At 63.2% G+C, this 112,369-nt stretch carries 109 protein-coding genes and 1 pseudogene (2 of these 110 running past the window's edge); 50 read left to right on the top strand and 60 right to left on the bottom strand.

The annotated features are described in order from the left end of the window. The 3 genes from ehuB to ehuR all read right to left on the bottom strand — a co-directional run. Positions 1-245, bottom strand: partial view of an ectoine/hydroxyectoine ABC transporter substrate-binding protein EhuB gene (ehuB, locus tag AC3EMP_RS11995; protein WP_023686968.1) — the 5' portion only. 607 nt of this gene lie to the left of the window's left edge; only the first 245 of its 852 coding nucleotides appear in the window; the start codon lies at positions 243-245; its stop codon lies off the left edge, out of view. Between the two features lie 63 nt (positions 246-308). Further along, on the bottom strand, positions 309-1,094 hold the full coding sequence (ehuA, locus tag AC3EMP_RS11990; RefSeq protein ID WP_023667873.1) for an ectoine/hydroxyectoine ABC transporter ATP-binding protein EhuA: 786 nt from the start codon (positions 1,092-1,094) through the stop codon (positions 309-311). Between the two features lie 124 nt (positions 1,095-1,218). After that, a complete protein-coding gene (gene ehuR, locus AC3EMP_RS11985; protein ID WP_023667872.1) occupies positions 1,219-2,604 on the bottom strand; it encodes a MocR-like ectoine utilization transcription factor EhuR in 1,386 nt (461 codons plus the stop codon). Positions 2,605-2,687: 83 nt separating this feature from the next. Between ehuR and AC3EMP_RS11980 the strand changes: the two genes are divergently transcribed. From AC3EMP_RS11980 to AC3EMP_RS11965, 4 genes are all read left to right on the top strand, one after another. Beyond that, positions 2,688-3,179: an Lrp/AsnC family transcriptional regulator gene (locus AC3EMP_RS11980; protein ID WP_031214542.1), complete on the top strand. Its 492-nt coding sequence runs from the start codon at positions 2,688-2,690 to the stop codon at positions 3,177-3,179. Between the two features lie 129 nt (positions 3,180-3,308). Further along, positions 3,309-4,802, top strand: coding sequence for an NAD-dependent succinate-semialdehyde dehydrogenase (locus tag AC3EMP_RS11975; protein WP_352514638.1), 1,494 nt, complete (start codon positions 3,309-3,311; stop codon positions 4,800-4,802). A 30-nt stretch (positions 4,803-4,832) separates the two neighbouring features. Beyond that, positions 4,833-6,212: an aspartate aminotransferase family protein gene (locus AC3EMP_RS11970; protein WP_352514637.1), complete on the top strand. Its 1,380-nt coding sequence runs from the start codon at positions 4,833-4,835 to the stop codon at positions 6,210-6,212. Positions 6,213-6,229: 17 nt separating this feature from the next. Beyond that, a complete protein-coding gene (locus tag AC3EMP_RS11965; protein WP_352596912.1) occupies positions 6,230-7,330 on the top strand; it encodes an alcohol dehydrogenase family protein in 1,101 nt (366 codons plus the stop codon). Between the two features lie 10 nt (positions 7,331-7,340). Here the strand turns inward: AC3EMP_RS11965 and AC3EMP_RS11960 are convergent, their stop codons facing one another. Continuing rightward, positions 7,341-7,499 carry a hypothetical protein gene (locus tag AC3EMP_RS11960; protein WP_196814892.1) on the bottom strand — a complete coding sequence of 53 codons (159 nt, stop codon included), beginning with the start codon at positions 7,497-7,499 and terminating at the stop codon, positions 7,341-7,343. A 178-nt stretch (positions 7,500-7,677) separates the two neighbouring features. Here AC3EMP_RS11960 and AC3EMP_RS11955 point away from each other — a divergent pair, with 178 nt between their 5' ends. Genes AC3EMP_RS11955 through AC3EMP_RS11930 form a run of 6 tightly spaced genes read left to right on the top strand, consistent with a single transcriptional unit; the run spans position 7,678 to position 12,504 of the window. Continuing rightward, a complete protein-coding gene (locus tag AC3EMP_RS11955) occupies positions 7,678-8,349 on the top strand; it encodes an amino acid ABC transporter permease (protein WP_352596914.1) in 672 nt (223 codons plus the stop codon). Then, the gene (locus AC3EMP_RS11950) at positions 8,349-9,020 is read left to right on the top strand and encodes an amino acid ABC transporter permease (protein WP_023667866.1); all 672 of its coding nucleotides are present in this window, start codon (positions 8,349-8,351) and stop codon (positions 9,018-9,020) included. The genes AC3EMP_RS11955 and AC3EMP_RS11950 overlap by 1 nt, the downstream gene beginning before the upstream one ends. A 1-nt stretch (position 9,021) precedes the next feature. Further along, a complete protein-coding gene (locus AC3EMP_RS11945; RefSeq protein ID WP_352543962.1) occupies positions 9,022-9,756 on the top strand; it encodes an amino acid ABC transporter ATP-binding protein in 735 nt (244 codons plus the stop codon). A gap of 2 nt (positions 9,757-9,758) precedes the next feature. Continuing rightward, positions 9,759-10,685 carry an isoaspartyl peptidase/L-asparaginase gene (locus AC3EMP_RS11940; RefSeq protein WP_023667864.1) on the top strand — a complete coding sequence of 309 codons (927 nt, stop codon included), beginning with the start codon at positions 9,759-9,761 and terminating at the stop codon, positions 10,683-10,685. A gap of 11 nt (positions 10,686-10,696) precedes the next feature. After that, positions 10,697-11,488, top strand: a complete 792-nt coding sequence (locus AC3EMP_RS11935) for a transporter substrate-binding domain-containing protein (RefSeq protein WP_023738369.1) — start codon at positions 10,697-10,699, stop codon at positions 11,486-11,488. Beyond that, on the top strand, positions 11,482-12,504 hold the full coding sequence (locus AC3EMP_RS11930) for a LacI family DNA-binding transcriptional regulator (RefSeq protein ID WP_023732245.1): 1,023 nt from the start codon (positions 11,482-11,484) through the stop codon (positions 12,502-12,504). Before AC3EMP_RS11935 ends, AC3EMP_RS11930 begins: the two co-directional genes overlap by 7 nt. A gap of 81 nt (positions 12,505-12,585) precedes the next feature. On the opposite strand, the gene AC3EMP_RS11925 is transcribed toward AC3EMP_RS11930, so the two are convergent. From AC3EMP_RS11925 to AC3EMP_RS11900, 6 genes are read right to left on the bottom strand one after another with little or no spacing between them, the layout of a single operon-like run. Next, on the bottom strand, positions 12,586-13,845 hold the full coding sequence (locus tag AC3EMP_RS11925) for an ABC transporter substrate-binding protein (RefSeq protein ID WP_352596918.1): 1,260 nt from the start codon (positions 13,843-13,845) through the stop codon (positions 12,586-12,588). Positions 13,846-13,881: 36 nt separating this feature from the next. Further along, positions 13,882-14,310 carry a hypothetical protein gene (locus AC3EMP_RS11920; protein ID WP_023751815.1) on the bottom strand — a complete coding sequence of 143 codons (429 nt, stop codon included), beginning with the start codon at positions 14,308-14,310 and terminating at the stop codon, positions 13,882-13,884. After that, a complete protein-coding gene (locus AC3EMP_RS11915) occupies positions 14,307-15,362 on the bottom strand; it encodes an aldo/keto reductase (RefSeq protein WP_352710979.1) in 1,056 nt (351 codons plus the stop codon). Before AC3EMP_RS11915 ends, AC3EMP_RS11920 begins: the two co-directional genes overlap by 4 nt. Further along, positions 15,359-15,712: a TIGR04076 family protein gene (locus AC3EMP_RS11910; protein ID WP_023682686.1), complete on the bottom strand. Its 354-nt coding sequence runs from the start codon at positions 15,710-15,712 to the stop codon at positions 15,359-15,361. Before AC3EMP_RS11910 ends, AC3EMP_RS11915 begins: the two co-directional genes overlap by 4 nt. After that, positions 15,713-16,201: a DUF3830 family protein gene (locus AC3EMP_RS11905; RefSeq protein ID WP_023714896.1), complete on the bottom strand. Its 489-nt coding sequence runs from the start codon at positions 16,199-16,201 to the stop codon at positions 15,713-15,715. A gap of 1 nt (position 16,202) precedes the next feature. Further along, complete coding sequence (locus AC3EMP_RS11900) at positions 16,203-16,925, bottom strand: GntR family transcriptional regulator (protein WP_023714897.1); 723 nt, start codon at positions 16,923-16,925, stop codon at positions 16,203-16,205. A 124-nt stretch (positions 16,926-17,049) separates the two neighbouring features. Between AC3EMP_RS11900 and AC3EMP_RS11895 the strand changes: the two genes are divergently transcribed. From AC3EMP_RS11895 to AC3EMP_RS11875, 5 genes are read left to right on the top strand one after another with little or no spacing between them, the layout of a single operon-like run. Continuing rightward, complete coding sequence (locus AC3EMP_RS11895; RefSeq protein WP_023714898.1) at positions 17,050-17,850, top strand: ABC transporter ATP-binding protein; 801 nt, start codon at positions 17,050-17,052, stop codon at positions 17,848-17,850. Then, the gene (locus AC3EMP_RS11890; RefSeq protein WP_352710976.1) at positions 17,847-18,596 is read left to right on the top strand and encodes a branched-chain amino acid ABC transporter ATP-binding protein; all 750 of its coding nucleotides are present in this window, start codon (positions 17,847-17,849) and stop codon (positions 18,594-18,596) included. Before AC3EMP_RS11895 ends, AC3EMP_RS11890 begins: the two co-directional genes overlap by 4 nt. Beyond that, positions 18,593-19,501 carry a branched-chain amino acid ABC transporter permease gene (locus AC3EMP_RS11885; RefSeq protein ID WP_023710022.1) on the top strand — a complete coding sequence of 303 codons (909 nt, stop codon included), beginning with the start codon at positions 18,593-18,595 and terminating at the stop codon, positions 19,499-19,501. The genes AC3EMP_RS11890 and AC3EMP_RS11885 overlap by 4 nt, the downstream gene beginning before the upstream one ends. Then, complete coding sequence (locus AC3EMP_RS11880) at positions 19,498-20,481, top strand: branched-chain amino acid ABC transporter permease (protein ID WP_023682691.1); 984 nt, start codon at positions 19,498-19,500, stop codon at positions 20,479-20,481. Before AC3EMP_RS11885 ends, AC3EMP_RS11880 begins: the two co-directional genes overlap by 4 nt. Beyond that, a complete protein-coding gene (locus AC3EMP_RS11875) occupies positions 20,478-21,773 on the top strand; it encodes an NAD(P)/FAD-dependent oxidoreductase (RefSeq protein WP_023682692.1) in 1,296 nt (431 codons plus the stop codon). The genes AC3EMP_RS11880 and AC3EMP_RS11875 overlap by 4 nt, the downstream gene beginning before the upstream one ends. 131 nt (positions 21,774-21,904) lie before the next feature. Here AC3EMP_RS11875 and AC3EMP_RS11870 read toward each other — a convergent pair whose 3' ends face one another. The 8 genes from AC3EMP_RS11870 to AC3EMP_RS11835 all read right to left on the bottom strand — a co-directional run bounded on the left by AC3EMP_RS11870 (position 21,905) and on the right by AC3EMP_RS11835 (position 32,837). Then, a complete protein-coding gene (locus AC3EMP_RS11870; RefSeq protein WP_488494618.1) occupies positions 21,905-24,742 on the bottom strand; it encodes a molybdopterin-dependent oxidoreductase in 2,838 nt (945 codons plus the stop codon). 3 nt (positions 24,743-24,745) lie between these two features. Continuing rightward, complete coding sequence (gene nirD, locus AC3EMP_RS11865) at positions 24,746-25,075, bottom strand: nitrite reductase small subunit NirD (RefSeq protein ID WP_023682694.1); 330 nt, start codon at positions 25,073-25,075, stop codon at positions 24,746-24,748. Positions 25,076-25,080: 5 nt separating this feature from the next. Further along, a complete protein-coding gene (gene nirB, locus AC3EMP_RS11860; RefSeq protein WP_023682695.1) occupies positions 25,081-27,531 on the bottom strand; it encodes a nitrite reductase large subunit NirB in 2,451 nt (816 codons plus the stop codon). A 4-nt stretch (positions 27,532-27,535) separates the two neighbouring features. Then, positions 27,536-28,333, bottom strand: coding sequence for an ABC transporter ATP-binding protein (locus AC3EMP_RS11855; protein WP_352712803.1), 798 nt, complete (start codon positions 28,331-28,333; stop codon positions 27,536-27,538). A 10-nt stretch (positions 28,334-28,343) separates the two neighbouring features. Further along, positions 28,344-29,234, bottom strand: coding sequence for a nitrate ABC transporter permease (gene ntrB / locus AC3EMP_RS11850; protein ID WP_023682697.1), 891 nt, complete (start codon positions 29,232-29,234; stop codon positions 28,344-28,346). Between the two features lie 92 nt (positions 29,235-29,326). Next, positions 29,327-30,655: a CmpA/NrtA family ABC transporter substrate-binding protein gene (locus AC3EMP_RS11845; protein ID WP_023667844.1), complete on the bottom strand. Its 1,329-nt coding sequence runs from the start codon at positions 30,653-30,655 to the stop codon at positions 29,327-29,329. Positions 30,656-30,993: 338 nt separating this feature from the next. Continuing rightward, positions 30,994-32,232: a CmpA/NrtA family ABC transporter substrate-binding protein gene (locus tag AC3EMP_RS11840; RefSeq protein WP_027050164.1), complete on the bottom strand. Its 1,239-nt coding sequence runs from the start codon at positions 32,230-32,232 to the stop codon at positions 30,994-30,996. A gap of 2 nt (positions 32,233-32,234) precedes the next feature. Further along, positions 32,235-32,837 (bottom strand): ANTAR domain-containing response regulator, encoded by a 603-nt coding sequence (locus AC3EMP_RS11835; RefSeq protein WP_023667842.1) that lies wholly within the window; start codon positions 32,835-32,837, stop codon positions 32,235-32,237. A gap of 282 nt (positions 32,838-33,119) precedes the next feature. Here AC3EMP_RS11835 and AC3EMP_RS11830 point away from each other — a divergent pair, with 282 nt between their 5' ends. After that, positions 33,120-35,408, top strand: a complete 2,289-nt coding sequence (locus AC3EMP_RS11830; RefSeq protein ID WP_352712804.1) for a mechanosensitive ion channel family protein — start codon at positions 33,120-33,122, stop codon at positions 35,406-35,408. Positions 35,409-35,583: 175 nt separating this feature from the next. Here the strand turns inward: AC3EMP_RS11830 and AC3EMP_RS11825 are convergent, their stop codons facing one another. From AC3EMP_RS11825 to AC3EMP_RS11815, 3 genes are all read right to left on the bottom strand, one after another. Next, on the bottom strand, positions 35,584-37,071 hold the full coding sequence (locus AC3EMP_RS11825) for an aldehyde dehydrogenase (RefSeq protein ID WP_023695216.1): 1,488 nt from the start codon (positions 37,069-37,071) through the stop codon (positions 35,584-35,586). Continuing rightward, the gene (locus AC3EMP_RS11820) at positions 37,068-38,261 is read right to left on the bottom strand and encodes a cytochrome P450 (RefSeq protein WP_023753971.1); all 1,194 of its coding nucleotides are present in this window, start codon (positions 38,259-38,261) and stop codon (positions 37,068-37,070) included. The genes AC3EMP_RS11825 and AC3EMP_RS11820 overlap by 4 nt, the downstream gene beginning before the upstream one ends. Positions 38,262-38,324: 63 nt before the next feature. Beyond that, on the bottom strand, positions 38,325-39,773 hold the full coding sequence (locus AC3EMP_RS11815; RefSeq protein ID WP_023726270.1) for an APC family permease: 1,449 nt from the start codon (positions 39,771-39,773) through the stop codon (positions 38,325-38,327). Between the two features lie 166 nt (positions 39,774-39,939). Between AC3EMP_RS11815 and AC3EMP_RS11810 the strand changes: the two genes are divergently transcribed. Genes AC3EMP_RS11810 through AC3EMP_RS11785 form a run of 6 tightly spaced genes read left to right on the top strand, consistent with a single transcriptional unit; the run spans position 39,940 to position 46,391 of the window. Next, on the top strand, positions 39,940-40,710 hold the full coding sequence (locus AC3EMP_RS11810) for an IclR family transcriptional regulator (protein ID WP_286441247.1): 771 nt from the start codon (positions 39,940-39,942) through the stop codon (positions 40,708-40,710). Further along, positions 40,710-41,993, top strand: a complete 1,284-nt coding sequence (locus AC3EMP_RS11805; RefSeq protein WP_023740567.1) for a Tm-1-like ATP-binding domain-containing protein — start codon at positions 40,710-40,712, stop codon at positions 41,991-41,993. The genes AC3EMP_RS11810 and AC3EMP_RS11805 overlap by 1 nt, the downstream gene beginning before the upstream one ends. Then, a complete protein-coding gene (locus tag AC3EMP_RS11800) occupies positions 41,990-42,652 on the top strand; it encodes an HAD family hydrolase (protein WP_023726267.1) in 663 nt (220 codons plus the stop codon). Before AC3EMP_RS11805 ends, AC3EMP_RS11800 begins: the two co-directional genes overlap by 4 nt. 20 nt (positions 42,653-42,672) lie before the next feature. Next, positions 42,673-44,025 (top strand): aminotransferase class III-fold pyridoxal phosphate-dependent enzyme, encoded by a 1,353-nt coding sequence (locus AC3EMP_RS11795; RefSeq protein ID WP_352712807.1) that lies wholly within the window; start codon positions 42,673-42,675, stop codon positions 44,023-44,025. Positions 44,026-44,055: 30 nt separating this feature from the next. After that, positions 44,056-45,363, top strand: a complete 1,308-nt coding sequence (locus tag AC3EMP_RS11790) for an aminotransferase class III-fold pyridoxal phosphate-dependent enzyme (RefSeq protein WP_023704728.1) — start codon at positions 44,056-44,058, stop codon at positions 45,361-45,363. Further along, positions 45,360-46,391: a phosphotransferase enzyme family protein gene (locus AC3EMP_RS11785; RefSeq protein WP_352712808.1), complete on the top strand. Its 1,032-nt coding sequence runs from the start codon at positions 45,360-45,362 to the stop codon at positions 46,389-46,391. The genes AC3EMP_RS11790 and AC3EMP_RS11785 overlap by 4 nt, the downstream gene beginning before the upstream one ends. Before the next feature lie 17 nt (positions 46,392-46,408). On the opposite strand, the gene hpaH is transcribed toward AC3EMP_RS11785, so the two are convergent. From hpaH to AC3EMP_RS11760, 5 genes are read right to left on the bottom strand one after another with little or no spacing between them, the layout of a single operon-like run. Next, entirely contained in the window at positions 46,409-47,218 is an 810-nt protein-coding gene (gene hpaH / locus AC3EMP_RS11780; protein WP_023710038.1) for a 2-oxo-hept-4-ene-1,7-dioate hydratase, read from the bottom strand. Then, positions 47,212-48,087, bottom strand: a complete 876-nt coding sequence (locus tag AC3EMP_RS11775; protein ID WP_027050173.1) for a fumarylacetoacetate hydrolase family protein — start codon at positions 48,085-48,087, stop codon at positions 47,212-47,214. Before AC3EMP_RS11775 ends, hpaH begins: the two co-directional genes overlap by 7 nt. A gap of 29 nt (positions 48,088-48,116) precedes the next feature. After that, on the bottom strand, positions 48,117-49,097 hold the full coding sequence (gene hpaD, locus AC3EMP_RS11770; protein ID WP_027050174.1) for a 3,4-dihydroxyphenylacetate 2,3-dioxygenase: 981 nt from the start codon (positions 49,095-49,097) through the stop codon (positions 48,117-48,119). Between the two features lie 14 nt (positions 49,098-49,111). Further along, positions 49,112-50,629, bottom strand: coding sequence for a 5-carboxymethyl-2-hydroxymuconate semialdehyde dehydrogenase (hpaE, locus tag AC3EMP_RS11765; protein ID WP_023704724.1), 1,518 nt, complete (start codon positions 50,627-50,629; stop codon positions 49,112-49,114). 11 nt (positions 50,630-50,640) lie between these two features. Beyond that, on the bottom strand, positions 50,641-51,027 hold the full coding sequence (locus AC3EMP_RS11760; protein ID WP_023686935.1) for a 5-carboxymethyl-2-hydroxymuconate Delta-isomerase: 387 nt from the start codon (positions 51,025-51,027) through the stop codon (positions 50,641-50,643). Between the two features lie 200 nt (positions 51,028-51,227). Between AC3EMP_RS11760 and hpaR the strand changes: the two genes are divergently transcribed. Further along, positions 51,228-51,623 carry a homoprotocatechuate degradation operon regulator HpaR gene (hpaR, locus tag AC3EMP_RS11755; protein ID WP_023667826.1) on the top strand — a complete coding sequence of 132 codons (396 nt, stop codon included), beginning with the start codon at positions 51,228-51,230 and terminating at the stop codon, positions 51,621-51,623. Between the two features lie 10 nt (positions 51,624-51,633). On the opposite strand, the gene AC3EMP_RS11750 is transcribed toward hpaR, so the two are convergent. Next, a complete protein-coding gene (locus tag AC3EMP_RS11750) occupies positions 51,634-52,143 on the bottom strand; it encodes a flavin reductase (protein WP_023667825.1) in 510 nt (169 codons plus the stop codon). A 6-nt stretch (positions 52,144-52,149) separates the two neighbouring features. Then, positions 52,150-53,694, bottom strand: a complete 1,545-nt coding sequence (locus tag AC3EMP_RS11745; protein WP_352712809.1) for a 4-hydroxyphenylacetate 3-hydroxylase N-terminal domain-containing protein — start codon at positions 53,692-53,694, stop codon at positions 52,150-52,152. Between the two features lie 92 nt (positions 53,695-53,786). Here AC3EMP_RS11745 and AC3EMP_RS11740 point away from each other — a divergent pair, with 92 nt between their 5' ends. The 3 genes from AC3EMP_RS11740 to AC3EMP_RS11730 all read left to right on the top strand — a co-directional run bounded on the left by AC3EMP_RS11740 (position 53,787) and on the right by AC3EMP_RS11730 (position 55,841). Beyond that, positions 53,787-54,656, top strand: a complete 870-nt coding sequence (locus AC3EMP_RS11740) for a helix-turn-helix domain-containing protein (protein WP_023667823.1) — start codon at positions 53,787-53,789, stop codon at positions 54,654-54,656. A 266-nt stretch (positions 54,657-54,922) separates the two neighbouring features. Further along, positions 54,923-55,669, top strand: coding sequence for an IclR family transcriptional regulator (locus AC3EMP_RS11735; RefSeq protein WP_023667822.1), 747 nt, complete (start codon positions 54,923-54,925; stop codon positions 55,667-55,669). A gap of 22 nt (positions 55,670-55,691) precedes the next feature. Next, positions 55,692-55,841 carry a hypothetical protein gene (locus tag AC3EMP_RS11730; RefSeq protein ID WP_352712810.1) on the top strand — a complete coding sequence of 50 codons (150 nt, stop codon included), beginning with the start codon at positions 55,692-55,694 and terminating at the stop codon, positions 55,839-55,841. Positions 55,842-56,008: 167 nt separating this feature from the next. Here AC3EMP_RS11730 and AC3EMP_RS11725 read toward each other — a convergent pair whose 3' ends face one another. Continuing rightward, complete coding sequence (locus AC3EMP_RS11725; protein WP_023682721.1) at positions 56,009-56,734, bottom strand: SDR family oxidoreductase; 726 nt, start codon at positions 56,732-56,734, stop codon at positions 56,009-56,011. Between the two features lie 147 nt (positions 56,735-56,881). Here AC3EMP_RS11725 and AC3EMP_RS11720 point away from each other — a divergent pair, with 147 nt between their 5' ends. Continuing rightward, entirely contained in the window at positions 56,882-57,778 is an 897-nt protein-coding gene (locus tag AC3EMP_RS11720) for an AraC family transcriptional regulator (protein WP_023667819.1), read from the top strand. A gap of 70 nt (positions 57,779-57,848) precedes the next feature. Here the strand turns inward: AC3EMP_RS11720 and AC3EMP_RS11715 are convergent, their stop codons facing one another. Together AC3EMP_RS11715 and AC3EMP_RS11710 are read right to left on the bottom strand one after the other, a co-directional pair. Beyond that, positions 57,849-58,868: an NAD-dependent epimerase gene (locus tag AC3EMP_RS11715; RefSeq protein ID WP_023667818.1), complete on the bottom strand. Its 1,020-nt coding sequence runs from the start codon at positions 58,866-58,868 to the stop codon at positions 57,849-57,851. A gap of 31 nt (positions 58,869-58,899) precedes the next feature. Then, positions 58,900-60,180: a nucleotide sugar dehydrogenase gene (locus tag AC3EMP_RS11710; RefSeq protein ID WP_023686926.1), complete on the bottom strand. Its 1,281-nt coding sequence runs from the start codon at positions 60,178-60,180 to the stop codon at positions 58,900-58,902. A gap of 102 nt (positions 60,181-60,282) precedes the next feature. Between AC3EMP_RS11710 and AC3EMP_RS11705 the strand changes: the two genes are divergently transcribed. The 3 genes from AC3EMP_RS11705 (at position 60,283) to AC3EMP_RS11695 (ending at position 63,807) form a co-directional block, all read left to right on the top strand. Continuing rightward, positions 60,283-60,465 carry a hypothetical protein gene (locus AC3EMP_RS11705; RefSeq protein ID WP_023667816.1) on the top strand — a complete coding sequence of 61 codons (183 nt, stop codon included), beginning with the start codon at positions 60,283-60,285 and terminating at the stop codon, positions 60,463-60,465. A 179-nt stretch (positions 60,466-60,644) separates the two neighbouring features. Further along, positions 60,645-61,622: a UDP-glucuronic acid decarboxylase family protein gene (locus tag AC3EMP_RS11700; protein WP_023667815.1), complete on the top strand. Its 978-nt coding sequence runs from the start codon at positions 60,645-60,647 to the stop codon at positions 61,620-61,622. Between the two features lie 223 nt (positions 61,623-61,845). Then, on the top strand, positions 61,846-63,807 hold the full coding sequence (locus AC3EMP_RS11695; protein ID WP_023667814.1) for a 3-hydroxyacyl-CoA dehydrogenase NAD-binding domain-containing protein: 1,962 nt from the start codon (positions 61,846-61,848) through the stop codon (positions 63,805-63,807). A 7-nt stretch (positions 63,808-63,814) separates the two neighbouring features. On the opposite strand, the gene AC3EMP_RS11690 is transcribed toward AC3EMP_RS11695, so the two are convergent. From AC3EMP_RS11690 to AC3EMP_RS11670, 5 genes are all read right to left on the bottom strand, one after another. Continuing rightward, complete coding sequence (locus AC3EMP_RS11690) at positions 63,815-65,086, bottom strand: cysteine desulfurase-like protein (RefSeq protein WP_023729165.1); 1,272 nt, start codon at positions 65,084-65,086, stop codon at positions 63,815-63,817. A gap of 45 nt (positions 65,087-65,131) precedes the next feature. Continuing rightward, positions 65,132-65,806: an amino acid ABC transporter permease gene (locus tag AC3EMP_RS11685; RefSeq protein WP_023667812.1), complete on the bottom strand. Its 675-nt coding sequence runs from the start codon at positions 65,804-65,806 to the stop codon at positions 65,132-65,134. A 149-nt stretch (positions 65,807-65,955) separates the two neighbouring features. Beyond that, positions 65,956-66,753: an ABC transporter substrate-binding protein gene (locus tag AC3EMP_RS11680; RefSeq protein WP_023682726.1), complete on the bottom strand. Its 798-nt coding sequence runs from the start codon at positions 66,751-66,753 to the stop codon at positions 65,956-65,958. A 76-nt stretch (positions 66,754-66,829) separates the two neighbouring features. Then, entirely contained in the window at positions 66,830-68,029 is a 1,200-nt protein-coding gene (locus AC3EMP_RS11675; RefSeq protein ID WP_023729164.1) for a pyridoxal phosphate-dependent aminotransferase, read from the bottom strand. 155 nt (positions 68,030-68,184) lie between these two features. After that, complete coding sequence (locus AC3EMP_RS11670; protein ID WP_352596935.1) at positions 68,185-68,946, bottom strand: HpcH/HpaI aldolase family protein; 762 nt, start codon at positions 68,944-68,946, stop codon at positions 68,185-68,187. A gap of 120 nt (positions 68,947-69,066) precedes the next feature. On the opposite strand from AC3EMP_RS11670, the gene AC3EMP_RS11665 reads away from it, so the two are divergent. Beyond that, the gene (locus tag AC3EMP_RS11665; RefSeq protein ID WP_352596977.1) at positions 69,067-70,158 is read left to right on the top strand and encodes an LLM class flavin-dependent oxidoreductase; all 1,092 of its coding nucleotides are present in this window, start codon (positions 69,067-69,069) and stop codon (positions 70,156-70,158) included. On the opposite strand, the gene AC3EMP_RS11660 is transcribed toward AC3EMP_RS11665, so the two are convergent. The 14 genes and pseudogenes from AC3EMP_RS11660 to AC3EMP_RS11595 all read right to left on the bottom strand — a co-directional run bounded on the left by AC3EMP_RS11660 (position 70,159) and on the right by AC3EMP_RS11595 (position 83,864). After that, positions 70,159-70,554: a RidA family protein gene (locus AC3EMP_RS11660; protein ID WP_352596937.1), complete on the bottom strand. Its 396-nt coding sequence runs from the start codon at positions 70,552-70,554 to the stop codon at positions 70,159-70,161. It abuts the gene before it with no gap. A gap of 54 nt (positions 70,555-70,608) precedes the next feature. Then, positions 70,609-71,757 (bottom strand): acyl-CoA dehydrogenase family protein, encoded by a 1,149-nt coding sequence (locus tag AC3EMP_RS11655; protein ID WP_023682730.1) that lies wholly within the window; start codon positions 71,755-71,757, stop codon positions 70,609-70,611. Beyond that, on the bottom strand, positions 71,757-72,569 hold the full coding sequence (locus tag AC3EMP_RS11650) for an enoyl-CoA hydratase family protein (protein ID WP_023682731.1): 813 nt from the start codon (positions 72,567-72,569) through the stop codon (positions 71,757-71,759). Before AC3EMP_RS11650 ends, AC3EMP_RS11655 begins: the two co-directional genes overlap by 1 nt. Continuing rightward, positions 72,566-73,036 carry a MarR family winged helix-turn-helix transcriptional regulator gene (locus tag AC3EMP_RS11645; protein ID WP_023682732.1) on the bottom strand — a complete coding sequence of 157 codons (471 nt, stop codon included), beginning with the start codon at positions 73,034-73,036 and terminating at the stop codon, positions 72,566-72,568. The genes AC3EMP_RS11650 and AC3EMP_RS11645 overlap by 4 nt, the downstream gene beginning before the upstream one ends. Beyond that, on the bottom strand, positions 73,030-73,803 hold the full coding sequence (locus AC3EMP_RS11640) for an SDR family NAD(P)-dependent oxidoreductase (protein WP_023682733.1): 774 nt from the start codon (positions 73,801-73,803) through the stop codon (positions 73,030-73,032). Before AC3EMP_RS11640 ends, AC3EMP_RS11645 begins: the two co-directional genes overlap by 7 nt. Further along, the gene (locus AC3EMP_RS11635; protein WP_352596940.1) at positions 73,800-76,094 is read right to left on the bottom strand and encodes a bifunctional salicylyl-CoA 5-hydroxylase/oxidoreductase; all 2,295 of its coding nucleotides are present in this window, start codon (positions 76,092-76,094) and stop codon (positions 73,800-73,802) included. Before AC3EMP_RS11635 ends, AC3EMP_RS11640 begins: the two co-directional genes overlap by 4 nt. A 141-nt stretch (positions 76,095-76,235) precedes the next feature. Next, entirely contained in the window at positions 76,236-76,835 is a 600-nt protein-coding gene (locus tag AC3EMP_RS11630; RefSeq protein ID WP_023682735.1) for a VOC family protein, read from the bottom strand. Positions 76,836-76,912: 77 nt separating this feature from the next. Continuing rightward, positions 76,913-77,743 carry an ATP-binding cassette domain-containing protein gene (locus AC3EMP_RS11625; RefSeq protein ID WP_352712811.1) on the bottom strand — a complete coding sequence of 277 codons (831 nt, stop codon included), beginning with the start codon at positions 77,741-77,743 and terminating at the stop codon, positions 76,913-76,915. Beyond that, positions 77,736-78,614, bottom strand: coding sequence for an ABC transporter ATP-binding protein (locus AC3EMP_RS11620; RefSeq protein WP_352596944.1), 879 nt, complete (start codon positions 78,612-78,614; stop codon positions 77,736-77,738). Before AC3EMP_RS11620 ends, AC3EMP_RS11625 begins: the two co-directional genes overlap by 8 nt. Beyond that, a complete protein-coding gene (locus tag AC3EMP_RS11615; protein ID WP_352596946.1) occupies positions 78,611-79,459 on the bottom strand; it encodes an ABC transporter permease in 849 nt (282 codons plus the stop codon). Before AC3EMP_RS11615 ends, AC3EMP_RS11620 begins: the two co-directional genes overlap by 4 nt. After that, positions 79,452-80,459, bottom strand: a complete 1,008-nt coding sequence (locus AC3EMP_RS11610; protein ID WP_023710063.1) for an ABC transporter permease — start codon at positions 80,457-80,459, stop codon at positions 79,452-79,454. Before AC3EMP_RS11610 ends, AC3EMP_RS11615 begins: the two co-directional genes overlap by 8 nt. A 42-nt stretch (positions 80,460-80,501) precedes the next feature. Continuing rightward, a pseudogene (locus AC3EMP_RS11605) lies at positions 80,502-80,614 on the bottom strand (endonuclease domain-containing protein); the annotation flags it as partial. A gap of 33 nt (positions 80,615-80,647) precedes the next feature. Continuing rightward, a complete protein-coding gene (locus tag AC3EMP_RS11600) occupies positions 80,648-82,177 on the bottom strand; it encodes an ABC transporter substrate-binding protein (RefSeq protein WP_023686913.1) in 1,530 nt (509 codons plus the stop codon). A gap of 112 nt (positions 82,178-82,289) precedes the next feature. Next, complete coding sequence (locus tag AC3EMP_RS11595) at positions 82,290-83,864, bottom strand: phytoene desaturase family protein (RefSeq protein WP_352712812.1); 1,575 nt, start codon at positions 83,862-83,864, stop codon at positions 82,290-82,292. Positions 83,865-83,983: 119 nt separating this feature from the next. Between AC3EMP_RS11595 and AC3EMP_RS11590 the strand changes: the two genes are divergently transcribed. From AC3EMP_RS11590 to AC3EMP_RS11570, 5 genes are read left to right on the top strand one after another with little or no spacing between them, the layout of a single operon-like run. Continuing rightward, entirely contained in the window at positions 83,984-84,775 is a 792-nt protein-coding gene (locus tag AC3EMP_RS11590; protein WP_023695181.1) for a cyclase family protein, read from the top strand. Between the two features lie 16 nt (positions 84,776-84,791). Further along, on the top strand, positions 84,792-86,363 hold the full coding sequence (locus tag AC3EMP_RS11585) for a phytoene desaturase family protein (protein WP_023710065.1): 1,572 nt from the start codon (positions 84,792-84,794) through the stop codon (positions 86,361-86,363). Then, on the top strand, positions 86,363-86,845 hold the full coding sequence (locus AC3EMP_RS11580) for a MarR family winged helix-turn-helix transcriptional regulator (RefSeq protein ID WP_023710066.1): 483 nt from the start codon (positions 86,363-86,365) through the stop codon (positions 86,843-86,845). The genes AC3EMP_RS11585 and AC3EMP_RS11580 overlap by 1 nt, the downstream gene beginning before the upstream one ends. A gap of 44 nt (positions 86,846-86,889) precedes the next feature. Further along, positions 86,890-89,043, top strand: coding sequence for a thiamine pyrophosphate-dependent enzyme (locus tag AC3EMP_RS11575; protein WP_023710067.1), 2,154 nt, complete (start codon positions 86,890-86,892; stop codon positions 89,041-89,043). Then, positions 89,036-90,628 (top strand): indolepyruvate oxidoreductase subunit beta family protein, encoded by a 1,593-nt coding sequence (locus tag AC3EMP_RS11570; RefSeq protein WP_023710068.1) that lies wholly within the window; start codon positions 89,036-89,038, stop codon positions 90,626-90,628. The genes AC3EMP_RS11575 and AC3EMP_RS11570 overlap by 8 nt, the downstream gene beginning before the upstream one ends. A 132-nt stretch (positions 90,629-90,760) precedes the next feature. Here AC3EMP_RS11570 and AC3EMP_RS11565 read toward each other — a convergent pair whose 3' ends face one another. Continuing rightward, complete coding sequence (locus AC3EMP_RS11565; protein ID WP_023710069.1) at positions 90,761-91,657, bottom strand: LysR family transcriptional regulator; 897 nt, start codon at positions 91,655-91,657, stop codon at positions 90,761-90,763. Between the two features lie 230 nt (positions 91,658-91,887). On the opposite strand from AC3EMP_RS11565, the gene AC3EMP_RS11560 reads away from it, so the two are divergent. The 4 genes from AC3EMP_RS11560 to AC3EMP_RS11545 all read left to right on the top strand — a co-directional run bounded on the left by AC3EMP_RS11560 (position 91,888) and on the right by AC3EMP_RS11545 (position 94,823). Then, entirely contained in the window at positions 91,888-92,622 is a 735-nt protein-coding gene (locus tag AC3EMP_RS11560; protein WP_023710070.1) for an SDR family NAD(P)-dependent oxidoreductase, read from the top strand. Positions 92,623-92,672: 50 nt separating this feature from the next. Continuing rightward, positions 92,673-93,425, top strand: a complete 753-nt coding sequence (locus AC3EMP_RS11555; RefSeq protein WP_023710071.1) for an SDR family NAD(P)-dependent oxidoreductase — start codon at positions 92,673-92,675, stop codon at positions 93,423-93,425. Between the two features lie 32 nt (positions 93,426-93,457). After that, the gene (locus AC3EMP_RS11550) at positions 93,458-94,057 is read left to right on the top strand and encodes an NADPH-dependent F420 reductase (protein ID WP_023667785.1); all 600 of its coding nucleotides are present in this window, start codon (positions 93,458-93,460) and stop codon (positions 94,055-94,057) included. Positions 94,058-94,190: 133 nt separating this feature from the next. After that, positions 94,191-94,823 carry a class I SAM-dependent methyltransferase gene (locus AC3EMP_RS11545; protein ID WP_023710072.1) on the top strand — a complete coding sequence of 211 codons (633 nt, stop codon included), beginning with the start codon at positions 94,191-94,193 and terminating at the stop codon, positions 94,821-94,823. Between the two features lie 269 nt (positions 94,824-95,092). Here AC3EMP_RS11545 and AC3EMP_RS11540 read toward each other — a convergent pair whose 3' ends face one another. Further along, complete coding sequence (locus tag AC3EMP_RS11540) at positions 95,093-95,686, bottom strand: DJ-1/PfpI family protein (protein WP_023732292.1); 594 nt, start codon at positions 95,684-95,686, stop codon at positions 95,093-95,095. Between the two features lie 161 nt (positions 95,687-95,847). Continuing rightward, on the bottom strand, positions 95,848-96,546 hold the full coding sequence (locus tag AC3EMP_RS11535; protein WP_023710074.1) for a GntR family transcriptional regulator: 699 nt from the start codon (positions 96,544-96,546) through the stop codon (positions 95,848-95,850). Between the two features lie 172 nt (positions 96,547-96,718). Here AC3EMP_RS11535 and AC3EMP_RS11530 point away from each other — a divergent pair, with 172 nt between their 5' ends. From AC3EMP_RS11530 to AC3EMP_RS11520, 3 genes are all read left to right on the top strand, one after another. Then, on the top strand, positions 96,719-97,945 hold the full coding sequence (locus tag AC3EMP_RS11530) for an iron-containing alcohol dehydrogenase (protein WP_023710075.1): 1,227 nt from the start codon (positions 96,719-96,721) through the stop codon (positions 97,943-97,945). A 58-nt stretch (positions 97,946-98,003) separates the two neighbouring features. Then, complete coding sequence (locus tag AC3EMP_RS11525) at positions 98,004-99,452, top strand: NAD-dependent succinate-semialdehyde dehydrogenase (RefSeq protein WP_245263947.1); 1,449 nt, start codon at positions 98,004-98,006, stop codon at positions 99,450-99,452. A 110-nt stretch (positions 99,453-99,562) separates the two neighbouring features. After that, on the top strand, positions 99,563-100,276 hold the full coding sequence (locus tag AC3EMP_RS11520; protein ID WP_352712817.1) for an alpha/beta hydrolase: 714 nt from the start codon (positions 99,563-99,565) through the stop codon (positions 100,274-100,276). A 325-nt stretch (positions 100,277-100,601) separates the two neighbouring features. Here the strand turns inward: AC3EMP_RS11520 and AC3EMP_RS11515 are convergent, their stop codons facing one another. Further along, positions 100,602-101,498 carry an NAD(P)/FAD-dependent oxidoreductase gene (locus AC3EMP_RS11515; protein ID WP_023667777.1) on the bottom strand — a complete coding sequence of 299 codons (897 nt, stop codon included), beginning with the start codon at positions 101,496-101,498 and terminating at the stop codon, positions 100,602-100,604. 129 nt (positions 101,499-101,627) lie between these two features. Between AC3EMP_RS11515 and AC3EMP_RS11510 the strand changes: the two genes are divergently transcribed. From AC3EMP_RS11510 to AC3EMP_RS11500, 3 genes are all read left to right on the top strand, one after another. Next, positions 101,628-102,257 carry a TetR/AcrR family transcriptional regulator gene (locus AC3EMP_RS11510; RefSeq protein ID WP_023667776.1) on the top strand — a complete coding sequence of 210 codons (630 nt, stop codon included), beginning with the start codon at positions 101,628-101,630 and terminating at the stop codon, positions 102,255-102,257. 527 nt (positions 102,258-102,784) lie between these two features. Next, on the top strand, positions 102,785-103,960 hold the full coding sequence (locus AC3EMP_RS11505; protein ID WP_023667775.1) for a zinc-dependent alcohol dehydrogenase: 1,176 nt from the start codon (positions 102,785-102,787) through the stop codon (positions 103,958-103,960). Positions 103,961-103,970: 10 nt separating this feature from the next. Further along, entirely contained in the window at positions 103,971-104,519 is a 549-nt protein-coding gene (locus tag AC3EMP_RS11500) for a hypothetical protein (RefSeq protein ID WP_023667774.1), read from the top strand. Positions 104,520-104,775: 256 nt separating this feature from the next. Here AC3EMP_RS11500 and AC3EMP_RS11495 read toward each other — a convergent pair whose 3' ends face one another. Continuing rightward, positions 104,776-105,000 (bottom strand): hypothetical protein, encoded by a 225-nt coding sequence (locus AC3EMP_RS11495; RefSeq protein WP_155922421.1) that lies wholly within the window; start codon positions 104,998-105,000, stop codon positions 104,776-104,778. Between the two features lie 1,124 nt (positions 105,001-106,124). On the opposite strand from AC3EMP_RS11495, the gene AC3EMP_RS11490 reads away from it, so the two are divergent. Then, the gene (locus AC3EMP_RS11490) at positions 106,125-106,382 is read left to right on the top strand and encodes a hypothetical protein (protein WP_245260390.1); all 258 of its coding nucleotides are present in this window, start codon (positions 106,125-106,127) and stop codon (positions 106,380-106,382) included. Positions 106,383-106,664: 282 nt separating this feature from the next. Here the strand turns inward: AC3EMP_RS11490 and AC3EMP_RS11485 are convergent, their stop codons facing one another. After that, a complete protein-coding gene (locus AC3EMP_RS11485; protein WP_023667769.1) occupies positions 106,665-107,132 on the bottom strand; it encodes a hypothetical protein in 468 nt (155 codons plus the stop codon). 400 nt (positions 107,133-107,532) lie between these two features. On the opposite strand from AC3EMP_RS11485, the gene AC3EMP_RS11480 reads away from it, so the two are divergent. After that, complete coding sequence (locus AC3EMP_RS11480) at positions 107,533-108,144, top strand: EF-hand domain-containing protein (RefSeq protein ID WP_245263685.1); 612 nt, start codon at positions 107,533-107,535, stop codon at positions 108,142-108,144. A 199-nt stretch (positions 108,145-108,343) separates the two neighbouring features. Here the strand turns inward: AC3EMP_RS11480 and AC3EMP_RS11475 are convergent, their stop codons facing one another. Further along, positions 108,344-108,508 (bottom strand): hypothetical protein, encoded by a 165-nt coding sequence (locus AC3EMP_RS11475; protein WP_023667766.1) that lies wholly within the window; start codon positions 108,506-108,508, stop codon positions 108,344-108,346. A 1,010-nt stretch (positions 108,509-109,518) separates the two neighbouring features. Between AC3EMP_RS11475 and AC3EMP_RS11470 the strand changes: the two genes are divergently transcribed. Both AC3EMP_RS11470 and AC3EMP_RS11465 read left to right on the top strand, forming a co-directional pair. Further along, the gene (locus tag AC3EMP_RS11470; protein ID WP_023682764.1) at positions 109,519-110,178 is read left to right on the top strand and encodes a L,D-transpeptidase; all 660 of its coding nucleotides are present in this window, start codon (positions 109,519-109,521) and stop codon (positions 110,176-110,178) included. Positions 110,179-110,188: 10 nt separating this feature from the next. Then, positions 110,189-110,701: an OmpA family protein gene (locus AC3EMP_RS11465; protein WP_023667764.1), complete on the top strand. Its 513-nt coding sequence runs from the start codon at positions 110,189-110,191 to the stop codon at positions 110,699-110,701. Positions 110,702-111,007: 306 nt separating this feature from the next. On the opposite strand, the gene AC3EMP_RS11460 is transcribed toward AC3EMP_RS11465, so the two are convergent. The 3 genes in view from AC3EMP_RS11460 to AC3EMP_RS11450 are tightly spaced (at most 58 nt apart) and all read right to left on the bottom strand, a layout consistent with a single transcriptional unit that may run on beyond the window. Next, on the bottom strand, positions 111,008-111,820 hold the full coding sequence (locus AC3EMP_RS11460; protein ID WP_280790897.1) for an SDR family oxidoreductase: 813 nt from the start codon (positions 111,818-111,820) through the stop codon (positions 111,008-111,010). 58 nt (positions 111,821-111,878) lie between these two features. Further along, positions 111,879-112,043, bottom strand: a complete 165-nt coding sequence (locus AC3EMP_RS11455; protein WP_023695159.1) for a hypothetical protein — start codon at positions 112,041-112,043, stop codon at positions 111,879-111,881. Positions 112,044-112,066: 23 nt separating this feature from the next. Next, on the bottom strand, positions 112,067-112,369 hold the end of the coding sequence (locus tag AC3EMP_RS11450; RefSeq protein ID WP_023695158.1) for a thiamine pyrophosphate-dependent enzyme. Its footprint extends 1,464 nt past the window's final position; 303 of the gene's 1,767 nt are visible here — the last part of the coding sequence; the start codon falls outside the window, past its right edge — the gene reads right to left on this strand; the stop codon is at positions 112,067-112,069.

Below are 112,369 nucleotides of genomic sequence, written 5' to 3'. Positions count from 1 at the left end.
GCGACGATGTCGGCAACACCGAGGCGCTTGAAGACCTCGCGCGCCACGTCGGGCGCCGCACCCGAAACCTTGCCGTCGGCAGCGACCGCAGTATAGGGCGGCTCGTTGGCGATGGCGACGCGGGCAAAGCCCTGTGCCTTCAATTGCTCGAGCTTGCCGTCATCGGCCGAACCGGTGCTCGACGCGGCGAGCACCGCCGTCAGTGCGAGACCGGCGACGCCGGCCAGAATGCCAAGTTTCTTCATTGTTCCCAACTCCTTGTTGTCTTCTTGGTTTTGTCTGGGGCGGTCTTCCGCCCCGCAAAGCGGTCAGACACGATGTCCGGCCGCGATGATCTTCTTCAGGAAGCCTTGCGTGCGCTCCTGCTTTGGATGGCGGAAAATCTCGTCTGGTTTGCCCTCTTCGACGATCTTGCCGCGGTCGAAGAACAGCACGCGGTCGGCGAAGTCGTGGGCAAAGCCCATCTCGTGGGTGACCAGCAGCATGGTCATGTCGGTCTCTGCGGCGAGCTTGCGCATGACATTCATCACCTCCTCGACCAGCTCCGGATCGAGGGCCGACGTCACCTCGTCGAACAGCATGATCTTCGGCGACAATGCCAGCGCACGGGCAATCGCCACGCGCTGCTTCTGGCCGCCGGACAGCTGCGCCGGCATCGACTTCGCCTTGTCGGCCATGCCGACCATGTCGAGCAGTTCCATGGCCCGCTTTTCAGCGGCGGCGCGAGGCGTGCCCTTGGTCAGCATCGGCGCCAGCGTGACGTTATCCATGACACATTTGTGCGGAAACAGATTGAACAGCTGGAAGACCATGCCGATCTTCTGCCGCATCTTGGTCAGGTGCCGCTCGTCGGCGGGCAGCAGCTGGCCGTTGCGCTCCATGTGGTAGAGCTGCTCGCCATCGATCTGGATATGGCCGCCGTCGATCTTCTCCAGCGTCATCAGGATGCGCAGGATCGTCGTCTTGCCCGAGCCGGACGGGCCGATCAGCGCCAGCTTCTCGCCGGGCATGACCTGCATCGACAGGCCGTCCAGCACCTTGAACGAGCCGAAGCTCTTCGAAATGGCGTCGACCTTGATGATGGGTGTGGACAAATGAATTTCCCCTGCTGGAGAAGCCTGTGCCCTTAACGATGGGGAACGCGCCAAATCATGTCAATTGGGAAAATAAAATCATGACAATATTTCCGGCGCTGCATGATTTCAGGGCAATTTCCGCTCAGATAGCGAGCAGCAGATGCTCCGGATCGCCAAGCAGCAGCTTGGTGACAACGCCTAAGCCGGCGCGCAGTTCCCCCTCGGTGGTCGAGCCTAGCGAGATGCGCACCGCCGGGTGCCAAGGCGTATCCGAAATGCGAAAAGAGGTGCCGGGCGCTATTGCCACGCCTTGCAAACGGGCTTGGGCGACAAAACTCTCCTCGGCGCGGTCGGGTGGCAGCTGCAGCCAGACATGCAGCCCGTCGCGCCTGGCGCGGTAGTCGACCCCGGCCAGCACCTCGGCGGCGATATCCTGGCGGCGGCGTAAGGCCGTGCGCTGCCAGCGGACGAGTTCCATCGCGGTGCCGTCGGTCACCCATTTGGTGGCGATCTCGGCCACCAGCGGCGTCGCCATCCAGTTCGACACTAGATGCCGGTTGGCCACCGCCGCGACGTAGCGATCCGGCGCTGCGAGATAGCCGATGCGCAGGCCAGGTACGGTGATCTTGGTGAAGGACGTGACGTAGAGCGTGCGCTCCGGTGCAAAGGCCGCGACAGGCGGCGGCCGGTCCTCCACCAAGGGACCCAGCACATCGTTCTCGATGATGGCGATGTCGTGCTTGCGCGCGACCGCGGCGATCTCTTCGCGCCGTCTGGCGTCCATCAGCGTCGCCGTCGGGTTGATCACCGAGGGCTGCACGAATACCGCGCGAATGTCGGTGAGCCGGCAGGCCTCGTCCAGCGCCTCGGGGATCAAGCCATTGCCGTCGATCGGCAGCCCTTCGAGGTTGAAGCCGAGATAGCGCGCCAGCGGCACCAGCGTGTGGTGGCCGATAGCCTCGGTGGCGACAGTCGATCCCGGCGGCGCAACGCTCATCAGCGCCACGGTCATCCCGGCGGTCGCGCCATTGGTCAGGCTGATATTCTGTGCGGAGGTGTCGAGCCCACACAGTTTCAGCCATTCGACAGCCACCGCGCGGTGACGCGGGAACACCATGTTGGGCCGGAACGACAACGCAGAACTGGATGGCAGGTTTTCGGCCAGCCAGCCCAGCGCCTGCTTCAGTCGCTCCAAATGCATCGGCTCGCAGACCGGCTTCAGGATTGACAGATCGATGACCTCGCCGAGGCGCTCCGGCAGATAGGGCGGCTCCGGGTCGCGGCGCTGCGTCTGGACAAAGCTGCCACGGCCGATCTCGCCCGAAATCAGGCCGCGCCGGATCAGTTCTTCGTAGGCGCGGCTGACCGTCTGCACCGACAGTTTCAGATCGTCTGCCAGCCTTCGATGCGTTGGAAGCCGCGCGCCGTTGGCCAGCCGCCCGTCATGAATGGCGCGCGCGAACTGGTCGGCCAGCGATTGATAGGCTGGCCGGCGGAGGAGCGTGGGGTCGGGTTGCCATAATGTCATGACTTATTAGAGATCGAAATCAGTGCAATTGACAATCGAAATAATGCGCCGTCATGGTGATGCCGACAAAAAAGCGGACGCCGATGACATCAGCGAAACTCGACGCGATCGACCTCAGGATACTCGACGTCATCCAGCGCGAAGGGCGCATCACCAAGCTGGCGCTGGCCGAACAGGTCGGGCTGTCGCCGACGCCGTGCTGGATGCGGTTGCGCAAGCTGGAGAAGGCCGGCATCGTCTCGGGCTATCACGCAAGGATCGCCATGCGCGTCGTGGCGCCGGTCGCCACCGTGCTTATCGAGGTGACGCTGGCCAGCCATCGCCAGGCCGATTTCGACCGCTTCGAACGCGTCATCCGCGACATCCCCGAAATCGTCGCCTGCTGGTCGGTCGGTGGCGGCGTCGACTATGTCTTGAAGGTGATGGCGCGCGACATCGACGCCTATCAGCGGCTGGTCGACGGCTTGCTTGAGCGCGAGATCGGCATCGACCGCTACTTCACCTACATCGTCACCAAGACGGTGAAGGACGAAATCGTGCTACCGATAGCCGACCTGTTGCCGGCGTCGGCATAAGCCCGGAGAGAATGTCTGTCGGGACGGCACAATAGAGAGACTCTCTCTCCTTCAGGGCGTCGAAACAGTTTCTCTGTCTGCATGTGACCGATAGTCTTCCTGCATCGTCCGAACCGGGAGGCCTCGACCATGTCCGCGCATTTTGCCCGCTCGCATCGCCATGAGGCGCTCGACCGCCTCTCCGACCGCCGGCTGCTGCGCGAGCTCGCCTATGTCGACGGTCACTGGACCGCGAGCGAAGCGGCCGAAAGCTTTGAAGTCACCGATCCGGCCACAGGCGCGACGGTCGCGTTTGTCGCCGCGCTCGATGCGCAGCAAACGACAAGGGCAATCGGTGCCGCCGCGCGTGCCTTCCCGGCTTGGCGGTCACTGCTGCCGCAGGAGCGGTCGAGAATTCTGCGAAAATGGTTCGAGCTGATCATCGCGGCGAAAGACGACCTTGCCCTGCTGATGACTTTGGAACAGGGCAAGCCGCTGCAGGAATCGCTCGGCGAAATCGACTATGCCGCCTCTTTCGTCGAATGGTATGCCGAAGAGGCAAAGCGCCTCAACGCCGAGAGCGTCACCAGCCATCTGCCGAATGCCGAGATGATGGTGCGGCGCGAGCCGCTCGGCGTTGTCGGCGTCGTCACGCCCTGGAATTTTCCGGCGGCGATGCTGACCCGCAAGGCGGCCGCCGCACTCGCCGCCGGCTGCACCATCGTCGCACACCCATCCTCGGAGACGCCGCTGTCGGCGCTGGCGCTGGCTGAACTCGGCGAGCGCGCCGGCCTGCCCGCCGGCGTCTTCAATGTCATCACCGGCAAGGCTGCTACCATTGTCGGTCGCATGTGCGAGGACCCGCGCGTTCGCGCCATAAGCTTCACCGGCTCGACCGAGATCGGCCGGCTGATCGCGGCGCAAAGCGCGCCGACGATGAAGCGGCTGGTGATGGAGCTTGGGGGCCACGCGCCGCTGATCGTCTTTGCCGATACCGATCTGGACAAGGCGGTGAGCATCGCCATCGATGCCAAATTCGCCACCTCCGGCCAGGACTGCCTCGCCGCCAACCGCATCTACGTCCAGCGCCCGATCTACGATCGCTTCTGCGCCGCTTTTGCCAGGCGTATCGAGGCGCTGCGCACCGGCAACGGCCTTACCGACAAGATCGACATCGGGCCGCTGATGCATGAGCGTGCCGTCGCAAAGGTCGAAGAGCAGGTCGCCGATGCCATCGCTCGTGGCGCGCGCTGTCTCACCGGCGGCAAGCGGCATCAGGCCGGGCCGCTGTTCTACCAGCCGACGCTGCTGGCCGATGTCAGCGACGAAGCGCTGATCATGCGCGAGGAGACCTTTGGGCCGGTCGCCGCCGTCACGCCGTTCGACAGTGAGGACGAAGTGATCGCCCGTGCCAACGCCACAGAATACGGCCTGGTTGCCTATGTCGTTGCCGAGAACGGCGCCCGCCAGCAGCGCCTGGGCCGCGCGCTCGACTACGGCATGGTCGCCATCAACCGCGTCAAGATCACCGGCGCGCCGATCCCATTCGGCGGCGTCAAGCAATCCGGCATCGGCCGCGAAGGCTCGCGCCATGGGCTCGAAGCTTTCACAGATCTCAAATATCTCTGTTTAGATGTGGCTTAGGCCTCACCCGGATTTCTCAAGGAGTCAAAAATGCTCGACCAATCCAACGAACTCAACGCCTGGGATCGCGACCATTTCTTCCATCCTTCGACCCATATGGGCACGCATGCGCGGGGCGAGAGCCCGACCCGCATCATGGCCGGCGGTGAAGGCGTCACCGTCTGGGACAACAATGGCAAGAAGAGCATCGATGCCTTTGCCGGTCTCTATTGCGTCAATGTCGGCTATGGCCGCCAAAAGATCGCGGATGCCATCGCCACCCAGGCGAAGAACCTCGCCTACTATCACGCCTATGTCGGCCACGGCACCGAGGCGTCGATCACGCTGGCCAAGATGATCATCGACCGCGCGCCGAAGGGCATGTCGAGGGTCTATTTCGGCCTCTCCGGTTCCGACGCTAACGAAACCAACATCAAGCTGATCTGGTACTACAACAATGTGCTGGGCCGGCCGGAGAAGAAGAAGATCATCTCGCGCTGGCGCGGCTATCACGGCTCGGGCGTGATGACGGGATCACTGACCGGGCTCGACCTGTTCCACAATGCCTTCGACCTGCCGCGCGCACCGGTCCTGCACACCGAGGCGCCCTATTATTTCCGCCGCGCCGACCGCTCGATGAGCGAGGAGCAGTTCTCGCAGCATTGCGCCGACAAGCTTGAGGAGATGATCCTGGCAGAAGGTCCCGAAACCGTCGCCGCTTTCATCGGCGAGCCGATTCTCGGCACTGGCGGCATCGTGCCGCCGCCGGCCGGCTACTGGGAGAAGATCCAGGCGGTGCTGAAGAAGTATGACGTGCTGCTGGTCGCCGACGAGGTGGTGACGGGCTTCGGCCGTCTGGGCACCATGTTCGGCTCCGACCATTACGGCATCAAGCCAGACCTCATCACCATCGCCAAGGGGCTGACCTCGGCCTATGCGCCGCTGTCGGGCGTCATCGTCGCCGACAAGATGTGGCAGGTGCTGGTGCAGGGCTCCGACAAGCTCGGTTCGCTCGGCCATGGCTGGACTTATGCGGCGCATCCGATCTGCGTCGCCGCAGGTGTCGCCAATCTCGAACTGATCGACGAGATGGACCTGGTGACAAACGCCGATGAGAGGGGCGCCTATTTCCGCGCCGAACTGGCCAAGGCCGTCGGCGGTCACAGACATGTCGGCGACGTGCGCGGCGATGGCATGCTGGCGGCAGTCGAATTTGTCGCCGACAAGGACGACCGGGTGTTCTTCGACGCCTCGCTCAAGATCGGGCCCCAAGTGGCGACAGCACTTGCCGCCAGCGGCGTCATCGGCCGCGCCATGCCGCAGGGCGACATACTAGGCTTCGCGCCGCCGCTCTGCCTGACGCGTGAGGAAGCCGACATCGTCGTTTCGAAAACCGCCGATGCCGTCAACAGCGTGTTTTCCAATCTCTGAGATCGACCGTGAATGCCATGACCAAGACCCTCCCCGCCACCATGGCCGCCGTGCTGCTCACCGGGCATGGCGGACCGGAAAAGCTCGTCTATCGCAGCGATGTGAAAGTGCCTGTGCCTGCCGCCGGCGAGGTGCTGGTTAAGGTCAGCGCTTGCGGTATGAACAACACCGATGTCTGGGTACGCCAGGGCGCCTATGGCACGGAGGAGGACGCTGCCGCCGTGTCGACGTGGCGGCGGCAAGGCAACACGCTTACCTTCCCGCGCATCCAGGGCACCGACACGGTCGGCACCATCGCTGCCGTCGGCGAAGGCGTTTCCCCGGGCCGTATCGGCGAACGGGTAATGGTCGATTTTTCGATCTACAACCGCGACGACGATTCCCTCGCCGACATTGACTATATGGGCCACGGTCGCGACGGCGGGTACGCCGAGTACCAGACGGTGCCGCGCGAGAATGCGCATTTCGTCGATACTGACATGAGCGACGTCGAACTCGCCACCTTCTGCTGCGCCTACCTCACCGGCGAACAGATGCTGGAGCGCGCCGGGCTGAAAGCCGGCGAGCGCGTGCTGGTCACCGGCGCCTCGGGCGGCGTCGGTTCCGGCATCGTGCAGCTGGCGCGGGCGCGCGGCGCCATTCCCTATGCGGTCGTCGGCAAGGGCAAGGAGCAGGCGGTGCGCGACATCGGCGCCGAAGCGGTCATTACCCGTGGGGTTGCCGATCTTCCCGCCGCCGTGAATGAAGCCACTGGCGACCAGCCGATCGATGTGGTCGCCGATCTCGTCGGCGGCGCGATCTTCAACGACCTGCTGCGCATCCTGCGACCTGAAGGCCGCTACACCACCGCCGGCGCCATCGCCGGCCCGGTCGTGCAGCTCGATCTCAGGACCATGTATCTCAAGCAGCTGCAACTGCACGGATCGAGCCAGGGCACGCGCGCCGACTTCCGCCGCATCATTGGATACATCGAAGCGAAGGAAATCCGGCCGCTGGTCGGCGGCGTCTACAGGCTCTCGGATTTTCACAAGGCGCAGGCAGACTTTATTGCCAAGGACTTCGTCGGCAAGCTGGTGATCGTGCCGGACGCCATGTGGAACCCGAATATCCGCACATAACGCCCCTACGTCAGAGCTCGTCGTAAACGGCATCATCAACACCTTGCGGCGTGGAGTCGTCGAAACCCAGCATGCGGTTGGTGACGTAGCCGAATCCGACACCGGCGCCGGGATCGGCAAAACCGAGGGCGCCGCCCCAGCCGCCATCGCAGCGACGCGCGGCTGGCATAGGCGGCGTCGTCGAGTTGAAAGCCGGCGGCGAATTGTCGGCGCTTGAGACATAGCGCGCATGAGGCGAACCGGAATCATCGCAACGAATGCAATCCACAGGCCGGCAACCAGACCCTGCATCTTGACAGACGAGGCGAAAGCCAAAAGAGTGAAACCGGTTTCACTGGGGACCGCCGGTGCATTTCGATCTGTCCACTCTGCTCCCGCATCTGGGTTTTCTGGCGCGCGGCGCCGAACTCACGGCCGCGGCTTGCGCGCTGTCGCTGATAGGAAGCGTCTTCATGGGCGCGTTGGTGGCGATCGCACGCACCTCCGCCTCGGCACTGCTTCGACGGATCGCCTTCGTCTATGTCGATCTCTTCCGCAATGTGCCGTTCATCGTCCAGCTGTTCTTCTTCTATTACGGCCTGCCCGAGCTCGGCATTTACATCGATGCCTTCACCACCGGCGTCGTGGCGCTTTCGATTGCCGGCGGCGCCTATGCCTCCGACATCATTCGCGCCGGCATCCTCGCCATCGACCAGGGCATCATCGACGCCGCTGAAGTGAGCGGCCTGTCCAGGCGCAAGATCTTCACCCGCATCGTGCTGCCGATTGCGCTGCGCACCTCCGTGCGACCGCTCGGATCCGTGCTCATCAACATGATCCTTACGTCCTCGATCCTCTCGACAATCACGCTCAACGAGCTCACCGGCTCAGCCCAGATCGTGGTCTCGCAGACCTATCGGCCCTTCGAGGTCTATATGGTGCTGCTCTGTGCCTATGCGGCCCTGACCTATCTGGTCTCGCTGGGCGTCACCCTGCTCCACCGCCATCTCAATCGGGACATGATGGAGGCGGTCGACTGATGCGGTTCAGCGACTTCACCTCCTACGACCTGATCCTGCTGGCGCAAGGTCTCGGCACCAACATCGCGCTGTTTCTCGTCACCTCTCTGATCGGACTGCTGATTGGCCTGAGCTGGGCGTTGGTGCGGTTCTACCGTGTGCCGGTTCTGGCCCAGGTCGTCACCTTCCTGTCGGAGCTGTTGAAGAACTCGCCGGTGTTGGTGCAGCTGTTCCTGGTGTTCTTCGGCCTGCCGGCGCTGTTGCATATAAGGGTGACGCCGGTCACCGCAGCGACCATCACTCTGTCGGCGAACACCGCGGCATTCGTCTATGTCATCGCGGTCTCGGCGATCGAGTCGATCGAACGCGAGCAGGTCGAGGCCGCGCGTGTCTTCGGCCTGACCCGGTGGCAGGTCCTGCGCCATATCGTTTCGCCCCAGGCTGCCGCCTTCGCGGTCGGCCCGCTCGTCGCGCTGCTGGTCAACCAGCTTCAGGTGACGTCGCTGATTTCTGTCATCGGCGTCGTCGACCTGACCAAGATTGGCCACATCCTCAACATGCGAACCTTGAAGCCGTTCGTGGTCTGGACCGTCGTCGGGCTGCTCTACTATGGCGCGGCAAAGCTGGTCGCCCTGCTTGGCGAGCGTCTTGAAAACCGCCTGCGGGCGCACAGCGCCTGGCGGGGGCTTTAACATGCTCAAGATCGAAAACGTGCACAAAGCGTTCGGCGAGGTCACTGTGCTGGACGGCGTCGACCTGACGATCGCGCCCGGCGAAGTGGTCTCGATCCTCGGGTCGTCGGGGTCCGGCAAGTCGACACTGATCCGTTGCATCAACGGCCTCGAAAAGCTGAAGTCGGGCCGCATCACGGTCGACGATTTCGATGTCAGCAAGCCGAAGGAGCTGGCCGAGGCGCGCAAGCGCTCAGGCACCGTCTTCCAGCTGTTCAACCTCTATCCGCATATGAGCGCGCTTCAGAACATTACGCTCGCCCCGATCGAGGTGCTGAAGATGCCGCGCCCTGAGGCCGAGGCGCTGGCGCGCCAGCTGCTCGAGTCCGTCGGCCTCGCCGATCGGGCCAACGCCTACCCGGCGCAGTTGTCGGGCGGGCAGCGCCAGCGTGTCGGCATCTGCCGGGCGCTCGCCATGCAGCCGCGCTATCTGCTGCTCGATGAAGTGACCAGCGCGCTCGACCCGGAAATGACTTCCGAGGTGCTGGCCATCCTGGCAAAGCTCGCCGCGCAAGGCACGACGATGCTGTTCGTCACCCACGAGATCGAATTCGCGCGCGAGATTTCCAACCGCATCGTCTTCCTCGACAAGGGCAGGCTGGTGGTCGATCTGCCAACGGATCGTTTCTTCGCCGCGGACGGCGGCCGGGCGCAGCCGCGGGTTGCGCAGTTTCTCTCCAAGATGCGCAAGGACTAGGAATGCTGCTGTTAGCCAACAACGAAGCATGGCCGGGATTCGAAACCTCGGTGCAAATGCTGCGCGATGGCGCCGTCAGCCTGGACGCGATGGTTGCCGGCATCGGCATGGTGGAGAAGGAGGTCAAGGTTCGCAGCGTCGGTTATGGCGGCTGGCCGAACATGCTGGGCGAGATGGAGTTCGACGCCGGCGTCATGGACGGCAATACAAGAGAGGTCGGTTCAGTCGGCGCCGTGCCAAGGACCTTGGCGGTCGCTGCCCTGGCGCAGCAGGTAATGAAGCGCCTGCCGCATGTGATGCTGACCGGCGAAGGGGCGCGGCGCTTTGCCAGCGAAATCGGTTTTGCCGAAGACGAAGTCTTGTTCGAGGACAGCAAGCGCGTCTGGTGGGAGCGGCTGCAACAGGAACTCACACCGCAACAGCTGGCGAAATTCCCCGATATCGATCTGGCGCCGCTCAGCCGTACTATCACCGATCCCGAGCGGGTCCGCGACACCACCGTCTTCCTGTCGGCGGATGCGCGGCGCGGCGTCCATGCCGCGAGTTCGACCTCGGGCTGGGCGTGGAAATATCCGGGCCGGCTCGGCGATTCTCCCATTCCCGGCGCAGGCTTTTACGCCGACAGCCGCTATGGCGCGGCGGCGTGCACCCATACCGGCGAGATGACGATGCGCTGCGCCACCGCACGGACCGTCGTGCTGGCCATGAAGCTTGGCCGATCCCTGTCGGATGCGGTCGCGCTGGCGGTCGAGGAACTGGCTGAACTCGACACCGGCTTCCTGGCCGGAGTGGTCATCCACGCCGTCGACGCCGAGCAGAACCACGAGGTGGTGAATTTCAGATGCGAGGGCGAGGTCCGCTACTGGCTCTGGAAGGATTCCATGCCCGCACCCGAATTGCGGGCAGCAAAACGTGTCACTAGAAAATAAGGAGAGGAACCATGAAAACCGTACTGCGTGCCTTCGCCGCGCTGGCCATCGTGGCCGGTTCGGCTTTTCCGGCCCTTGCCGGCATGATTGACGACATCCGCTCACGCGGCACCATTCGCATCGGCGTATCGCTCGGCGGCGAGCCGATCGGCTTTCGCGATGCACAAAACAACCCTGTCGGCTACGATGTCGATGTCGCGACGCTGCTGGCGCAAAAGCTCGGGGTGCAGGTCGAGTTCGTCGACGTCTCGGGCGATGCCCGTATTTCCATGCTGGTGTCGGGACAGATCGATGTCGCGGTCGCAAACACCTCGGCAACGCTCGAGCGGGCCAAGACCGTCAACTTCACCATCCCCTACAACCGGGCCGGGCTGCGCGTCATCGTCCAGAAGGATGCCGGGATAACCGACCTCAAGGGGCTCGCCGGCAAGAAGGTTGTCGTCGGCCGCGGCACCACGGGCGAAACCTTCCTCAAGGCGGCCGTGCCGGAAGCAGAGCTCGTCTATGTCGACCAGTTCGCGCCCGACGGGGTTCTGCAGCTGCAACAGAAGCGCGTCGATGCGGCGATCGAGGATTCCTCGCTGCTCGATTACCTCGCGACCAAGACACCGAGCCTGGTGACGCTGCCTGGCCTCTATTCCAACGATCCGATCGGCATCGCGGTCGCCAAGGGCGATCCCGAATTCGTCCGCTGGCTCGACATGTTCGTGTCCGACTTCATCCAGTCGGGCACCTATGAGACGACCTACAAGAAGTGGTGGGGGCCGGACTCCAACCCGCCGGCGCTCAACCCGCTGTGGTGACACCCACTACCGGTAACCGATCGGCGCACACTCGAGGCGCCGTCGCAACGATCGCCGATGTCGCGCGGCTGGCAGGCGTGTCGCGTGCCGCGGCCAGCCGTGCGCTGTCGAGCGGACCGCGACCGGTCTCGGCGGACAAACGCGAACGTGTCGTGCAGGCCGCCGCGCAGCTCGGCTACAAACCCAATCTCCTGGCGCAAAGCCTGACCACCAAGACCGTCAATCTGGTTGCCGTCGTGGTCAACCACATTCACGATCTTTCAGATCTCGACCTGTTCGACCGGCTGCTCGACGCAATCCAGTCGATCGGCAAGCAGGTCATCCTCATCCGCATCGGCTCGGCGGAAGGGGTCGAGGATTTTCTGCGCAACGGCGTTGCCTATCATGTCGATGCCGCCGTGGTGTTCTCCGACTTTGCCGATGCAGCGACGGTGCGGCGCATGTTTCGCTCGGACCTGGTCATCATGCTGAACGGACTGCATGACGATCTGTCACCCACCGTCATTCCCGATGAAGGCGTCGGCATCGCCGAGGCCGTGGCGGATGCGGCGGCCAAGCGCGCGCGCACGGCCAGCCTGCTGACCGGCCGTTCGTCCTCGCGGGTCGAACAGCTGCGCATCGGCCACTACCTCGAAGCGTTCCGGCATCATGGAATTGAACTGCTGCAGACGGTCCAGGGAGACTATTCCTACGAGTCGGGCTATGCGGCAGCCGCCGGCCTGACGGGACGCGGCTGTCCCGATGCGGTCTTTTGTACGTCCGACGCGATGGCCATGGGTGTTCTGGATGTCTGCCGGGCGGATTTCCCCGACAACCGGCCCAGCCGCTTCCGCCTCTATGGCTTCGACAATGTGTCCCTGACCAATTTCGACGCCTACCCGATATCGTCAATCGGCTACGACAAATCAGACTATGTGGGTCATATCGTCGGCGCCCTCTCCAATCCGCAGGTCTTCATGCCCGGCCAGCCGCCTGTCGTTATATTGACCCGGCTGATTTCGCGCTTGACCGCGTAACTAGCGCCGATGTTGGACTGCTTGTCCGGCGTCGATCTCCCAGAGATCGAACGGAGATCGCGCCGGACAATGTACCGGCGCCTACTGCAATTTCGCCTGTAGCACGTTGACGTCGTCGGTTGTCATTTCACCGTCGGTCGTCACCTTGCCGTCGACGATCTTCCACAGCCGGAACGGACCGGTGATGTCGCCATATTTGTCGAAGCTGACCGGACCGATGACGCCTTCATAGCGGATCGGCTTGCCGTCCTTGATCAGGCCGAGCGCCTTGGCGAACTCGTCCTTGCCGGCATAGATCGGTGTGCCGGCAGGATCGACCGCCTTGTACATGGCATCCTTGATCTTGGCTGGATCCTCGGAGCCGGCAATGGCAATGGCGAGGCCGACAATGGCGCCGGCATCATAGGAACGGTCGGCCGCCGGGTTCGACGGCTCGATACCCGAAAACTCCTTGTAGTTTTTCAGGAAGTAGTCGGTGGAGGTCGTCGGGCTGGTGCCGGAAGAGGTGCCATAGGCATCCTTCAGATAATCGGCGCCGACGGATTCGATGAAGTCCGGGCTGTTCATGCCGTCATTGAGCAGGAATTTCTGCACGCCGCCCTGCGATATCCAGGTGCGGGCGACCGTTGCGCCGTCGACCGGCGTGCTGACGAGGTAGAGTCCGTCCGGCTCGCCTCCCATCGCCGCCGTCACTTCCGAAGCATAGCTCGACTGCTTTTCATTATAGGGCGTGTCGGAGACGATGGTGCCGCCGAGCGCTTTGTAGGCACGCGAGAATTCGGCCACCATGTTGACGCCGAAGTCGTTGTTGACATGGATGATCGACAGTTTCTTGAAGCCCTTGTCGATGGCGTATTTGGCGGCGGCCACGCCTTGCAGCGCATCCGACGTGATGGTGCGGAAGAAGATGCCGTTGGTCCTGCCGTCGCGGCCAAGGGCGGTCAGCGTCGGCGAGGACGAAGCCGGCGACACCTGCACGATCTTGGCCGGCCCGGTGACCGAGGTCAGGATCGGGATCGACACCGAGGAGATGATGCCGCCGATGATCACCGGCACCTTCTTGACCTGTACCAGTTGGGTCGCGGCATCGACCGCGATATTGCCCTGGCTCTGGCTGTCGCGCGTGTCGGTTGCGAGATCGCAGCCGCGTACGCCACCGGCTTCATTGATGTCGCGGAAGGCCATTTCGACGGACTTCGCGCCGGCCTGGCCGTATTCGCCTGCGGGGCCGGTCAGTTCCATGACCAGTCCGACGGTGATCTTGCAGTCCGCTGCGTGTGCGGCGCCGGCCATCGTCACGAGAGCCAGTGCTGTGGTGATTTGAAGTATCGTCTTCTTCATTGCCGTTCCCCTTTTCTTGTTTGAACTTTTGCCTGTTCAGCCTTCCGGCGCCTGCAGCCAGGTCTCATGCAGATGCCGCCATTCGACGCCGTTTGGTGCCGATGAACTGGTGGTGAAGACCGCACTGGACTGCCGGCGACTGTGTTTGCCGGCGCGCAGTTGCGCCTCGATGTAGAAGATGACGATCGTGTCCGCGTCCTGCCAACCCGGCCTGATGTCCTCGATCGATATGGAAAAACCGTCGTCGCAAGTGGCGCGGCTTGTCCGGACATGATCTACGACCGCGTCGCGATCGAGGATCTGGCCATTCGGCGCCACCATGGTGAGGCCTTCGCCCATGACAGCCTCGAAGCGGCCGAACTCCACAGCGTCGGCTCGCGCGGCGACAAACCAGTCGACGAAGAAGCGATGCAGGTCGATGATTTCAGCGCTGGCACGCGAAAAAAGGGAAGGCTCTCCGCTCATTTCTTCCCCGCATTGAGGTTGTAATGCATGATCGAGCCGTGGCGGCCATGACGGTTGCGCTCCAGCGTATAGACATCGCCCGCGAGGCCGGTGCCTTGTGCGATGGCGGCAGCAATCCGCGCGCGATCGTCGGCGTCGAGCGCGACGTCCATGATTTTCGTATTGGCCAGCGCATGTGCCTGGTTGCGCGCACCCACAATGACGGCCGCGACCTGCGGCTGCTCGAGCACCCATGCCGAGGCGATGGTGGCGATGTCGACGCCGTGGCGATCGCCGACCGCTTTCAGCGCCTTGATGAGGGACTGGAACAGCTCCCAGCCGCCGAAGTCGTCGATGATCAGCTTGTATTTGACCAGCGAGCGGTTTTCGAGCGGCGTGGAGGGCTCGGCCACGCCAAGCCATTTGTCGCTGAGGAAGCCGCCCGCCACCGAGCCGTAGCAGAGGAAGCGGACACCGTTCTTAGCGGCAAGGCCCGCAAGGCTGTTTGCCGGCCGCTGGTCGAGCACTGAATATTGCAGTTGCTGGCTGACCAGCGGGATGCCCGCGGAGAGGATTTCGGCTAGCCTCGGCGTATCGAAATTGGTGGTGCCGAGATTGCGCACCTTGCCTTCCAGCCGAAGCTCGTCGAGCCAACCCATCGCCTCGACGTAACGAGGCTGGTCATAATCCCACCAGTGAAACTGCACAAGATCGATCCGCTCCGTCTTCAGCCTGCGAAGCGACTGATTGACGATGCCCCTGATGTAGTCGCGGCTGATGCTTGCCAGTCGTTCGAGGTCCGGCACCAGCTTGGTGTGCACCTTCATCCTGGCCGCAACATCGAGACCGCGATCGCGCGCCAGCCGCAGGCGCGCGGCGCCGATCAGTTCCTCGACGCCGGTGTAGATGTCGGCGCAATCATAGGTCCAGATGCCGGCATCGAAAGTGGCGATGAGGTCGGTCACGGCCTGCCTGCGGTCGATAGCGCCATGGCCGCCGGCCAGCTGCCAGCCGCCGCGGATGACGCGCGAGATCGTATAGCCGGGGCTGAGTTCGACGGTCCTGGCGCTCATCTTTTGTCGGTCTCCTTCGGCAGCGGCACAGCTGTGGTTTGGGCATGGCTGAACCGCCGCTTGGCCAGCCTGACGATCCGCAGCCGGCTGGCGCAATTGGGATCGGGACAGGCGATCTCGGCATCCGAGGTCATCCAGTCATTTGCATGCGTCGGGCGCTGCTTTGCCGCCAGGAGCGGCAACACGGCGGAGATCGAATAAATCGAAAAACCCTGCCCCGCCGGCAGCGACAGCATTTCGCCCTTGAGTTCGAAATAGTCGCCGGCCCTGGCGCCGCAATAGACCGGCTTGCCCTCGGGGATGACCGCTTCGACGCGCAGATCGAAGAGTTCGAAACTGTCGTCGGCCATTCAGGCCTCCACCAGGCTGAAGGTGATGTCACAGGCGCCGTTGCGGCGGATGACGCCGCAGGCGGCGGCAAACTGATCGCGCTCTCCGGCAAGCACTTGCGCGACCACGCTGCCGGCCAGCCAGCCGATCGGGAACAGCAGCCGCGCCCCCTGCCCGTAGTACAGGCCGATATCGAAGATGGCATTGGGATTGCCGCCCCACACGCGTGGCGGCACATAGGACAGCACGATATCGCCGGGCTGCGGCGTCAGCGTTGCATTCTCCGGTGGCAAAGACTGGGCATAGGCCTGGCCGTGGAGATCGGCTGACGGAACCGGGCACGAGATTTCCGGTCCTGTCCACATCGCATGGATGCCTGGGATGATGCGTGGCTGCGCCAGATACGCCAGCAGGAAGGCGGCATTCTCCGGCGCCTTTTCGGGCAATAGCAGCGCCGTCACGGAAAGCTTCGAGCGTGGTTCTGTGATGCTGATGGCGGGCTTGGTCATGTCAATCCTTCGCCGATTGAAGTTTGTCGCGCAAGAAGGCGAAGGGGCGGCTGATGTCGGCCACCAGCGCCTCGCGCGCCGCTTGCGCATCCTGTTTGGCAAGTGCCGCGACAATCCGACGGTGATAGTGGGCGGTATCGACCTCGCCGGCCTCGGAGAAGGCATAGATGGCGACGCGGATGCAGGGTCCAGATTGAAGCCAGAGGCTTTCGATCATCGGGATCAGGACAGCCGAGCCGCAGCAGCGGTAGATCTCAAAATGGAAGCTCTGGTTGAGCGTCGCTTCGCGATCGATATCCTTCTTGTGCTTCAGGGCCCGGATCTCGTCCCACTCGCCCAGCATGGCTTCGATCGACGCGATCTGGCGCGGGCTCATGCGCCTGGCCGCAAGCGCGATCGCTTCGCCTTCGATGAGGGAGCGGGCACGCAGGAGGTCGTCGATGCGCTCCAGCGTGATCGGCGGCACGCGCACCGAGCGGTTGGGCAGCGCCTCCAGCGCCTTTTCCGTGATCAGCCGCCCAAGCGCTTCGCGTACCGGCATGGTCGAGGTGACCAGCGCATCGGCAAGACCGCGGATGGTCAGCACCTGGTTCGGCTCGAAAAGGCCACCGATCAGGGCACGGCGCAGCTCGGAATAGACGCGATCCTGCACGGTCTCGCGGCCGACCGGCGTAAGCTGGGCTGCGATCGTCTCGTTGTTCTTTTCGATGGCAGCCTTCTGCATTACCGGCATTTGCCCCGTTTTCGGCTTGCGAATGAAATTAAAGCCGAATAGCGTGATCAAAGCAAGTGTGATCACAAATCAAAAATCAGGAGGCGACAACGATCGTCTTCGGCCAGAGGGTTTGATGAGCGATGCAGCGCAGCGCCAAGGGCAGGAGACCCGTGCGCCGGTTCTGACGGCACGAAACGTCATCAGGCGTTTTGGCGGCCTTGTCGCCGTCGACAATGTCTCGTTTGATGTCAAAGCGGGCGAAATCCTCGGCCTGATCGGACCCAATGGAGCCGGCAAGACGACCATGTTCGACCTGCTCGCCGGCAGCATATTGCCAACCAGCGGCGACATTCTGCTCAATGGCACGCGCGTCTCCGGCGAAGCCGCTCATCTGCGTATCGGCCGTGGTCTTGGACGCACCTTCCAGATCCCACGCCCGCTGCCCAATCTGACGTTGATCGAAAACATCATGCTGGCGGCACAGGGCCAAGCCGGCGAAAAATTGCTCGCCAACTTCGTCACGCCTTGGCGGGTCGCAGCACAAGAAAGGGCTGCCAGGACAAAGGCGCTCGAGCTGCTGGAGTTGGTCACTCTCACCCATCTCGCGCACGAGCCGGCACGCGTGCTTTCCGGCGGCCAGCGCAAGCTGCTCGAACTCGCCCGCGTCATGATGGCCGATCCGGCGATCATCCTGCTCGACGAACCGGCGGCCGGCGTCAACGCGACGCTGCTCGAGATCATCATCGACCGCATCCGCGACATCAACGCGCACGGCATCACCTTTCTGCTGATCGAGCACAATATCGACATGGTGACGCGGCTCTGCCACCGCGTCCTCGTCATGGCGAGCGGCCAGTTGCTCAGCGAAGGCACGGCAGAGGAAGTCGCCCGCGACCCGCGCGTCATCGAGGCTTATCTCGGGGGCGCCACATGAACGAGACCGTCCTCGACGTGCGCAACCTCGAAGCCGGCTATGAGCTTGGCGTGCCGATCGTGCGCGGCGCCTCGATCACCGTCGGCAAGGGCGAGATCGTCGTCGTGCTCGGCCCCAACGGCGCCGGCAAGTCGAGCTTCATCAAGGCGATCGCCGGCCTTGTCCCGATCACCGGCGGCGCGGTGTTCCTGGACGGCAAGGACATAACCGCCGCGCCCGCCCACACCATGGTCCGGCTCGGCCTGGCCTTCGTACCGCAGACGGAGAACATCTTCCCGCTGATGTCGGTCGAGGACAATCTGAAAGTCGCCTGCGGCATCCTCGAGCGACGCGAAATCCCTGCCCGCATCGAGGAAATGTACACGGCCTTCCCCGACCTCGTCCGCCAGCGCCGCACCGCCGCCGGCAATCTGTCGGGCGGACAGCGGCAGATGCTTGCCGTCGCGCGCGCCCTGATCGTCCATCCCAAGGTGCTGGTACTCGACGAACCGTCGGCCGGCCTGTCGCCGAAATTCGTATCGACGGTGTTCGAGATGCTGGCCGGCATCCGCAGGTCCGGCGTCACCATCCTGCTGGTCGAACAGAACGCCAAGGCAGCGCTTGCCATCGGCGACCGCGCCTATGTGCTGGTCGACGGCAAGGACCGGCACGAGGGCGTTGCTTCCGAACTGTGGAACGATCCTGTCGTCGCCGAACTCTATCTCGGCCAACGCCCGTCCCCCGTCGGCAAGGGAGGCGCGGCATGAGCCTGCAATTTGTCGTCGATGGGCTGCTGACCGGCTCGATGATCGGCCTTGGCGCCATCGGCGTGACGCTGACCTACTCGATCCTGCGCTTCTCGAACTTCGCCCATGGCGACTTCATGGCCTGGGGCACCTATGCGACGCTCGCCGTCGTCAGCGCCATCGGCGCGATGTTCGGCAAGGTGGCGCCCATTGGTCCGCTGTCCTTCGGCTGGCCGCTGCTGGTTGCGCTGGTTGTCGGCATGGCTTTCACCGCCCTGCTGGCGCTGTTGCTCGACAAGGTGCTGTTTTCGCGACTGCGCTCGCAGGGGCAAGCCATCATCGTGGTGATGGCGAGCTTCGGCGCCTCGATGGCGCTGCGCAGCCTGCTCGAATTCACCTTCAGCTCACGCCCGACCTATTTCAGCCGGGCGATCCAGATCGCCATGCCGGTCGGCTTCGGCATCCGCATCACGCCCGATCAGATCGCGCTGCTGCTGCTGACCGCAGTGCTGGTGCTCGGCGTGCATCTGTTGATGACACGCACGCAGACCGGCCGCTCCATGCAGGCGCTGAGCCAAAATGCGGCCCTGGCCCGCATCGTCGGCATCGATGTTGCCTCCGTGGTGCGCGTCACCTGGATCATCGGCGGGGCGCTGGCCTGTGTGGCCGGCGTGATGATCGGCATTCTGGTGCAGATCCGCCCGTTCATGGGCTTCGACATGCTGCTACCGATGTTCGCCGCCGCCATCCTGGGCGGCATCGGCAGCATACCGGGCGCCGTGCTCGGCGGCCTGATCATTGGCCTTGCCGAAGCCGGTGCGGTGCAGCTGATCGGCGCCGAATGGCGCGCCGCAATCTCCTTCATCATCCTGATGGCGGTGCTGTTCGTTCGGCCGATCGGCCTGTTTGGTGTGAGGGAACGCTGATGGACCTGCTCGGCTACGGCGCCTTCTTCCTGACCACCGCACTGATCTTTTCGCTGGTCACACTGGGGCTCAATCTGCAGTGGGGGCTGACTGGCCTTTTCAATGTCGGCCTTGCCGGATTCGTCGCCATCGGCGCCTATACATCGGCGCTGCTGACGACCCCGGACGATGCCGCGCGCTTCGGCGGCTTCGGTCTGCCGATCCTGGTCGGCTGGGCGGGCGCCATGGTCGTCGGCGGTATCGCCGCAGCACTTACCGGCATGGCCACGCTGCGTCTGCGATCCGACTACCTGGCGATCACCACCTTCGGCGTCGCCGTCGTCGTGCAGCTGGTCGCGCTCAACGCGCAGAAAACAACCGGCGGCCCGTTCGGCATCGGTTTCATCCCGCGCCCGTTCGGCGGCCTTGCCGAAACGCCGCTGCTGTTCAACCTGTCGAACCTCGCCGTCGTTTCGGCTGTGACGCTGATCGCCTATCTCGCTCTGGAGCACCTGTCGCGCAGCCCCTGGGGCCGCGTGCTCAAGGCGCTGCGCGAGGACGAGCGAGCGGCGATTTCGCTGGGCAAGAGCGCGCGCTTCTACCGCGTCCAGGCCTTCGCCGTCGGCGGCGCTATCATGGCGCTGGCCGGCGCTTTGCAGGCGCATTTCACCGGCTTCATCGCGCCCGATAACTATCTGCCGATCCTGACCTTCCAGGTCTGGGTGATGCTGATCGTCGGCGGCTCGGGCAGCAATGCCGGCGCCGTTGCCGGCAGCATCCTGGTCTGGGCGATATGGGCGGGGTCGGGCACGCTGACCAGCGTGCTGTTTGCGCCCGAGCAGCAAGCACGCGCGGCCTCACTGCAGATCATCGCCATCGGCGTCATGCTCTGCGTCATCCTGCTGATCCGGCCTAACGGATTGTTCGGCGACCGGCCGCGCCGACCGAAGCCCGGCACACAGACAAAGGCGGCGGCCAACGAGAACGAGGCCGGATCATGAATGCCATGATCCGGCAGCAAGCGTATGGCGTTTCGCTCTGGCATGCCGTCAGCCGCAACCGCCGCGACCGGGGCGCGCTGCAAGGCGGACTCGACGTCGATCTCGCGATTGTGGGCGGCGGCTTTTCCGGCCTGTCGACGGCATTGCATGCCTCTGAGAAAGGGCTTTCGGTCGCGGTCCTCGAAGCCGAATTCATCGCTTGGGGTGCGACCGGCCGGAATGCCGGCTTCGTCGTTCCGAACTTCGCCAAGCGGGATCCAGACGACATCATCACCGAACTCGGACCCGAGCGCGGCGGGCGCCTGGTTGACTTCGCCGCCGGCAGCGCTGATCTCGTCTTCGGCCTGATCAAGAGGCACGGCATCGAATGCGACGCTGTGCAGAATGGTTGGATCCAGCCGGCGCATTCGTCCGCCGCGCTGGAAAAGACGCGATCGCGCGCCGAGCAATGGGCGGCGCGGGGCAGGCCGACCGTTGCGCTCGATGCCATGGCGGTCACGACGCTCACCGGTATCGGCGGCTACGCCGGCGGTTGGATGGATAACTCAGGCGGTGTCCTCAATCCGGTCGAGTACGCACGCGGCCTGGCAGATGCCGCGGAAAAGGCAGGAGCGCGCATCTTCGAGCAGACGCGTGTCACTTCCATCGACCGCACTCCGGATGGCTGGGCCTTGAAGACGGCGTCCGGCACTGTGCGAGCGGGCAAGGTCTTGGTCGCCACCAACGCCTATGGTGGAGAGCTGAACCCGACCTTGGCGCGGACCTATATCCCGCTGAAAATCTTCCAGATCGCCACCGCGCCGCTGCCGCGCGCCATACGCGCGCGCCTGCTGCCGGGCGGCCAGGGCGTCGGCGACACCAGGCGCAATCTCTTTACCTGCCGCTTCGATGGCCAGAACCGGCTGATCAGCGGCGGCATGCATGTCGTCGGCGCCGGCGCCGAGACGCGCTTGCCGCAAACGATTTGGCGACGGCTCGCCAGGCATCTCGATTTGCCTGACCTGCCGCCGCTTGCCTACAGCTGGACAGGCGTGGCGGCGGTGGTGCCGGATTTCCTGCCGCGTCTCATCGACCTCGGCCCGGGCCTGATCGCCGGCTTCGCCTGCAACGGCCGCGGCATCGCCATGACCACGGCAATGGGCAAAGTTCTGGCGGACTGGGCGAGCGGAACGGACGCCCGATATCTGCCGCTCCCCTTCGCGCCGCCAGCGCCGATCCCGCTGCACAGCCTCGTGCGCTATGCACCGAATATGCTGCTTCCCTGGAGCATCCTGCGCGACCGGCTGGATTAGACAGCCAAGCCAGGTGATCCCCCTGCCGGCGCGCTCATAGCGGCCCGAAAAGGACCGCCACCACCTTCCGCAATCGATGGCCTTGGTGGCCCAAGAGGGTATCTTCAGATCCCCTCCCCATCCAGCCGCATCTACTCCGCAGCCTGAACCCGATTGGCCTGGATGACCGCCCGGATCTCGGACCGGCAGGAGCCGCAATTGGTGCCGGCCTTCAGGGCGCCGCCTATGGCTTCGACTGTCGCGCACCCGGCTGCCACTGCCGCCGCGATCTGGTTGACCCCGACGCTGAAACAGGAGCAGACGGTCGCGCCCGAATCGGGCCGATCGGCGCCGGCGCGACCGGCGACGATCCTGAAGCGTTCGCGCTGGCTGGTGTGAACCTCCTGGAGTTGCTGTGCCGCCCAACCCCGCGAAACCGCCACCGGTCCCGACGCGATAAACAAAGCCCCGGCGAGGTGCTGGTCGTCGAAGGCAGCAATACGATGCTGGCCGGTATCGCGGTCGTGATAAGCGAGCGTATCGGCTACGGGAACATCGAAAAGCGAACCAGCAAAACCAGCCCAGTCGATGTCGTCGTCAGCAAAGGCAAGCTCCACCCGCCAGCCGCCCTTGCATTTGGCCACGGCCCAGTAATCTGCTGCGACCGCCACCGGCTTGCGGCGCACCACGGCGAAGCCGAAGGCTCTCGCGGCGAACTTCTCGATGCGGGCGCCGACATGTTTCAGCGCAGGCTGACCGGAAACCGGATCGGTCAGAGGCGCGGTCAGCGTGTCGAGCCGGCCTTTTGCCGAAAACTGGTCAGTCCAGTGCATCGGCGCAAACACGCTCCCCTGGCGCTGGCGTGCCGTCACCAGCGCGCGCACCAGCACATCGCCGCGCGGGCTGGAGACGCGCACGATGTCGGCGTCGCCAATGCCGTGATGCGTGGCATCCGCCGGGTGGATCTCGACGAAGGGCTCGGCCATGTGCTGGGAGAGACGTGGGCTTTTCCCAGTGCGGGTCATCGTGTGCCAATGGTCGCGAACACGGCCGGTGTTGAGGATCAGCGGATAGTCCGGGCTGGTGCGTGTCTCGACGATGGGACGAATGGCGATGAAGCGCGCCTTGCGGTCGGGATTGTAGAAATTGCCGTTGGCGAAGAAGCGGGTGCTGGAAGGGTCAAGTCCCGCTTGAACACCCCCCTCTGTCCTGCCGGACATCTCCCCCGCAAGGGGGGAGATTGGCAGCTTTGACGCCGGCATATCTTCTGCATCGTTGGTAATTGGCGAAGGCCGAGGCGACGGCTGATCTCCCCCCTTGCGGGGGAGATGGCCGGCAGGCCAGAGGGGGGTGGCTGGGCTCGGCGCCGGCCATTGGAACGGAGCCAATTCTTCATAGGCGTCGGCATCGATCGCACCATAAGCGCCGATATCGAAATCCCGCGCGCCGTCATTCTCGAAACCCGACAGCGCGGCGTGTTCGGCGAAAACCTCCGCCGGCGTCACATGCGCAAACGCCTCGCCAAACCCCATCCGCTTGCCCACCTCGGCAATGATCTGCCAATCCGGCCGCGCCTCGCCGGGCACTGCAAGAAAGCTGCGCTGGCGCGAGATGCGGCGCTCTGAATTGGTCACGGTGCCGTCCTTCTCGCCCCAGGCGGCGGCGGGTAGCCGCACATGGGCGTGACGCACGGTGTCCGTGCTCGCCAGCACATCCGAAACCACGACAAACGGGCAGGCCTTGATCGCTGCCTCGACGGCATCGGCATCCGGCATCGAATCGACCGGGTTGGTGGCCATGATCCACAGTGCCTTGATGCGGCCGGCGGCGATCGCCTGAAACATCTCGACCGCCTTCAGACCGGGCTTTTGGGCGACGGCCGGCGCATTCCAGAAACGCTGCACGCGGTCGCGGTGCTCGGGGTTATCGATCTCCATATGGGCAGCCAGCATGTTGGCCATGCCGCCGACCTCGCGGCCGCCCATGGCGTTGGGCTGGCCGGTCACCGAAAACGGCCCTGCCCCAGGTTTGCCGATGCGGCCGGTGGCGAGGTGGCAGTTGATGATGGCGTTGACCTTGTCGGTGCCCGAAGACGACTGGTTCACTCCCTGGCTGTAGACAGTGACGGTTTTCGCAGTCGCGGCGAACAGGTTGTAGAAGCGGGTGAGCTCGTCCTCGCTCAGGCCGGTGGCGGCGGCAATGCCGGCAAGGTCGAGCGCCGATGCGGCGAAGAGAGCTTGGCCGAAGCCGGTCGTGTGTGCGGTCACATAGCCGCGCTCGAGCGCGTTGTGCCGGCCGAGCCAGGCGAGCAGTCCGGTGAACAAAGCAACGTCGCCATCCGGTGCGATCGCCAGGTGCATGTCGGCGATATCAGCGGTCATGGTGCGGCGAGGATCGACCAGCACGACCTTCATCTCCGGTCGTTTTTCCCGGGCCGTCGCGATGCGCTGGAAGAGCACGGGATGGCACCAGGCGAGATTGGAGCCGACCAGCACGATCAGGTCGGCGAGCTCGAGATCCTCGTAGGTGCCGGGCACGGTGTCGGAGCCGAAGGCGCGGCGGTGGCCGGCAACCGAGGAGGCCATGCATAGCCGCGAATTGGTGTCGATGTTGGCCGAGCCGATGAAGCCCTTCATCAGCTTGTTGGCGACATAGTAGTCTTCGGTCAGCAACTGGCCGGAGACATAGAAGGCGACGGAGTCAGGACCGTGCTCGGCGATGGTTTGCGAAAAGGTCGAAGCGACGCGGTCGAGCGCCTCGTCCCAGCCGGCACGGCGACCGTGGATTTCGGGGTAGAGCAGCCTGCCGTCGAGGTCGATGGTTTCGGCCAGGGCCGAGCCCTTGGAGCAGAGCCGGCCGAAGTTCGCTGGATGGTCGGGGTCGCCGCGGACGCTGACTTCACCGTCCGCGGCGACTTTCGCCAGCACGCCGCAACCCACCCCGCAATAGGGGCAGGTGGTCCTCACCTCGCGCGCTTCGCCCAGTTCCATGCTTCAGGCCGCGCGGCTGGCCAGCGCTTTCAGCGCAATGAACAGGTGCTCGCCCTCGGTCCGCACAGGAATGGTGCGTACGGCGCCCTCGTCGGCGCCGAGCGCCTTGCCCGTCTCCAGCGAGATGACCCAATTGTGCAAGGGACAGGTGACGGCGGTGCCGTGGACGATGCCTTGGCTCAGCGGCCCACCTCTGTGCGGGCAATGATCGTCGATGGCGTAGACCTGATCGTCCTGCGTGCGGAAGACGGCGATCTTACCCTCGGGTGTGTCGACGCAGCGCGCGCCACGCCGCGGGATGTCGGAGAGTGAGCCGATCGATATCCAGTCCATTTTGATCACTCCGCCGCCTGCGCAAACCCGACAGAAGCCATTGGCCGGAACTCGTGCTTGTCCTTGCCGGAGACGCGTTCCGACCACGGGTCGACCTGGGCGAATTTCTGGCTGAAGACGAAGCGCTCGTAATAGGCCTTGCGCTTGGCGCCGTCGTCCATGATCTGGCGCTTGATCTCGGGGATGCCGATGCGCTTGGCCCATTTGTAGATGCGCTCGAGATAGCGGCCCTGCTCGCGATACATCTGCGTCAGCGCCACGACATGCTCCAGCGCCTCGTCTTCGGTCTTGACCAGGCCAAGCACTTCGGTGCCCTTGATGTCGAGGCCGGCGGCGCCGGCGAAATGGATCTCGTAGCCACTGTCGACACAGATCACGCCGACATCCTTGCAGGTCGCCTCGGCGCAGTTGCGCGGACAGCCCGACACCGCCATTTTGACCTTGGCCGGGGTCCACGAGCCCCACATGAATTTCTCGATGCGAATGCCGAGGCCGGTCGAATCCTGCGTGCCGAAGCGGCACCAGTCGGAGCCGACACAGGTCTTCACCGTGCGCAGGCCCTTGGCGTAAGCATGGCCTGAGACGAAGCCGGCCTGGCCGAGATCGGCCCACACCGCCGGCAGATCCTCCTTGCGGATGCCCAGCATGTCGATGCGCTGGCCGCCGGTGACCTTGACCATCGGTATCTCGAACTTATCGACGACGTCGGCGATGGCGCGCAGTTCGGCGGCGTTGGTGACGCCGCCCCACATGCGCGGCACCACCGAATAGGTGCCGTCCTTCTGGATGTTGGCGTGGACGCGTTCGTTGATGAAGCGCGACTGATAGTCGTCGGCGTAATCGTTCGGCCAGTCGCAGACGAGGTAGTAGTTGAGCGCCGGCCGACATTTTGCGCAGCCGCAGGAGGTCGTCCATTCCAGCTCCTGCATGACGGCGGGAATGGTCTTCAGGCTCTTGGCGATGATCAGCCGGCGCACCTCGTCATGGCCGAGCGTGGTGCAGCCGCACATCGGTTGCACGGCGGCCGGGTTGTATTTGTCGCCGATGGTCAGCACCATCAGCTTCTCGACCAGCCCGGTGCACGAACCGCAGGAAGCCGATGCCTTGGTGTGGGCGCGCACGTCGTCGAGCGAAGCCAGGCCCTTGGCCGTGATCGCGCCGGTGATCTTTCCCTTGCAAACGCCGTTGCAGCCGCAGATTTCCGCATCATCCGGCAAGGCTGCAACGGCCGCCATAGGGTCCAGCGGGGCACCCCCCTGGTAGGACTGGCCGAAGATGAGCGTGTCGCGCATCTCCGATATGTCGGTCTGCTTCTTCTTGAGATCGTTGAACCAGGCCCCGTCCGCCGTCTCGCCATAAAGCACGGTGCCGATGATGCGGTCGTCCTTGAGCACAAGGCGCTTGTAGACGCCGGCGGCGGCATCGCGCAGCACGATCTCCTGGCGGTCCTCGCCTTCGGCGAAGTCGCCAAGCGAGAACAGGTCGATGCCGGTGACCTTGAGCTTGGTCGGCGTGTCCATGTGGACGAAGGCCGCTGCCTCGTTGCCGGCCAACTGGTTCGCGGCAACGCGCGCCATCTCGTAGAGCGGCGCGACCAGCCCGTAGACCTGGCCGTTGACCTCGGCGCATTCGCCGAGCGCGTAGACGTCGGGGTCGTTGCTGCGCATGCCGGCATCGACGACAATACCACGATTGACGGCTATGCCGGCCTCCTTGGCCAGCGCCGCATTCGGCCGGATGCCGACCGCCATCACCACCAGCGTTGCCGGGATAATAGTGCCGTCGGCAAGCTCCACCTGCCCGACCTTGCCGTTGCCGGTGATCGCCTGGGTGTTGGCCTTGGTGATGACCTTGATGCCGCGCTGTTCCACCGCGCGCTGCAGGAGATAGCCGGCGGCTGGATCGAGCTGACGCTCCATCAATGTCGGCATGACATGCAGCACGGTGACGTCCATGCCTTGGGCGTTCAAACCTGCTGCCGCCTCCAGCCCGAGCAGGCCGCCGCCGATGACCACGGCCTTGGCCCGCGACTGGGCGGCAAGCATCATGGCCTGAACATCGTCGAGGTCGCGATAGGTCAGCACGCCCGGCAGATCGTGACCGGGCACCGGAATGATGAAAGGCACCGATCCGGTGGCGATGACGAGCTTGTCGTAAGGCTCGGTGACGCCGTGGTCGGAGGTGACGGTCTTGGCCGCCCGGTCGATGGCGACGATCTTGTGACCCTTGTAAAGGGTGATGTTGTTGGCGATGTACCAGCCGTCGCCGTGGATGATGATTTCCTCATAGGCCTTTTCGCCGGAGAGAACCGGCGACAGCATGATGCGGTCGTAGTTCACCCGCGGCTCGGCGTTGAAGATGGTCACGGTGTAGCGGCCCGGCGCCTGTTCGAGCAGATGCTCCAGCATGCGCCCGGGGGCCATGCCGTTGCCGATGATGACGAGCTTTTCGGTCATGGCGTTACTCCGCGGCTTCGACGAAGCGATGACGTTCATAGAGGAACTTCAGCACCGCTTCGCGGCAGCGCAGGAAGGTGCGGTCGGAAGAGAGTTCGACGCGTCGACGCGGCCGCAGCAACGGCACCGCAAGCACCTCGCCGATTGTCGCCGCCGGACCGTTGGTCATCATGACGATGCGGTCGGACAACAGCACCGCCTCGTCGACATCGTGGGTGATCATGATCGTCGTCGAGCCGAGCCTGGAATGGATGTCCATAACCGCATCCTGCAGATGGGCGCGCGTCAGCGCGTCGAGTGCCCCGAACGGCTCGTCGAGCAACAGGATCTTCGGCTCCATGGCAAGCGCCCGGGCAATGCCGACGCGCTGCTTCATGCCGCCCGATATTTCGGCCGGCCGCTTGTCCTTGGCATGGGCCATCTGCACGAGATCGAGATTGCGCATGATCCAGTCATGTCGCTCGGTCCTGCTCTTGGAACGGCCAAAGACTTTCGACACCGCCAGGCTGATGTTTTCGTAGACGGTGAGCCATGGCAGCAGGCTGTGGTTCTGGAACACCACGGCGCGCTCGGGTCCGGGGCTGTCGACCTCCTTGTTTTCAAGCAGCACGGCGCCGGCGGAAACCTTGGTCAGCCCGGCGATCAGATTGAGCAAGGTCGACTTGCCACAGCCGGAATGGCCGATGATGGCGACGAATTCGCCCTTGTCGATGGTCAGCCTGATGTCCTTGAGCACCTCGCTGACCTGACCGCCGCGGGCAAAGGATTTGTCGATATGGTCGAGCTTCAGATAGGCCGTCATCGCCCTCTCCTCACTTTGCCGTTGTGCCGCGGGTGACGAAAGCGCCGACCGCAGCGACCAGGCGGTCGAGGCAGAAGCCGGTGACGCCGATATAGGCGAGCGCGACGATGATGTCGGGCAGCCGCGACGAGTTCCAGGCGTCCCAGATGAAGAAGCCGATGCCGACGCCGCCGGTCAGCATTTCGGCGGCGACGATGGCGAGCCAGGACAGGCCGATGCCGATCCTCAAGCCGGTGAAGATGTAAGGTGCAGCTGCCGGAACCATGATCTTGACGAAAAATTCGAACTGGTTGAGCCGCAGGATGCGCGAGACGTTGCGGTAGTCTTCCGGAATGTTTCGCACGCCGACGGCGGTGTTGATGATGATCGGCCAGATCGAGGTGATGAAGATAACGAACAGCGCCGACGGGCTGGAATCGCGGAAAGCAGCCAGCGACAGCGGCAACCAGGCCAGCGGCGGCACGGTGCGCAGTATCTGGAACACCGGATCGAGGCCACGCATGGCCCAGATCGACTGGCCGACCAGGGCGCCGAGCGCGACGCCGACGATCGCCGCCAGGCCGAAGCCGATGGCGACGCGCTGCAGAGAGATCAGCACCCGCCACGCAAGGCCGATATCCTGCGGGCCGTTGTTGAAGAACGGATGCGCGATCAGGTCATAGGCCTCGTTCCACACCTGGCTGGGCGGCGGCAGGCTGGCGGTCGGCGACGAGCAGGCGATCTGCCACACGACCAGCATGAAGGCGATAACGATGACCGGCGGCACCAGGGCGGTGGCCAGCCTGCCGGCGATCGCGATCGGGTCGAAGCGGCGCCGCGCTTTGGCGGTGAAAGCGATGACCGCGGCAGGCTTGGCGGGGAACGCCTTCACCGTGGTTTCCTCAATGGCTTGGATGGACATGTCTGGGTATAACTCCGGGGTCGATGCGGGCGACAACGGCGAAGCGCCGTTGCGCTGGGGCGACAAACGGCGGAACGCGCCGTTTGCGCTGGTCAAGCCGATGCCTTGATCTTCAGGCTGTCGAGATAGGCCGACGGGTTGGCCGGGTCGAAAATCTTGCCGTCGAAGAAGGTCTCGACGCCGCGCGACGACGAGGCCGGAATATCGGCTGCGGCAACGCCGAGATCCTTCGCCGCCTCGCGCCAGATATCCTCGCGATTGACCTGATCGACCAGCGTCTTGATGTCGGTGGTCGGCGCGAATTTTCCCCAACGGATGTTTTCGGCGAGGAACCAGCTGTCGTGGCTCTTGTAGGGATAGGAGACGCCACCCTTCCAGAATTTCATGTAGAGGTCAGTGCCGGTGGCCACGCGGCCATTGCCGTAGTTGATGTCGCCCTTGAGGCGGCCGATAATGTCGGCGACAGGCACGTTCATCCATTGCCGCTTGCCGATGATGGCGGCCATCTCGTCCTTGTTCTCCGTGGCCTCACACCATTGCTGGGCCTCCATGACGGCCATCACGATCGCCTTGGTGGCGTTCGGGTATTTGTCGATGAATTCGGCGCGGAGGCCGAGCGCCTTTTCGGGATGACCCTTCCACAGTTCGCCGGTGGTGGCGGCGGTGAAACCAACGCCCTGGTGGACGAGCTGTTCGTTCCACGGTTCGCCAACGCAGAACACGTCCATGTTGCCGACTTTCATGTTGGCGACCATCTGCGGCGGCGGCACGACGATGGTCGAGACGTCCTTGTCGGGATCGATGCCGCCGGCGGCCAGCCAATAGCGCAGCCACAAATCATGCGTGCCGCCCGGGAACGTCATGGCGGCCTTGATTTCCTTGCCGGCCGCCTTCTTGGCGGCGAAGGCGTCCTTCAGCTTGGAGGCGTCGAGGCCGACACCGGTGCCGGCGTATTCCTGCGCAACCGAAATGCCCTGGCAGTCGTAGTTGAGCCGCGCCACGATAGCCATCGGCATCGGCTGGTTGTTCTGCGTCACCTTGCCGGTGTGCATGAGATAGGGCAGCGGCGTCAGGATGTGAGCGCCGTCGATGCCGTTGGCTTCGCCGCCGAGCATCAGATTGTCGCGCGTCGCGCCCCAGGAGGCCTGCTTGATCACCTCGACGTCGGGCATGCCGAACTTGGCGAACAGCCCCTTCTCCTTGGCGATCATCAGCGGCGCCGCGTCGGTCAGCGCGATGAAGCCGAGCTTGGCGCCGGTGACCTCCGGAGCGGTCGTGGCGGCATAGGCGCCCGAGGGGAAGAGCTTGCGGGCCGCCACGAACAGGCCGGCCGTCATGGCGCTGCTGACAAGAAAATCGCGGCGCGTCACATCCTTGAGCGATGTTCCCGTCCCGATCCATTTCCCTATTTTTTCTTTCATCGTGATCTCCGGTTGAACGCTTCGTCGAGTGGCCCAAAACAAAAAAGCCGCCGTCCAGGCCTCGCGCGTCCGTACATCCGGGATCGCGTCGTTGACCTGAGCGGCAGCTTTGCCTGTGGCGCCCGCCATTGGACGCCTGTTCCGTGACCCGCGAAGGGTCTGGCTAATTCAAAGCAGGAACCGTGCCAGTTCTGAGTGAAACGAAAAACCTAAATGAAATCAACATTACGCGCCAGACGCCGGCACGCGAGGCGACATCGCAAGCAGGTCAAAGATTGTTCATTACAGCAATCGCACGCACATTTTTTGTGCAATGCACAAGAATGGCGCGAGAATGATCAGGCTTCCGCGCGAGCGACTTTCTGGCGCGCTATATAGCCGTCGATCTCGTCGGGGTCGAAGGTCTGACCGTCGAAGAAGCCGTCCGGCCCAAGCACCAAGCCTGCCCCAGTCGCACCGACAGCCGTGGCGACCTTAAGCGCGCCCTCGACCTTCGCATTGGCGCCGGGAAGTGCAACGCCAAGCGGCTTTAGCGCCGAGCGGTAGAGGTCCGGACGGTAGCAGTCACGGGCGATAGCAAGGTTTTCCGGCGTGTGCTCGACATGCCCCCAGCGCACCATCTGCGTATAGAACCACAGCGCATGGCTCTTCCACGGAAAGTTCGCCGCCTTGTCGAAGGGCAGGAAGAAGTCGTCGACATCCAGTTCGGCGCCGCCGCCCAGTTCAAGATGGCCGGTCAGGATCGGCATCTGGACAGCTGGTGGCAGGCCGAGGAAGCCAGCTTGAGCCATCACACCAGCCAGTTCGGCGTGGTTGCCCGGATCCTGGCACCAGCGCGCCGAATGATGCAGCGCGCGCAGCAATGCTGCCAGCGCGACCGGGTTCTCCTGCGACCAGGCCTTGCGCACGCCGATCACCTTCTCCGGACTGTTGCGCCACAGCAGCGCCTTGATGGTGACGATATGGCCGGTGCCGGCGGCGACCGAGGCGCTGTTCCAGGGCTCGCCGACGCAGTAGCCGTCGATCCGCCCGGCGACCAGCGCATCGGCCATGAAGGGCGGTGGCACGATGACGATCTCGATCTCGCGCTCCGGATCGATGCCGCACCCGGCAAGCCAGTAGCGCAGTTCGTAATTATGCCCCGAATGCGGGTGCACCACGGCAAAGCGCAGCGGATCGCCGCCAGCCCCGGCGCGGTCGCGAATGAAGGCACCGAGGGCTGCGCCCGCGCGCGCGGGCTCGAGATCGGGTATGGCGCCGTGTGCCGCCATGCCTTCCCAGACAGCGTTGGAGATGGTGACGCAATTGCCGCCAAGCCCGAGCGAAAACGGCACGATGGTCTCGGAAGCAAGCGGCGTCAGCCCGAGATTGCAGGCGAGCGGCATCGGCCCCAGCATGTGCGCCAGGTGGAAATGGCCGATGGCGATGCGGTCGCGGATGTTGGCCCAGGAGGTCTCGCGGTGAAGTGTGAGATCGATGCCCTCGCGCGCGGCAAACCCAAGCTCACCCGCCGCAACCAGCACGGCACTGTCGAAGAGCGGCATGAAGCCGGCGGTGATCTGGTGCTCGGCGCTCATGCTCATTCGTCCTCCGACGGCCCGAGCAGCCCGGCGGCAGTCACCAGGCTCTGGGCAATGTCGCCGATCTTGCGGTTCTGGTTCATCGCCGTCTTGCGCAGCAGCGTGTAGGCGGCCTCTTCGGTCAGGCCGCGCGACTTCATCAGGATGCCCTTGGCACGGTCGATCACCTTGCGGCTCTCAAGCTCCCCTCGAACCTCTTCCAGCTCGCGCGCCATGCGCGAGAAAGCGTTGAAGCGGCTGACCGCCATGTCCAGGATCGGCTTGACGCGCTCTTGCCTGAGGCCGTCGACCACATAGGCCGAAACGCCGGCATCGACCGCCGCTTCGATCGATGCCTGGTCCGATCGGTCGACGAACATGGCGATCGGCCGCTTCACCGCACGCGACAGCTGGAACATGTTTTCCAGCATGTCGCGGTTCGGGTTTTCCAGGTCGATGACGATGACGTCCGGCTCGATCTCGGCGATGCGCCGCGCAATGCCGGTCACGTCGTGGATGACGGTGACCCGCTCATGGCCGGCCTCGCGCAAACCTGCCTCGATGATCGCGGCGCGGATACGGTTTTCGTCGATGACCAGGACGGCGAGTGAGCTGCGGACCATGCGTGCATTGTGGGCAAGGTCGCAAAATTGTGCAATGCGGCATGGTCACAGGCTCCCGCCGCGGAGCAACCCCCGACCGACAACGACCCGGTCTAGGTGGTCGGGACAAGGAATGCAGCGCAACGCTGGCACTGGTGATGACAGCCTTGCCGGTCGCCTGGTGCCCTACCCAACGGTCTAGGTGCGATGAGACTTGCACCGCAACATCGGCTTGTTAAAGGTGGGGGCAACGACGGACATAGCTGTCCTTGCTCGCCGATCTGACCGGAAGGTTACCGCACGATGCTGCTCATGAATCGACGATTGGGAGCCAGCAAGCTGGCGCGCCCGGCACGGCGTCTCGGAGGCCTGACGACGAAGTTTGCCCTGATTGCCGGGCCGTTCGTCCTTGGGATCGCCCTCCTGCTGGCTGGCCCGGCACAGGCGCAGTCACCGGCCGCCGTCGCGCCCGACAAGGTCAAACAGCTGTTCGAGCTTCTCGACGATCCGTCGGTGAAGGCCTGGGTGGCCGAGCAACGAAATCCGGCCGCTGGATCAACGGAAGCGCCTGCTGCGGCTGGCGCTCCGCCGGCCGACGCCGTGGCCGCACCGGGCCAGATGAATACAATGGCATCCTCGACGCTCGATCGGATCAAGCATCACATCGAGAAAATCGTGCGAACCGTGCCCACACTGCCAGGCCAGTTCGCGCGCGTCCGGGCCCAGACAATGGACGATATGTCCAGCAAGGGCCCCGTCAGCATATTGGTGCTGATTGCGATCTTTATCGCTGCCGGCCTGGCGCTCACCTGGGCAATATACAAGCTCACCCGTCCATTTCGTCTTTGGATCATCGCGCAACCCAGAGATACGCCCATCGGGCGGGCCAAGAAGATCGGCGGCCGCACGCTTTATTCCAGCATGATGGTCGGCTCGTTCGCGCTGGGCAGCGCCGGTGCGTTCATGCTGTTCGACTGGCCAGCGCTCATCCGCGAGATTGTGCTGACATTTCTGATGGCTGCGGTCTTTACGTGGGCTGTGCGCCTATACGTGATGGCCACGCTCGTCCCTTCTTTCATGGAGGTCGAGCACGCCATCGAGGTTCGTGCCCTGCCGATCACCAACGGAGCTGCTGACCATTGGGCTTATTGGCTGCCCCGGATCGTCGGCGTTTTCGCCTTCTTCGCCGCCGCGTTTGTCCTCTTGCCGGGTCTCGGCATAGACCAGGACGGAATGATGGTCCTGTCGGTGGGCGCCGATTTCATCCTGCTGTTGCTCTTCCTGCTGGCCATTTGGCGTCGGCCAAGAACGCAGCGAGACGGCGCGCGCCACAGCGGTCACACGGCAGTGACATGGTTGTTGACGGCTTACTTCGTCGTTCTGTTCCTCGAACGCATTGCCGGCCTCTACACATTCTTCTGGTTTACCTTCACCGCATTCTTCCTGCCTTTGGCAATTGTGCTGACAGAGCGCGGGGTTAATTTCGTCCTGCGGCCCGGTTCGGAAGATGCCGGCCGGCCGACGATCCCGGCGGTGACGATCGCTGTCATCGATCGCGGTATCCGGATGATTTTCATCCTCGCGGCGGCTTACCTTCTCGCACGCGTACTGGGCCTGGACATGCAATCCATGCGCGGCAGCGATACGACCACCATGCTCATATTGCGCGGCTTGATCAACGTCGTGGTCATTGCCCTTGCTGCCGATTTCGGCTGGTCGATCATCAAAGCCTTGATCGAACGAAAGCTGGGCGTCGCGATACCGCAAGCGGTGGTGAGCGAAGAAGACATCCTCACCCTCGATCCGCATCAGGCGCGGCTGCACACGCTGTTGCCGATCATCCAGAACATTCTGCTAGCAGTGATCATCGTGATGGCGGTGCTGATGATGCTCGCTTCGATCGGCATCCAGATCGGCCCGCTGATCGCCGGCGCCGGCGTCGTCGGCGTCGCCGTGGGTTTTGGCGCGCAAACCATCGTCAAGGACGTGATTTCTGGCGTGTTTTATCTGCTCGACGATGCTTTCCGTGTCGGCGAATACATTTCATCGGGCAGCTACAGGGGTACGGTGGAGAGCTTTTCGCTGCGCTCGGTGAAGCTGCGCCACCATCGTGGTCCGCTGTTCACGATACCTTTCGGCGAACTCGGCGCCGTGCAGAACCAGAGCCGTGACTGGGTCACCGACAAATTCAACATCACCGTTGGCTATGACACCGATATCGACTTTGCTCGCAAACTGATCAAGCGAATTGGCCTGGAACTGGCGGAAGATCCGGAGTTCAAACACTGGGTGATCGAACCGATCAAGATGCAGGGGGTGCAGGAGTTCGGCGAGTACGGCATCGTCTTGAGGGTCAAGGTCACGACCAGACCTGGAGGCGCCTTCAGCATGAAAGGCAGGTTCTTTTTGCGCCTCCGCCAGGCCTTCAAGGAGCAGGGCATCGAGCTCCCATTCCCGACCGTCCACGTCCAGGGGCTGCAAGACCCGCATGGGACAGAGAATGCGCGTTTGGAGGTCACACCTGAATTACGAATGGCCGTCGCCCAGTCGCACACCAATCGGCGCAGAAAAAAAGCCGGCACAACGGAGTAGGACGCTGTGATACCCGCCGGTCGCAACACGGCTTTCCGCGCAAAGCCTGGACCCGCGACACCACGCTAGTCGAGCTGCCGATAGCGACGACCTGATCGCCGCCAACCAGCACCAGCGTGGCGTTCTGAGGCCAAGCTTGACGAAAAGAGCAGATATGCTGGCCTTTCCGCGAGGCTCAGAGCGCAATCCAGGCGGTCTTGAGGTCGACAAATTTCTCCAGCGCATGCAGCGACTTGTCACGGCCGAAACCGGACTGTTTGACGCCGCCAAGCGGCACGGTGATATCGGCTCCGCCATAGGTGTTGACGTGGACGACACCGGCGTTGATGGCGCGCACCATGCGATGGGCCGTGGAAAGATTGGCGGTCCACACCGCCGAGGCAAGTCCGTAGACAGTGGAGTTGGCCAGATGCACCGCCTCCTCCTCGGTCTCGAAGCGCATCACGCCGAGCACCGGTCCGAACACCTCCTCGCGCGCCAACTGCATCTCTTGCGTCACGTTCTCGAAGATCGTCGGCGCCATGTAGCTGCCGCCGGTCTCGGTCAGTATCCGTTCGCCACCGGCGACGAGACGGGCGCCTTCGGCTTGCGCCATGGCGACGAAGCCGAGATTCTTGTCCAGCTGTTCGGCGCTCGATACCGCACCGATATCGCTGGCGAGATCGAGCGGGTCGCCGACCTTGAGCCGCGTGGTTGCCGAGACAAGTTCGTCCATGAAAAGATCATAGACCGACGACTGGACGAGCAGACGCGAGCCCGCCACGCAGACCTGGCCTGAATTGCGAAAGATGCCGTTAGCCGAGACGACCGCCGCCTGCTTCAGGTCCGGAGCGTCGGCAAAGACGATGTTGGGCGACTTGCCGCCAAGCTCGAGGAAGACCCGCTTCAAATTGGAACGGGCGGAGTATTCGAGCAGCCGCCGGCCGACCGGCCCCGATCCGGTAAAGGCGATGGCGTCGACATCCATATGGAGGCCAAGCGCTTCGCCGGCGACAGCACCATGACCGGTAACGACGTTGAACACGCCTTCGGGAAGTCCAGCCTCGCTTGCGAGTTCGGCCAGCCGCAGCAAGGTCAGCGAGGCGATCTCCGGCGGCTTGACGACGACGCTGTTGCCGGTGGCCAGTGCGGGCGCAATCTTCCAGGCACCGATCATCAGCGGGAAGTTCCACGGCACGATGACGCCGACGACACCGAGTGGCTCCCTGTGGATCAGCCCGAGCACATTGTCGGCCGTCGGCGCGATCTCGCCATAGACCTTGTCGATCGCCTCGGCGTAGTAGCGGATGGTGCCGGCCGCCGACAGCGGCTCGGCCTTGTAGGCCATGCCGATCTCGGTGCCGTTGTCGCGCACGCCAAGCACGGCCAGCTCATCGACATGTTTTTCGATCAGCTCGGCAAATTTCGTCAGCACCTTCTTGCGAAAGGCAGGGGCGGCGCGCGACCATGAACCCTTCTCGAATGCTTTTCGCGCCGATCGGACCGCGCGATCGATGTCAGCGGCATTGCCGTCAGCGATGCTGGCAAAAGGGCGGCCGTCGATCGGCGAAATCACCGCCAGCGTCGCGCCGCTCGTCGCTACGGCCTGTACGCCGTCGATAAACAAGCCCCGCTCGCCGATCTCCGTCTTGCGCAGCGCGTCGATGGCATTCTGGCTGATCATTGGTGGCGGACTCCCAGGGAAACATACAACGTGGTTGGCGCGCGGAATTCCCAGCCGCGAAACACCGGCACCTTGCCTGGCACCAAGCTGAGATCGGGGAAGCGCAGGAGCAGCAGCCTTAACGCAAGGCACATCTGCTCGCGCGCGAAAAACCGGCCCGAACAGAAATGATGACCAAAGCCGAAGGCGGCATGATTGCCTTCCCTGCGGTTGATGTCGAAGCGGTCTGGATCGGCAAAGCGGCTCTCGTCGCGGCTTGCCGAGGAGACAAGTGCAGCGACCGCGGCGCCGGCAGGGATGGTTACGCCGCCAAGCTCGACCGCCTGCGTCGTCTGCCGCGTCTGGGTTCCGATCGGCGCCACCCAGCGCAAGCCTTCATCGACAGCCCTGGGCACAAAGGTCTCGGGATCGGCGAGCACCTGCCGCAATTGTTCGGCATGCGCAAGCAGGCCGGCGAGGATCGAACCGGCACCATGTCCGGGCTCCTGCATGCCGCCAAGCAGAATGACCTTGATGCTCGGCATCAAGAAATCGATCGGCCGCGTCGTGCCTTCCGGCATGCCGTCATGCAGCATATGCGACAGCGCCGAGCCGTCGGGGGCGCGCGCAAGTCTATCCAGAGTCGGCCGGATGGCTGCGCCGACCTCGGCGCTGATCGCGTCGGCGATCTCTTGCCGCTTCGGGTCGTTCTCGAAATTGATGGCGCCCTGCGCAAGGCCATAGAACCAGCGGCGCAGCGTCGGCATGTCGATGTCGGCAAGGCCAAGCGAGCGCGCCAGGCTGAGCGTCGACACCGGCTCGAAATAATCCGCCATCAGCTCGGCGGAGCCTTGTTCGGCGATCCGGTCGAGAAAAGGTTCGGCAATCGACCGTACGAGATCGCCGGCATAGGCGGCGACGGTGCGCGGCCGGTATTTCGGATCGACGCCTTGGCGCAGCTGTCTATGCGTTTCGCCGTCGGTGGTCATGATGGTCGGCTTGCCGAACGAGCGTTCGACCGGAGACGTACCGACGACGGCGGAGAAGATGTCGGGTGACTTTGCGACGGTCTCGACGTCCTTCCAGCGGGTGACGAACCAGAGATTGACCGCCGGCACGAAAGCGACAGGCGCGCTGCGCCGCAGTTTCGCATAGATCGGATACGGATCGGCTTCCAGCGCCTCAACGGTGATGCTCTCGGCAAAGCTCAACGCCGTTACTCCCTTGCGATGGAAAGGGGCGGCGCCGAACGCGCTACCCCCTTGTCCTTTGTCCTAGTCCTTCAGCGGCACGCCGAGATTTTCGAAGGCAACCGGATCCCGGCTCTTCAACGCACCGGCAAGCAGCAGGCCGACCACCGCGGCAATCAGCACCAACCCCGGCAGCAACGCGCCGAGGAAGCCGCTGGCGCCCGACAGGCCACCGAAATTAATGACGATCAGGTAGATGATGACGACGAAAGCGATGAAGGCCAGCCCAGGCAGGATGGTGGTCTTCAGCGCATTCTCCTGCGTCGACGGGTTGGCGCGGAAGTACATCACCACGGCGAGCGAGGCCACCGCCATCATGACGATGACTCCCAGCGTCGCGACATTGGTCAGCCAGGAAAACAGCGCCAGAACCGGATCGAGGCCGAGTATCGCGAACAGTCCGATGACGATCGCTGCCAACACGCTCTGGATGACGGAAGCGACATGCGGGCTCTGGTGCACTGAATGCGTCACGCCGATCGCTTCAGGCAACAGCTTCTCGCGGCCCGAGACGTAGATGTAGCGGGCAACCGCGTTGTGGAACGCCAGCACGCCGGCAAACAGGCTCGACACGAACAGGATGCCCATGGCGTGCGACAGCATGGTTCCGGCGTAGCGGTCGGACAGGCCGAACAGGAAAGTCGTCGGATCCTGAAGCGCCTGCAGTGCCGGCAACAATTTGTCGACGCCGGCGCCGACCGCCATCAGCCAGGCCGTGACCATGTAGAAGACGCCGATCAGCAGCACGGAGAAATAGGTGGCGCGCGGAATGGTCACCTTGGGGTCGCGGGCTTCCTCGGCGTAGATCGTCGTCGCCTCGAAACCGATGAAGGCGGCGAAACAGAACAGGATGGCGATGGCGGGCGAGCCGCTGACGATCTGGCTCCAGCTGAACGGCGCCGCCGAGAGGCCGCTGTCGCCACCGGTCTTGAGGATGGCGAGGTCTAACACCAGCACCACGATGTATTCGCACAGCACCAGCACCGTCAGGATCTTGGCCGAGAGGTCGACCTGGCGGTAGCCCAACACCGCGACGATGGCAACGGCGATGAAGCTCCACACCCACCAGGGCAGGTCGATGCCCCAGCCGGCGAACAGGCCGGCGGTCGCGGCCCCCAGCAGGCCCATGACCCCGATCTGCATGGCGTTGTAGGACAGGATCGCGATGATTGCGGTTGCGCCGCCGGCAAAACCGCCGAGCCCGCGCGCGGCATAGGCATAGAAGGCGCCGGCATTGCCGACATGGCGCGACATGGCGACGTAGCCGACCGCAAACAGCAGCAGCAACACGGTCACGATAAGATAGGTTCCGGCAAAGCCCGCCCCATTGCCCATAAGCATGCCGAGCGGCGTGCCGCCGGCGACCGCGGTGAGCGGCGCCGCCGCCGAAATCACCATGAAGGTGATAGCGCCGACGCCAAGACTGTTCTTGCGCAGCCTGTTGGCGGGCGCCTGTTCCGAAACTGCTGACATTTGTCCCTCCAGTTTTACGAACCCGTGGGTTCGCGGCCGCTCGGCCTGCTCCCTGAATGCCATCGGTTCATTATTTGAACCCTTATTTTGAATATAGACTTGCAAAGAATGCGGATGCCTGTCAAGTTAATTCACACATTAAGTTTCTATCCGAGCGGGAGGCTGGATGGGTACGGTCGGCAAGGCGATTTCACTTCTGGAGCTGTTCACGGCGGACGAGCCCGAGCTCGGACTTTCCGATCTCGCGCGGCGGTGCGCCTTGGACAAGGCGACGACGCGGCGGCTGCTGATGGCGCTGGGCGGCCATGGCTTCGTCGAGCAGGATGCCGGCACGCGGCACTATCGCCTCGGCGCCGGCCTGTCGCGGCTGGCGCGTATCCGCGAAGCCTGCTTCCCGTTCCTGCAAACGGCAATTCCCGTGGCGCAGGATTTGGCGGGTTCGACAACCGAGACGGTGCATCTGTCGGAATTCGGCGTCGACAGGCTGATCACCGTCCATGTCGAGCATTCAAGTTGGGCAAACCGGGTGAACATCGATGTCGGCCAGCTTCTGCCGCTGCATTCCACCGCCTCCGGCATCGCCTATCTCGCCTTCGCCGACAACGCGACCGTGAAAGCATGCCTGACAGGTTCGCTTGAGGCCTTCACCGATCATACCCTCGTCGAGCCGGCCGCCATTTCAAAGTCGATCGGCGAGGCGCGCGACCGCGGCTATTCGATCTGCGACCAGGGCCATGAGGACGGCGTGATCGGCGTCGCGGCTGCAATCCGCGCCGCCGACGGACTTGCGCTGGGGACAATTGCGGTGGCAGCCCCGAAGGCCAGGACGACACCGGCTGCGATCGTGGAACGAGGGCTTGCGGTTGTGACCGCGGCACGGGAGATTTCGATGCGCCTCAATGGCGAAAACCTGCAAACCCTGAGGAGGCAGGCCTGATGTCTGCAGATATGGCGACGCCCCGCATCCTGGTCATCGGCACGGGCGACACCAAGACCGACGAACTGCTGTTCATGAAAGCGTGTATCGAGGCATCCAGTGGCCGCGCCGTGATGATGGATGTCAGCGTGCTGGGCGCCCCCGCCTATAGTCCCGATCACGACAAGCATGCCGTTGCGCGGGCCGCTGGCGTGACGATGGCCGAAATCGTCTCGAGCGGCGATGAAAACACCGCCATGACATTGATGGCCGTCGGCGCCGTTCAGCTGGTGCGCCAACTTCACCAGCGCGGCGAGATCGACGCTTTCATCGCCATCGGTGGTTCGATGGGAACCGATTTGGCGCTCGATGTCGCGCTGTGCCTGCCGCTCGGCGTGCCGAAATTCGTCGTCTCGACCATCGCCTACTCGCATCTCATTCCGCCCGAGCGTGTCGCGCCCGACCTGATGATGATCCTGTGGGCAGGCGGGCTCTACGGCCTCAACACCATCTGCAAGCTGGTCCTTTCCCAGGCCTGCGGCGCGGTCGTCGGTGCGGCGAGGATCGTGCTTGCATCCCGTGCTTCGGCCCCGGCGGTCGGACCGACCATCGGCATGACTTCGCTGGGCAGCAGTTGCCTGCGCTATATGAAGACGCTGAAGCCGGCGTTGGAGCAGCGCGGCTATGATGTCGCGGTCTTTCACACCACCGGGATGGGCGGCCGGGCCTTCGAATCGATCGCCAGCCAGGACCATTTCTGCGCGGTGTTCGACTTCAGCCTGCAGGAGATCACCAATCATCTTGCCGGCTCGGTCGTCAGCTCCGGCGCCGACCGGCTCGAGAATGCCGGCGCCCGCGGCATTCCGCAGATCGCAGCCCCTGGCGCCGTGGACATGGTCGATTTGCCGACCTGGCAGGCGCTGCCGACAAAGTTCGCGCAGCGGCCATTCCATGCTCATAACAGGTTGATCGGCTCGATCACCGTCGATGCCGCCGACCGCCGTGAAGTCGCCAGGACCATCGCCGCCAAGCTCGGTGCGTCGAAGGGGCGCTCCGCTTTCATCCTGCCCTCCGGCGGCATCCAGGAATGGGATGCGCAGGGCGAGCCGCTGTACGAACCCGAAGCCCTCGCGGCGTTCACCGATGAGATGCGCAAGACCATTCCCGCCGGCGTCGAGTTCCACGAGATCGACGCCCACATTAACAGCGACGAGTTCGTCGGCAAGGCGCTCGAAATCTTCGACCGCTGGGTCGAGGAAGGCATCATCCCGCGCGGCATGCCGGCCAAGGGAGTGGCTGCGTGAGCGCTGTTCCTGCCCAGGCGCTCGTCCTCGATTTCGGCGGCGTCGTCACCCGGACCCTTTTCGAGACCCATGCCTTGACCGAACAGGCGCTCGGCCTCGCGCCGGGAACGCTGCAATGGTACGGGCCGTTCGACCCGGATTCAGATCCGCTGTGGCGCTCAATGCAGGCCGACGAGATCAGCGAGCGCGATTATTGGCGCACCCGCACCAGCGAAGTCGGCCGGCTCGTCGGCGAGGACTGGCAGGCGATGGAGACATTCGTCCAGCGCGCACGCGGAGCCGAGCCGGAAAAGATCGTGCGGCCCGAAGCCGTCCGCGCAATCCGGACCGTGCATGCGGCGGGATTTCGCCTGGCGATCGTGTCCAACGAGCTAGATCTGTTCTATGGCGCCGGCTTCCGTCAGCGGCTGCCGCTGCTCGAGCTGTTCGACACCATCGTCGACGCCACTTATACCGGCATCCTCAAGCCCGATCCGCGCGCCTATGCCTTGGTGACCGAGGCGCTTGGCCTGCCTTCCGGCGCCTGTGTGTTCGTTGACGACCAGCAGCGCAATGTCGATGGCGGCCGTGCCGCCGGCATGCGCACGGTTCATTTCGACGTCGCGCGACCGGCACTTTCCTATGCCGAGGCCCTCGGCCATTTCGACCTCATCTCCTGAGACATTTGCGGAGCCTTGCGATGCGCGACATCAATTTCCTCACCGAGAAAAACGCCAAGCCGATCTGGCATCCGATGGCACACCCGGCCGAGATGCGGGCCAACCCGCCAAAGGTGATCATGAAAGGCGAAGGCGTGATGGTCACAGACATCGACGGCAACACCGTGCTCGATGCGGTTGGCGGCCTGTGGAACGTCAATCTCGGCTACTCCTGCGACCCCATCAAGAAGGCCATCGCCGACCAGCTCAGCGCCCTGCCCTACTATTCCGGGTTTCGCGGCACGTCGACCGGCCCGTCGATCGAGCTCGCTTACGAACTCAGCGAATGGTTCGAACCGGAAGGCATGGTGCGGACCTTCTTCACCTCGGGCGGCTCGGATTCGGTCGAAACCGCACTGCGGCTCGCCCGCCAATACTGGAAGATCCGCGGCCAGGGCGACCGGACAAAATTCCTTGCCCTGAAGAAGGGCTATCACGGCACACATTTCGGCGGCGCGTCGGTCAACGGCAACGCCAATTTCCGCCGCAACTATGAGCCGCTTATGCCCGGCGTCTTCCACATTCCCGCACCCTGGACCTTCCGCAATCCGTTCGATGAGACCGATCCGGCGCGGCTGGCCAAACTGTGCGCCAAAGCGCTGGAGGATGAGATCGCCTTCCAGGGCGGCGACACCATTGCCGCCTTCATCATGGAGCCGGTTCTCGGCGCCGGCGGCGTCATCGTTCCGCATGACAGCTTCATGCCGCTGGTGCGCGAGATATGCGACCGCCACGAAATCCTGCTGATCGCCGACGAGGTGGTCACGGGCTTCGGTCGCACCGGCGCCTGGTCGGGTTCGCGGCTATCCGGCGTGAAGCCGGATTTCATGACCATCGCCAAGGCGATCACCTCGGGCTATTTCCCGCTCGGCGCCACCTTGATCGGCGCCAAGGTCGCCGACGTCTTCGAGGCCGACAAGACCAGCTTCGGGGCGATCGGTCATGGCTATACCTATTCCGGCCATCCTGTCGGCTGCGCGGCAGGGCTGGCTGCACTTGCCGAGACCAAACGGCTTCGCCTGGACGAGAACGCAGCCGCGCGCGGCATCGAGCTGGCGGCGATGCTGGAGGGGCTAAAAGCCAAGCACGCGATCGTCGGCGACATCAGGTACAAGGGCCTGATGGCTGCGCTAGAGCTGGTCTCCGATCGCACGACGAAAAAGCCGGTGGACAAGAAGACCATGGCCGTGGTTTCGGAAGCCACTTATGACGCCGGCGTCATGCTGCGCGTGTCCGGCAACAACATCATCCTGTCGCCGCCGCTGATCATCGGCGCCGCCGACGTGGCAAAGATCGGCGAGGCCATCGATGCAGGTCTGTCGAGGGCCTGGTAGACCCGCTGACGCAATGGAGTTTGGTACGCAATGACCCAATCTGAGAAGAACCCGAGCGAGGAAGCGCTCGTCAAGCGGCGTGCCCGCCTGCTCGGCGCGAAATCGCAATTGTTCTACGACGAGCCCGTGCACCTGGTGCGCGGCGAAGGCGTCTGGCTCTACGATGCCGACGGCCGCAAGTATCTCGATGCCTACAACAACGTCGCCCATGTCGGCCATTGCCACCCGCATGTGGTCGAGGCCTTGTGCCGTCAGGCAAGCCTGCTCAACACCCACACACGCTATCTGCACACCGCAATTCTCGACTATGTCGAGCGGCTGACGGCGACCTTCAATGCAAGCCTCGCCACCGCAATCCTGACCTGCACCGGCAGCGAGGCCAACGACATCGCGCTGCGCATGGCGCAGGCCGCCTCCGGCAATATGGGCATCATCGCCACCGACGCCACCTATCATGGCAACACGACGGCGGTTTCGCAGCTGAGCACGCGCATGCCTCCGATCCGCGGCCGCGCCCCCCATGTCAGGCTGGTGCCGGCCCCCGACAGCTATCGCCATCCCGATGCGATGGCCAATGGCAAGGCCTTTGGCGACGCCGTGCGTCAAGCGATCGCCTCGCTGGCACAGGATGGCATTGGCCTGTCTGGCATCATCTTGTGTCCGCTGCTCGCCAATGAAGGTTTCCCGGCTCTGCCCACCGGATTTTTCGACGACGCCTTGGGGGCCGTGCGCGAAGCCGGTGGTCTGGTCATCGCCGACGAAGTGCAGCCCGGCTTCGGCCGCACCGGCAGCCATTTCTGGGGCCATCAGCGCGCCGGCTTCGTCCCCGACATCGTCACCATGGGCAAGCCGATGGGCAATGGCCATCCGATCGCGGCCGTGGTCACCACCAAGGAGATACTGGCGACCTTCCGCGACGCTTTCCGCTACTTCAACACCTTTGGCGGCAACCCGGTCTCCTGCGCGGTCGCCAATGCCGTCCTCGACGTCATCGAACAGGAAAACCTTGTCGCCAACGCGCAAGACGTCGGCGCCTATGCGCTTGGCCTGCTGCGCCCGCTGGCCGATCGGCATGAGTGCATAGGCGAGGTCAGGGGGGCCGGACTGTTCTTCGGCGCCGAGCTGGTCCACGACCGCGACACGCGCGAACCGGCGCCCGACATTGCCGAGCAGGTCGCCAATCGCATGCGCCATCGCGGCGTGCTGATGGGCAAGACCGGCATCCACGGCAATGTGCTCAAGATCCGCCCGCCCATGCCGTTCTCGCGCGACAATGCCGAGTTCCTGATCGGCCTGCTGGACGAGGTGCTGGGCCAAGTCGGCGGAGTGCCGGCGTGAATTCTGTTTCCACCCAATCCCAGCCCGAAACGGCAGCCGATGTCACGGAGCTCGCCAGGCGTGCGCTCGAACATTGGGGCGTCCGCAACTCTGAGCCGGAACTTCTGAAGCACCGCGAGAACGCCGTCTTCCGCGTGCGGCTGCCGGATGGCCAGCCGGCAGCCATGCGCATCCACCGGCTCGGCTACCACACGGACGCCGCGCTGCGTTCGGAACTGCAATGGATGGGCTTCCTGCAATCCGCCGGCGTCGCCACGCCGTCTTGCGTCGCAACTCAGGCCGGCGATCCGTTCGTGCTTGTCAGAACGGCCACCTCGGCGCAGCCCCGGCAGGCCGATTGCCTGAGCTGGCTGGAGGGGCGCGCCGTGGGCGCACGCGGCGTGCCACTGGTCTACACGCCCGACCAGTCGGTCCAGATCTTCACGGCGATCGGGCGGACCATCGCCCATATGCACAATGTCACTGCCTCGTGGACGCCGCCCGCGGGCTTCGTCCGCCATGCCTGGGACTTCGACGGCTTCTTCGGTGCGAACCCGGTCTGGGGCCGGTTCGAGACCTCGCCCTTTCTCGATGGTCCTCGCCGCGCGCTGGTCTTGCAGGCGCGCGACAAGGCAGTGAAGGCGCTGTCGGAACATGAGCGCAGCGCGCGCAATTTCGGCATCATCCACGCCGATCTGGTGCGCGAAAATGTGCTCATCCATGACAGCGCGGTGCGCATCATCGATTTCGACGATTGCGGCCATGGCTGGCACATGTACGACCTTGCCGTCGCCCTCTATCAGAACCGCGAGGAGGCGATCTACCCGCTGATCGAAACCGCTTTGCTTGACGGCTACCAGCAAGAGCGTGCGCTGATCCCGCAGGACATCGCCGCATTGCCTCTATTCGCCGCGTTGCGTGCCTTCGCCTTTCTTGGCTGGGTGCAAAGCCGCGTCGAAGGCGACATCACCAGGGATGTCGGCTTGCGGATGTCGACCATCGCAGCCGATGTGGCGATTGACTACCTGCGCGGCGAACAGCCCAACTGACGAGCCGATGAGAGCCGTCAGCTCTTGGCGAAATGGATGCTGACCGTTCCCGAGCTGCCGAAGTCGGCGACGATGGTATCGCCGGGCCGCGCCTCGACCGGGCGCACAAACGATCCGGACAGCACCACCTCGCCGGCCGCGATGGACATGCCGTAGCGGGCGAGCCTGTCCGCCAGCCAGGCAATGCCCATCGCCGGATGGTTGAGCACGCCGGCGCCAAGCCCGGTCTCCTCGACCTCCGCATTGCGCGAGACGATGGCGCCGATCCAGCGCATATCGGCTTCATCGGGTCGTTGCGGCCGGCCGCCGATGACAATGCCGGCATTGGCGGCGTTGTCGGAAATCGTATCGAAGAAAGTGCGCGCCTTCTTTGTCTCGGCATTGACGCGTTCGATGCGCGTGTCGAGGATTTCGAGCGCCGGCGTGATATAATCGGTGGCGTTGAGCACGTCGAAGATGGTCACGCCTGGGCCCCTCAGCGGCGCCTTCATGACGAAGGCTATCTCGGCCTCGACGCGCGGCTGGATGAAGCGGCCGACGGGTATCGTCGCGCCGTCGTTGAAGAACATGTCGTCGAACAGCACGCCCGAATCCGGCGTGTCGATGGCGAGCGCATATTGCATCGCCTTCGATGTCAGGCCGATCTTCCAGCCCTTCGGGGTCAGCCCGGCATCGGTCTTGCGTTTCACCAGCGCTGCCTGGACGCGATAGGCATCCTCCATCGTCGCGTCGGGAAAATCGAGGCTGAGCAGACGGATCTGGCGGCGCGAACGCTCGGCTTCGAACAGCCTTGCCGCGGCATCTTCAACTTGCTCGGGGGTCACGATGCTGCCTCGTCGACGACGCCGTTGCGGAGCACGCCGATGCCGTCGGCTTCGACTTCGATCACGTCGCCCGGCTTCAGCCAGATCGGCGGGTCGAAGCGGGCGCCGGCGCCGGTCGGCGTACCGGTGACGATGATATCGCCTGGCACCAGCGTGGTGAAGGTGGAGACATAGGCGATGATCTTGCGGAACGAGAAGATCATCCGGCTGGTGCGGTCCTGCTGGCGCAATTCGCCATTGACGCGGGTGGTCAGCGCGATGTCGGCAATCTGCGCCTCGTCGGTGAACGGCACCAGCCACGGACCGAGCGAGCCGGTGCGGTCGAAATTCTTGCCCTGCGTGACGTTGAACTTGGCGTGCCGTACCCAATCGCGAATGGTGCCTTCGTTGCACAGGGATAGTGCCGCGATATGGTCAAGCGCATCCCTCTCGGCGATGCGTCGTCCACCCTTGCCGATGACGATGACGATCTCGCCCTCATAGTCCAGCTGCGGCGATTCCGGCGGCCGCACCAGCGGCGCGTTGTGGCCGACGAAGGAGCGGGGGAAGCGGATGAACAGCGACGGGTTCGAAGGCGCGGCCTGGCCGTCCTTGTACTCTTCGTTGCGGTCCGGGTAGTTGACGCCGACGCAGATGATCTTTTCCGGCGACGGCACAGGGATTTCATAAGCGATGGCGCCGACTGGAAAATCGACGGCGTGGGCTTCGGCCTCTTCCGCCAGCCGCCGTAGCACGCCGGCCTCGATCACTTCGCGCAGCGTCGGCCACTGGCTGTGCCGCGCCGACAGGTCGACGACGCCCTTATCTGTGACCACGCCATAGCGCGTCTTGCCGCCGACGGTGAAGGTGGCGAGCCGCCCAGGTGCAGTCATCCCGGTCTCCGTCAGGTTCGCGTCTGTGGTCACGGTGCGATGATCGGCGACGCCGTCAAATCCGGTTGGCGTGCGGCCGCGCCGGCAAAGGTGCTGCCCTCCTCGAACCAGCTTTTCGGCGCCGGCGCGCCCCACAGCGTCTGGCGCTGCGGGTCCTTGAGGTCCCACTTGATCGGCTCCAGATCCGGATCGACCGTCTGGTAGTCCGAGCAGTAGATCTCGATGCGGTGATTGTCCGGGTCTCTGACATAGAGGAAGAAGGCGTTGGAAATGCCATGCCGGCCGGGGCCGCGCTCGATATTTGCGAGGTAACCCGTCGTCGCCATCAGATCGAGCAGGTCGATGATGTTGAGCGGTGTCGGCACCCAGAAGGCGACGTGATGCAGGCGCGGACCCACACCGTTGGTGAAGGCGATGTCGTGGACGCCGCCCTTGCGGTGCGTCCAGGCCGCCCACAGCTTTCCGCTACTGGCATCCTCGGTGTATTCGGTGACGCGGAAGCCAAGCTCGTTGTAGAAGGCGACGGACTCGTCGACATTGGGCGAGAAGCAGTTGAAGTGGTCGATGCGCAGCGGCTTCACGCCCTTGTAGAGCGCATATTTCTGATGAATCGGCGGCAGCCTTTCCATTTGGGCAAAGAACTCGAGCGGAATGCCGTGCGGGTCGCGGGTGCGGAAGGTGCGCGACTGGTACGGTCGCTCGACCCACTCGACCGGCAGGCCTTTTGCCTTGAAGAAGTGCTCGGCCTTGTCGAGATCCTCATCCGAAAAAACCTTGAAGCCGAGATCGCGGGCTTCGGCGCTGCCGGCCTTCTTCAGCACGATGCAGTGGTGTCCGCGCTCTTCCAGGGCCCTTAGATAGATGGCGTCCGATGCCTCGTCGGTAACCTGCAGGCCAAGCGTGTCGACATAGAAGGCGCGGGATTTCGCTAGGTCGGTGACCGCCAGTTCGACATGGCTGAGGCGCACGATGTTGAAGGCGGGATAGAGGTTTGGTTTGGGCAGTGGCATGCGATGTCCTCCGGTCAGCCGCCGAGTTTCTGGATCGTGTGCGCTGAAGTGGCGAAGGCGATGTTCTTCGTCTCCATGTAGAAATCGAAGGAATGGTCGCCGCCGTCGCGGCCGATTCCGGAATTCTTGACGCCGCCGAACGGCGTCGGCAAATGCCGCACATTCTCCGAATTGACCCAGATCATGCCGGCGTCCAGCGCATCGGTGAAGCGGAAGGCGCGGGTAACATCCGACGTCCAGAGATAGCCGGTCAGGCCGTATTGGGTGTCGTTGGCCAGCGCCAGCGCTTCGGCCTCGTCCTTGAAGGAAATGGCAGTCAGCACCGGCCCGAAAATCTCTTCCTGGGCAATGCGCATCCTGTTGGTGGCCCCGGTAAACAGCGTCGGGCTGACATAGCAGCCACCGCCCGGACCGGCGAACTTGCCGCCGCCGGCGGCTACCACCGCGCCTTCCGATTTGCCGATCTCGATATAGGAAAGCACCTTTTCCTCGTGCACCGGATGGATCAGCGGACCAACCACCGTTTTGGGATCGAGCGGATGGCCAACCTTGATGCGCTTTGCCTTCTCCGCAACCAGATCCGTGAATGTGTCGTAGACCGAGGCTTCGACCAGAAGCCGCGACGATGAGGTGCAGCGTTCGCCGTTGAGCGAGTAGATCATGAACACGGCCGCATCCGCCGCACGTTCGAGATCGGCGTCGGCGAAGACGATCACCGGGTTCTTCCCGCCCAGTTCGAAATGCACGCGCTTCAGCGTATCGGCGCCTTGTTTCATGATCATCGAGCCGGTGCGGCTCTCACCGACAAAACCGATCGCCTTGATGTCAGGGTGCTCGGTCAGCGCCTTGCCGGCGTGCTCGCCGAGGCCGTTGACCAGGTTCCACACGCCTTTCGGCAGGCCGGCCTCCTTCGCGATCTCGACCAGCAGGCGAGCGGTCAGCGGCGAAAATTCGGCCGGCTTGTGGACGACGGTGCAGCCTGCCGCCAGCGCCGGCGCGATCTTCCATGTCGACAGCATGAACGGCGTGTTCCACGGCGTGATGATGCCGACCGGGCCGATCGGCACGCGCGTGGTGATGTTGACCTGGCCTGTCGTGCGCAGCGTCTCGCCGTCGCGCGCTTCCGGCGCGCGGTCGGCGAAGAAGCGGAAATTCTCGGCGCCGCGCAGCGCGGCCTTGGCCATGAATTTCAGCGCCTGGCCGGTGTCCATGCACTCGACGAAGGCGATCTCCTCGGCGCGCGCTTCGATCGCATCGGCTATCTTGTGCAGCAGCTTCTTGCGCCCGTCGCCCGGCATGGCGGCCCAGGCCGGGAACGCCGCCTTTGCCGCCTTGGCGGCGCGGTCGATATCGGCGGCGCTGCCACGCGCGACCTTGGCCAGCGGCTTGAGATCGACCGGCGACATGGCCTCGAAGGTCGAGCCATCCACCGCCGGCACCGCTTCGCCGCCGATCTGGTTCAGCACGCCGTCGCGCTTGAAACGGGCCAGATAGGCCTCGGCCTTTTTCAGATTGCCTTCGAGGTCGGACATATCAGCTTCCGTCACTTGCCGCGCAGTCGCGGGTGGATTGCATTTTTCTTCCAGCTCAGTACCGGGTCGATCTCCCTGATCTCCAGGGAAAGAGCGAAATGCGGGGTCTCGAACAGGGGGCCAAGGTATTCGCTCACCGCGGCGAAGACCGCCTCCCCGGTTCGTTTCTTGTCCTGGGCGCTGCGCCCGGTTCCAATGCGAAACGACATGTCGAGGAAAGCGTTTTCCGGCAGGCTGTCGGCGATGGCATAGGCTTCCGCGCGGAAGGCCCGCACCCGCACCGCGCCGGTTTCAAACAGCCCGGTGCCGAGCACGGTGCGCAACACCAGCGCGCACAATTCGCTCATGTCGACCTTGGCATCGAGGTTGGCCGAATACTCGATGGAAAAGTGAGGCACCGCGTCTCGTTCCCCGGATTGTTCCACTGTTGTAATTAACGCGTTAATTACATGCAGCATCCCTGAAGTCAAGACTTGCATCCAAGTTGAGGCGACGATACGGGATGAAAGGTCAGGTTTTGGCGTGCGGTCCCGCCGACCGCCCGCATCATTGGGGACGCTGCTTCTTGCTGCCTGAAAACACCCGTCGTTCTCTGCCGATGGCGCTGCTCCATGCCCGCGAAGTGGTGATGGCGCGGTTTCGTCCAATGCTGGCGGCGCATGATGTGACCGAACAGCAATGGCGCGTGCTGCGCGTTCTGAGCGAGGCCGGCGCTGTCGAGGCGACGGAACTTGCCGATCGCGCTTCGGTGCTGCCGCCCAGCCTGACACGCATCATCAAGACGCTCGAGGGCCGAAAATTCATCACCCGCAACAAGGCGGAAGGCGATGGCCGCCGTGTCGTGCTGACGATCGCCCCGGCGGGTTCCGCCCTGATCGATGCCTTGTCGCCGGAACGCCTCGTCATCTACCGCGACATCGAACAGCGCTTCGGACATGAGAGGCTCGAGCAATTGCTCGATCTGCTGGAGAGCCTGATCGCCGGCGAGAGCTGATTGCTGCGGCTCAGCCGCCAAAGCTGCCAAGCCGCGTCGGCTGCGTGTAATTGCGGTCGACATAGAGCAAGGCCGAGCCGCCGCTGCCGTGCCTGACGTCGATAACGCGGCCGATCATGACATTATGCGTGCCGACGATGTGCACATCCTCGATCTCGCAATCGAAATTGACGATCGCATCGGACAGCGCTGGCGTCCCCGAGGTCAGCGTTTGCCAGCGCGCCGCCGAATAGCGTGCCTCCATGTCCCTGGTCGCGCCGGCGAACTTGCCGGCCAGGTGCATATGGTCATGCGTCAGCACGTTGACGCAGAAGCGCCGGTTGGCGAGAAACATGGCCGCCTGCGTCGAGCGGCCGTTCATGCACACCAGCAGTGTCGGAGGTTCGTCCGACACACTGCACATGGCGGTGGCGGTGAAGCCGCCGCGCCCGGCCGGGCCATCTGTCGTGACGATGTTGACCGGCGCGCAGACCCTTGCCATGGCGTCGCGGAAATCGGCCTTCGAAATCTGCGTGGCCATCTGACATCACCCCGCCGATGAAGCGAGCGGATTGAGCCAGGTATCTCCCGTCCAGCCATTCTCGTCATAGTCGGCCATGCAGGTATCGACCAGTTCTTCCATGGCCTTCAGCCGGCCGCCGCGTTCGGCGCCCTTCAGCACCTGCAGCCGCACCTCTTCCGGCGCACCGGCATAGTTGAGTTCGTAGAGCGCGTGGCGGCCGCCGAACTCGGTGCCGGTCGCGTCCCACAACAGTTTCATGATCTTGATGCGCTCGACATGGCCCATGTCGTTGGAACCGCGCACATACTGCGCGAGGTATTTGTCGATCTCGGGATTGTTGAAGTCGCGCACCGATGACGGCAGGTAGATCAAGCCGGAGGCGATCACCCGGCGCACCGTGTCGATGACGCGCGGATAGGCTTCCGACATGAAAGTCCGGTAGGCAAGGGCTGCTTCCAGGTTGGGCAGGACAGCGCCATTCGCCCAGGGGATCGGATTGTAGGCCATGGCGTTGGAAAAGCTCCAGAACATGTGCCTGAGCGCGATGACCTCGCCCAGCGCCGCCTGGTTGCCGCGGAAGGCATCGCCGCCGGTGGCGCGCAGCGCCTTTGCCAGCAGGCCGGCGAGGAAGTCGAGCTTGACGGCAAAGCGTGTGCAGCCCTGGAAGCAATAGCCATGCATGAAGCCCGAAGCCGGATGGAAGGACAGGATTTTCTGCGCCTCGCGCAGCACCAGCACGTCCTCCCAGGGGATGAAGAGATTGTCGAGCACCAGGATGGCATCGTTCTCGTCGAAGCGCGACGACAACGGATAGTCGAACGGAGCCGCCGCCGTGTTGGCCGTCTGCTCATAGGAGACGCGGCAGAACATCTTTACCCCCGGCGCATTCATCGGCACGATGAACATGACCGACAGCGACGGATCTTCGGTGACCGTCGCCGAACTCTGCGCCAGGAAATTGTAGTGGGTCAGCGCCGAGGACGTCGCCACCACCTTGGCGCCGGAGACATAGATGCCGGCGTCGGTCTCCTTGGTGATGTGGACGAAGACATCCTTCACCTGTTCGGCCGGCTTGTGGCGGTCGATCGGCGGGTTGACGATGGCGTGGTTCATGAACAGCACGGCTTCCTGCGCACGCTTGTGCCAGGCGAGCGCATTGTCCTTGAACGGGCCGTACCAGTCGGCATTGGCGCCGAGCGTGTTCATCAGTGCCGCCTTGTAATCGGGCGTGCGGCCCATCCAGCCATAGGACATGCGTGACCACTCGGCGATCGCGGTCTGCTGGGCCGCGAGTTCGCCGGAGGATTTGGCGACGCGGAAATATTTGTGGGTGTAGCCGCCCGAACCGGTATCGGTAGGCGAGGTCAGCGTGCCCTGCCGCTTGGGATCGTGCAGCGCATCATAGAGGCGCGCCAGCGACCGCGCCGAATTGCGCATCGCCGGATGGGTGGTGACATCGGCGATGCGCTCGCCGTTGATGTAGACCTCGCGGCCGTCGCGCAAGCTCTCCAGATACTCGGCCCCGGTGAACGGGCGCCCATTGTCGGCACGAAAGTCTTCCGATCGCATGATGTTCCTCCACTTATGGCATCAACTCTAGCGCTCCTGGCAAGGATCGGTTAGGACGTAACGGCAAAACCGATTGGACTTTTTCCGGCGCCATGAGCCTCAATTCCATTCCTGATTTCTTTGTCTATGGCGAGCCGGTGCGGCCGCTTGATGTCGGCTTCCTGCATGTCGAGACGGTGCTTGCGCGCAGCAACATTCATCTCGGCCAGGTTGCCGCGCACAAGCATCCGCAAATGGGCCAGATCACCTACTGGACCAGCGGATCCGGCACCTACCGCATCGAAGACCAATCCTGGGACTTTTCGGCACCGGCCGTCAGCTTCGTGCCGAGCACCATCGTGCATGGCTTCTCGATCGGGCCCGGCACCGACGCCATCGTCGTTTCGGTCGCCGATGATGCGCTTGCGGCAATAGCCGCTCACAGCCTGCTGCCATTGGACCGGCCGGTCTTTGCCGATAGCCTTCCTCAGCACGTCGCGTGGAAAAGGCTGGCGGCGGTGCTGGAGATGATCGCCGCCGAATATGCCGAGGCGCAGGCCGGCAGTGACAAGACCCTGCCGGCGCTGATCGCCGTCGCGCTCTCGCACATCGCGCGCCTTGGTCCCGAGGTAATGGATGCCACCGGTTCTTCCGATGCTGCATTGGCGCGCGGCTTGCGCCGTCTGGTCGATGCGCATTTCCGCGACAACTGGCCCGTCGACCGCTACGTCGGGGCGCTGGCCACGACACCGCATCTTCTCGACAAGGCCGCCCATACGGTGCTTGGCAGCGGCGTCAAGCGGCTCATGGGCGAGCGACGGTTGCTGGAGGCCAAGCGGTTGCTGCTGTTCACCGTGCGCACCGTCGAGGACATCGCCTACGAAATCGGCTTCGAAGATCCGGCCTATTTCTCACGCTTCTTCCGGGAGCGGGTTGGCCAGGCGCCCGCCGCCTGGCGCCGCGCGCAGCTGGGGCAGAGTTGAAGCTTCCGCGCCGGCCAGGATCAGGCGTTTGGGCCGACACGCCGGCCAGGCACGGCGCCGCCGAGTTGATCCACCTGTTGATAGGTGTTGCCGCGCAGCATCACCCCGCACGGCGCGGCGCATCGAGATTGATGTCGCCGCGAAACTTGCTGGTGTTTTTTGTCGCTTCCAAACGGTTCGTTATTTGAACCACCAATTTACGTGCTATGAGCGGACTGCAAGGTGGATTGGCTTCCGTCCCATGCGAAGTATCTTGAGGATGCACGATGAGCACAGTCGGCAAAGCGATATCGCTGTTGGAGCAGTTCACGCTCGGCGAACCGGAGATCGGCCTGTCCGAGCTCGCCCGCAAAACCGGCCTCGACAAGGCAACGGCGCGGCGCCTGCTGATGGCGCTGGCCGACCACCGCCTGATCGAACAAGAGCCGGCAAGCCGCCGCTACCGGCTCGGCGCCGGCCTGTCGCGGCTGGCCCGCTTTCGCGACGCGCATTTTCCCTTCGTGCGCGTGGCAGCACCTGTGGTTCGCGAGCTGGCGCTGGAAACCGGCGAGACGGTGCATCTGTCGGAATTCAGCGCCGGCGCACTGCTGACGGTCCATGTCGAGCTCTCGGCAAAGGCCAACCGGGTCAATGTCGATGTCGGCCAGGTGCTGCCCTTGCACGGCACCGCCTCCGGCATCGCCTTTCTCGCCGCTTCGCCTCGGGAAGCGGCCGAGGCCTATGTCGACAAGCCGTTGCCGACCTTCACGCCACACACGGTGACGCAGCCCGAAAGGCTGATGAAGGCGATCCGGCTTGCCGCCAAGCGCGGCTATTCCTCGAGCTCCCAAGGCTATGAAGAAGGCGTGCACAGCATAGCCGCGGCAATCCTCGGCTCCGATGGGCGTCCTCTCGGTGCGCTCGCGGTGGCCTCGCCTGTGTCACGCGCCGATGACAGCATGGCAGCCAGCCAGGGCGAAGCGGTGATCCAGGCGGCGCGGCTGATTTCAGCGCGCCTGGCCGGCGAAGCCTGACATCTCTACCGTCGCAGGGGAGATGATTAGCGGGTTAAGTTCCCAGCGGCGCACCGGCCTTGCCGCGAGACCGGAACGCTTCGTCTGGGACAGGCGGCTGGAGCGCAGCAAGGAAGAATTGTTGTCGCCCGCCCGCGCGTCGCCCACGATCTCGGAAATCGCCTTTGCCTGAGGGTTCAATTCGAGTGCGCATTTTTCGCGCGCGTTCGAGAGCCGGTACGATGTGGCCCGCGGGAGTTGCGCCAGAGGCTGAGGGCGGTGGTGCATTAAGGGGTGGGCCGTTTGCCGGATCTTGGAGAGCGCCGTAGCTCGCCGAAAGCCGGCATCCGGCAGCAAGTTCTACATATTGGCAGCGGTTGGCCGCACGATCACTTCGTTGACGTCGACGCCATCGGGTTGATCAAGCGCAAAACGGATCGCCCGTGCAATGGCGTCCGGTGTGAGCGACTTCTGCCGCCATTCTTTCAGAGCCGTGGCGACCTGAGGATCGCTGATATCGTCGCCCAGTTCGGTTGCGGTCACTCCGGGGGAGATGATCGTGGCGCGGATGTCGTCATGCTCCTGCCGCAGCCCCTCCGTGATTGCCCAGACGGCATATTTCGTGCCGCAATAGACCGCCGCGGTGGGCAGCACGATATGCGCGCCGACCGAGGCGACATTGACGATATGCCCATTCTTCTGGGCGACGAAGCGCGGCAGCACCGCGGCGATCCCGTTCAGCACGCCGCCGATGTTGACATTGATCATGCGAGACCACTCATCGCGCTTCAGCGCGGCAAGCGGCGACAGCGGCATGACGCCGGCATTGTTGACCAGCACATCGATCTGCCCGAATTCGGCATGAGCGGCATCGGCAAAGGCGTCGAAATTCGCCGCGTCAGTCACGTCGAGTTCGCGCCACGCGACGCCTTTGCCTATTTCTGCGGCCAGCGCCTTGAGCCGCTCGGTGCGGCGGGCCCCGATGAACAGTCTGGCGCCGGCACCGGCAAGTTCCCGAACCGTCGCTTCGCCGATGCCGCTGGAGGCGCCGGTGATGAGTACAACCTTGTCTTTAAGTCCCGTCATGATCGTTCCTTTTTCGCTGCGGTGACGGGGAGATAGATGGCGCGAACCGGCAAAGGCCGGTAGCGTGATCGTCCAAAGAGTTTGCACGATCCTCCAAATGAACTCGAAATGCCTTGCAACATTTCGCGCCATGAAGATTTATGCGGCATGGAGAAAATCAATGAACTCGCCGAGCTGATCACCCGCTTTGCGCCGAAATCTGGCATGGCCGGCACTGCGGTGCCGCGGCTGTCGCTCATTCGCGCCAACCAGCCCAGTGCACCCGTGCCTGCGGTCTACGAGGCGTCGCTTTGCATAATCGCCCAAGGATCGAAGCGCGTCTCGCTGGCCGACCAGAGCGTGGTCTATGACGCATCGAGCTACCTGCTCGTCTCGGTCGACCTGCCGCTGGTCGGGCATGTGTTGGAGGCGAGCCCGGCGGCGCCCTACCTCTGTTGCAAGATAGATTTTGATTCCACCGCGCTGGCCGAACTGCTTGTGAAAGAAGGACGTGCATCCCCCAGCAGGGATCTGCCGGTGTTAGCTGCCTATCCAAGTGACCCCGACCTGATTGATGCCGCCTGTCGGCTTGTCAGGCTGCTCGATCGCCCCGAGAGCGTCACCGTGCTGGCGCCGCTGATCGAACGCGAAATCCTTTACCGGCTCCTCACCGGACCGCACGGTGACACGCTTCGCCAGATGGCGTCGGTGGACAGCCACCTGAACCAGGTCAGCCGCGCCATCGCCACGATCCGCAATCATTTCCAGGCACAACTGCGCATCGAAGAGATTGCGGCGGCATCAGGCATGAGCGCGTCGTCCCTTCATGCCCATTTCAAGGCGATTACGCGCATGACCCCGCTCGAATACCAGAAGCAGCTGCGCCTGCAGGAGGCGCGAAGGATTATGCTTGCCGGCGGCGCAAACGCAGGCACGGCCGGGTTCGCGGTGGGCTATGACAGCCCTTCGCAGTTCAGCCGAGAATATCGTCGCCTGTTCGGTGCGCCGCCCCGGAAAGATATTGACCGCCTTCAGGCAACACCCAGTTCGGCTGCGGCTTATTGAGTTTTCCGAGCGGCATGCGCCAGCCATGGCTGGTCAGGAGCCAGCCGCCTCCAGGTGGCGAAGCGTCCGATCATGCTCGGTAGAACTCCCGGTACCATTCGACAAAGCGCGGAACCCCTATTTCGATCGGGATTTTGGGCTTGAAGCCGGTCGCCTCCTCGAGCGAGCTGACATTGGCGAAAGTTGCCGGAACGTCGCCTGGCTGAAGTGGCCTGAGGTTGCGGTTTGCCTTGCGTCCCAGCGCGTCTTCGAGCACCTCGATCAATCGGTTCAGTTGAACGGGCGAATTGCCGCCGATGTTGTGAATCCTGAACGGGGCGTTGCTGGTCGCTGGGTCTGGCGCGACACTTTTCCACTCAGGATTGGGTGTCGCGGGTTGCTGCATGACGCGGATAATACCTTCGACAATGTCGTCGATATAGGTGAAATCCCGCTGCATGTTGCCATAGTTGAAGACCTCGATCGGCTCGCCGGCGAGGATAGCCTTGGCGAAGATGAACAGCGCCATGTCCGGCCGCCCCCACGGACCATAGACGGTGAAAAAACGCAGCCCGGTGGTCGGCAGTCCAAACAGATGGCTGTATGTGTGCGCCATCAGCTCGTTCGCCTTCTTGCTTGCGGCGTAAAGGCTGAGCGGATGGTCCGCCGGATCGTGCACGGAAAACGGCATGCGGGTGCTGCCGCCATAAATCGAACTCGACGATGCATAGACCAGATGGCCGACGGACGCCTGCCGGCATCCTTCCAGGATGTTGACAAAGCCGCTGAGGTTGCTTTCCACATAGGCGTGCGGATTGCTGATCGAATAGCGTACGCCGGCTTGCGCCGCGAGATTGACGACAACCTCCGGCGCGGCCGAAAGGAAGAGCTCCGAAATACGGTCCCGCTCCGTGAGATCGGCATGCTCGAAACAAAAATTCGAAAACGCTTTCAGCCGCTCGAGACGAGCCTGCTTCAGGCTGACGTCATAATACTCGTTCATGGAGTCGAGGCCGATAACCTGGCCTCCTTCGGCAAGCAGCCTCAGGCAAAGATGAAACCCTATGAACCCGGCTGCGCCGGTGATCAGTATCGGCCTGCTTGATGTCACTGCATATCCTAGCGTTAATTTCAGGCGAGCTTTACAAGCTCCAGTATTTTATGTTGTCGGGAACTTCATTGGGCTTGATGGCCGACTTGACATCGAACAGTGTCCCCCCCGGCCTGATCATTTGAAAAAGACGCGCTCTTTCGTTGGTGAGATATTGCCTGTGAGGCACCGCCAGAACAAGCGCCTGCAAATCGTTTATCTCATCGAGCGGCAGGATTGTTTCGCCGTGATCACGCCGAGCGGTTTCGACATCGGCAAGGGGATCATGGACTTTGGGGACAATTCCGAACTGCCTTAGTTCCTTGACCATGTCGAAAACGCGGCTGTTGCGCAAATCCGGCACGTCCTCCTTGAATGTCAGCCCGAGAATGCCGACAGAAGCCCCTTTGACGGGCGTGTCAGAACCAATCAGCCGTTTGACAACCTGCTGGGCGACGAAGGCCCCCATGCCGTCATTGATGCGACGTCCGGCGAGGATGATCTGCGGATGGTAACCTTCGGCCTCGGCCTTGGCGGTCAAATAATATGGATCGACGCTGATGCAGTGGCCGCCGACGAACCCCGGTTTGAAGGGAAGGAAGTTCCATTTCGTCGACGCAGCATCAAGAACATCCTGCGTCCGGATATCGAGCCGCTCGAAGATCATTGCCAGTTCGTTCATCAGCGCGATGTTCAGATCGCGCTGGGTGTTCTCGATAACCTTCGCTGCCTCGGCCACCTTGATCGACGGGGCGCGGTAGACGCCGGCATCGATGATACGGCCATAAACGTTCGCGACGCGCTCCAGCGTCTCGTTATTCTCGCCGGAGACGACTTTGACGATCTTTTGCAGCGAGTGTTCCCGATCGCCGGGGTTGGCGCGTTCGGGCGAATAGCCGAGGGCAAAGTCGCGGGGATGTCGCAGGCCGGAAACCTGCTCGATGATCGGCCCACAGAAATCTTCGGTCACACCTGGATAGACTGTCGACTCAAAAACGACGACGGCGCCTTTGCTCACCGCCTCGCCGACGAGTTCGGACGCCAGTTTCAAAGAAGCTAGATCGGGAGCGCGATTTGCGTCGATAGGGGTTGGCACGGCGACGATGAAGAAAGTAGCGCCTTTCAACATCTCCCGGTCGGTGGTCAGCCCTATCGAGGTCTCCTTGAGCGCCGTTGCATCAACTTCTCCCGTACGATCGACGCCGCCACGCAATTCCCCGATCCGACGCTCGCTGATGTCAAAAGCTATGGTGCCGGGGAAAACCTTCCCAAAGGCAATGGCTACCGGCAGGCCGACATAACCCAGGCCGATAACTGCAATGCGTTCGGACATCCGTGGGGTTCCTCGAGCCACCTGTTGAGCCGACGTGCTTGTATGGCAGGCTGTTGGCCAATTCAACGATGCTCTATCGCGAAGAGGAATGTCTCACGAAAAATGGTCGTTGCCATTTTCATGTTGCCATCCGCCGATGCCATCGATGTTGTGGATAAAATCCAGCAGGACCGGGTTTCGAGCCACTCTCTGCTGCGGATTGGGGTGAACCGTCAGGTTCTGCCGGCCATCTACGCAGCGGCGGCCCTGACGACAGGGCTGATATTCTCTGCTGCCAATCCATAGGCCACTATCGGCCTCAATCGTGCCTTCTGATCAAACCAAATGCCGGGATCGGAATTCGCATCGGCACCGAGCGGATCTGCGAAATTTCAGTTTGGTCCTTGTGCATTGGCTGCGGACACGTCGTATCCTGCGTGTGGCGACCGATATCTGGTCGATCAGCATTTGCCTGGGAGCAGAAATTGGCCAGACTCTATGACAGCCGCAGACGCATTCTCGTTACCGGGGGCGCAGGGTTTATCGGCTCGCATCTTATTGACCGCCTGTTGGAACGAGGCGACGAAATCTTGTGTGTCGACAACCTTTTCACCGGATCAAAGCGCAATATCGACCATTTGGCCAAGCATCCCCGCTTCGAATTCATGCGCCATGACGTGACCTTTCCGCTCTACGTCGAAGTCGATGAGATTTACAACCTGGCGTGTCCGGCCTCGCCTGTTCACTACCAGTACGACCCGGTTCAGACGATCAAGACCGCCGTGCACGGCGCCATCAATGTTCTTGGATTGGCAAAGCGGCTGAAATGCAAAGTCTTTCAGGCCTCCACCAGCGAGGTCTATGGTGACGCGTCTGTGCATCCGCAGCCGGAGAGTTACTGGGGCAATGTAAACCCGATCGGGCCGCGCTCATGCTACGATGAAGGCAAACGCTGCGCCGAAACGCTGTTCTTCGACTATCACCGACAACATGGCTTGTGGGTCAAGGTCGCGCGGATTTTCAATACGTTCGGGCCGCGCATGCACCCGGCAGACGGCAGGGTTGTCTCAAATTTCATCGTGCAAGCGCTTCGTGGTGAACCGATAACCATTTTCGGCGACGGCTCACAGACAAGGTCGTTTTGCTACGTCGACGACCTGGTGAGCGGCATGCTGCGCCTCATGGATACGGGGCCGGAGGTGACCGGTCCAGTAAACATCGGCAATCCAAGGGAAGTAACGATCAGGCGCTTGGCCGAACTGACGACGCAGATGACCGGATCAGGTTCGGATATAATTTACCGCGATCTTCCGCAAGACGATCCGCGGCACCGCCAGCCCGATATCACCCTTGCCAAAAGGCTTGTCGGCTGGGAGCCGACGGTGACTTTGGAAGCCGGGCTGCAACAGACGATCGACTATTTCAAAGCCCTGCTGCCGAAGGTTTCCACAAACTCGCCTTGACCCGGCACCGCAGTGCAACCGTCAAGTCTGACCGATCACCGTCGTGGTAGCGACGCCTTTTGCAGTCGACTCCGGTAGGCTTGAAGTTTTTTGAATTCTAATTATTTTAAGCTTGAAATTATTTGAAGAACCATGGCGCTTCATCCGTCCGAGCCGGGACACCGGCATTTGGCGGAGAGCAGAAGGAGGAGGAAGATTTGCCGTCGTTCCGGGATAAAACTCCATGAACACAGCACGATTTTCCGAGAGTGTCACAGGCAAGATCGTCGATGGCGTTCTCGTCGTCACGATCGAAAATCCGCCGGTCAACGCGCTGTCCTTCCATGTCAGGGCCGGACTGATGGCTGCGCTTGGGCGTGCGGCGTCGGATGAAGTGTCTGCCGTGGTGCTGACCGCCATTGGGCGCACCTTCATCGGTGGCGCCGATATCAAGGAATTCGGCAAGCCCGCTGTCTCGCCCACACTGCCTGACGTGATCGAAGCGATCGAGAGCTTCGCCAAACCGATCGTGGCGGCAGCAGGCGGCGCGGCGCTCGGCGGCGGCTGCGAGATTGCGCTGGCCTGCCACTACCGGGTGGCCAGCAAGGCGGCCAGCTTCAGCCTGCCCGAGGTCAAGCTCGGGTTAGTGCCTGGGGCCGGCGGAACCCAACGCCTGCCCCGCCTCATCGGCACGGTCGCCGCAATTGACCTGATCGGCACGGGTCGGCCCGCAAATGCCGACGAAGCGCTCGCTCTCGGTCTGATCGATACCATTGCCGACGATCTTCCCGAAGGCGCGCTCGACGTCGCCCGCCATCTCGTCGGCCAACCGCTGCGGCCCACGGGCGCGCTTTCCGTCCCGCGCTCGCAACCTGAGGCCGACGCGGCAGCCGCAAAGAAGGTGCTTTCCCGCAGCCGTGGACAGATCGCGCCTGCAGAAGCCGTGAGACTGGTCCGGGCTGCGTCCACGGCCAAACTTGAGGACGGTCTTGCGGACGAACGCGCGACCTTCCTGCGCCTCCGGGATTCTCGCGAAGCGGCAGCGTTGCGCCACGTCTTCTTTGCCGAGAGGCAAGCCAGCAAAGTCGACAGGCTGGAGGGTGTCACGCCTCGCAAGGTCGAGACCGTCGGTATCGTCGGAACCGGCCTGATGGGTGCAGGCATCGCGGTCTCGGCCTTGAATGCCGGCTATGGCGTAATCGGCGTCGAGCAGACGGACGACGCCGCGGCAAAAGGATACGCGCGTATCGCCGGCCTTCTCGACAAGTCAGTCCAATCCGGCCGTCTCACCGATCATGCGCGCAGGGAGGCGCTGAGCCGGTTTGAAGCGGCCAGCGAAGCCGACAGGCTGGCGCAGGCCGATCTGGTCATCGAGGCGGTGTTCGACGATCTCGCGGTAAAAACCGACCTCTTCCGGACGCTTGATCGCATCGTCCGCCCGGACGCCATCCTTGCGACCAACACCAGCTACCTCAACCCCAACGAGATCGCCTCGGCAACCGCCAGGCCCGAGCGGATCGTCGGCCTGCATTTTTTCTCGCCGGCCAACGTCATGCGGCTCACCGAAGTGGTGGATTGCGCGGCGACGGCGCCCGACGTGCTCGCCTCGGCTATCGCCTTCGTCAGAAAGCTCGGCAAGCTGCCTGTCGTGTGCGGCGTTACCGAGGGTTTCATCGGCAACCGCATCTATTCCGCCTACCGCCGCGAGGCGGAGTTCATGGTGGAGGATGGCGCAGCACCCGATGAGGTGGATGCCGCGCTGGAGGCCTGGGGCTTCCCGATGGGGATCTTCGCGGTCAACGATATGGCTGGGCTGGAGATAGCCTGGGCGCGGCGCAAGCGACAGGCGGCGATGCGCGATCCGCAAGCACGTTATGTTGAAATCGCCGACCGGCTGTGCGAGGCCGGCCGCTTCGGCCGCAAGACCGGGCGCGGCTGGTACGATTATTCGGACGGCGAACGCAGGAGCGACCCGCAAGTAACGGCGCTGATCGAGGCCGTGCGAGCGGCCAACGGCATCGTGCCGCGCCGCTTTTCGTCCGATGAGATCGTCACGCGCTTACTGGCGGCAATGGCCGAAGAGGGCAAGGCATTACTCGCCGAAGGCATCGCGGCGCGTGCCTCCGACATCGATCTGGTGATGATCAACGGCTATGGCTTCCCGGCCCACAAGGGCGGGCCGATGTTCCGCGCCGGAGAGGTTTAAGGACCAGCTACGACAGCTTGGCTACGACGGCGCGCAACGCCTGGCCGAAACGCCTGACCTCGTCGACCGTGTTGTAATGGACCAGCGAGGCGCGGATGGCGCCGCTGTCCATCGACAGGTTGAGACGCTTCATCAACCGGGGCGCATACATATGGCCGTCGCGGATGCCGATCTGCATCTCAGCCATTTCCTCGACGATCCGCTGCGGCGACAGCTTGCCGATGTTGAAGCAGAAGGTCGGCACGCGCTCGTTGATGCGGGTCTCTTCCGAAACCCCGTAAATGGTCGCGCCGCAAGCTTTGAGCACCGCGAGCATCTCACGCGCCAGGAGCACTTCGTAGTCGCGGATAGCGCCCATGCCGGCAACGATGTTGTCGCGCCGCGAGCGGTTGTTGGAGGGCGCCAGATTGCGGCCGATCAGTTCCAGGTACTGCACCGCGGCATCCATGCCTGAGACGTTCTCGTAGATGAAGGTGCCGGCCTCGACCTTGTAAGGCGGCTCGTCGGGGATGAAATCCTCGCGGAAGGTCGGCAGCCGCTTCAGCGTTTCGAAGCGGCCCCACAGAAAGCCCATATGCGGCGAGAAATTCTTGTAGCCGGAGCAGACGAGATAGTCGCAGTCCCAGGCCTGCACGTCGATCAGCCCGTGCGGTCCGTAATGCACGCAGTCAAGGAACACTTCGGCGCCGGCCGCATGCGCGATCGCGGCCACCGAAGCGACGTCGACGACCGAACCGATCGAATGCGCGGTCACCGTGCAGGCGACGAGACGGGTGCGATCGGAAACCAGCGGCTTGAGGTCGTCGACATGCAGGTTGCCGTCCTCGCGCATGCGCCACCATTTGAACTTCGCTCCGGCGGGCTCCAGCGCCAGCCACGTGGCGATGTTGGCGTCGTGGTCCATATCGGTGATGACGATCTCGTCGCGCTCTGTGTCCTTGGCCAGCATCTGGCCGATGCCGAGGCTGACCAGGCGAATGAACGAGGTGGCGTTCATGCCGAAGCAGATTTCCGACGGACTGTAGGCGTTGATCAGCAAGGCCACGCTCGTCCGAGCATCCGCAACCGATTGGTCGACCGTGACCGAGCGCCCATAGCGACCACCACGCTGCACATTGTGCGAGACCAGGTGATTGGTCACCGCGTCGAGCACGCTCTGCGGGATCTGCGCGCCGGCGGCGTTGTCCATGAAGATGAAATCACCGGCGCGCTGCAAGGCTGGAAACATGGCGCGGATGGTGTCGACCGGAAAGCCGCCGGCGGCTTGGGAATTGCTCAACTGTATCTCCTGCGAATGGCTTGGGAAGCGGGACGGTTGATGAGGTCAGCGCGTCTTCTCGGTCTTGAAGCGGTCTTCGAGCAGGCTGACGAGGCGGACCATCGGCCAGAGGAAGATGAGATAGACCAAAGCGGCGCCGATCAGCGGCGAGGGATTGGCATAGAGCGACTGCGCGTTGGTCGCTTCCTTCAACAGTTCAGGCAGCGCAACGGTGGAAGCGAGCGACGTGTCCTTGAACATCGAGACGCAATTGCTGGTCATCGGCGGGATGACGACGCGGATCGCCTGCGGCAGCACCACCTTGCGCAAGGTCAAAAGGAAAGGCAGGCCGAGCGCCTGTGCTGCCTCGAATTGGCCTTTCGGAATGCTCTCAATGCCGGAGCGGAACACTTCTGCTGAATAGGCCGACATGATGATGGCGAACGCCGTCACGGCGGAGGCCCAGGACGACAGACGGATGCCGAGGAAGGGCAGCGCATAATAGATCAGGATCAGCACCACCAGCACCGGCAGGGCGCGGAAGATGTCGGTGTAGCCGACCGCCAGCCAGCGCAGCGGCTTCGGCGCATAGAGCCGCAACAGGCTGATCCCCAGGCCGATGGGAATGCCGATGCCGATACTCAAAATGCCGAGCAGCAGCGTGTTCAGGAAGCCACGCAACAGCGCCGGCAGGCTGGACATGATCACGTCAGGATTGAAGAAGGTGTCGATCAGCGACATGGGAGCGTTCCCGAACCCCAGAGCAAAGGATGCTCAAGTTAAAACCAATCGACCTTGCCTCCGATGAGGCTATCCGTGCGGCAGCAGGCGCCGGAGCGTGAAATGAATCGTGCCGGCCCGGGAGCCGGCACGATTCAGTGCATTGCCGGTCAGGCCTTGGGCAGCGGCATTTCCTTGACCGTCGAGGAATCGGCTGGCGCGTCGCTGCCGAACCACTTCTTGTGGATCGCGGCCAGCGTTCCGTCCTTCTTCATCGCGGTCAGCGCGTCGTTCAGCTTGCCGAGCAGCGGATGGTCCTTGCTCATCATCAGGCCGTACTGTTCGCCGGTCTTGATGCGCTGCTTGACCTTGAGGTCCTTCATCTTGGTGAAGGAGTATTCCATGCCCGGAATATCGCTGACGGCGGCGTCCACGCGGCCCGCGCTGAGGTCGAGCAGCAGGTTCTGCTGCGTGTCATAGCCCTTCACGTCGCTGTAGCCGTCAGCCTCCTGATGCGCCTTGACCCAGGTCTCGCCGGTCGAGCCTGAAAGCACGCCGACGATCTTGCCCTTGAGGTCGGCCTCGGTGTTAACAGCGCTATCGGTCTTCGTCGCAATGCCCATGTCGGAGTCATAATAGGGCTGGGTGAAGGACAGCGTTTTCAGTCGCTCCGGCGTGATGGTGATCGAGGAGATCGCGACATCGATGCGGTTGGAACTGACAGCCGCGAACAGCGCCTGGAAGCCGAGGTCGGCAATGTCGGTGGTCATGCCGGCACGCTTGGCCGCTTCGTTGACGATGTCGACTTCAAAGCCCTCGAACGTGCCGCTCTCGTTCTTGTATTCGAAGGGCGGATTGGTCGGGTAGGCGCCGACATTGAGCACATCGGCGGCAAAGGCGGTGGCCGGGCCGGCAGCGATGCCGATCGTGGCGGCGAGAAGAAGCAGGTTGCGACGAGTGAAGCTCATTTTGTGTTCCCTCTGGTTGTGATCGGGCGGGTTTGCTCCCGCACGGTTTGTTGCCGTCCCACCTCCCAGCGGGGCGTCAATTCATGGCGGCGACCATGCGCTCGAGCGCGGTCGCTATCTGGTCGCGTTCACGGCACACGCACATCCGCAGGAAGGCCGCTGCCGAATTTCCAAAGAGGTGGCCGGGAGCCAGCCCGACGCGCGCCGTCTCCAGTATCCTGGCGCAGGCCTGCCGGGCGTCGCTTTCGCCGTCCATGGCAAAGAAGGCATACATGCCTCCGCGCGGTTTCGTCGGCAGGATGATGCCGGGAATCTGGGCCAGCCTGTCATAGGCAAGGTCGAGGCCGGTTTTGATCCGCTGCCTGATCTCCTCGACCAGCGGCTCGCCTTGGCGGATGGCGGCGACAGCGCCTGCCTGGATAGGCGCGGCGGTGCCGCTGTTGGTGTACTGCGTCATGGCGCCAAGCTGGTCGGCCACCCCCGACGGATGCGTCAGCCAGCCGATGCGCCAGCCGGTCATCGCCCACGCCTTCGAAAAACTGTTGACCGACAGCACCCGGTCGCCATCCTCGGCGATCTGCAGGATGGAAGGAGCAACATTGCCGTCGAAATAGAGCCGGCCATAGACCTCGTCGGAGATGATCCAGATGCCGGTGCGCCGGCTGAAGTCGAGCAGCGCCTGCATCTCCTCGCGCGACGCGGTCCAGCCGGTCGGGTTGGACGGCGTCGACAGGAAGATCGCGCGTGTGCGCGCATCGCAAGTGGCGAACAGCCGGTCGAGATCGAGATGCCAGTCGCCCTTGAAGTCGAGCGAAAACGGCCTTGGCTCGCCGCCGATCAGATGGATGGCGTTGTGGATGTTGGGCCATTGCGGCGCGACATAGACGACGTTGCTGCCGGTATCGACCAGCAGTTCCAGCGCCAGGTACAGCGCCTGCATGCCGCCAGGCGTGACCGTGGTGCGCGCAATCGGGATCGTCCGGCCGTGAATGCGCGTTTGGTATTCCGACAGCGCCTCGTTCAGTAGGGGGTGCCCACGCATGTTAGGGACGTAGAACGTCTGGCCTTCATCGAAGGCGGCCTTCGCCGCGTCGCGGATGAAAGCGGGCGTCACCATGTCGCCTTCGCCGTACCAGAGCGCGATCACGTCGCCCAGTTCTCGGGCGCGCACGGCAAGGTTGGCAATGTTTTCGGTGTGCAGGTCACGGATCTGGGCACGTACGCCGTCGAAAGCATAACGCGCGCTGGACGATGACTGGGGCAGTATGAACGACAAGGACTGAAACCCCTCCCACCCGGAGCACCGCGACGGACTGCCCGGCAAGCCCCACCGGCACGACAGTCGCCATCGAGTTTGGATGCTATCCAATGTGCTGCGCTTTTCAAGGAAAAAGTTTTAAGCTTAAAAAGTTTTTGCCCGATCCCGCCCGTCTACCGCAGCTCGGCGCGCGCAGCGGTGCAGTTGGCCGCAGCGCCGGCGCCAAGAAACATCGTATCGCTGGCCAGCACGAAGAAGCTCGCGCCGATAGCGGCCCACTGGCTGATCGTCTGTGGGCTGGCGCAAAATATACCCGATGTCCTGCCATGCGCGACGGTCGCGCGGATGATCCTTGTGATCGCCTCATTGAGCTTGTCCACGCCTTTGGGCCCGATCGCATCGATCGACACGGAGAGATCGCCGGGGCCGACGAAGACCACATCGATGCCGTCTATGGCCGCGATCGCCTCGATGTTGGCCAGCCCCTCCGATGTCTCGACCTGGACCGCGACGACCACCCTGTCATTGGCCGCGGCCAGATATTCGGGAATGCGATAGCCATAGCCGGCCGCGCGGCCAGGCCCGACGCCGCGCTCGCCCAGCGGCGGATAGCGCGAGGCTTTCACCGCCGCCTCGGCCTGAGCAGCGGTCGAGACGCGCGGCACGAGCACGCCTTGTGCGCCGCTGTCGAGCGCCGCCTGGATAGCTTCCGGCGCATGACCGGGAACACGCACCATGGCCGGCACGCGATGCACGTCGGCCGCGCGCACCATGGTTTCGATCGTGTCGCGCGCGATCTGGGTATGTTCCCAGTCGATGCAGACGAAGTCGAGGCCGGTGAGCGCCATCACTTCGACGGCGACGGGATGGGGAATAGCGGCGAAGGAGCCGACGAGATTGGTCTTGCCGATGCACTTCTGACGGAACGCGCTCATATCCATCCCCTTTTCCCCTCCAAATTCATATCCGCAATCGGCGGCGAGGCGAAGCTATTTCAGGCTTGAAATATTTTTGCGCGGGCCTAGCGTGTCGGTCTCCCGCCACGAGTTCCCATGATGATCAAAACGCATCCCCTGCACGGCTCGAACAAACTGAAGCTCGGCGTCTTTTCGACCAATGCCGATGGCGGTCTGGCCATCACCGATGTGCCGGAACGCTGGACGGCAAGCTGGCAGGACAATCTGACGGCGGCGCAGACCGCCGACCGCGCCGGGCTGGAATTTATGCTGCCGATCGCGCGCTGGCGTGGCTTTGGCGGCCGCAACAAGGTGCGCGAATGGTCGTTCGAGACCTTCACCTGGGCGGCAGCGCTGGCGGTGGCCACCGAGCAGATCGGCCTGTTCATGACCGTGCATGTGCCGCTGGTGCATCCGCTCTATGCCGCCAAGGCGCTGGCAACTGTCGACCATATCAGCCATGGCCGCGCCGGTCTCAACATCGTCTGCGGTTGGAACCCGAAGGAATTCGGCATGTTCGGCACGCCTTTGGTCGAAAAGGGCTACGACCAGGCCGCCGAATGGATCGAAATCCTGGAAAAGCTTTACGCCTCGGACCAGCCTCTGGACTATGAAGGCCCCTACTATCGGCTGAAGGAAGCGGTCAGCCGGCCGGCGAGCCTGCAGGTTCCACGCCCGGTGACCATGAACGCGGCTTTCGGTGGCCCGGGCCGCGATTTCGCCGCCGCCCGATGCGATTATCTGTTCACCACCTTTTCGGAAATGGGCGATGCCGGCAAGCATGTCGCCGACATCAGCGAGCGGGCCGACAAGGTTGGCCGCAATGTCGGCGTCTACACGGTGGCGCATGTCGTCTGCCGACCAACCATGGAAGAGGCGCAGGCCTACTACACGCGCTATGCCGTCGATCTGGCCGACCACGATGCGGTCGATGCCCATATGGCCGGCAAGAAGGAGTTCTCGCAGTCGCATGACCCGCATGCCTATGACCGCTACCGGCAGCGTTTCGCCGGCGGCGCCGGCACCTACCCGCTGGTTGGAACGCCGGAGACGATCGCCGCCGAGATGGCTGCCATTGCCGGGCATGGCTACCAGGGCATCGCGCTGTCGTTCGTCAACTACACCAGGGAACTGCCCTATTTCTGCGACCATGTGCTGCCGCTGCTCAGGCAGGCGGGGCTGCGCGGCTGATTATTCCGGAATGACGGCGGTTGCCTGAATTTCGATCTTGGCGCGATCTTCCACCAGCGCCACCACCTGCATGGCGGCCATCGCTGGGAAATGCCGGCCGATCACCTCGCGATAGGCCTCGCCTATACCCTTGAGATTGCCGAGATATTCGGCCTTGTCGGTGAAATACCAGGTCATCGTGGTGATGTGCCGTGGCTCCGCGCCGGCTTCCGCCAGCACGGCGACGATGTTTTGCAGCGTCTGCCGCACCTGGCCGGCGAAATCGTCGGTCTCGAACTGGCACTGCCCGTTCCAGCCGACCTGTCCGCCCACGAAGACGAGCCTGCCGCGCGCGGCAATGCCGTTGGCGTAGCCGACCGGTTTCGCCCAGCCCTCCGGCTGCAGGATCTCGTGCATTTTCAAGCCTCCCCGGTATTCTTAAAGATCAATCTCAAATCAAATACATCGCCGTCAGGCCGCACCCATCACCTGCCGTGCGATCACCACCTTCTGCACATCGGATGCGCCCTCGTAGATGCGTAGCGCGCGGATCTCGCGATAGAGGCTCTCGACGATATGGCCCTTGCGGACGCCGTCCCCCCCATGCAGCTGCACAGCCTTGTCGATCACCTCTTGCGCCTTGTCGGTGGCGAACAGCTTGGCCATCGCCGCCTCGCGGGTGACACGAGCCGCGCCCATGTCCTTGGTCCAGGCAGCGCGGTAGACCAGCAGCGCTGCGGCATCGATGTCCAGCGCCATGTCGGCGATATGGCCTTGCACCATCTGCAGCTCTGCCATCGGAGCGCCGAAAAGTTTGCGCTCGGCCACCCTGCTGATGCTTTCGTCCAGCGCCCGGCGGGCAAAGCCGAGTGCCGCCGCGCCGACCGTCGAGCGGAACACGTCAAGCACCGACATGGCGATGCGGAAGCCGTCTCCCGGTTTGCCGATCAGCGCCGAAGCCGGCACCCGCACCTGATCGAAGGAAAGCCGCGCCAGCGGATGCGGAGCGATCACCTCAAGGCGCTCGGCGATGCCAAGCCCCTTGGTATCAGCGGGTACGAGAAAGGCGGAAAGTCCCTTGGCGCCCGGCGCCTCGCCGGTGCGGGCAAAGACGACGTAGAGATCGGCGATGCCGCCATTGGAAATCCAGGTCTTCTCGCCGCTGAGGATATAGAAGTCGCCATCGCGGATCGCCGTCATTTCGGTGTTGGCGACATCCGACCCGGAGCGTGGCTCCGAAAGCGCGAAGGCCGAGATCGCCTTGCCGGCCGTGGTCTTTGCCAGCCATTGCTGCTGGTCAGGCGTGCCGAACAGGCTGAGCGCGCCGGTGCCGAGCCCCTGCATGGCGAAGGCAAAGTCGGCCAACCCGTCATGGCGCGCCAGCGTCTCGCGCATGATGCACAAAGTGCGGACATCGAGCGGTCCCGGATTGTCCGTATCGAGCGCCGTCGGCTTCAACCAGCCGTCGCGGCCAAGCTTGGCCACCAGCTCGCGGCAGGCGGCATCGACGTCATGGTGATCGACCGGCAGGTTCCTGGCGCACCATGCTTCCAGCCTTTCGGCCAATTCGCGGTGGCGATCTTCAAAGAACGGCCAGTTGAGGAAACTCCTGTCAGCCATCAATTGCCCTCGAACACCGGTTTTTTCTTGGCGACGAAGGCCTTGTAGGCGCGCTCGAAGTCACGCGTCTGCATGCAGATCGCCTGCGCCTGCGCTTCCGCTTCGATCGCCTGGTCGAGGCCCATCGACCATTCCTGGTTCAACTGCGTCTTGGTGATGCCGTGCGCGAAGGTCGGGCCGGAGACGATGCGCGCCGCCATCTCGAGCGCGTCGGCCTCGAGCACTGCGGCATCGGCCAGCCTGTTGTAGAAGCCCCAGCGCTCGCCTTCCGCAGCCGTCATCGTGCGGCCGGTGTAGAGCAATTCGGCGGCACGGCCCTGGCCGATGATGCGCGGCAGAATCGCGCAGGCGCCCATGTCGCAGCCGGCAAGGCCAACGCGGGTGAACAGGAAGGCGGTCTTGGCCTCCGGCGTGGCGATGCGGATGTCGGCGCTCATGGCGATGATGGCGCCGGCGCCGACCGCGACACCGTCGATCGCCGCGATGATCGGCTTGCCGCAGTTGAGCATCGCCTTGACGAAATCGCCGGTCATGCGGGTGAAGGCAAGCAACTCCTTCATGTCCATCTTGACCAATGGGCCGATAATGTCGTGGACATCGCCGCCCGAGCAGAAATTGCCGCCATTGGACAGAAACACCACGGCGTCGACGTCGTCGGCATAGACGAGGTCGCGGAATGTGTCGCGCAGTTCGGCATAGCTGTCGAAGGTCAGTGGATTCTTGCGCTCCGGCCGGTCTAACCGCACCCTGGCGATCCTGCCTTCGACCTCCCACAGGAAGTGCTTCGGCTTGAGGCCGGCCATCGAACTCATTCGCGTCCCTCCCAGTTGCTGCGGAACGAGGTCAGCATGCCGGTCAGCCGGCGCGCATCCTCCTCGCTGACCTTGGCCAGCAATTCGCCGATCCAACCCTCATGCGCCGCGGCCATTGTGGCAAAGGATCTGGAACCCTCATCGGTCAGTCGCACCATGGATGTGCGGCGATCGCCATTGCGGCGCGCGCGCGCGACCAGGCCTTCCGAAACCAGCCGGTCGACAATGCCGGTGACATTGCCGTTGGAGACCAGCAGGAAGCGCGACAGATCGCTCATCAGCATGCCTTCCGGCGCGCGGTAGAGGGCGGCCATGACGTCGAAACGCGGCAGTGTCGTATCGAATTCTTTCTTCAGCCGCTCGCGCAGTTCCGCCTCAATCGTGCGCGAGGCGCGCAGCAGCCTGATCCAGAGACGCAGCCGGTCCTTGCCGGGTCCCGACGGCGCGGGCAATGGGCCGGCTACCATGTTTCGCCTCCTGAGATCGAAATCGCTTGTCCGGTAATCGACGCAGCCGCATCGCCGCACAGCCAGAGCACCGTCGCGGCAACTTCCTGCGGCTGGATGAAACGGCCTTGCGGGTTGGTCGAGGCAAGGCTCGCCCGCGCCTGCTCGACTGAGCGGCCGGTCTTTTCGACGACGCGCTGAATGGAGTCCGCCAGCATGTCGGTCTCTACGAAGCCCGGGCAAACGGCGTTGACGGTCACGCCGGATTTCGCCGTCTCGGCCGCCAGTGCCCGCATCAGCCCGACCACCCCATGCTTGGCCGCCACGTAGGGCGCGACATAGGCGTAGCCTTTCAGCCCTGCGGTCGAGGCGACGAAGACGATCCGGCCCGCCTTGCGCGCGGCCATGCCGGCCAGCGCCGGCTTCACCGTCAGGAAGGCGCCGGTCAGATTGACGTCGAGCGTCCGCTGCCAGTCGGCAAGCGAGGTCCTGTGCGCCGGCGTGCTGCCGGCAATGCCGGCATTGGCGACGACGATGTCGAACGGGCCGCGCACGGCTTCCGCTTGCGCGTAGAGCGATGTCACCGCCGCCTCGTTGGCAACATCGGCTGACATGGCGTGGATGCGGTCGTTCTCGCCAGCCACCTTGGCAAGCTCGGCCTCGCGCCGCCCGCATATGGTCACCTCTATGCCGGCCTCGGCCAGCACGAGTGCTATGGCCCGGCCGACGCCGGAGCCGCCGCCAGTGACCAGCGCATGTTTGCCTGAAATCGCCAAGGCCGTCGTCATACTTTCAGCCCCGCCGCCGCATCGCGCTCGGCCAGCCGGTAGATCTGGTCGCGTCCGGGAAGATAGGGATCCGGCCATTTGACCCCACGGTCAGTGAGCCTCACCGCCGCATGCAGCGTCCAGTAGGGATCGGCGAGATGCGGCCGTGCCAGGGCCACCAGGTCGGCGCGGCCTGCCATCAGGATCGAATTGACATGGTCCGGCTCATAGATGTTGCCGACCGCCATCGTCGCCATGCCGACCTCGTTGCGGATACGGTCCGAGAATGGTGTCTGGAACATGCGGCCATAGACAGGCTTGGCGGCAATCGAGGTCTGACCTGCCGAGACGTCGCAGATGTCGACGCCGGCTTCGTGCAGCATGCGCGCGATCTCCACCGCATCGGCCGGCGTCACACCCTCGATGCCGACCCAATCATTGGCCGAAATGCGCACCGAAATCGGCTTTCGCGCCGGCCAGGCGGCGCGCACCGCATGGAAGACTTCCAGGGGATAGCGCATGCGATTTTCCAGCGAACCGCCATACTCATCCGTGCGCTGGTTGGTGACCGGCGTGATGAAGGACGACAGGAGATAGCCGTGCGCGGCGTGGATCTCCAGCATGTCGAAGCCGCAACGATCGGCCATTTCGGTGGAGGCCACGAACTGGTCGCGCACCAAATCCATATCGGCGCGGTCCATGGCTTTCGGCACCTGGTTTTGAGGCGACCATGCAATCGCCGAGGCCGCCATGACCGGCCAATTGCCCGAGGAGAGCGGCACGTCGGTGCCCTCCCAGCCGACACGGGTCGAGCCCTTGGCCCCGGAATGGCCAATCTGGGCGCAGATTTTCGCCTCGGTCTCGGTGTGGACGAAATCGACCAGCCGCTTCCACGCCACCTCATGTTCGGACGCATAGAAGCCGGGACAACCGGGCGTGATGCGTCCTTCCGGACTGACGCAGGTCATCTCGATATAGACAAGCCCGGCGCCGCCCTTGGCACGCTCGGCATAGTGGGCGAAATGCCAGTCGGTCGGGCAGCCATCGACTGCCTTGTACTGCGCCATCGGCGAAACGACGATGCGGTTGTTGAGCTGCATGTCGCGCAGTTTGAACGGCGCGAACATCGGTGCCCGGCGCTGCCTGTTGCCGCCTGCCCCTGCCTGGCGCTGGAACCATTCCTCGGCGCTTTCAAGCCATTTGGCATCGCGCAGCCGCAAATTCTCGTGGCTGATGCGTTGCGAGCGGGTCAGCAGCGAATAATTGAACTGCACCGGATCGAGGCCGAGATAGCGCTCGACCTCCTCGAACCACTCCAGCGAATTGCGCGCCGCCGACTGCAGCTTCAGCACCTCGGTGCGGCGCGCATCCTCATACTTGCGGAAGGCGGCGTCGAGGTCCGGTTCGGTTTTGACATATTCGGCCAGCGCCACCGCGCTTTCCAATGCGAGCTTGGTCCCGGAGCCGATCGAGAAATGTGCCGAGGCCGCCGCGTCGCCCATCAGAGCCAGGTTCTTGTAGGACCAGCGTTCGCACAGCACGCGCGGGAAATTGATCCAGGCCGAACCTCTGATGTGATTGGCATTGGTCATCAGCGCGTGGCCGCCGAGATGTTTCTCAAAGATGCGCTCGCAGACGGCGATGGATTCCTGCTGCGACATGGCGCCGAAGCCGAAGGCAGCCCAGGTCTGTTCGCTGCACTCGACAATGAAGGTCGCTGTCTCGCTGTCGAATTGATAGGCGTGCGCCCACACCCAGCCATGATCGGTCTTCTCGAAGATGAAGGTGAAGGCGTCGTCGAATTTCTGGTTGGTGCCGAGCCAGACGAATTTGCATTTGCGGGTGTCGATGTCGGGCTTGAAGACTTCGACGAAGGTGTTGCGCGCCCTTGAGTTCAGCCCATCGGCGGCGACGACCAGATCATGCGTCTCCATATAGTGCTGAGGGTCGGCGATATCGCTCTCGAACATCAGCCTCACGCCAAGTTCGCGCGCGCGTCGCTGCAGCAGGATCAGAAGCCGCTTGCGGCCGATGCCACAGAAACCGTGGCCCGACGAGACCGTGCGCACGCCGTCATGGATGACGGCGATGTCGTCCCAATAGGCGAAATGCTTCTTGATCCATACAGCGCTGACCGGGTCGTTTTTGGCAAGGTTGTCGAGTGTTTCGGCCGACAGCACGACGCCCCAGCCGAACGTATCGTCGGCGCGGTTGCGCTCAAACACCGTGACCTCGTGGGCGGCGTCCCGCAGCTTCATTGAAATGGCAAAGTAGAGGCCGGCTGGTCCGCCACCGAGAACCGCAACCTTCATCCGTGCGATCTCCTCTTCGCTTGCTGCATATCAAGTATCGCGCCGGAGATAAAATATTTCAAGCTTAAAGTTTCATGTTGGAACGATTGCTGGACACGGGTGGCGCGCCTGCGGGCTGGCCCCGCAAGCGCGCTCTGGAAATTACTTGTCCGGGTTCTTCGGGCTCCACAGCACAGTCTCGGCACCCTTCTCATAGGCCATCCCATCGGGATAGCTGATCGCCTCCAGTTGCAATCCCCATGGCGCCTGGAAATAGAGGATGGTCTGGCCGGCCGCCGGACCTTCCTTGACCGGCAGCGGACCCAACCGCGTCTTCACCCCCTTGCCGTCGAGATAGGCTTTCGCCGCGGCGACATCATCGACATACATGGCAATGTGGAAGCCGCCGATATCGCTGTTCTTCGGAGTCAAATCCTTCTGGTCAGGCGCGGTGTACTTGAACAGCTCGATGTTCGATCCATAACCGCAACGCACCATGGTGACCTGCTCGATGACAGCCTTCGGATCGACGCCCAGAAGATCCTGCATGAAGGTGCCCTTGTCATCGGCGAACGGACCGAACGACATCGCCTTCTTGCAGCCGACGACTTCGGTGAAGAAGTCGACCGCCTGCTTCATGTCGGGCACCGTGATGCCGGTGTGGTCGTGGCCGCGCATGCCGGGGATCGCATCGGCCGAAGCCGTTCCCATCGAGCAGAACAGGATCGCGGCAAGCATCGTGCCGCGGGCTGCGTAATTCATATTACCCTCCGTTCGCGGGCTGATTTTGCCCTCATGCACGTCCGAAGCCCGCTGTTCGGCGTGGGGGGTGAACAGTCCTATGCCGGCGCTTTCGTTGCTGGCCGCAACCAGTCCGCGTCGATCTCAGGCAGTGGGATGGCGGCAAGCAGGTCGCGCGTGTAGGTCTCCTTGGGATTGTCGAACAGCGCATCGGTGGCGCTCGCCTCGACGATCCTGCCCTCGCGCATGACGATCACTTGTTGGCACAGCCGCCGGATGACCGACAGGTCGTGGCTGATGAAGGCGACCGTCAGCCCCATCTCCGCGGCCAGTCTCTCCAAAAGGGTGAGGATCTGCGCCTGCGTCGATACGTCGAGGCCGGAGACGATCTCGTCGGCCAGCACGAATTTCGGCGAAAGCGCCAACGCGCGCGCAATTCCGACGCGCTGGCGCTGCCCGCCCGACAGTTCATGACGATAGCGACTAGCGAAGCTTTGCGGCAGGCCGACGCGATGCAATGCCTCGGCGACGCGTTCCCTAAGCCTGTCGCCAAGCCCATTCTGCTTGAGCGGCGCGGCAATGATGCGGGCGATGGTGCGACGCGGGTTGAGCGACGACATCGGGTCCTGGAAGATCATCTGCAGGTCGCGGCGCAGAGGTCGCAGCTCTGCATCCGGCAGATGGGCGATATCGCGGCCCTCGAAACGGATGCTGCCGACGCTCGGCTCCAGAAGTCTGACAAGCGTGCGGCCGAGCGTCGATTTTCCGGACCCGGATTCACCGACGATGCCGGTCACCGAACCCCTCGGCAAATCGAAGTCCAGGCCTTTCAAAATCTCGGCCAGCGGCGCGCGGCCGATCAGCGGCTTGCGGGTCATGTCGGGCAGCGCCACCTTCAGCCCGCGCACGGAAAACAGCGGCTCAACCATGCGGCCGCCTCCACGCCTGGTCTGCCGCGTCGATCTCAGCGGCAAGCCCGGCCAGCACCGTCTCATCCACCGGCTTCAGCGAGGCAAAGGGATCCGTGTAGCGCGGCGTAGCGGCCATCAATGCCCGCGTATAGGGATGCTCAGGCGCGGCGAAGAGAGCGGCTGTGTCAGCCTCTTCCACCACCTTGCCGGCGTAGAGCACAGACACTTGCTGGCTGATCTTTGCAACGACGCCGAGATCGTGGGTGACGAACAGGATCGCGGTGCCATGCTCGCGCTGCAGCTCGGCGATCAGTCGCAGGATCTGCTTTTGCACGGTAACGTCGAGCGCGGTTGTCGGCTCGTCGGCCACGATCAGCCGTGGCTCGGCGGCGAAGGCGGCGGCGATCAGCACACGCTGGCGCATGCCGCCGGACAGCTCGTGCGGATAGCATTTCAGCACCCGGTCGGGATCGCGGATCTGCACCTCATCCAACAATTGCCGGATACGCTTGTCCGCCTTGTCACCGTTCCAGCCGAGAATGCGCACCAGCCGGTCAGTCATCTGCGGACCGATGCGGCGCGACGGGTTGAGCGCAGTCAACGGATCTTGCGGGATCAGCGCCGTGCGAGCGCCGATCAGCGTGCGCCTTGCCTTGGGCTGCAGCCTGCCGAGGTCTTCGCCTTCGAGCTGCATGGCGCCTTCGACGATGCGCACGCTTGACGGCAGCACACCGAGCACCGCCTTGCCGATCATCGTCTTGCCGGCGCCGCTCTCGCCAACAAGAGCACGCACCTCACCCGGCTGCACGGAGAGCGACACCGACCGCAGCACGCGCTGGCCGTTCGGCAGCACGGCGCTCAGATTGGCAATATCCAGGCAAGCGCTCATCGCAGCACCGGATCGAAGCGTGTCTTCAGCGCCTCACCGAACTGGCTGAACGACAGCACGGTGAGGATCAGCGTGACAAGCGGAAACACCAGCACCCACCAGGCCTGATGGATCGACAGCCGGCCCTCGGCGATGATGCCGCCCCAGGTCGGATCGTCGGTCGAGATCGACAGATTGACGAAGGACAGGATGGCCTCGACGATGACGGCGATGCCCATCTCCAGCGACAGCAGTGCCACGATCGACGGCACCACATTGGGCAGCACCTCGCGCAGCATGATGCCGATGCGGCCATAGCCGGCGATGCGGGCGTTCTCGACATAGTCCATGCGCGACTGGCCCATCGCTTCGGCGCGGATCACCCGGCAAAAGCGCGTCCAGTCGATGATGGCGATGGCGAGGATGACGGAGCTGAGACCAGTGCCGAGCACCGCGACCAGCAGGATGGCGAACAGCACCGGAGGAAATGCCATCCAGACATCGACGATGCGTGAAATGATGCGGTCGGCCCAGCCGCCGAAATAGCCGGCGACCAATCCGAGCGTCGAGCCGACAAGGCAGGCGGCAATCGCCGCAGCGAAGGCGACGATGAAGGCGATTTGGCCGCCGAAGATAAGCCGCGACAAGAGGTCGCGGCCGAGGCTATCGGTGCCCAGCCAATAGCCGGGCTCGGCGCCATCGAGCCAGAAGGGCGGCAGCCGCTCCAGCATCAGATCCTGCGCCAGCGGGTCCTGCGGCGCCACCAGCGGCGCGAAGATCGCGGCCAGCAGCGCCAGCAGCAGCCAGCCGCCGGCCAGCGACAGCCTCGGGCCGAGTCCGCGCCGGGCGATGCATGCCTCATCCATGGCGCAGCCTCGGATTGAGCAGCGCGTACATCATGTCGACGCCAAGATTGATCAGCACGAACAGCAGCGCGAACACCAGCACGATGCCTTGGATCAGCGGCAGGTCGCGGTTGATGACGGCATCGATCGCCATGTTGCCGAGCCCTTCGTAGGAAAACAGCCGCTCGACGATGACCGTGCCGCCGACAAGGAAGGTGAACTGGACGCCGACGAGAGTCAGTGTCGGCAAGGCAGCGTTCTTCAGCGCCTCGCGCAGGATAACCTGCGTTTCCGAAAACCCCTTCACCCGGGCCAGAACGACATAGTCGAGGTCAAGCACTTCCTTCAGCGACTGTTTCAGCAACTGCGCGATGATTGCCGCCAGCGGCAATGCCAAGGCTACTGCCGGCATCAGCATGTGTTTCAGCAGATCCCAGGTCAGGTCGAAGCGCAGCCGAAGCAAGCTCTCGAAGAAATAGAACTGGGTGACGAAGGGCAGATCGAGCTGCGGCGACACGCGGCCGGAGATATCGAAGATCGGCACCAGCACGCCAAACAAAAGGATCAGCACGAGGCCCCACAGGAAATCGGGAATGGAAAGGGCGGCGCCGCTGGCGATATCGATGCCGGCTTCGACCGCCGTGCCGCGCTCGCGGGCTCCGAGGATCGCCGTTGTGCCGCCGAGCCCAACCGCCATGAAGAGCGCGATGATGGCAAGTTCCAGCGTTGCCGGCAAACGATTGAAGACAAGGCTGAGCACATCTTGCCTGAGCGAAATCGAGGTGCCGAAATCGCCCCTGACGACGCCGGACAGCCAGATGAAGAATTGCTGCACGATGGTCTTGTCGAGCCCGTAGAGTGCACGCAGCCGGTCGATGTCGGCATCTGTCGCACCGGGGGGCAGCATCATGGCGATCGGGTCACCAGGCGCGACGCGGATCACGACGAAGACGACGACAGCCACGCCGAACAGCGTGATCAGCATCGTCAGCAGACGGATCAGGAATCGTTGCAGGAGCATTCTGGTGTTGGCCCAGTGCGTTTCTAACGAAGAGCCCCCTCATTCGTCCGCTTCGCGGCCACCTTCTCCCCGAGGGGAGAAGAGGTCACGGACAGCTGAGCTGGTCTCTTCTCCCCAGCGGGGAGAAGGTGGCCCGAAGGGCCGGATGAGGGGGCCGCTCAGCGTAGGGTGGCGCCCACAAGCCGATATCAGGCCGGGGTCATCAGCGCCGGCAGCAGCGCGCCGGACACATGCTGCACCACGTTGACGCCCTTGGCATGCACGATAGGTTGCGCATACTGAATCAGCGGCAGCACATAGGCCTGCTCGGCGATATACTTGTCGACAGCCTTCCAGCCGGCGATGCGCTTGGCCTCGTCCTTCTCGCCCCAGAGCGGATTGATCATGTCGATCAGGTCCTGGCTGTCCCACACCGAGTGCGGGCTCGGCCCATACATGGCAAAACCCGTCGACGTCGTCGGGTCGCCGATGGCGTTGCCCCAATTGTAGAAGGCGGCCGGCGCCAGCTTGTCGGCGGCGCGCAGTTCATAGTGCTTGGCGATCTCGTAGACCTCGATCGTCGCCTCGATGCCGACCTTACGCCACATGCCGACGATCGCCTGGATCATCTCATAATCCTTGGGCTTGAAGCCCTTGGTCGTCTGGATGGTGAACTTGACCGGTTTTTCCGGCGAATAGCCGGAAGCCGCGAGCAGCTCCTTGGCCTTTTCCGGATTGTGCTCGACCTTGATCGAGGCGTCGAAGGCCGTGTACTCCGGGGTCTCCAGCGTAGCGATCGGTTGGCCATAGCCGCGCAGCAGCCGCTTGACCAGAAGCTCCTTGTCCACAGCCATGACGGCGGCCTGGCGGACGTTCTTGTCCAGCATCGCTTCGATGTCGTTGAAGAAGATCATGCCGATGTCGGAAACGGGCTTGCACGAGCCGGCAAGCCCGTCCTTGGCGATCAGCCGGTCATACTCTTCATAGGGGACCTCCAGCGTCACCTGCGAGGAACCGGATTCGATTTCGGCAACGCGGCTCGCCGCATCAGTGACGAACTTGATCGTCACATTCTCGAAGGCCGGCTTGTCGCCCCAATAGTGCGGGTTGGCCTTCAGTCGGAGGAAAGCATTTCGCTCGAATTTTTCCACCATGTAAGGGCCGGTGCCGATCGGCGCCTTCTCGAAACCTTCGGCGCCGACCTTCTCATAATAGGCCTTCGGCAGGATGTAGCCGGTCAGGAACGACATCCATTTAAAGTAGACCGGATCGAACTGCACGACGTCGCCGGTGATCTTGTTGCCGTCGATCTTGAAATTGTTGACGTTCTTCCAGACGAACTGGATCGGATTGCCGGTCTTTTCGTCGCCCGCCCGCTGCAGCGACCAGACCACGTCCTCGGGCGTGAAGGGCGAGCCGTCATGCCAGGTCACGCCTTCGCGCACCGTCATCGTCACCTTGGTGCGATCCTCGTTCCAGCCCCATTCGGTGAGCAGGCCAGGCGCAAAGGACAGGTCCGGCTTTTGCGGAATGAACTGGTCGAACACTGACTGGTAGAGGCCCTGGATCGTCGGGTTGACGGCCGAGGGTCCGGTGGTCGGATCCCAGGACGGCAGGTTGACGTTATAGGCGATGGTCAGCTCGCCCGCTGCCGCCTTGGCGATCTCAGGCAGGCCGATCGCCGCCACCCCAAGTGCCGCGGCACTGTATCCCAGCAATTCTCGTCTGTTGATTGTCATGGTCGTTCCCCTTGTTGGTTTTGTTGTCTTTGCGCGGCACTATCAGTTTATCGATCCGGGCTTCGTGGGCAGCAGCGCCTTGCCTCTCGTCGCCTTCATGAAATCTTGCGAGCTACCTCCCGCCAAGCTGTTGCGCGAGCATGAAGCCGGAGGCCGCGCCGGTGCCGGCGCCGGGCCATGTCGCGGCGCCTATGAGATGCAGATTGCCGACCGGCGTGTTCCAGCCGGCATAACCGCGCGCCGGGCGGAACAGGAAATTCTGTGCCAGATGGTGGCTGCCGCAGACCTGGTCGCCACCGACGAGATTGGGGTTCTCACGCTCGAGGTCGATTGGCGAGAACACTGCACGGCCGAGGATTTTCGCGTGCAGTCCGGGTGCGTAGATCTCGATGGTGTCGAGCACGCGTTCGGCATAGACGTCCTTGACCTGATCCCAATGCGCGGGCGCGATCTTGCCGGCCGCATCGCCCAGGATTTCGGCGGGCAGCATGCGCACCTGCACCCACAGCACATGCTTGCCCTGCGGCGCGCGTGACGGATCGACCGCTGTCGGCTGGCCGACGACCAGCACCGGTTGGTCCGGCAGCATGCCCGCCATCGCCTGCTGATAGGTGCGCGACATCGCGTCGAGCGAGGGCGACAGATGCACATAGGCGAACTGCCGCAGCTCGGCCCCGGCGCGCCAGTCCGGCAGGTCGTCGAGCGCCAGATGGATCATCATCGTGCCCGGCGCGTGCCGGAACTTCTGCATAGCCGTGTCGAAGCCGGTGTCGCCGGAACCGTTGGGCAGCAACTTGCCGGTCAGCGCCCTGGGCGCGACCCCGGCAATGACCGCCTTGCTTGCCGTATGCGTCTCACCGGAGGCGAGCCGGACGCCGGTCGCCTTGCCGCCGGAAACGGTGATTTCGGCAACCTCTGCCCCGGTAACGATCTTGCCGCCCGCCGAGGTGACCATACCTGCCAGCGCCCGGATGATCGTGTCGGCGCCGCCCTTGCCCAGCACCATGCCAAAGGTCTGGTTGGCCATCGATTCCAGATAGGGGAACACGGCGCCGCCGGCGATGTCGGGTGCAAAGTCGAGATGCATGCCCCAGGTGGCGAGCGTTGCCCGCACATGCGCAGACTCGAAATTTTCCTCCAACCAGGCGCGAGGCGATGACAGCAAAAGCCGACCGGTGTCGAGCGCGCCTGAGATACCCTTCTTGCGCCACAGGTTCCAGGCGGTGCCGGCAAGCGCACGCACACTCATCGGCGAGCCCAGCAGCCGGAACAGATGCTCGGCCTCATCAGGGAATGCGGCAACGAGCTTGCGCCACGTCTCGGCATCGGCAGCGGAGAACGCGGCCATGCGCGTGGCGGTCTTTTCCAGGTCGTTGCTGACGCCGAACCAGCGTCCGTCTGGGAAGGCGCTGGCGAAACAATCGGCGACCGGCGCGAACTCCAGCCCGTGGGTTTTCAATTCATTTGCATATTTCCGGTGGAAGGCGGAGCCGGCGAACAGGCTCAGATTCATCGCACCGAAATCGTGGCGGAAGCCGGGAAGCGTATATTCGTGTGTCTGGACGGCGCCGCCGATTGCTGCACTGCGCTCGAAAATCCCGGTTTTCCAGCCCTTGAGTGCCAGATGCGCAGCGCATGCCAGACTGTTGTGGCCCGCCCCGACAAAGATGGCGTCGAACTCGCTCACGCCCCGTTCCCATTTCCTTTATGCTTAAAGATAATTGCAGATGCATATGTTTTCGTCTAGTAGGATATTAAGGGCCGAGACGAGCCTTGATCTTCACCAGAAAGAGGGAACTTCAGACCATGGACACGCAAAAACTCCTCGGCGAAGTCGCCGGCCAGCTGCTTTCAGGCGCCATCAGGGTGGTCGACCTCTCTGCGCAACTCGGACCCGACACGCCTCTTATCAAGCTGCCGCCGGAGCTTGCCGTCGACACGCCAAAGGTCGAGATCCATAACATCTCCCGTTATGACAAGAACGGCCCGTGGTGGGCATGGAACTGGCTGAAGCTTGGGGAGCATTCGGGCACGCATTTCGATGCGCCGCAGCATTGGATCAGCGGCAAGGATTATCCGGACGGCGCCACCGACACCATTCCGGCGCAGAACTTCGTCGGCCCGGTCAATGTCATCGACTGCTCGAAGGAAGCCGCCGCCGATCACGATTTCCTGCTCACCGTCGACCACATCAAGGCGTGGGAAGCCAAGCATGGCGCCATCAACGCCGGCGAGTGGGTGGTGATGCGCACCGACTGGTACAAACGCAACGGTTCGGAAGCCGAATTCCTCAACGCCAACGAAACCGGCCCGCATACGCCAGGTCCCACAGCCGAAGCCATCCAGTTCCTGATCAGCAAGGATATCAAGGGCTGGGGCTCCGAGACCATCGGTACCGATGCCGGCAAGGCCGGCGGCATGGAGCCGCCATTTCCGGCCCACACGCTGATGCACAAGGCGAACCGCTATGGCCTCGCCAGCCTCTGCAACCTCGACCAGTTGCCTCCGAAGGGCGCCATCCTGATCGCCGCACCGCTCAAGATCGAACATGGCACCGGCAGCCCGATCCGCGCGCTGGCGCTTGTATCCAACGGCTAGGTGAAAGCACGCCAAGGTGAGCCAGCCGGATCACATCATCGTTGGCAGCGGCATCAACGCGCTGGTCTGCGCGGCGATGCTCGGCGGCAAAGGGGCGCGTGTGCTCGTCCTCGAGCGCAATGACCGCATCGGCGGCTGCGTGCGTACCGAGGAGATCACCGCTCCCGGCTTTATCCATGACGTGATGGCAACCACCTTCGTGCTGTTCATCACCTCGCCGGCTTTTGCGGCGTTGGGCGGCGATCTCGCCAGGCACGGGCTGGAATTCTGCCACACCGGCACGCCAACCGGCGTGCTGCGGCCGGACGGCAGTCATGCAGTGCTCACCACCAACCGCGCCGCCAATGTCGCGGCAATCAATGCGATTGCCGCCGACGATGGCGACCGGCATGCGGACGATGTCAGCGGCATCGAGCGCAATGCCGGCCTGTTGTTCGGCCTGCTCGGCGGCAGCCTGTGGTCCTATCCGACGGCGAAACTGCTGGCCGGCGATGCCTGGCGGCGCAGCCCACGCGGCCTTGCCACCTTTCTCGGCGAAGCACTGGTGCCGGCGCGCAGCTGGCTGGAAAGCACCTATCGGTCCGAGACAATCCGCGCGCTGTGGGCGCCCTGGGTGCTGCACGCCGGGCTCGGACCGGAAGACGCCTTCTCAGGGCAGATCGCCAAGGTCATTGCCTTCGCGCTGGAAGCGGCCGGGGCGCCGATCGTCAAGGGTGGAGCGAAGACCCTGCTCACCGCCTTCGAAGCTCTGATAAGGGAACGTGGTGGCGACATCCGTACCGCCGCCGATGTCGCCTCGATCGTCCAGAGCGGTGGCCGCGCGACCGGCGTACGGCTCGCCTCGGGCGAAACGATTACAGCAAACAAGAGCGTCATCTGTTCGGTCACGCCGACGCAGCTTTACCACCGGTTGCTCGGCAGCGAGGCTCCCAAGGCGGATGTCGAAGCGACACAGAAATATCGCTACGGCAAAGGCAATTTCCAGATTCACTATGCGCTGAACAAGCCGCCGGCATGGCGCGGTGATGGCCTGGACCAGGTGGCATTGTTGCACCTGACGCCGGGGCTCGATGGCGTCTCGAAAGCCTGCAACGAGGCGGCGCGCGGCATGCTGCCCGAAGTGCCGACCATCTGCGTCGGCCAGCCGCATGCGCTCGATCCGTCGCGCTGCCCGGAGGGCAAGGCGATCCTGTGGCTGCAACTGCCCGAGGCGCCCAGGCACATCAAGGGCGACGCCGCAGGCGCGCTGCATGCACCGGCTGGCGGCCGCTGGACCGACGCGCTGCGCGAGGCCTATGCCGACCGCGCGGAGGCGATCCTCGCCAGCCACATCGACGGCTTCAAGGATAGCGTCATTGCGCGCCGCGCCTATTCGCCGGCCGATCTCGAAGCGATGAACATCAACCTGGTCGGCGGCGACCCCTATGGCGGCTCGTCGACTATCGACCAGTCGTTCCTCTGGCGGCCGTTCAAGACCAGCCGCAACCATCAGACCGGCATCAAGAACCTCTACCATATCGGCGCCTCGACCCATCCAGGCGCGGGCCTCGGTGGCGGTTCCGGCTTTCTCCTGGCGGGGAGGCTGTGATGGAGCAGAAGGTTCTGGAAAAGCGCCAGCACATCTCGACCCTCGGCCAGATCGGCCTGCAGCAATTCGCGCCCTATCTGATGAACCGCATCATGGGGCGCTACAACGCAACCTTGCGCGACGATTTCCGCAAGCAGGGCCTGACCATTCCGCAGGTCCGCACGCTGGCTGTGCTGTCGGTCACCGACGGCGTCACCGTCAACGACCTCTCGGTCTACACCGTCATCGAGCAGTCGACCTTGAGCCGCACGCTCGACACGCTGGAAGGGCAAGGCTTCGTGCGGCGCGAGCAAGGCGTCACAGACAGCCGCATCCGCCATGTCTTCCTGACCGATGACGGCCGCGCCGAGTTCGCGCGCGCCTGGCCGGCAATGCATGACGCGTTCGAGGCGATGTTCGACGATGTCGACGACGCCGAATACGCGGCGCTGATCGCCACATTGCAGAAGATGCTGAAGAACATTCGCAAGCACGACATCTAGACGTTAGGCGCCGGCCGCACCGCCGGCAACGGAAGGTTGGAAAAATGGCCGAACGGTCTTTTGCCAAGGAAGTCGAAAAACTCAGGCTCGGCGCCGGCGAGGAATTTGCCGGCGAAGGCATTCTCGCCATCACCAAGGCGCTGCTGCAATGCGGCGTCGGCTATGTCGGCGGCTACCAGGGCGCGCCGATCAGCCATCTGATGGACGTGCTGGCCGACGCGCAGGACATTCTGGGCGAACTCGGCGTGCATTTCGAGGCGAGCGCCTCGGAAGCCACCGCCACCGCCATGCTGGCGGCCTCGGTGCATTACCCCATCCGTGGCGCGGCGACCTTCAAGTCGACTGTCGGCACCAATGTCGCTTCCGACGCGCTCGCCAATCTCGCCTCCGGCGGCGTCACCGGCGGCGCGCTGATCATCGTCGGCGAGGATTATGGCGAGGGCTCCTCGATCATGCAGGAGCGTAGCCATGCCTTCGCCATGAAAAGCCAGGTCTGGCTGCTCGACCCGCGCCCGAACCTGCCTTCGATCGTCAAGGCGGTGGAGGATGGTTTCGAGCTGTCCGAAGCGTCCAATACTCCGGTGATGCTGCAGGTGCGCATCCGCTGCTGCCACGTCCACGGCCACTTCATAGCCAAGGACAACAAGCGCCCGCCGATGACGGTGGCCGATGCGCTCGACGCGCCGCGCCGCGACACCGGCCGCATCGTGCTGCCACCCGCCTCCTTCCTGCACGAGAAGGAGAAGGTGCAAAAACGCTGGCCGGCGGCTGTCGATTTCATCGCGAGGAACAAGATCAACGAATTCTTCGGCTCGGATTACGGTTCGGTCGGCATCGTCATGCAGGGCGGCATGTACAATTCGGTCATCCGCGCCTTGCAGCGTCTCGGCCTTGCCGACACCTACGGCGAGACGGATGTGCCGCTCTATGTGCTCAACGCCGTCTATCCCCTGATAGACGATGAGTTCCTGTCTTTCTCCGAAGGCAAGCAGGCGGTGCTCGTGGTCGAGGAGGGCCAGCCCAACTACATCGAGCAAGCCTTTGCCGCCATGCTGCACAAGGCCGGGCGCGGTACCAGGCTGGTCGGCAAGGAGTATCTGCCGATGGCCGGCGAATACACCGGCCAGGTCATGCTCGACGGCATCGGCGCCTTCCTGCGCGCCGAGGCCTCGCATCTCTTGCCGGGCGAGGTGCGCGCGCCCAACAAGGTCGGCGACGGCGTCGACACCGCCGACCTGATCAATGTCGTGCCGGGCCGTCCGCCGGGCTTCTGCATCGGTTGCCCGGAGCGGCCGATCTTTGCCGCGACAAAGCTGGTCGAGCAGGAACTCGGCAAGCACCACATCGCCTCCGACATCGGCTGCCATTTGTTCTCGATCATGCCGCCCTTCGAGCTTGGCGCCACCACCATGGGTTACGGGCTCGGGCCGGCCTCGGCTTCAGCCTTCAATTCGCCCGACGCCAAACGGAGGTCGATCTCCTTCGTCGGCGATGGCGGCTTCTGGCACAACGGCCTGACCTCCTCGATCGGCAACGCGGTGTTCAACAAGAATGACGGCGTCATCGTCATCGTCGACAATTTTTACTCCGCCGCCACCGGTGGGCAGGACATATTGTCGTCGCGTGCGGGCAACAAGACCAAGTCGACCAAGCATCCGATCACCGAAGCGGTGAAGGGCATGGGCGTCAAATGGCTGCGCCACATCGACCGCACCTACGATGTCGGCAAGATGCAGGACACGCTGCGCGAGGCGCTGACGACGGAGGAAAAGGGACCAAAGGTCATCGTCGCCTCTTCCGAATGCATGCTCAACCGCCAGCGTCGCGAAAAGCCGCTGGTCGACAAGGCGATCAAGGGAGGGACCCGTGTCGTCAAGCCGAAATTCGGCGTCGACGAGGACATCTGCACCGGCGACCACGCCTGCATGCGGCTGTCCGGCTGCCCGTCGCTGTCGGTGAAATCGCTCGACGATCCCTTGCGTGACGATCCGGTGGCATCGATCGACCAGAGCTGCGTCGGCTGCGGCAATTGCGGGGAGGTGGCGGACGCCGCCGTGCTGTGCCCATCCTTCTACCGCGCCGATGTCGTGCACAATCCGGGCCGCTGGGACCGTTTCCTGGAAAGCGCTCGCCGCGCCGTGATCGGCCTGATGCAGCGCCGCCGCGAGAGCCGTAGGTTGACGTTCGCCGATGCTTGACCAGGCTTCGCCCTTGCGCCCGAAATCCGGTGCCGCCGATACCGAGCCGGTGATCAAACTCGCTTTGCTCGCGGTCGGTGGCCAGGGCGGCGGTGTGCTCGCCGACTGGATCACCGATGTCGCCGAGCGCAATGGTTACGTCGCGCAATCGACCTCCGTCGCCGGCGTCGCCCAGCGCACCGGCGCTACGATCTATTACGTCGAGATGGCCCGCGACACCGGCCGGCTGCCGGTCTTTGCCCTGTCGCCTTCGCAGGGCGACGTCGACATATTGATCGCCGCCGAGCTGATGGAAGCCGGCCGCGCCATCATCAGGGGCTTCGTCACGCCCGATCGCACCACGCTCATTGCTTCTTCGCATCGCATTGCGGCGGTGTCGGAAAAGATCGAGCCGGGTGACGGCCGGGCCTCGTCTTCCAAGGTACACGCGACGGCGGAAGCTGCATCGAAACGCTTCATCGCCTTCGACATGGAAAAGATCGCCGCCGACAATGGCTCGATGATTTCCGCCAGCCTGCTTGGCGCGCTGGCCGGCTCCGACGCATTGCCGTTCACGCGTGAAAGCTATGAGCAAGCGATCGGCGCCGGCGGCCGAGGCGCGAAAGCCAGCCTCGCTGCCTTCGCCGTAGCCTACGACCGCGCGCGCGGTACGACGGTCCCCGCGCCAGAGCCGGCAGAACCGGCCCCGGTCGAACCCGCTCCGGGTGCAGGGCGCGTGAGCGGTCCGCAGAACCTGCTGCAGGGTTGGCAGGCGCTGGCCGCCCGCATCGACCTGATGCCCGCGGCGGTGCGCGACATGGCGCTTCGAGGCCTGAGAAAGGTCGTCGACTACCAGGACATCGCCTATGGCCGCGACTATCTCGACCGGTTGGACAAGGCCGTTGCGCTCGATGATCCCGGCCATGCCCATGCATTGTCCATCGTTGCCGCCAAGCATCTGGCCAACGCGCTGTGCTACGACGACATGATCCGCGTCGCCGATCTCAAGACACGTTCGACGCGTGACCGGCGGGTGCGCAAGGAGGTGGGCGTCAAGAACGGCTCCATCCTGCAGGTGACCGAGTATTTCCATCCGCGCATCGAGGAGTTCTGCGGCACTTTGCCGGCGGGGTTGGGCAGCTACATCGAGAACCGACCGAAACTTGCAGGCTTTCTCGACCGGCGCATCAATCATGGCCGGCGCATCCGCACCGACAGCTTTGCCGGCTTTGCGGTCCTCTGGTTCATCGGCGGCCTGCGCCGCTGGCGGCGGCGCCTGTTGCGCCACAAGGTCGAGACGGCGCATCTGGAGCGCTGGTATGCGCTGGCGCTCAGCCACGCGCCTCAGGACTACGCGCTCGCCGTCGAAATCTTGAACTGCCGCCGGCTGATCAAGGGCTACAGCGACACCCACCTCCGCGCCCAGTCCAAATTCGATCGCGTGCTGTCGGCGCTCGATCTGGTCAAGGGCCGCGATGACGCTGCCGACTGGATCAGGCGGTTGCGCGAAGCTGCGCTGAAAGACGAGAAAGGCGACATGCTCGATGGCGCGCTGAAGACAGTGGCATCGTTATCTGATCATGGTGTGGGAAGAGGTCGAGCTTAGGCTGGTACCTCTACGCTACTGCCGCCGTTTCCTACTCCCACTGGATTCGCGGATTGAACACGCCGCTTCAGGCGATCGCAGCTCGGCTTCCACCCGGATTGCGGGAAGCGTTGCCGGCGGACCTGCCGGGCGTCAGTCGCGCGATATGGAGAGCCCCGAGAGAAGCGGAGCGTACGTGGCGAGCCTGCGGGATACGAACTCGGTGAAGAGCCGCACCCGCTTCGTCTTGCGTGTCTCGCCTTGCGTGAGAAGCCACAGTGTCCCATGCATGGGCACGTCGATCCCCGGCACCCTCACCAGCAGGGGGTCGGCATCTCCGACGAAGCACGGCAGTTTCGTTATCCCAATCCCCTGGTGCGCCGCGATGATCTGCGTCTCGGCGTCAGGTGTCCTGAACGGTACTCCCGTGACGTGAACTTCTCCCTCGCGCGCCCAGTCCGGAATTCCATGATTGTCTATGCCTATCCACCGGATGGGATCAGGCGTGCCCGCACGCCACGCGGCTAGCCGATCGCGAGACATGTAGACGCCGCTGAACAGCTCCGGTCCCTCCAGGCCGTGAAGATTGAGCGGCAGGGTCTTGCGGTCGGCGACAATGCGGATCGCGACGTCGGCCTCTCGGTTGGTCAGATTTGCCAGCTCACCGGACGACAAGATTTCCATCTCGATGTCGCGATGCAAACGCGCGAAGTCGGCGAGATCCGGCATGAGCAGGTGTGTGGCGAGGAACGGTGGAAGCGTCACCCGCAAAAGCCCGCGCGCGCTCTGGTCACGACCGAAGACTCGCGTCTCCAGCTGGTGCGACGACGCTTCCATCTGGGTCGCGAGATCGAGGACCTCTTCGCCCGCAGCCGTCAAGCGGTAGCCGGAAGGCAGCTTTTCGAACATCTGCGCCCCGAGGCGTTCCTCGAACTGAGCGATGCGTCGCAGCACGGTCGAGTGGTTCACACCGAGGTGCGCGGCGGCAGCACGCACCGAGCCGCCGCGCGCGGCGGCAAGAAAGTAGCGGACGTCATCCCAGTCGATCATGGTGCATTCCTGCGCAGCGCAGTGCGGCTTGCAAAAGCCCATACTAACACGATCAGCCGTAAGTTCGTGCGGTCATCGTGGCGTTCAATCATCTAGCTGGATCGTTTTCGCACCAGCGATGTGCGCGATTGCGCACTCACCGCCCGACTTCGGCGAACCCATCTTGAGGCTCTCGCGGGACTTTCCCGTACAGCCAAAGACACGAGACGGCGAAACGAAGGATGCATGAAATGAACAGACTGAATGGAAAGACCGCTGTGATAACCGGCGGCGCTACGGGCATCGGCCGCGCCGCAGCCAAGCGCTTTATCGAGGAGGGCGCCTTCGTCTTCATCTTCGGCCGCCGGCAGGAAGCGCTCGACGCTGCCGTGGCCGACCTTGGGCCTAGTGCCCGCGCGGTTAAGGGCTCGGTCTCGGATGAGGCCGACCTCGACCGACTCTACGCTGCGGTGAAGGCCGAGCGCGGAAGCCTCGATATCGTCTTCGCCAATGCCGGGGCGGGAAGTCCGCTTCCGCTCGGGCAGATCACCGCCAGGCACATTGACGAAACCTTCGACACCAATGTGAAGGGTACGATCTTCACGGTCCAGAAGGCGCTGCCGCTGATGAGCCAGGGCGGTTCGATCATCCTGACCGGGTCGAGCGCCGGCACCACGGGCGCTCCGGGGTTCACTGCCTATAGCGCGAGCAAGGCGGCAGTGCGCAACCTGGCGCGGACCTGGGCGGAGGACCTGAAGGGCACCGGCATCCGGGTAAACGTGTTGTCGCCCGGGGCGACGGCGACCGAACTCGCGAAGGAGGCGTTGGGCGAGGAAGGCCAGAAGGCCTACGGCGCGATGACTCCGCTCCAGCGCATGGCCAATCCGGCGGAGATCGGGGCCGTGGCCGCCTTCCTCGCGTCGCCGGACAGCAGCTTCATGACCGCCAGCGAAGTCGCCGTCGACGGCGGCCTGGCTCAACTCTGACCCCCAGCGCGGTCCGTACCTGGGCCGCGCGCAACGAAAGACAAAGAATTATGAAAAAACTCGAAGGCAAGATCGCAGTCATCACGGGCGGAAGCAGCGGGATCGGATTGGCCACAGCCAAGCGCTTCGTAGAAGAAGGAGCGCACGTCGTGATTACCGGGCGAAGAGAGAAGGAGTTGAAGGAGGCCGCAGCCTTCATCATGAAAAACGTTACGACGGTCGTGGGTGACGTGTCGCTCCTGGAAGATCTGGATCGCCTCTATGCCGTCGTGAAGGTGAAACATGGTCATATCGACATTCTCTTCGCCAACGCCGGCGCGGGGACGATCGCACCGCTCGCCGTCGCTACCGAGGCACATTTTGATCAGACCTTCGATGTGAACGTGAAGGGTCTGTTCTTTACGGTGCAGAAGGCCCTTCCCCTGTTCAAAGACGGCGGTTCGATCATCCTGAATTCTTCAGTGTCGAACGTGTTGGGGCTTCCAGGGTTTAGTACCTACGCCGCGAGCAAGGCGGCTGTACGCAACTTCGCGCGCGCTTGGACACTGGAATTCAAAGACCGCAAAATCCGCGTCAATGCAATGAGTCCGGGACCAATCGAGGCGCCGGCCTTGGAGACAATGACTGGCCTTACCCCTGAGCAAGCCGAGCAAGCGGCCGCCCAGTTTGCGTCACAGATCCCAATGGGTCGCAGGGGCAAACCAGAGGAAATCGCGGCTGCCGTAACGTTCCTCGCCTCCGATGAAAGTTCTTTCGTCACCGGCGTGGATCTCGCCGTCGACGGAGGCATGGCGCAAGTCTGACCCCGGCATTAGCACCAGATCGGAGAAGTACTATGAACTATGCAATCGTAGGATTCGGCAATATCGGACAAGCCCTTGCCAAGGCGTTTGCCCGAAACGGCATCGAAGTTTCCGTTACAACCACACGCGACCCGGAAAGCTTTGCCGCCGATGCGGCCGCGATCGGACCCACGATCATCCCCAAAAAACTGGCGGAAGCCATCAAGGCGGACATCATCTTTTTGGCTGTCCGCTTCGAGGCGCACCCGAATGTCGCGAAGGCGCTCCCTACCTGGCAGGGGAAGACGATCATCGATGTGACCAATGCCTATGGCGTGCCCCCGGAGGAACTGGGAGGACAACCTTCTTCCAAGTTCATCGCGCAGGCCTTCTCTGGCGCAAAACTGGTCAAGGGCTTCAACCATCTGGTCGCCCCGGTGCTTGATCAGGATCCGGCCGTACATGGTGGCCGGAGGGTCGTGTTCCTGGCAAGCGACGATGACGCTGCCGCAACACGGATTGGGGAGCTTGCGGAAAATCTCGGTTTCGCGCCGATCAACCTTGGCGGGGTGTCGGAAGGTGGCCTGCTGGTCCAGGCGCGCGGAAACAGATGGGGTCATCTGATCTTCAAGGACTTGGTCAAATTCGACTGACGAGCGCGACGTCCTCGGCAAAGAGACGACGCACGCGATCGGAACTCGGATCGGATCAAGCTCGATCCGATCCGAGCAAATGGAGAAATCACTATGAGCACCGAGAAGAATATCCACTCCTAAGGAGATTTCGATGTACGACCAATCCAAGGTGTCCGAATTAATCCGGTTCGCACGAATCGAGGCGGGCTCCACCGTGATCGACGTTTACCCTGGCGACGGAGACTGGACGCGCCTCTTCTCCGACATCGTCGGATCAGAGGGGCGGGTCTACAGCTTCGTGCCGGCCGAAGTCGCCCACTTCAAGAACGATCCGGTCGGCCTCATGCGAACGCTCGCGAAGGAGCCGAGCCGAGAGAACGTCGAAGCCACCTCGGCGGATCTCGTCGCGATGCCGGAGATTACGCAGCCAGCCGATGTCCTATGGCTGCACCTGTTCTACCACGATCTTCACACCGCCTTGATCCAGAAGAAGGGTGCGACGGCGGCCGACTTCAATCGAGCTGTCTACAAGCGGCTGAAACCCGGTGGGTCCTACGTTATCGTCGACCACGCCGCCGCCACTGGGTCGGGCACGAGCGACACCCGGTCGCTGCATCGGATCGACCCTGCATTCGTCCGCGAGGAGGTGGAGGCGGCCGGCTTCGTACTGGACGCGGAAAGCACCGTGCTGGTGAATAAGGATGACCCGCACTCGATCAAGGTGTTCGATCCCGCGATCAAGGGCGAGACCGATCGCTTCGCGTTTCGGTTCGTGAAGCCCTGACAGCTCCCGGGCGCCGACTTCATGTCAACCTCCCATTGAGTCCATCAACTCGGGTTCGGACCCGTCAAGCTGGGAAAGGTCAACGAGGATGGCGCGCTGTGCACGCACGCGATGCGACAGCGCCTTAAAGGCGTCCGAGGTGATGATGGCACAAGGTTCTGGAGCACACCTGCCGCAGGTTCCTGATCTGAACTTGATGAAATGACGGAAGTCGCCGCGCCGTTGAGGGAGCCGGCGCATCCCCTCAGGGATGCGCCGGGACAAACGGTTCAAGAATGGTGGATTTCCGTTCCCAGCACCTTCAGGCATTCACGGATGAACGCCGCAAGCGCGGTCCAGCCTTTGGCTGAAACCATGGTCCCATCGACATAGGCGTCGGTGGGAGACAAATCGATATAAGTGCCGCCGGCAAGCGTCACCTCCGGCTCGCAAGCGGCGAGCGCCGCCACCTTCTTGCCGCGCACGACGCCGTCGACCGCGATCAGAATCTGGACGCCATGGCAGATCGTGAAGATCGGCTTTTTCGCCTCGTGGAAATGGCGCACCATTGCCTGTATCCGCCTGTCGGTGCGGATGTATTCGGGGCCACGACCGCCGGCGCAATAGACAGCGTCGTACTGGCTCAGCTGCTTCTCGGCGTCGGCGAAGGTCTTGTTGATCAGCGCGTTATGGCCGGGCTTTTCGGTGTAGGTCTGATCGCCCTCGAAATCGTGCAGCGATGTCTTGATCATGTCTCCGGCGCTTTTGTCGGGGCACACGACATGAACGGTGTGTCCCACCGCTTCCATCGCCTGCTGATAGACGAAGATTTCATACTCCTCGGTGAAATCACCGGTCAGCATCAGGATTTTTTTGGCTGGCATGTCTTTTCCTCTCGGCTTGTTTCAGGGGCGAGGTGCACTGCGCGCCTCGCTTCCCGGGATCGAAATCGGCTCAGAACGGGGAATAGAATTCGTAGGCGGCAGGCTGGGCGGACAGCGGCGCGCCGCGCTTGAGGGTGCCTCTGACAAGCAACATCACCAGGCTACTCGAACGCAGGCAGGAGCCTGTCCCGCGAATTTTCGATGTGCGCACGCATGGCTTTTTCGGCGGCGTCCGGATCGCCCGCGGCAAAGGCAGCGAGAATAGCCTCGTGCTCGTCGAGCGCCTCTTCGGTCACCCTGGAGTGATACATCAGCCGGAAGATATGGAAGTGGGTATGCTGGTGATTCAGTGTCTCGCGAATGAGTTCGTTTTGGGCGAACTCGACGATCTTGTCGTGGAAGATGGCATCCTGACGGGCGAAGTTCGAATAGCGCAGGCGTTCGTCTTTCCCCACCCGCCGAGCCATGACGCCGGCCGCCTCCTGCAGCGCGGCAAGGCGCTCGCCGTCCATTGTTGCGGTGGCTTTGGCCGCGGCGGCAGGTTCAAGCAATAGACGCAGCTCGTAAAGCTCGTCGAAGCGCCGGCGGGTGATTTGTGGGGCGGCGCGATAGCCGATCAGGTGGGTTTTCAGAACCAGCCCTTCCCCCTCCAGCCTGCCAAGCGCTTCACGAATGGGGGTATGCGAGACGTTGAATTCCTTGACAAGATTGTCGACGGTGATGCGCGATCCCGGAGCAATCCTCAAAGACATGAGCTGCGCGAATATTGCTTCGTAAACGTCGCCAGCCAAACTGTTGGCGCGCTGAATACGACGGGTCGCACGGGCTTCATTGTCAACCGTCAGGTCCGTGTTCTGCATCGTTTGCCTCTTGACAGAACCACCCACTAACATGATGCTTCGCGAAACTCAATCCTATATCCTATACGATTTTATGGGGATATCGCATGATCATGACCTGCAGCGCCGAGGTCGGCCTCTGGCACGAAGCCAAGCCTGTCGGCTTCCAATCCGTCTTCGCAGGATCTTGTGCATGAGCTTGTTTGCAGCGGCGCGCCTGCCGAGCGAGATTCTGTTTGGCAAAGGCCAGCGCCATGTCCTGCCTGCCATTGCCACCAAATATGGGCGGCGTGCGTTCGTCTGTACCGATGAGCGCTTCGCGGCGACGTCGCAGTTCGCCGAGATTCTGGCTGGCTTGCACAACGCGGCGATCGAGGCGCTGGTCTTCGACCGAACGCTGCCGGATGTGCCGCGCGACAGCGTCGCCACCTGCATTGCGCAGGCGAAGGGTTTCAAGCCCGACATGGTGATCGGAATCGGGGGCGGCAGCTGCCTCGACATGGCCAAATGCGCTGCACTTCTGCTCAGCCATGGCGGCAAGCTCGAGGACTACTATGGCGAGTTCAAGGTACCCGGCCCTACCCTTCCGGTAATCGCAGTGCCGACGACGGCTGGAACAGGCTCCGAGGTGACCCCCGTCGCCGTGATCTCCGACCCAGATCGGACGCTGAAAGTGGGTATCGCCAGTCCGCATCTCATCGCGGCAGTGGCGCTTTGCGATCCGGATCTGACGGTGACCTGTCCACCGTCCTTGACGGCGATCGCCGGCGCCGACGCGCTGACGCACGCAATCGAGGCCTTCACAGCGGCCAAACGCGGCGCGGACCCTCATTTGCCGCAACAGCACGTGTTCATCGGCAAGAGCGCTCTGACCGACCATTTCGCGCTTTTGGCCATCAGGCTGCTCGGCCGCAGTCTGGAAAAGGCATATCGCGACGGATCGGACGAGGATGCGCGCGCCGACGTCATGATGGGAGCGCTGGCCGCCGGTTGCGCCTTCGGTACGGCGGGAACGGCCGCCGCCCATGCGGTGCAGTATCCCGTTGGCGCGCTTACCCACACCCCGCATGGCCTGGGAGTGGCCACCATGCTGCCCTATGTGATGACCTACAATCTGGCCGCAGCAGCCGCGGAGATTGCGGAAGTCGGCACTGCTCTTGGCCTTTCCCTTCAGGGCGGCGGCGCCGATGCCTTGGCGCACGCCACCATCCGGGAGGTGAGCCGGCTGTTTGGCGCCATCGGCATCACCCCGACATTGGCCGAACTGGGTCTTCCCGAAGACAAGATCGACTGGACGGCCGAGCAGGCGCTCGGCATCGACCGATTGATCAAGAACAATCCGCGTCCGTTCGACCGCACCGCGATGCGACGGCTGGTCAGGGCTGCCTATGACGGCGACATGTCCGCCACCATGATGTGATCGACCAGGAGTTCATCCAATGAACATTGCCGCAGGCATATCCGACGAGGATCAAGATATGTTCGACTACGCCACGGTCTCGCACGGTCTCTACATTGGCGGACGCTGGCGGCCCTCATCGGAGGGCCGCGTGATCGAAGTGGTCGATCCCTCGACTGAAGCCGTGATCGCTGCGGTTCCCGATGCAACGCTCACTGATGCCGCCGCCGCCGTCGACGCTGCCGCGAAGGCGGCGGCCGGCTGGCGCGAGACCCCGCCACGCAGGCGATCGGAAATCCTGCGGCGCTGCTTCGAACTGATGACCGAACGGATGGAGACGTTGGCTGCGCTGATCTCGCTGGAGAACGGCAAGGCGCTGCGCGATGCGCGCGGTGAAGTCGCCTACGCCGCTGAGTTTTTCCGCTGGAACGCCGAGGAGGCGGTCCGCATCAGCGGCGAGTTCGGCCTTGCACCCTCGGGCGCGAACCGGATCATTGTCGACTACCAGCCCATCGGCATTTGCGTGCTCATCACGCCATGGAATTTCCCAGCCGCCATGGCGACACGTAAAATCGCTCCGGCGCTGGCGGCCGGCTGTACGGTGGTCCTGAAGCCCGCCAGCGAGACACCGCTGACGGCCTATGCGCTTGCGGCGCTCTACGAGGAAGCCGGCGTGCCGCCCGGCGTCGTCAACGTCCTGACGACCTCGACCCCCGGACCGGTGACGGCGGCCATGCTGGCCGATCCGCGCGTGCGAAAGCTGTCCTTCACCGGCTCGACCGGCGTCGGCCGCGTGCTGCTGGCCGAAGCCGCAAAGCACGTCATTTCCTGTTCCATGGAGCTTGGCGGCAACGCACCCTTCATCGTCTTCGACGACGCCGACCTGGAAGCAGCCCTCGACGGTGCGATGGTTGCCAAGATGCGCAACGCCGGCGAAGCCTGCACGGCCGCCAACCGGCTTTACGTCCAGGCCGGCATCCATGATGCTTTCGCGGAAGGCTTGACCAAACGCATGGCGGCACTCAACCTGGGCCCGGGCACAGACTCAGACACAGAATGCGGGCCGATGATCACCAGGAAGGCTGTGCACAAGATCGACCGGCTTGTGCAGGACGCCGTTGCCCGCGGCGCCAAAATCCTGTGTGGCGGCGGCGTATCTGAAGGCAGAGGCTTTTTCTATCCGCCAACGGTGCTCAAGGACGTGCCGGCCGACGTTGCCATGGCTCACGAGGAGATCTTCGGTCCCGTGGCGCCGATCAGTCGCTTCGAAAGCGAGGCGGATGTCATCTCCAAAGCCAATGACACCGAATACGGTCTCGCTGCCTACATCTATACGCGCGACCTGGGCCGGGGGATGCGCGTGGCATCGAAGATCGAGTCCGGCATGATCGCGCTCAACCGCGGCCTGATGTCGGATCCGGCGGCGCCTTTCGGAGGTGTCAAGCAGAGCGGGCTAGGCCGCGAAGGCGGTCAGAAGCACGGCGTTGCCGAGTTCATGGAGGCCAAGTACATCGCCGTGACCCTGTGAGCGGACATCACGCCAAAGATCCGTTTCGCATTCGCGATCATGTGGTCGAGTTCGATGACATCGTCGCCGAGATCGTTCGCAGAAGCGAGGAGACCAGGGCGAATGTTCCCATGGTCGCCGATGTCGCCTACGGGGCTGACGCCACCGAAACCGTGGATCTGTTCTTTCCCGAGGGCAAACGGGACCGCCTGCCGGTGCACATGTTCATCCACGGGGGCTATTGGCGCATGTTCTCCAAGCGCGACTATTCCTACGTCGCCGAGACCGTTACGAACGCAGGTGCGATCGCGGTCATTGTCGACTACGCGCTGATGCCGACCGTCAGGATGGCCAGGATCGTCGACCAGGTGCGCCGCGCCAAGCGATGGGTATTTGACAATGTCGCACACCATGGCGGCAATCCCGGCCTGCTGACCGTTAGCGGTCATTCCGCCGGTGCGCATCTGGCAACAATGCTTTTCGACGGTGACGAGCGGCCTTCCGGCATCAAAGCTGCGCTGCTGCTTGGCGGCCTTTACGACCTGAAGCCATTGCAGATGTCGTTCCTTGCCGCCGAGATCGCGATCACCGACGAGGAGGCCCGCCGATTCTCGCCGATCGACCACAGTTTCGATCCATCCGTGGGCGTAGATATCTCGGTCGGCGCCAATGAAACGCCGCCGTTCCACAGCCAGGCCGCACTCTTCACGGACCACCTTGACACACAGGGACTGACTGTTTCGCGCACCAACCTTGGTGGGGCCAATCACATGAGCAGCGTCCGTGACCTTGGCTTGGCTGGTACCGAGGCCGCGTCACTGCTGGCCCGCGTCGTGGCCGCCTGAGACTTCCGCCAGAAGCGCTACTGGGCGCGACCGTTCTTCGCAGTAGCGTCGCAGCATCGAGGTGCCGACTGCGGTGGCGAATCTTCCGCCACCGGTCCCCATACCGTAAGCCCGCCGGCGATGTCGACGTCGACATGCTTTCCAGCGTGATTGAGCTTGATAACCGATGTCGGCGATCGCCGTCATGCAGGCAGCCCAGTTGAGTTCTCAATGCTGACCGGCCAAAGACGCCCCTCAGGGAGCGGGAGCCGGCGTTCCGCATCACCGGCCCGCAACATTCAGAATATGATAGCCCGCGGCACCCCGGAGAAGGGAATCTGCGCTCTCACACCAGCATCGACTGCTGGGCGAAGATGCCCGCCATCGCGCCGTGCGATATTGCCAGGGTGACCGATGGCGGCGTGAGGGGGTTGGCGAGGTCGCCCGCGGCGTAGATGCCGGGCATGCTGGTTTCGCGGCGCTCGTCGACCTTGAGGATTACGCCGAGGGGCGTATCGACCGTGGCGAGGCCCAGTGATTCATGCAGGCTTGCGGACGGCTTGTTGCGCGGATGCGCGAACAGGATGTCGACCGCGACCTTGGGGCCGGTATCGAGCTTGACGGTGGCGTTATGCCCCCCGTGATGGGCGATCTCGCTGATCCGGCCGTCGACGACAGGTATGTTGCGGCGCGCCAGACCGGCCCGGATATCGGGCGGAATGTCGTGACCATCGGCAAAGACCGTCAACCTGTCGGTCCAATCGTGGAACAGCCTGACCTGATTCATCGACTGTGGGCCGGACCAGACGAGGCCCCAATGCTGGCCGGCGACTTCAAAGCCGTCGCAATAGGGGCAGGGCACGATGGACGTGCCCCAACCTTCGGCAAAGCCCGGAACATCAGGCATCTGGTCGGCGACGCCATAGCTCAGGATCAGGCGGCGCGCGCCGAGGCTTCCGCCATCGCCAGTGAGGACGGAGAAATCGTCGATGGCGCCGGACAGGCTGTCGGCCCGGGCATTGACCAGCTTGATCGTGGGATAGCGCGCCAGCTGCCGCCGCGCCTCGGCCAGGATGTCCAGCGGTGGCTTGTGATCGTGGCCGAGCAGGCCATGCGAGTGGCCGGCGAAGCGGTTGCGCGGCAGGCCGGTATCGAGAACGGTGACCTTACGGCGGGCACGGCCGAGTTGCAGGGCACCGGCGAGACCGGCAAAGCTGCCGCCGATGATGATGACGTCATCCATAATGGGCTCCGTGTTGTGGATGAGGGGCTGGTTGGACCTGGTTGAAACCTACCCATCGGCTTGCGCATTTCAGAAACTACATGGTATCGTAATCCAAGAATTAGGATACTGTCAAGGACTGGAATTGTCGTGACCGAAAATAGCCAGGGCCGGCGCGGCCGGCCCGCCAACGAGGCGCTTGGCCAAACGATACTCGACGCTGCGTCCGAACTCTTTGTGGAATTGGGTTTTCAAGCGACCACATTGGACAAGGTCGCCCAGCGGGCGAAGATATCCAAACTCAGCATCTATCGGCACTTCGAGAACAAGGAGGCGCTGTTCAGCGCGGCGATGGCGGCCGGCTGCCATCAGTTGTTTGCGCCACAGGCCCTTCTTGAAGGCGTCGGCGGTTCGGTCGAAGATCAGCTCATGGCGGTGGGATCGTCCCTGCTTCGCACGCTGTTGAGATCAGACGTCCGCAGTGTCGAAGCCATGGTCATGGCCGACCAGACGAATCCAAGGTCGTTAAGCAAGCTCCATTTCGAAGCCGGCCCCGCCCATGTCATCGCCCAAATCGAGGTCCTGTTGCGTCAGTTGCACGCGAAGGCGGTTCTGAACGTGCCCGATCCTCTCCGGTCCGCCCGCTTGTTTGCCGCGCTTTTCAAAGGATCCGATCTTTTGATTATCGCACGCTTCGATCAGGCGAGAGCGGCGGACGACAACGAAATCGAATCCTATTGCCGGTCGGCCGTCGCCATGTTCATCGCTGCGCACGGCTAGCACTCTGCCCTGCCCGCTAATCATTGTATTTCTGCGAAATACTCCGCTAGAGCCGCCGTCGCGATGGCGCCCATCCACCTCATGTCGATCGCGTCGGGGTCGGACTGCGCGCCCGCCGGTGAGCGGCATCTCCTACCTGCTCCGGTCACAGCGCTGCTTCGGCCGACCCTGTGCGGGCGAGGAAGAGAATGCCGGTTATGGCCCGCGAGAATCGAGCAGATGGGGTATCAGCCGCCGCGAAGGACACCTGCGGACGGAACCTTCTTTGGTACACTTGAGTACGTCCATTCGTGGCTCGGGCTCCAGCGGTTCGTGCCCCGACGCGCCTGGGAAGGCCGCTGGTGCCCGCGACAGATCCTTCCAAGGTGCAGGTCTGGAATGGCCCAAAAATTCTCTCGAGCTCCCGGAACATCGGTCCGCCCCTGTGGTTCGACAAGCAGCGGCACAGTCGATCCAACCAGGCATCGGCCCGCTTAGGACAGGCGCGAGGTCCCTACCCACAGATCTTGCGAAAATAGGAGCAAGCTATGCGAGCGTTGGTCTGGCACGGCAAGGAAGACATACGCTGCGATCAGGTTTCGGACCCGGGAATTGAGGATGAACGTGACGCGATCATCAAGGTGACGAGTTGTGCGATATGCGGCTCCGACCTTCACCTCTACCACAACTATGTGCCAGCCATGCTGCCCGGCGACATCATGGGCCACGAGATGATGGGAGAGGTCGTCGAGGTCGGCAAGGGCGTCAACGGCGCTCTGAAGGAGGGAGACCGCATCGTCGTGCCGTTCACCATAATCTGCGGTGAGTGCGACCAGTGCAAGCGACAGAACTTTTCGGTTTGCGAACGCACAAACCGCAAGAAGAATCTCGGTGACAAGGTGTTCGGGCACACCACCGCGGGTCTGTTCGGCTACACTCATTTGACCGGCGGCTATCCCGGGGGACAGGCGGAATACATGCGTGTGCCGTTCGCCGATGCCACGCACGTAAAGGTGCCTGACAGCCTTACCGACGAGCAGGTTCTCTTCCTCGGCGATATTTTTCCTACCGGATGGCAGGCGGCGGCACAGTGCGACATTGAGCCCAACGATACGGTTGCGGTGTGGGGCTGCGGCCCAGTCGGGCAGATGGCCATACGCAGCGCCCTGCTGCTCGGCGCGAAACAGGTGGTGGCGATCGATTGCCTGCCGGAACGGCTTTCCATGGCCGCGGCCGGCGGCGCCATCGCCATCAATTTCGCCGAGGAAAGTGTCGTCGAACGACTGCGGGAACTCACCGGCGGAAAGGGCCCGGAGAAGTGCATCGATTGCGTCGGCATGGAAAGCCACGTCTCGCTGGCCCAGCCCGATACCGTCTACGATCGCGCAAAGCAGTTGATGCTGATGGAAAATGATCGACCGCACGTTCTGCGTGAGATGATCTATGTCTGCCGGCCGGCCGGCGTGATCTCGATCCCCGGCGTCTACAGCGGGCTGGTCGACAAGATTCCGATGGGACAGGCAATGAACAAGGGGCTCACCTTCCGAATGGGGCAGACCCATGTCAACCGTTGGACCGAGGATCTGTTGCGCCGCATCGAAGATGGCCAGATCGACCCATCCTTCGTCATCACCCATACCGTGGGGCTCGAGCAGGGACCCGAGATGTACAAGGTGTTTCGCGACAAGCAGGACAGCTGCATCAAGGTTGTATTGAAACCGTAGGGAAATCGTCATGAACGTGATTGCCAAACTTACCAACATCACCCGATCGCCTGGCGATCCCAAAGTGCTGAAGACTGGGCAGAGTGCGGTCGGGGCATCCGATGGCCTTGCCCGCAAGCTCGGCTGGTTCAGCATCGCGCTTGGCGTCGCCGAGCTGGTTGGCGCCGAGCGGATTGCCGGCGCGCTCGGCATGCGCGGCAAGGAAGATCTGATCCGCGCTTATGGGGCGCGGGAAATAAGCAGCGGCATACTCTCGCTTTCAGTGGACAAGCAAGCTGGGCTGTGGAGCCGGGTGGCCGGCGACGGCCTGGATATCGCGACATTGCTGACAGCGTATCGGCCTGGCAACCCAAAGCGCGATAATGTAGGCCTTGCGCTTGCCATGGTCGCCGGCATCACATTGCTCGACATCATCGCTGCGAAAAGCGTGACCGCGCGCCACTCTCGGAGCGGGACCAAGCCACGCGACTACAGCGATCGAAGCGGCTTTCCCGGAGGCACTGCCGCAGCCCGCGACCGTGCCCGCTCGCAGCGCAGCCAGGAGGCCGGCGCAGCCTGATAGAGATTGCCGAACCCCTGGCGCCATGCGACCTGGACAGGTGGCATCTCGTCAGGCCCTAACGCCAGAGGTGGTAGCTCTCGGCGAGCCGAGTTTGCTGGAACAGAGTGGACCGTCGCGCGGCCGTTCTCGCCGTCTCCTGGGTCACCGCCGCGCATGGGTTGTGTGGCCGGTGCGTTAAAGGCACGAAGCAAGCAGCGATCCGACCGGCGTCGAGCCTTCCATGTCTCTTGCCTTGGCAAGGTTCCGGCGATCCTCAGGCCGAGCCGCGTTCGGGAAGCTCGGTCTCTTCCGCCACCCCTTTCCGCAGGTCTCGGCGCAAGCGTTCCGCTTCGTCGGAATTATTATCGTCGTCTGTCCGCTCGAGTTCGCGATCGATTGTCTCGCGCGACCCCTCTGCCGGATCCTGTTGCGGAGATGTGTTCGGGCCGGTTTCGATCTTGCCGTCGCCGGGAACGGTGCGGTCGCGAGACTTCGTCATCTTCAGCTTCCCTTTCATCTGTCATCTGCCTCGGCATCTCCGATGGCATGAATTTTGGCCGCTTCCTGCCGAACCGGATCGTCGACGCTTTGTTCCGGGAAAGCCCCCGCAGGTTCGTGCTGGTCGGCCCGGGGCATTGGTCGATGCCCATGCCGGGAAGCATCCTATGCCAACGAGGTCGGCGGCAGCCTCATCGATGTCGTTATCAACATGTGGGCTGTTTCGGCCCGGACACGCGAGCACGCCAGGCTCGCGGCGAGTTTTCGAACCGAAGCAGATGCGCAACGTAACAACTGGATGTATACGGAAAAGGCTGCCTCATCCACATCGCGCTTCGGGAGGGCCGGCGGCATGCTCGCCTGGGCGGTCCGGCAGCTGGTAGCGAACTGGTCATAGGCCTTTGCAAAGCCGCGTCGATGAAGCGGGTGCGGTAGCGCTGGTCGGTGTAGCGTCGAGGCATCTGTCAATCGGAGACAAGCGCGACCACTTTTGGGACTTCACTGTTTTTTCCACCGGGACTCGACATCTCACTATCATAGTTGATTGTGGCTGCCGGTGACCCTGCGTAATGGATAGCCATTCCAACTCTCCAACAGGAAAACGGTATGTTGTATCCGGGTCGGTTTTTGGGGCCAAGCGAGATTGAGATGCTCGCCCAGGTTTGTCACACGGTCTGCAAAGAGCGCGCCCTACCTCTTGCTTCGCAGAACGGAGAGCGCATAGCTGCGCATATACTCAGGCTGTTTATGAACGGCTTGATTGAGCAGAATGAACTGCTCGATGCCGAGAGGAACTGGGCTCTTCGGCTTGACCGTTCGGTCCAGCAGACGATGTCACCTACGCGCACATGAGAGGCCGCGGGACCCAGTTTGGTTCTTACAGCCGAACACCCGCCGCTATCTGAGATATGTTGCGGGGTTTTCTTCGCCGCGGAGTGATCCGACACAGTGCGGAAATCATGGCAATCCTGTTCGCAGTGATTCTATTGATACGCGTAATCGCAGTCGCATTCTTGGTCGTCGGAAAGCCGCCAGGGCCAGTTGGGAACAAACCTGACGTTTAAGCGTTTGTAGAGCCCTTCCACCGGGCAACTCACCGAAATGCTTCTTGCCGTGCATGATGCGATGTCGACGGCCGTTTTGGCGGGCAGGAGCGCCAATGCGGAAATAGTAGGCGTGGTCGACCTCACCAACAAAGCTGAGGTCGACATCGGCATCACCAGCTTGGGAAGAGCCATCCAGTTCGTGGCCAACGCCTCGGTGCTTGGATACGACATTCGCGGCGCCATGGTCTTCTATGGCGCGCCCGGTACCCCGAGCCTAAGGGCGAGAGAGTGCGAGCGCTTGTGGGCGCAGTTTGGCGGCGCGCTTCTACAGCCGTAGCTCTATCAGGACGTTCGCCCCGCCCGTTCTTGGTATGAACGCGTACGGAACTGAGGCGCTACCCAGCCGCAGCGGGAATGGCTCAGTGGTAGCTCTAGCTGGCGACCGCACTAAGCAGCTTTTCGGTGATGGGCTTTGAGCGGCTGAGCCAGCGTGAGAACGTTCGGCTGCATATCTGCCGGTGCCTGCTTTCATGTGACTGGGCGAGGCTATTGGGGAGCCGGGTTGACCACTGGCCCTTAGCCGAGGGAAGCACAGTACGGCAACCTCGCTCTTTGCTGGCTAACATCCTTCCGCTCTCAGGGACCGGACCATGCGCACAACAACAGGGTCATACGGTTTCTTTTCGGATTTCCGATAATTCATTGTGAAAAGCGCGGCACGCTGGTTGCAGACCATAATTGCACGGACGTAGCGAATCTCGCCATTCTTGACCCCGGAGTAGCTGGCCCATTTCGGGGCTAGGCGCCGATAGGTCAGTCGCCAACCGGCCTTTTCGTCCTCGATCATGCGATGTTCGATCTCGGCGCGAAAACTTGCTTTGCCCAGTCGCGCGCCCCAAACGACCAGAAACGCGTCTCTTGGGCCCTGAAAAGCCGCGCCCTGCTCCGAATTCTGGGTCAGGACGAAATTCGGAGGAATATCGAAACTAAAGCCAAGCTGTCGGACGCCGAAGGGCTGCCACGCCTCGGCCTGAAGCAACGTGGTCCAAAAGAGAAAAACTGTAAGTCCCAGCAGGAGGCGTCGCATTGCTCTGATTTAGCGCTGGCTAACATGGTGTCCAGACGGACAGAGGTCCGTGACATAAAAAATATGCATCATGGCCGCGCAGCATATGGACGCGGGATTCGCGATTGACGGCGTGCGGTCGAAACGGCTTCCGTCCCACGAAAGGAGAGGACGCAGAGGGAATTGGTGCGTCGGTATGATCGACTGGCAGAAAATTGGCGAGGCCGAATGTCCAACGTTCATTGCCCGCAAAAATGGGCGCCGGTTCCTCTTGTGCCTAGGGAAGAGGAGCCGAATTATTCCCTGGCGAAGACCCTGATCTACCTCAGACGGGGGCATGCCTCAGTAACTTCGCCGTGACCTGATCCCTTCGGGGAACAATCACATCGAGCTCCAGTTTGGCCTTCAAGCGAAAGCACTGATGGAGCATGCCATGAGATTTCCACACAGCACGACGGCCGCGGCCGCCGTTTTCATTGCCCTGACCTCCCCCGCACTCGCCCAGACAAGCGGAACACCATCACCCTCGAAACCTGCACCCGCTCCGGCAACCGAACCGCCGACCGCCGGACAGTTGCCGGATGCGACCGGACAAGCGGATGGACCAACACGCGAAATGATCCGCCAGATGGTTGAGCAAGCTGTCCGTGACCGACTGCAGCAGGATCGCGGTTCCGAAGAGGGTTTCCGCGAGGAAGATAGTCGCAACTATCAAGGCGATCGCAACGAGGATGCTGACCGCCACGATGAAGATGGCGACCGTTGGCAGAACCACGGTGACCGCGATCGTGGACACAGAATGGCTGGACGCTGGCATCATCAGATGATGCGCGGTGCCGGCATGCGACTGATGTTCGGGCTGTTGGACACCGATGGCGACGGATCGGTGTCCGAGGACGAGGTTCAACGCGCGGTGGGCAGGATGTTCAGTAGCGTTGACGAGAATGGTGATGGCAAGATCGATGTGAACGAGATCCAGTCCTTCATGCATGGCTCCAGCATGCATGGCACTGATAGCGAGGACACGCCGTAGCTGTCTTCAAAGGGAATGCCCTCCCTCGGACAAAGCGGGCGCGTGGCGGCCGATCCCGAAGCGGTGTCTCTTGGCTGTTAGGCGCCCGGCCAGCACCCTTTAGGCTTGAGCTATTCCCGCAGTCCCGCGAGACGCCAGCCGTGACAAAAAAGGCTTCGCATTGCTGATCGAGGAACGATCGAAGCCGACCAACGCAAGGTCACTCGGGCGCTCGGTCTTCCAGCAGAACGAAGGATGCGGCGATCAAGTCGTCGCCATTGATACGTCCTTGGCTGTCCTCCAACATAGTTGCAACCTTGTGGAAGGCCATCATTTCACCCGCGTCAATCTGCGCTTCACGCATCTTGGCTGTGAGATCAGCCACGCGATTTCCTAACGAATGTGATTTTGCAGTCTCGCAATTCGACATGATTAGTCATCCTTTGCCTTGGGGTTTCACGCTGCCGAACGCAATGCTTCAGCGGATGTTCCGAATTTGGCCATCAGTCTTATGGGATAGGACTTGCGTCTGATTGCGGTTGGAAGAAGCCCGAACGGCGGAACACGCAGCCGGACGCCGAATTGGAAACCCACCGTCGATCGAAGTCCCTTGTCGCCGGTTAAGATCCCGCCATCTTCACTGTCGAGAGGGTGGCGGGATCGCCTTCCGAGGAGCGAGCGCATATGAGGTAATAGATATTTGGCAGATGTACTCACGGCCATCCTGCTCGCTTCTTTTGTCTGCGCATGTTCATTCTTTTCGGGAAACCCCATCTCTCCAACAACACGCAACAACCGCGTTGCTACCCACGATTGATGCGATGACAACTGCATCAACAAAGCAAAGCCTCTTCGCCTAAGGTGCGATTGCCGCGGGCTTTTTCGACTTGAAGGTCGTCCAACGCGCCCGGTGGTCAGGCCATGGCGTTCAGCGGGAGCCAGGTAGACTCATCGCGAAAATCCCGCAGCGAGGCATGTCGCAAGTCCTCCTCGCCGCGTGCGGATACTGGAATCCGCCTGGCTCGTTGTGACAGGCATGCGAAGATGAGTGTCGGCGCATGGACGCGGAAAAACCCGCCAGCGTGAGCCAGCGGGCCTTGTGATGGGATGGCCCGCGCGTGCGGTCAAGGCTGCGCGGGCCGACCATGATGAATGAGGGGACATCTTGGTCACCGGCACGACCGATGAAGAACGAGCCGGGTGTGACAAAACACCCTTGGAGCGAGGATGTTCCCGTCCGCACAAAAAAGCCCGCCGGCGTGAGCCGGCGGGCAGCCGCTATTTTGCCGTCAAGCGGACAGACCGCTTGCGGCCCACCCACTGCAGCATTTTCCACTTTGAGCCGGAATCATTCTCAACTATGGTTCGCCAGGCTTAAGGCATGGGGGATTGCCGATGGTTTTATCACGCAGGGGTGTCGTGCTCGGCGGTCTGGCGCTGGTCGCGGTCGGTGGAACCAGCAATATTGTTCAAGCCGCGGGGGCAAAATCCTTTTTCGCCGGTACCGCCAGCGATAACGATTTCGTCTATCGCAAGACCAACTTCGCCAAGATCGACAAGAGATGGCATCGCCAGATCGTCAAGTATTTCAGCAGCGAGCCGGTCGGCACCGTCGTGGTCGATACCCGCCACCACTTCCTCTACCTCATCATGGAAAACAAGACTGCCATCCGCTACGGCGTCGGCGTCGGCAAGGAAGGCTTCAAATGGTACGGCCGCGCGACGATCGATCGCCGCGCGCTGTGGCCGCAATGGGTCCCGCCCCCCGAAATGCGTGAGCGCAAACCGGACCTGCCGCCCATGATCGCAGGCGGCGCGTCCAACAATCCGCTCGGGCCGCGCGCGCTCTATCTGTACCGCGACGGCGCCGACATCGGCTACCGCCTGCATGGCACGCTGGAGCCATGGAGCATCGGCACCGACGCTTCCAGCGGCTGCATCCGCATGTTCCCCGAAGACATCATCGACCTCTACCAGCGGTGCCCGATCGGCACCGCGGTGGAGGTCCTGCCGCACATCGCCGACCAGGCGCCCGCTTCCACCACTGTCGAATGATTGGCGCATCATGAACCGCATGATTGAAAACACGCGCCGGCTGCTCGCCGCCGGCCTGCTGGTTGTGGCCACATCCTGCTCGACCAGCAACACGCTGGCCCCGTCGACGCCCGACGTCACCAACGCCGAGATTGCCGGCTTCCAGAACGTGCAGCCGGGCAGCGAGGAGGATTTTATCCTCAATGTCGGCCGCCGCACCTACTTCACGAAAGGTTCGGCCGCGCTCGATTCTGTCGCCAAGGCCACCCTCGACACCCAGATCGCCTGGTTGACAAAGCATCCGCGCTGGCTGCTCAAGCTGCAGGGTTTCGCCGACGATCCCGGCGCAAGCGAAACGGCGCTGTCACAGCAGCGCGCCGATGCGGTGATGGACTACCTCGCCGCCGGCGGCATAGACCGGAACCGCATGTGGGCCAAGGGCTACGGCAAGGACAGGCTGGTCCGCGACTGCCCCGACTCCGCCTGCAGGTCGCAGAACCGCCGCGTTGTGTCTAATTTGCGCGATGAGAGGGACGAGTCGTAGAGGCTGCTGTTTTGCTGGTCGCCAAATCAGTCTCACAACGCGACGGCGGCATGGCTGCAATGCGCCTATCGGGGACATTCACCCAGCGTTTGCCCCTCCCCGAAAGCTGACGCTCCGGTTGAACCCGGAGTGAAGTCAGCTTCCCGTCTACCAACCTCCGGTTCAGGGTCTGGTGGGAGGCTTCGGCATCCGCCTCGACCAGTTTGCGGACGTGGCGGTTGTCCGCGATCCTGATCGCGCATGAGCCTCGCCACATGTCGGTGTGCTACCGGGAGTGGGCGCCGTGGAGCTGGCAGGTACGCTCGCTCAAAGCATCGGCCGTCCACCGGTGACCTCGTAGAGTGCGCCGGTGGTGTAGCTCGATCCTTCCGAGGCAAGCAGCACATAGGTCGCTGCAAGCTCTGCCGGTTGCCCGGGACGCTTGAGCGGTGTGTTCTTCCCGAACTCCTTGACCTTCTCAGAGGGCATTGTCGACGGGATCAGCGGCGTCCAAATCGGCCCGGGAGCGACCGCGTTTACCCGAATGCCGCGTTCAGCTACCAGTCCTGCAAGTCCGGCGGTGAAGTTGGCGATCGCTCCTTTGGTAGTGGCGTAGGCAAGCAGTGCCGGCGAGGGACTGGTCGCGTTGATTGAGGATGTGTTGATGATGGTCGAGCCGGGTTCCATGTGCTTCACTGCTTCCTGGGACAGATAGAACATCGCATAGACATTGGTGCGAAAGGTGAGATCCCATTCCTCCGCGCTGATGTCCTCCAGCTTCTCGAACGACGCCTGGTGGGCTGCATTGTTGACGAGGATGTCCAGGCGCCCGCATTCATCGATAGCTCGCTGCACAAGCGACCGCGCGAAGATTTCGTCCGAGATGTCGCCGCGTGCGAGCACCGCCTTGCGCCCCGCTTCCTCGACCAAGCGCGCCGTCTCCTGCGCATCTTCGTCCTCTTCAAGATAGGAGATCATGACGTCGGCGCCTTCGCGTGCAAACGCGATAGCCACCGCCCGGCCGATGCCCGAGTCCGCGCCGGTGATCAGCGCGACGCGGTCCATCAGCTTACCGCTGCCGCGATAGCTCTCCTCTCCGTGGTCGGGCCGTGGATCCATCTCGTCGGTGTAGCCGGGCATGTCCTGCTGCTGTTCGGGAAGCGGCGGCCGAGGATATTTCTGCTGGGCATCCTGCATGTCAGCTCCTTTTTTGGCTGGAGTTGCGGTTGTGTCGATCCGGTTCCGTGATCGGTCCCTTGGCGGCTTTCGAGCCACCGCCCCATTCCTCGGCCTTGCACGCTTGGTCGCCGCCCATGAGGTCCGGCGAACTGCGATTTGCGGTGCCGCTGTCGGTCTTGTTCAACTCGTGCTCCTTCTTGCGTGTCGTCAGTCTTTCTCGCCGGCGGTAATCATCGACCTCAGCGGCTCTTGCGCCACATTCGCCTCGATTTCCGCGCGTCCGGGAGTGTCCGGTAGCGCCTTGCGGAAATTTTTCGCATAATCCGGTGGCATCTTCGGTGGCATCATCGGTTCGTACGGGTCGACCACGGCCTCGATGACCACCGGACCCTCAGCAGCCAGGGCAGCGTCGAGAACACCTTCCACCTCCTCGGCGCGAGAGACGCTGTAACCAATGCCGCCCATGGCTTCGGCGGCCATGGCGAAGTCGATGGGCTGGAGTTCGCAGGC

The sequence above is a fragment of the Mesorhizobium sp. P160219 genome (assembly GCF_057786095.1).
Note: the sequence above shows the minus strand (reverse complement) of the source record. Positions and strands in the feature narration are given on the sequence as shown.

Bases quoted from the DNA above. Each gene is read 5' to 3' on its own strand.
- AC3EMP_RS11775 (WP_027050173.1), bottom strand. From the start codon at position 48,087: ATGACTGCACCTGGGCGGCTCGCCACCTTCACCGTCGGCGGCAAGACG.
- AC3EMP_RS11855 (WP_352712803.1), bottom strand. From the start codon at position 28,333: ATGACGGCCTATCTGAAGCTCGACCATATCGACAAATCCTTTGCCCGC.
- AC3EMP_RS11895 (WP_023714898.1), top strand. From the start codon at position 17,050: ATGAGCGATGCAGCGCAGCGCCAAGGGCAGGAGACCCGTGCGCCGGTT.
- AC3EMP_RS11480 (WP_245263685.1), top strand. From the start codon at position 107,533: ATGGAGCATGCCATGAGATTTCCACACAGCACGACGGCCGCGGCCGCC.
- AC3EMP_RS11920 (WP_023751815.1), bottom strand. From the start codon at position 14,310: ATGAGCGGAGAGCCTTCCCTTTTTTCGCGTGCCAGCGCTGAAATCATC.
- AC3EMP_RS11500 (WP_023667774.1), top strand. From the start codon at position 103,971: ATGAACGTGATTGCCAAACTTACCAACATCACCCGATCGCCTGGCGAT.
- AC3EMP_RS11580 (WP_023710066.1), top strand. From the start codon at position 86,363: ATGGAGCAGAAGGTTCTGGAAAAGCGCCAGCACATCTCGACCCTCGGC.
- AC3EMP_RS11485 (WP_023667769.1), bottom strand. From the start codon at position 107,132: ATGCGACGCCTCCTGCTGGGACTTACAGTTTTTCTCTTTTGGACCACG.
- AC3EMP_RS11490 (WP_245260390.1), top strand. From the start codon at position 106,125: ATGTCGACGGCCGTTTTGGCGGGCAGGAGCGCCAATGCGGAAATAGTA.
- AC3EMP_RS11555 (WP_023710071.1), top strand. From the start codon at position 92,673: ATGAAAAAACTCGAAGGCAAGATCGCAGTCATCACGGGCGGAAGCAGC.
- AC3EMP_RS11670 (WP_352596935.1), bottom strand. From the start codon at position 68,946: ATGAGCGCGTTCCGTCAGAAGTGCATCGGCAAGACCAATCTCGTCGGC.
- AC3EMP_RS11515 (WP_023667777.1), bottom strand. From the start codon at position 101,498: ATGGATGACGTCATCATCATCGGCGGCAGCTTTGCCGGTCTCGCCGGT.
- AC3EMP_RS11935 (WP_023738369.1), top strand. From the start codon at position 10,697: ATGAAAACCGTACTGCGTGCCTTCGCCGCGCTGGCCATCGTGGCCGGT.
- AC3EMP_RS11600 (WP_023686913.1), bottom strand. From the start codon at position 82,177: ATGACAATCAACAGACGAGAATTGCTGGGATACAGTGCCGCGGCACTT.
- AC3EMP_RS11530 (WP_023710075.1), top strand. From the start codon at position 96,719: ATGAGCTTGTTTGCAGCGGCGCGCCTGCCGAGCGAGATTCTGTTTGGC.
- AC3EMP_RS11535 (WP_023710074.1), bottom strand. From the start codon at position 96,546: ATGCAGAACACGGACCTGACGGTTGACAATGAAGCCCGTGCGACCCGT.
- AC3EMP_RS11560 (WP_023710070.1), top strand. From the start codon at position 91,888: ATGAACAGACTGAATGGAAAGACCGCTGTGATAACCGGCGGCGCTACG.
- ehuR (WP_023667872.1), bottom strand. From the start codon at position 2,604: ATGACATTATGGCAACCCGACCCCACGCTCCTCCGCCGGCCAGCCTAT.
- AC3EMP_RS11705 (WP_023667816.1), top strand. From the start codon at position 60,283: ATGGTCGTTGCCATTTTCATGTTGCCATCCGCCGATGCCATCGATGTT.
- AC3EMP_RS11825 (WP_023695216.1), bottom strand. From the start codon at position 37,071: ATGATCAGCCAGAATGCCATCGACGCGCTGCGCAAGACGGAGATCGGC.
- AC3EMP_RS11710 (WP_023686926.1), bottom strand. From the start codon at position 60,180: ATGTCCGAACGCATTGCAGTTATCGGCCTGGGTTATGTCGGCCTGCCG.
- AC3EMP_RS11620 (WP_352596944.1), bottom strand. From the start codon at position 78,614: ATGAGCGCTTGCCTGGATATTGCCAATCTGAGCGCCGTGCTGCCGAAC.
- AC3EMP_RS11625 (WP_352712811.1), bottom strand. From the start codon at position 77,743: ATGGTTGAGCCGCTGTTTTCCGTGCGCGGGCTGAAGGTGGCGCTGCCC.
- AC3EMP_RS11520 (WP_352712817.1), top strand. From the start codon at position 99,563: ATGGTCGCCGATGTCGCCTACGGGGCTGACGCCACCGAAACCGTGGAT.
- AC3EMP_RS11840 (WP_027050164.1), bottom strand. From the start codon at position 32,232: ATGAGCGCCGAGCACCAGATCACCGCCGGCTTCATGCCGCTCTTCGAC.
- nirD (WP_023682694.1), bottom strand. From the start codon at position 25,075: ATGGACTGGATATCGATCGGCTCACTCTCCGACATCCCGCGGCGTGGC.
- hpaR (WP_023667826.1), top strand. From the start codon at position 51,228: ATGGCGCTGCTCCATGCCCGCGAAGTGGTGATGGCGCGGTTTCGTCCA.
- AC3EMP_RS11495 (WP_155922421.1), bottom strand. From the start codon at position 105,000: ATGACGAAGTCTCGCGACCGCACCGTTCCCGGCGACGGCAAGATCGAA.
- AC3EMP_RS11525 (WP_245263947.1), top strand. From the start codon at position 98,004: ATGTTCGACTACGCCACGGTCTCGCACGGTCTCTACATTGGCGGACGC.
- AC3EMP_RS11815 (WP_023726270.1), bottom strand. From the start codon at position 39,773: ATGTCAGCAGTTTCGGAACAGGCGCCCGCCAACAGGCTGCGCAAGAAC.
- AC3EMP_RS11900 (WP_023714897.1), bottom strand. From the start codon at position 16,925: ATGCAGAAGGCTGCCATCGAAAAGAACAACGAGACGATCGCAGCCCAG.
- AC3EMP_RS11750 (WP_023667825.1), bottom strand. From the start codon at position 52,143: ATGGCCACGCAGATTTCGAAGGCCGATTTCCGCGACGCCATGGCAAGG.
- AC3EMP_RS11570 (WP_023710068.1), top strand. From the start codon at position 89,036: ATGCTTGACCAGGCTTCGCCCTTGCGCCCGAAATCCGGTGCCGCCGAT.
- hpaD (WP_027050174.1), bottom strand. From the start codon at position 49,097: ATGCCACTGCCCAAACCAAACCTCTATCCCGCCTTCAACATCGTGCGC.
- AC3EMP_RS11945 (WP_352543962.1), top strand. From the start codon at position 9,022: ATGCTCAAGATCGAAAACGTGCACAAAGCGTTCGGCGAGGTCACTGTG.
- AC3EMP_RS11505 (WP_023667775.1), top strand. From the start codon at position 102,785: ATGCGAGCGTTGGTCTGGCACGGCAAGGAAGACATACGCTGCGATCAG.
- AC3EMP_RS11540 (WP_023732292.1), bottom strand. From the start codon at position 95,686: ATGCCAGCCAAAAAAATCCTGATGCTGACCGGTGATTTCACCGAGGAG.
- AC3EMP_RS11650 (WP_023682731.1), bottom strand. From the start codon at position 72,569: ATGAGTTCGATGGCCGGCCTCAAGCCGAAGCACTTCCTGTGGGAGGTC.
- AC3EMP_RS11885 (WP_023710022.1), top strand. From the start codon at position 18,593: ATGAGCCTGCAATTTGTCGTCGATGGGCTGCTGACCGGCTCGATGATC.
- AC3EMP_RS11615 (WP_352596946.1), bottom strand. From the start codon at position 79,459: ATGGATGAGGCATGCATCGCCCGGCGCGGACTCGGCCCGAGGCTGTCG.
- AC3EMP_RS11645 (WP_023682732.1), bottom strand. From the start codon at position 73,036: ATGGTAGCCGGCCCATTGCCCGCGCCGTCGGGACCCGGCAAGGACCGG.
- AC3EMP_RS11545 (WP_023710072.1), top strand. From the start codon at position 94,191: ATGTACGACCAATCCAAGGTGTCCGAATTAATCCGGTTCGCACGAATC.
- AC3EMP_RS11875 (WP_023682692.1), top strand. From the start codon at position 20,478: ATGAATGCCATGATCCGGCAGCAAGCGTATGGCGTTTCGCTCTGGCAT.
- AC3EMP_RS11905 (WP_023714896.1), bottom strand. From the start codon at position 16,201: ATGACCAAGCCCGCCATCAGCATCACAGAACCACGCTCGAAGCTTTCC.
- AC3EMP_RS11830 (WP_352712804.1), top strand. From the start codon at position 33,120: ATGCTGCTCATGAATCGACGATTGGGAGCCAGCAAGCTGGCGCGCCCG.
- AC3EMP_RS11660 (WP_352596937.1), bottom strand. From the start codon at position 70,554: ATGCACGAGATCCTGCAGCCGGAGGGCTGGGCGAAACCGGTCGGCTAC.
- AC3EMP_RS11745 (WP_352712809.1), bottom strand. From the start codon at position 53,694: ATGCGATCGGAAGACTTTCGTGCCGACAATGGGCGCCCGTTCACCGGG.
- AC3EMP_RS11870 (WP_488494618.1), bottom strand. From the start codon at position 24,742: ATGGAACTGGGCGAAGCGCGCGAGGTGAGGACCACCTGCCCCTATTGC.
- AC3EMP_RS11590 (WP_023695181.1), top strand. From the start codon at position 83,984: ATGGACACGCAAAAACTCCTCGGCGAAGTCGCCGGCCAGCTGCTTTCA.
- AC3EMP_RS11725 (WP_023682721.1), bottom strand. From the start codon at position 56,734: ATGACGGGACTTAAAGACAAGGTTGTACTCATCACCGGCGCCTCCAGC.
- AC3EMP_RS11465 (WP_023667764.1), top strand. From the start codon at position 110,189: ATGAACCGCATGATTGAAAACACGCGCCGGCTGCTCGCCGCCGGCCTG.
- AC3EMP_RS11685 (WP_023667812.1), bottom strand. From the start codon at position 65,806: ATGTCGCTGATCGACACCTTCTTCAATCCTGACGTGATCATGTCCAGC.
- AC3EMP_RS11655 (WP_023682730.1), bottom strand. From the start codon at position 71,757: ATGGCTGACAGGAGTTTCCTCAACTGGCCGTTCTTTGAAGATCGCCAC.
- AC3EMP_RS11960 (WP_196814892.1), bottom strand. From the start codon at position 7,499: ATGCCAGCCGCGCGTCGCTGCGATGGCGGCTGGGGCGGCGCCCTCGGT.
- AC3EMP_RS11940 (WP_023667864.1), top strand. From the start codon at position 9,759: ATGCTGCTGTTAGCCAACAACGAAGCATGGCCGGGATTCGAAACCTCG.
- AC3EMP_RS11910 (WP_023682686.1), bottom strand. From the start codon at position 15,712: ATGGCCGACGACAGTTTCGAACTCTTCGATCTGCGCGTCGAAGCGGTC.
- AC3EMP_RS11790 (WP_023704728.1), top strand. From the start codon at position 44,056: ATGACCCAATCTGAGAAGAACCCGAGCGAGGAAGCGCTCGTCAAGCGG.
- AC3EMP_RS11835 (WP_023667842.1), bottom strand. From the start codon at position 32,837: ATGGTCCGCAGCTCACTCGCCGTCCTGGTCATCGACGAAAACCGTATC.
- hpaE (WP_023704724.1), bottom strand. From the start codon at position 50,629: ATGTCCGACCTCGAAGGCAATCTGAAAAAGGCCGAGGCCTATCTGGCC.
- AC3EMP_RS11980 (WP_031214542.1), top strand. From the start codon at position 2,688: ATGACATCAGCGAAACTCGACGCGATCGACCTCAGGATACTCGACGTC.
- AC3EMP_RS11890 (WP_352710976.1), top strand. From the start codon at position 17,847: ATGAACGAGACCGTCCTCGACGTGCGCAACCTCGAAGCCGGCTATGAG.
- AC3EMP_RS11735 (WP_023667822.1), top strand. From the start codon at position 54,923: ATGAGCACAGTCGGCAAAGCGATATCGCTGTTGGAGCAGTTCACGCTC.
- AC3EMP_RS11950 (WP_023667866.1), top strand. From the start codon at position 8,349: ATGCGGTTCAGCGACTTCACCTCCTACGACCTGATCCTGCTGGCGCAA.
- AC3EMP_RS11640 (WP_023682733.1), bottom strand. From the start codon at position 73,803: ATGACGACGGCCTTGGCGATTTCAGGCAAACATGCGCTGGTCACTGGC.
- AC3EMP_RS11740 (WP_023667823.1), top strand. From the start codon at position 53,787: ATGAGCCTCAATTCCATTCCTGATTTCTTTGTCTATGGCGAGCCGGTG.
- AC3EMP_RS11695 (WP_023667814.1), top strand. From the start codon at position 61,846: ATGAACACAGCACGATTTTCCGAGAGTGTCACAGGCAAGATCGTCGAT.
- AC3EMP_RS11610 (WP_023710063.1), bottom strand. From the start codon at position 80,459: ATGCTCCTGCAACGATTCCTGATCCGTCTGCTGACGATGCTGATCACG.
- AC3EMP_RS11470 (WP_023682764.1), top strand. From the start codon at position 109,519: ATGGTTTTATCACGCAGGGGTGTCGTGCTCGGCGGTCTGGCGCTGGTC.
- AC3EMP_RS11665 (WP_352596977.1), top strand. From the start codon at position 69,067: ATGATCAAAACGCATCCCCTGCACGGCTCGAACAAACTGAAGCTCGGC.
- AC3EMP_RS11680 (WP_023682726.1), bottom strand. From the start codon at position 66,753: ATGAGCTTCACTCGTCGCAACCTGCTTCTTCTCGCCGCCACGATCGGC.
- AC3EMP_RS11720 (WP_023667819.1), top strand. From the start codon at position 56,882: ATGGAGAAAATCAATGAACTCGCCGAGCTGATCACCCGCTTTGCGCCG.
- AC3EMP_RS11970 (WP_352514637.1), top strand. From the start codon at position 4,833: ATGCTCGACCAATCCAACGAACTCAACGCCTGGGATCGCGACCATTTC.
- AC3EMP_RS11965 (WP_352596912.1), top strand. From the start codon at position 6,230: ATGACCAAGACCCTCCCCGCCACCATGGCCGCCGTGCTGCTCACCGGG.
- AC3EMP_RS11845 (WP_023667844.1), bottom strand. From the start codon at position 30,655: ATGAAAGAAAAAATAGGGAAATGGATCGGGACGGGAACATCGCTCAAG.
- AC3EMP_RS11925 (WP_352596918.1), bottom strand. From the start codon at position 13,845: ATGAAGAAGACGATACTTCAAATCACCACAGCACTGGCTCTCGTGACG.
- AC3EMP_RS11795 (WP_352712807.1), top strand. From the start codon at position 42,673: ATGCGCGACATCAATTTCCTCACCGAGAAAAACGCCAAGCCGATCTGG.
- AC3EMP_RS11575 (WP_023710067.1), top strand. From the start codon at position 86,890: ATGGCCGAACGGTCTTTTGCCAAGGAAGTCGAAAAACTCAGGCTCGGC.
- AC3EMP_RS11630 (WP_023682735.1), bottom strand. From the start codon at position 76,835: ATGAATTACGCAGCCCGCGGCACGATGCTTGCCGCGATCCTGTTCTGC.
- AC3EMP_RS11635 (WP_352596940.1), bottom strand. From the start codon at position 76,094: ATGAAGGTTGCGGTTCTCGGTGGCGGACCAGCCGGCCTCTACTTTGCC.
- AC3EMP_RS11915 (WP_352710979.1), bottom strand. From the start codon at position 15,362: ATGAGCGCCAGGACCGTCGAACTCAGCCCCGGCTATACGATCTCGCGC.
- ntrB (WP_023682697.1), bottom strand. From the start codon at position 29,234: ATGTCCATCCAAGCCATTGAGGAAACCACGGTGAAGGCGTTCCCCGCC.
- AC3EMP_RS11730 (WP_352712810.1), top strand. From the start codon at position 55,692: ATGATTAGCGGGTTAAGTTCCCAGCGGCGCACCGGCCTTGCCGCGAGA.
- AC3EMP_RS11975 (WP_352514638.1), top strand. From the start codon at position 3,309: ATGTCCGCGCATTTTGCCCGCTCGCATCGCCATGAGGCGCTCGACCGC.
- AC3EMP_RS11565 (WP_023710069.1), bottom strand. From the start codon at position 91,657: ATGATCGACTGGGATGACGTCCGCTACTTTCTTGCCGCCGCGCGCGGC.
- AC3EMP_RS11550 (WP_023667785.1), top strand. From the start codon at position 93,458: ATGAACTATGCAATCGTAGGATTCGGCAATATCGGACAAGCCCTTGCC.
- AC3EMP_RS11810 (WP_286441247.1), top strand. From the start codon at position 39,940: ATGGGTACGGTCGGCAAGGCGATTTCACTTCTGGAGCTGTTCACGGCG.
- AC3EMP_RS11805 (WP_023740567.1), top strand. From the start codon at position 40,710: ATGTCTGCAGATATGGCGACGCCCCGCATCCTGGTCATCGGCACGGGC.
- AC3EMP_RS11460 (WP_280790897.1), bottom strand. From the start codon at position 111,820: ATGCCCGGCTACACCGACGAGATGGATCCACGGCCCGACCACGGAGAG.
- nirB (WP_023682695.1), bottom strand. From the start codon at position 27,531: ATGACCGAAAAGCTCGTCATCATCGGCAACGGCATGGCCCCCGGGCGC.